Source organism: Paracoccaceae bacterium, assembly GCA_012103375.1.
Classification (GTDB): Bacteria; Pseudomonadota; Alphaproteobacteria; order Rhodobacterales; family Rhodobacteraceae; genus WLWX01.
In genome coordinates this window covers 2,161,930-2,274,991 of sequence record WLWX01000001.1, presented here as the reverse complement: position 1 = coordinate 2,274,991, position 113,062 = coordinate 2,161,930, and the positions used below count along the sequence as shown (strand labels likewise).

General features: G+C 61.1%; 110 protein-coding genes, 2 tRNA genes and 6 pseudogenes (2 of these 118 running past the window's edge). 59 read left to right on the top strand and 59 right to left on the bottom strand.

Annotated features, from left to right (window positions below):
* Positions 1-740 carry the 3' portion of a type I glyceraldehyde-3-phosphate dehydrogenase gene (gene gap, locus GKR99_11585; GenBank protein NKB28152.1) on the top strand. Its footprint begins 262 nt before the window's first position, so the window shows 740 of its 1,002 coding nt (coding positions 263-1,002); its start codon lies beyond the left edge, outside the window; its stop codon occupies positions 738-740.
* A 226-nt stretch (positions 741-966) separates the two neighbouring features.
* Here gap and rpiB read toward each other — a convergent pair whose 3' ends face one another.
* The 3 genes from rpiB to GKR99_11570 all read right to left on the bottom strand — a co-directional run bounded on the left by rpiB (position 967) and on the right by GKR99_11570 (position 2,405).
* The gene (gene rpiB / locus GKR99_11580) at positions 967-1,407 is read right to left on the bottom strand and encodes a ribose 5-phosphate isomerase B (protein NKB28151.1); all 441 of its coding nucleotides are present in this window, start codon (positions 1,405-1,407) and stop codon (positions 967-969) included.
* Positions 1,407-1,904: a pantetheine-phosphate adenylyltransferase gene (gene coaD, locus GKR99_11575; GenBank protein ID NKB28150.1), complete on the bottom strand. Its 498-nt coding sequence runs from the start codon at positions 1,902-1,904 to the stop codon at positions 1,407-1,409. The genes rpiB and coaD overlap by 1 nt, the downstream gene beginning before the upstream one ends.
* A gap of 66 nt (positions 1,905-1,970) precedes the next feature.
* Positions 1,971-2,405 (bottom strand): CBS domain-containing protein, encoded by a 435-nt coding sequence (locus GKR99_11570; protein NKB28149.1) that lies wholly within the window; start codon positions 2,403-2,405, stop codon positions 1,971-1,973.
* A gap of 246 nt (positions 2,406-2,651) precedes the next feature.
* On the opposite strand from GKR99_11570, the gene GKR99_11565 reads away from it, so the two are divergent.
* Positions 2,652-4,823, top strand: a complete 2,172-nt coding sequence (locus GKR99_11565) for a hypothetical protein (GenBank protein NKB28148.1) — start codon at positions 2,652-2,654, stop codon at positions 4,821-4,823.
* A 65-nt stretch (positions 4,824-4,888) separates the two neighbouring features.
* On the opposite strand, the gene GKR99_11560 is transcribed toward GKR99_11565, so the two are convergent.
* Positions 4,889-5,026, bottom strand: coding sequence for a hypothetical protein (locus GKR99_11560; GenBank protein ID NKB28147.1), 138 nt, complete (start codon positions 5,024-5,026; stop codon positions 4,889-4,891).
* A 275-nt stretch (positions 5,027-5,301) separates the two neighbouring features.
* Between GKR99_11560 and GKR99_11555 the strand changes: the two genes are divergently transcribed.
* From GKR99_11555 to GKR99_11545, 3 genes are all read left to right on the top strand, one after another.
* The gene (locus tag GKR99_11555) at positions 5,302-6,480 is read left to right on the top strand and encodes an aminotransferase (protein NKB28146.1); all 1,179 of its coding nucleotides are present in this window, start codon (positions 5,302-5,304) and stop codon (positions 6,478-6,480) included.
* Between the two features lie 88 nt (positions 6,481-6,568).
* On the top strand, positions 6,569-8,473 hold the full coding sequence (locus GKR99_11550) for a peptidylprolyl isomerase (protein ID NKB28145.1): 1,905 nt from the start codon (positions 6,569-6,571) through the stop codon (positions 8,471-8,473).
* 6 nt (positions 8,474-8,479) lie between these two features.
* A complete protein-coding gene (locus GKR99_11545) occupies positions 8,480-9,991 on the top strand; it encodes an anthranilate synthase component I (protein NKB28144.1) in 1,512 nt (503 codons plus the stop codon).
* 142 nt (positions 9,992-10,133) lie between these two features.
* Here the strand turns inward: GKR99_11545 and GKR99_11540 are convergent, their stop codons facing one another.
* A complete protein-coding gene (locus GKR99_11540; GenBank protein ID NKB28143.1) occupies positions 10,134-10,886 on the bottom strand; it encodes a cytochrome c biogenesis protein CcdA in 753 nt (250 codons plus the stop codon).
* Positions 10,887-11,044: 158 nt separating this feature from the next.
* Between GKR99_11540 and GKR99_11535 the strand changes: the two genes are divergently transcribed.
* Positions 11,045-11,275, top strand: a complete 231-nt coding sequence (locus GKR99_11535; protein ID NKB28142.1) for a preprotein translocase subunit TatB — start codon at positions 11,045-11,047, stop codon at positions 11,273-11,275.
* A 4-nt stretch (positions 11,276-11,279) separates the two neighbouring features.
* Here GKR99_11535 and GKR99_11530 read toward each other — a convergent pair whose 3' ends face one another.
* From GKR99_11530 to GKR99_11505, 6 genes are all read right to left on the bottom strand, one after another.
* A complete protein-coding gene (locus GKR99_11530; protein ID NKB28141.1) occupies positions 11,280-13,946 on the bottom strand; it encodes an Rne/Rng family ribonuclease in 2,667 nt (888 codons plus the stop codon).
* A gap of 469 nt (positions 13,947-14,415) precedes the next feature.
* Complete coding sequence (locus tag GKR99_11525; GenBank protein ID NKB28140.1) at positions 14,416-15,747, bottom strand: response regulator; 1,332 nt, start codon at positions 15,745-15,747, stop codon at positions 14,416-14,418.
* A 20-nt stretch (positions 15,748-15,767) separates the two neighbouring features.
* Positions 15,768-17,561 carry a sensor histidine kinase gene (locus GKR99_11520; protein ID NKB28139.1) on the bottom strand — a complete coding sequence of 598 codons (1,794 nt, stop codon included), beginning with the start codon at positions 17,559-17,561 and terminating at the stop codon, positions 15,768-15,770.
* 48 nt (positions 17,562-17,609) lie between these two features.
* Positions 17,610-18,278 (bottom strand): phosphoribosylformylglycinamidine synthase subunit PurQ, encoded by a 669-nt coding sequence (gene purQ / locus GKR99_11515; GenBank protein ID NKB28138.1) that lies wholly within the window; start codon positions 18,276-18,278, stop codon positions 17,610-17,612.
* Complete coding sequence (gene purS / locus GKR99_11510) at positions 18,275-18,517, bottom strand: phosphoribosylformylglycinamidine synthase subunit PurS (GenBank protein ID NKB28137.1); 243 nt, start codon at positions 18,515-18,517, stop codon at positions 18,275-18,277. Before purS ends, purQ begins: the two co-directional genes overlap by 4 nt.
* Positions 18,518-18,583: 66 nt before the next feature.
* Entirely contained in the window at positions 18,584-19,345 is a 762-nt protein-coding gene (locus GKR99_11505) for a phosphoribosylaminoimidazolesuccinocarboxamide synthase (protein ID NKB28136.1), read from the bottom strand.
* A 149-nt stretch (positions 19,346-19,494) separates the two neighbouring features.
* Between GKR99_11505 and GKR99_11500 the strand changes: the two genes are divergently transcribed.
* The 4 genes from GKR99_11500 to GKR99_11485 all read left to right on the top strand — a co-directional run bounded on the left by GKR99_11500 (position 19,495) and on the right by GKR99_11485 (position 23,320).
* Positions 19,495-19,809, top strand: coding sequence for a DUF1476 family protein (locus GKR99_11500; GenBank protein NKB28135.1), 315 nt, complete (start codon positions 19,495-19,497; stop codon positions 19,807-19,809).
* 268 nt (positions 19,810-20,077) lie between these two features.
* Positions 20,078-21,091 (top strand): C4-dicarboxylate ABC transporter substrate-binding protein, encoded by a 1,014-nt coding sequence (locus tag GKR99_11495; protein NKB28134.1) that lies wholly within the window; start codon positions 20,078-20,080, stop codon positions 21,089-21,091.
* Positions 21,092-21,154: 63 nt separating this feature from the next.
* A complete protein-coding gene (locus GKR99_11490) occupies positions 21,155-21,784 on the top strand; it encodes a TRAP transporter small permease subunit (GenBank protein NKB28133.1) in 630 nt (209 codons plus the stop codon).
* 153 nt (positions 21,785-21,937) lie between these two features.
* Entirely contained in the window at positions 21,938-23,320 is a 1,383-nt protein-coding gene (locus GKR99_11485; protein ID NKB28132.1) for a TRAP transporter large permease subunit, read from the top strand.
* A 54-nt stretch (positions 23,321-23,374) separates the two neighbouring features.
* Here the strand turns inward: GKR99_11485 and GKR99_11480 are convergent, their stop codons facing one another.
* Complete coding sequence (locus GKR99_11480) at positions 23,375-24,553, bottom strand: cytochrome P450 (protein ID NKB28131.1); 1,179 nt, start codon at positions 24,551-24,553, stop codon at positions 23,375-23,377.
* Between the two features lie 180 nt (positions 24,554-24,733).
* Between GKR99_11480 and GKR99_11475 the strand changes: the two genes are divergently transcribed.
* The 6 genes from GKR99_11475 (at position 24,734) to mmsB (ending at position 30,286) form a co-directional block, all read left to right on the top strand.
* The gene (locus GKR99_11475; GenBank protein ID NKB28130.1) at positions 24,734-25,750 is read left to right on the top strand and encodes a DctP family TRAP transporter solute-binding subunit; all 1,017 of its coding nucleotides are present in this window, start codon (positions 24,734-24,736) and stop codon (positions 25,748-25,750) included.
* A 76-nt stretch (positions 25,751-25,826) separates the two neighbouring features.
* Positions 25,827-26,501: a TRAP transporter small permease subunit gene (locus GKR99_11470; GenBank protein NKB28129.1), complete on the top strand. Its 675-nt coding sequence runs from the start codon at positions 25,827-25,829 to the stop codon at positions 26,499-26,501.
* 3 nt (positions 26,502-26,504) lie between these two features.
* On the top strand, positions 26,505-27,908 hold the full coding sequence (locus GKR99_11465) for a TRAP transporter large permease subunit (protein ID NKB28128.1): 1,404 nt from the start codon (positions 26,505-26,507) through the stop codon (positions 27,906-27,908).
* Between the two features lie 243 nt (positions 27,909-28,151).
* Positions 28,152-29,054 carry an enoyl-CoA hydratase/isomerase family protein gene (locus tag GKR99_11460; GenBank protein NKB28127.1) on the top strand — a complete coding sequence of 301 codons (903 nt, stop codon included), beginning with the start codon at positions 28,152-28,154 and terminating at the stop codon, positions 29,052-29,054.
* A 195-nt stretch (positions 29,055-29,249) separates the two neighbouring features.
* Positions 29,250-29,417 carry a hypothetical protein gene (locus tag GKR99_11455; protein NKB28126.1) on the top strand — a complete coding sequence of 56 codons (168 nt, stop codon included), beginning with the start codon at positions 29,250-29,252 and terminating at the stop codon, positions 29,415-29,417.
* Positions 29,414-30,286: a 3-hydroxyisobutyrate dehydrogenase gene (gene mmsB, locus GKR99_11450; protein ID NKB28125.1), complete on the top strand. Its 873-nt coding sequence runs from the start codon at positions 29,414-29,416 to the stop codon at positions 30,284-30,286. The genes GKR99_11455 and mmsB overlap by 4 nt, the downstream gene beginning before the upstream one ends.
* Positions 30,287-31,636: 1,350 nt before the next feature.
* Here the strand turns inward: mmsB and GKR99_11445 are convergent.
* A pseudogene (locus GKR99_11445) lies at positions 31,637-32,809 on the bottom strand (monooxygenase).
* A gap of 102 nt (positions 32,810-32,911) precedes the next feature.
* On the bottom strand, positions 32,912-33,334 hold the full coding sequence (dksA, locus tag GKR99_11440; protein NKB28124.1) for an RNA polymerase-binding protein DksA: 423 nt from the start codon (positions 33,332-33,334) through the stop codon (positions 32,912-32,914).
* Positions 33,335-33,529: 195 nt separating this feature from the next.
* Here dksA and GKR99_11435 point away from each other — a divergent pair, with 195 nt between their 5' ends.
* The 5 genes from GKR99_11435 (at position 33,530) to GKR99_11415 (ending at position 38,419) form a co-directional block, all read left to right on the top strand.
* Positions 33,530-34,369 carry an AAA family ATPase gene (locus GKR99_11435; GenBank protein ID NKB28123.1) on the top strand — a complete coding sequence of 280 codons (840 nt, stop codon included), beginning with the start codon at positions 33,530-33,532 and terminating at the stop codon, positions 34,367-34,369.
* 140 nt (positions 34,370-34,509) lie between these two features.
* Entirely contained in the window at positions 34,510-34,953 is a 444-nt protein-coding gene (locus GKR99_11430; protein NKB28122.1) for a GNAT family N-acetyltransferase, read from the top strand.
* Positions 34,950-36,329 carry a DUF2927 domain-containing protein gene (locus GKR99_11425; GenBank protein ID NKB28121.1) on the top strand — a complete coding sequence of 460 codons (1,380 nt, stop codon included), beginning with the start codon at positions 34,950-34,952 and terminating at the stop codon, positions 36,327-36,329. The genes GKR99_11430 and GKR99_11425 overlap by 4 nt, the downstream gene beginning before the upstream one ends.
* Before the next feature lie 176 nt (positions 36,330-36,505).
* The gene (locus tag GKR99_11420; GenBank protein NKB28120.1) at positions 36,506-37,690 is read left to right on the top strand and encodes a VWA domain-containing protein; all 1,185 of its coding nucleotides are present in this window, start codon (positions 36,506-36,508) and stop codon (positions 37,688-37,690) included.
* Positions 37,691-37,732: 42 nt separating this feature from the next.
* Complete coding sequence (locus GKR99_11415; GenBank protein NKB28119.1) at positions 37,733-38,419, top strand: M48 family metalloprotease; 687 nt, start codon at positions 37,733-37,735, stop codon at positions 38,417-38,419.
* Positions 38,420-38,552: 133 nt separating this feature from the next.
* On the opposite strand, the gene GKR99_11410 is transcribed toward GKR99_11415, so the two are convergent.
* On the bottom strand, positions 38,553-39,026 hold the full coding sequence (locus GKR99_11410) for an AsnC family transcriptional regulator (protein ID NKB28118.1): 474 nt from the start codon (positions 39,024-39,026) through the stop codon (positions 38,553-38,555).
* Between the two features lie 137 nt (positions 39,027-39,163).
* Between GKR99_11410 and cobA the strand changes: the two genes are divergently transcribed.
* The 7 genes from cobA (at position 39,164) to GKR99_11375 (ending at position 45,063) form a co-directional block, all read left to right on the top strand.
* Entirely contained in the window at positions 39,164-40,540 is a 1,377-nt protein-coding gene (gene cobA / locus GKR99_11405) for a uroporphyrinogen-III C-methyltransferase (protein ID NKB28117.1), read from the top strand.
* Positions 40,540-40,824 carry a DUF2849 domain-containing protein gene (locus tag GKR99_11400; protein ID NKB28116.1) on the top strand — a complete coding sequence of 95 codons (285 nt, stop codon included), beginning with the start codon at positions 40,540-40,542 and terminating at the stop codon, positions 40,822-40,824. The genes cobA and GKR99_11400 overlap by 1 nt, the downstream gene beginning before the upstream one ends.
* An 11-nt stretch (positions 40,825-40,835) precedes the next feature.
* Positions 40,836-42,500 (top strand): nitrite/sulfite reductase, encoded by a 1,665-nt coding sequence (locus tag GKR99_11395; protein NKB28115.1) that lies wholly within the window; start codon positions 40,836-40,838, stop codon positions 42,498-42,500.
* Positions 42,490-43,227: a phosphoadenylyl-sulfate reductase gene (locus GKR99_11390; protein NKB28114.1), complete on the top strand. Its 738-nt coding sequence runs from the start codon at positions 42,490-42,492 to the stop codon at positions 43,225-43,227. Before GKR99_11395 ends, GKR99_11390 begins: the two co-directional genes overlap by 11 nt.
* A gap of 20 nt (positions 43,228-43,247) precedes the next feature.
* Positions 43,248-43,685, top strand: a complete 438-nt coding sequence (locus tag GKR99_11385) for a DUF934 domain-containing protein (protein ID NKB28113.1) — start codon at positions 43,248-43,250, stop codon at positions 43,683-43,685.
* A gap of 29 nt (positions 43,686-43,714) precedes the next feature.
* On the top strand, positions 43,715-44,548 hold the full coding sequence (locus GKR99_11380; GenBank protein NKB28112.1) for a ferredoxin--NADP reductase: 834 nt from the start codon (positions 43,715-43,717) through the stop codon (positions 44,546-44,548).
* A gap of 429 nt (positions 44,549-44,977) precedes the next feature.
* A tRNA-Leu gene (locus GKR99_11375) sits at positions 44,978-45,063 on the top strand.
* A 298-nt stretch (positions 45,064-45,361) separates the two neighbouring features.
* Here the strand turns inward: GKR99_11375 and GKR99_11370 are convergent.
* From GKR99_11370 to GKR99_11345, 6 genes are all read right to left on the bottom strand, one after another.
* On the bottom strand, positions 45,362-46,045 hold the full coding sequence (locus tag GKR99_11370) for a DDE-type integrase/transposase/recombinase (GenBank protein ID NKB28111.1): 684 nt from the start codon (positions 46,043-46,045) through the stop codon (positions 45,362-45,364).
* Positions 46,042-46,416, bottom strand: coding sequence for a transposase (locus tag GKR99_11365; protein NKB28110.1), 375 nt, complete (start codon positions 46,414-46,416; stop codon positions 46,042-46,044). Before GKR99_11365 ends, GKR99_11370 begins: the two co-directional genes overlap by 4 nt.
* A gap of 78 nt (positions 46,417-46,494) precedes the next feature.
* Positions 46,495-46,815 carry a transposase gene (locus GKR99_11360; GenBank protein NKB28109.1) on the bottom strand — a complete coding sequence of 107 codons (321 nt, stop codon included), beginning with the start codon at positions 46,813-46,815 and terminating at the stop codon, positions 46,495-46,497.
* 42 nt (positions 46,816-46,857) lie between these two features.
* Positions 46,858-47,742: a dihydrodipicolinate synthase family protein gene (locus GKR99_11355; GenBank protein ID NKB28108.1), complete on the bottom strand. Its 885-nt coding sequence runs from the start codon at positions 47,740-47,742 to the stop codon at positions 46,858-46,860.
* Positions 47,743-47,758: 16 nt separating this feature from the next.
* Positions 47,759-48,673 (bottom strand): hypothetical protein, encoded by a 915-nt coding sequence (locus tag GKR99_11350; protein ID NKB28107.1) that lies wholly within the window; start codon positions 48,671-48,673, stop codon positions 47,759-47,761.
* 7 nt (positions 48,674-48,680) lie between these two features.
* Positions 48,681-49,649 carry a sugar kinase gene (locus GKR99_11345; protein NKB28106.1) on the bottom strand — a complete coding sequence of 323 codons (969 nt, stop codon included), beginning with the start codon at positions 49,647-49,649 and terminating at the stop codon, positions 48,681-48,683.
* A gap of 9 nt (positions 49,650-49,658) precedes the next feature.
* Here GKR99_11345 and GKR99_11340 point away from each other — a divergent pair, with 9 nt between their 5' ends.
* Positions 49,659-50,552, top strand: coding sequence for a dihydrodipicolinate synthase family protein (locus tag GKR99_11340; GenBank protein NKB28105.1), 894 nt, complete (start codon positions 49,659-49,661; stop codon positions 50,550-50,552).
* Positions 50,553-50,652: 100 nt separating this feature from the next.
* Here GKR99_11340 and GKR99_11335 read toward each other — a convergent pair whose 3' ends face one another.
* From GKR99_11335 to GKR99_11310, 6 genes are all read right to left on the bottom strand, one after another.
* A complete protein-coding gene (locus GKR99_11335) occupies positions 50,653-51,036 on the bottom strand; it encodes a DUF3291 domain-containing protein (GenBank protein ID NKB28104.1) in 384 nt (127 codons plus the stop codon).
* 180 nt (positions 51,037-51,216) lie between these two features.
* Positions 51,217-51,357: a hypothetical protein gene (locus GKR99_11330; GenBank protein NKB28103.1), complete on the bottom strand. Its 141-nt coding sequence runs from the start codon at positions 51,355-51,357 to the stop codon at positions 51,217-51,219.
* On the bottom strand, positions 51,358-51,765 hold the full coding sequence (locus GKR99_11325; GenBank protein NKB28102.1) for a hypothetical protein: 408 nt from the start codon (positions 51,763-51,765) through the stop codon (positions 51,358-51,360).
* Positions 51,766-51,994: 229 nt separating this feature from the next.
* Positions 51,995-52,453, bottom strand: coding sequence for a DUF3291 domain-containing protein (locus tag GKR99_11320; protein ID NKB28101.1), 459 nt, complete (start codon positions 52,451-52,453; stop codon positions 51,995-51,997).
* Positions 52,450-52,863, bottom strand: a complete 414-nt coding sequence (locus GKR99_11315; GenBank protein NKB28100.1) for a hypothetical protein — start codon at positions 52,861-52,863, stop codon at positions 52,450-52,452. Before GKR99_11315 ends, GKR99_11320 begins: the two co-directional genes overlap by 4 nt.
* Positions 52,863-53,102, bottom strand: coding sequence for a hypothetical protein (locus GKR99_11310; protein ID NKB28099.1), 240 nt, complete (start codon positions 53,100-53,102; stop codon positions 52,863-52,865). Before GKR99_11310 ends, GKR99_11315 begins: the two co-directional genes overlap by 1 nt.
* Positions 53,103-53,332: 230 nt before the next feature.
* Between GKR99_11310 and GKR99_11305 the strand changes: the two genes are divergently transcribed.
* Both GKR99_11305 and GKR99_11300 read left to right on the top strand, forming a co-directional pair.
* A complete protein-coding gene (locus tag GKR99_11305) occupies positions 53,333-53,509 on the top strand; it encodes a hypothetical protein (protein ID NKB28098.1) in 177 nt (58 codons plus the stop codon).
* Positions 53,510-53,554: 45 nt separating this feature from the next.
* Positions 53,555-54,247 (top strand): hypothetical protein, encoded by a 693-nt coding sequence (locus tag GKR99_11300; protein NKB28097.1) that lies wholly within the window; start codon positions 53,555-53,557, stop codon positions 54,245-54,247.
* Between the two features lie 47 nt (positions 54,248-54,294).
* On the opposite strand, the gene nuoF is transcribed toward GKR99_11300, so the two are convergent.
* The 10 genes and pseudogenes from nuoF to GKR99_11250 form a co-directional block, all read right to left on the bottom strand.
* A complete protein-coding gene (gene nuoF / locus GKR99_11295; protein ID NKB28096.1) occupies positions 54,295-55,590 on the bottom strand; it encodes an NADH-quinone oxidoreductase subunit NuoF in 1,296 nt (431 codons plus the stop codon).
* Between the two features lie 12 nt (positions 55,591-55,602).
* Complete coding sequence (locus GKR99_11290; GenBank protein NKB28095.1) at positions 55,603-55,824, bottom strand: hypothetical protein; 222 nt, start codon at positions 55,822-55,824, stop codon at positions 55,603-55,605.
* Positions 55,825-55,827: 3 nt separating this feature from the next.
* Complete coding sequence (locus GKR99_11285; protein NKB28094.1) at positions 55,828-56,388, bottom strand: NADH:ubiquinone oxidoreductase; 561 nt, start codon at positions 56,386-56,388, stop codon at positions 55,828-55,830.
* A gap of 114 nt (positions 56,389-56,502) precedes the next feature.
* Entirely contained in the window at positions 56,503-57,666 is a 1,164-nt protein-coding gene (locus GKR99_11280) for an NADH-quinone oxidoreductase subunit E (GenBank protein ID NKB28093.1), read from the bottom strand.
* A gap of 81 nt (positions 57,667-57,747) precedes the next feature.
* On the bottom strand, positions 57,748-58,101 hold the full coding sequence (locus tag GKR99_11275) for a hypothetical protein (protein ID NKB28092.1): 354 nt from the start codon (positions 58,099-58,101) through the stop codon (positions 57,748-57,750).
* Positions 58,102-58,263: 162 nt separating this feature from the next.
* Positions 58,264-58,719: a hypothetical protein gene (locus GKR99_11270; protein NKB28091.1), complete on the bottom strand. Its 456-nt coding sequence runs from the start codon at positions 58,717-58,719 to the stop codon at positions 58,264-58,266.
* Complete coding sequence (locus GKR99_11265; GenBank protein ID NKB28090.1) at positions 58,716-59,924, bottom strand: NADH-quinone oxidoreductase subunit D; 1,209 nt, start codon at positions 59,922-59,924, stop codon at positions 58,716-58,718. The genes GKR99_11270 and GKR99_11265 overlap by 4 nt, the downstream gene beginning before the upstream one ends.
* Positions 59,925-60,103: 179 nt before the next feature.
* A complete protein-coding gene (locus GKR99_11260; GenBank protein ID NKB28089.1) occupies positions 60,104-60,982 on the bottom strand; it encodes a peptidoglycan DD-metalloendopeptidase family protein in 879 nt (292 codons plus the stop codon).
* Positions 60,979-61,657 (bottom strand): annotated as a pseudogene (locus tag GKR99_11255) (D-lyxose/D-mannose family sugar isomerase). Before GKR99_11255 ends, GKR99_11260 begins: the two are co-directional and overlap by 4 nt.
* A gap of 246 nt (positions 61,658-61,903) precedes the next feature.
* On the bottom strand, positions 61,904-63,364 hold the full coding sequence (locus GKR99_11250) for an AMP-binding protein (protein NKB28088.1): 1,461 nt from the start codon (positions 63,362-63,364) through the stop codon (positions 61,904-61,906).
* Positions 63,365-63,540: 176 nt separating this feature from the next.
* Between GKR99_11250 and GKR99_11245 the strand changes: the two genes are divergently transcribed.
* Positions 63,541-63,614: transfer RNA gene (locus tag GKR99_11245), tRNA-Cys, on the top strand.
* 162 nt (positions 63,615-63,776) lie between these two features.
* Positions 63,777-65,045, top strand: coding sequence for a tyrosine-type recombinase/integrase (locus tag GKR99_11240; protein NKB28087.1), 1,269 nt, complete (start codon positions 63,777-63,779; stop codon positions 65,043-65,045).
* Positions 65,046-65,333: 288 nt separating this feature from the next.
* Here the strand turns inward: GKR99_11240 and GKR99_11235 are convergent, their stop codons facing one another.
* The 5 genes from GKR99_11235 to GKR99_11215 all read right to left on the bottom strand — a co-directional run bounded on the left by GKR99_11235 (position 65,334) and on the right by GKR99_11215 (position 71,955).
* The gene (locus GKR99_11235) at positions 65,334-66,704 is read right to left on the bottom strand and encodes a transposase (protein ID NKB28086.1); all 1,371 of its coding nucleotides are present in this window, start codon (positions 66,702-66,704) and stop codon (positions 65,334-65,336) included.
* 306 nt (positions 66,705-67,010) lie between these two features.
* On the bottom strand, positions 67,011-68,477 hold the full coding sequence (locus tag GKR99_11230) for an acyltransferase family protein (GenBank protein ID NKB28085.1): 1,467 nt from the start codon (positions 68,475-68,477) through the stop codon (positions 67,011-67,013).
* Positions 68,234-68,560: a hypothetical protein gene (locus GKR99_11225; GenBank protein ID NKB28084.1), complete on the bottom strand. Its 327-nt coding sequence runs from the start codon at positions 68,558-68,560 to the stop codon at positions 68,234-68,236. Before GKR99_11225 ends, GKR99_11230 begins: the two co-directional genes overlap by 244 nt.
* Before the next feature lie 92 nt (positions 68,561-68,652).
* Positions 68,653-71,409, bottom strand: a complete 2,757-nt coding sequence (gene glnE, locus GKR99_11220) for a bifunctional [glutamate--ammonia ligase]-adenylyl-L-tyrosine phosphorylase/[glutamate--ammonia-ligase] adenylyltransferase (GenBank protein NKB28083.1) — start codon at positions 71,407-71,409, stop codon at positions 68,653-68,655.
* Positions 71,410-71,766: 357 nt separating this feature from the next.
* Positions 71,767-71,955: a hypothetical protein gene (locus tag GKR99_11215; protein NKB28082.1), complete on the bottom strand. Its 189-nt coding sequence runs from the start codon at positions 71,953-71,955 to the stop codon at positions 71,767-71,769.
* A gap of 135 nt (positions 71,956-72,090) precedes the next feature.
* On the opposite strand from GKR99_11215, the gene GKR99_11210 reads away from it, so the two are divergent.
* The 4 genes from GKR99_11210 to GKR99_11195 are packed head-to-tail and all read left to right on the top strand — an operon-like array spanning position 72,091 to position 74,308.
* Positions 72,091-72,540 (top strand): DUF2852 domain-containing protein, encoded by a 450-nt coding sequence (locus GKR99_11210; protein NKB28081.1) that lies wholly within the window; start codon positions 72,091-72,093, stop codon positions 72,538-72,540.
* 59 nt (positions 72,541-72,599) lie between these two features.
* On the top strand, positions 72,600-73,040 hold the full coding sequence (locus tag GKR99_11205; GenBank protein NKB28080.1) for an RDD family protein: 441 nt from the start codon (positions 72,600-72,602) through the stop codon (positions 73,038-73,040).
* A 54-nt stretch (positions 73,041-73,094) separates the two neighbouring features.
* Positions 73,095-73,919 (top strand): arginyltransferase, encoded by an 825-nt coding sequence (locus tag GKR99_11200; GenBank protein NKB28079.1) that lies wholly within the window; start codon positions 73,095-73,097, stop codon positions 73,917-73,919.
* Positions 73,916-74,308 carry a VOC family protein gene (locus tag GKR99_11195; GenBank protein NKB28078.1) on the top strand — a complete coding sequence of 131 codons (393 nt, stop codon included), beginning with the start codon at positions 73,916-73,918 and terminating at the stop codon, positions 74,306-74,308. Before GKR99_11200 ends, GKR99_11195 begins: the two co-directional genes overlap by 4 nt.
* 7 nt (positions 74,309-74,315) lie before the next feature.
* Here GKR99_11195 and GKR99_11190 read toward each other — a convergent pair whose 3' ends face one another.
* The 11 genes from GKR99_11190 to GKR99_11140 form a co-directional block, all read right to left on the bottom strand.
* On the bottom strand, positions 74,316-75,182 hold the full coding sequence (locus GKR99_11190) for an NAD-binding protein (protein NKB28077.1): 867 nt from the start codon (positions 75,180-75,182) through the stop codon (positions 74,316-74,318).
* A gap of 4 nt (positions 75,183-75,186) precedes the next feature.
* Complete coding sequence (locus GKR99_11185; GenBank protein ID NKB28076.1) at positions 75,187-76,275, bottom strand: amidohydrolase family protein; 1,089 nt, start codon at positions 76,273-76,275, stop codon at positions 75,187-75,189.
* Positions 76,276-76,603: 328 nt separating this feature from the next.
* Positions 76,604-77,635: a hypothetical protein gene (locus GKR99_11180; GenBank protein ID NKB28075.1), complete on the bottom strand. Its 1,032-nt coding sequence runs from the start codon at positions 77,633-77,635 to the stop codon at positions 76,604-76,606.
* A 32-nt stretch (positions 77,636-77,667) separates the two neighbouring features.
* Complete coding sequence (locus tag GKR99_11175) at positions 77,668-78,522, bottom strand: ABC transporter permease subunit (GenBank protein ID NKB28074.1); 855 nt, start codon at positions 78,520-78,522, stop codon at positions 77,668-77,670.
* The gene (locus tag GKR99_11170) at positions 78,515-79,375 is read right to left on the bottom strand and encodes an ABC transporter permease subunit (protein NKB28073.1); all 861 of its coding nucleotides are present in this window, start codon (positions 79,373-79,375) and stop codon (positions 78,515-78,517) included. The genes GKR99_11175 and GKR99_11170 overlap by 8 nt, the downstream gene beginning before the upstream one ends.
* Entirely contained in the window at positions 79,375-80,160 is a 786-nt protein-coding gene (locus GKR99_11165; GenBank protein ID NKB28072.1) for an ATP-binding cassette domain-containing protein, read from the bottom strand. Before GKR99_11165 ends, GKR99_11170 begins: the two co-directional genes overlap by 1 nt.
* A 30-nt stretch (positions 80,161-80,190) precedes the next feature.
* Positions 80,191-80,415 carry an FCD domain-containing protein gene (locus GKR99_11160; GenBank protein ID NKB28071.1) on the bottom strand — a complete coding sequence of 75 codons (225 nt, stop codon included), beginning with the start codon at positions 80,413-80,415 and terminating at the stop codon, positions 80,191-80,193.
* A 105-nt stretch (positions 80,416-80,520) separates the two neighbouring features.
* Positions 80,521-81,891 (bottom strand): transposase, encoded by a 1,371-nt coding sequence (locus GKR99_11155; protein NKB28070.1) that lies wholly within the window; start codon positions 81,889-81,891, stop codon positions 80,521-80,523.
* A gap of 50 nt (positions 81,892-81,941) precedes the next feature.
* Positions 81,942-82,454 (bottom strand): GntR family transcriptional regulator, encoded by a 513-nt coding sequence (locus GKR99_11150; protein NKB28069.1) that lies wholly within the window; start codon positions 82,452-82,454, stop codon positions 81,942-81,944.
* Positions 82,455-82,637: 183 nt separating this feature from the next.
* Positions 82,638-83,099, bottom strand: coding sequence for a hypothetical protein (locus GKR99_11145; GenBank protein NKB28068.1), 462 nt, complete (start codon positions 83,097-83,099; stop codon positions 82,638-82,640).
* Positions 83,100-83,101: 2 nt separating this feature from the next.
* Positions 83,102-83,776 (bottom strand): MBL fold metallo-hydrolase, encoded by a 675-nt coding sequence (locus GKR99_11140; protein NKB28067.1) that lies wholly within the window; start codon positions 83,774-83,776, stop codon positions 83,102-83,104.
* Here GKR99_11140 and GKR99_11135 point away from each other — a divergent pair.
* From GKR99_11135 to GKR99_11125, 3 genes are all read left to right on the top strand, one after another.
* Entirely contained in the window at positions 83,754-84,680 is a 927-nt protein-coding gene (locus GKR99_11135; GenBank protein NKB28066.1) for a dihydrodipicolinate synthase family protein, read from the top strand. The two genes, GKR99_11140 and GKR99_11135, sit on opposite strands and share 23 nt — an antisense overlap.
* Before the next feature lie 120 nt (positions 84,681-84,800).
* Positions 84,801-85,169, top strand: a complete 369-nt coding sequence (locus tag GKR99_11130) for a hypothetical protein (GenBank protein NKB28065.1) — start codon at positions 84,801-84,803, stop codon at positions 85,167-85,169.
* Between the two features lie 47 nt (positions 85,170-85,216).
* Positions 85,217-86,191, top strand: coding sequence for a zinc-binding dehydrogenase (locus GKR99_11125; protein NKB28064.1), 975 nt, complete (start codon positions 85,217-85,219; stop codon positions 86,189-86,191).
* Between the two features lie 7 nt (positions 86,192-86,198).
* Here the strand turns inward: GKR99_11125 and GKR99_11120 are convergent, their stop codons facing one another.
* Both GKR99_11120 and GKR99_11115 read right to left on the bottom strand, forming a co-directional pair.
* A complete protein-coding gene (locus tag GKR99_11120; GenBank protein NKB28063.1) occupies positions 86,199-86,705 on the bottom strand; it encodes a TSUP family transporter in 507 nt (168 codons plus the stop codon).
* 196 nt (positions 86,706-86,901) lie between these two features.
* A pseudogene (locus tag GKR99_11115) lies at positions 86,902-87,699 on the bottom strand (phage portal protein).
* A 390-nt stretch (positions 87,700-88,089) separates the two neighbouring features.
* On the opposite strand from GKR99_11115, the pseudogene GKR99_11110 reads away from it, so the two are divergent.
* The 7 genes and pseudogenes from GKR99_11110 to acs all read left to right on the top strand — a co-directional run bounded on the left by GKR99_11110 (position 88,090) and on the right by acs (position 97,334).
* A pseudogene (locus GKR99_11110) lies at positions 88,090-89,048 on the top strand (IS630 family transposase).
* Between the two features lie 162 nt (positions 89,049-89,210).
* Positions 89,211-90,380: pseudogene (locus tag GKR99_11105) on the top strand (DUF4102 domain-containing protein).
* Between the two features lie 1,116 nt (positions 90,381-91,496).
* Positions 91,497-92,528, top strand: a complete 1,032-nt coding sequence (locus GKR99_11100; protein NKB28062.1) for a branched-chain amino acid ABC transporter permease — start codon at positions 91,497-91,499, stop codon at positions 92,526-92,528.
* A gap of 4 nt (positions 92,529-92,532) precedes the next feature.
* The gene (locus tag GKR99_11095; protein ID NKB28061.1) at positions 92,533-93,732 is read left to right on the top strand and encodes a branched-chain amino acid ABC transporter permease; all 1,200 of its coding nucleotides are present in this window, start codon (positions 92,533-92,535) and stop codon (positions 93,730-93,732) included.
* 11 nt (positions 93,733-93,743) lie between these two features.
* Positions 93,744-94,502 carry an ATP-binding cassette domain-containing protein gene (locus GKR99_11090; protein ID NKB28060.1) on the top strand — a complete coding sequence of 253 codons (759 nt, stop codon included), beginning with the start codon at positions 93,744-93,746 and terminating at the stop codon, positions 94,500-94,502.
* Positions 94,503-94,553: 51 nt separating this feature from the next.
* Positions 94,554-95,309 (top strand): ATP-binding cassette domain-containing protein, encoded by a 756-nt coding sequence (locus tag GKR99_11085; protein NKB28059.1) that lies wholly within the window; start codon positions 94,554-94,556, stop codon positions 95,307-95,309.
* Between the two features lie 75 nt (positions 95,310-95,384).
* Entirely contained in the window at positions 95,385-97,334 is a 1,950-nt protein-coding gene (gene acs / locus GKR99_11080) for an acetate--CoA ligase (protein ID NKB28058.1), read from the top strand.
* A gap of 340 nt (positions 97,335-97,674) precedes the next feature.
* Here the strand turns inward: acs and GKR99_11075 are convergent, their stop codons facing one another.
* Entirely contained in the window at positions 97,675-97,920 is a 246-nt protein-coding gene (locus tag GKR99_11075) for a hypothetical protein (protein ID NKB28057.1), read from the bottom strand.
* Between the two features lie 2 nt (positions 97,921-97,922).
* Between GKR99_11075 and GKR99_11070 the strand changes: the two genes are divergently transcribed.
* Entirely contained in the window at positions 97,923-99,299 is a 1,377-nt protein-coding gene (locus tag GKR99_11070; GenBank protein ID NKB28056.1) for a hypothetical protein, read from the top strand.
* 25 nt (positions 99,300-99,324) lie between these two features.
* Positions 99,325-100,283, top strand: a pseudogene (locus tag GKR99_11065) (IS630 family transposase).
* 39 nt (positions 100,284-100,322) lie between these two features.
* Here the strand turns inward: GKR99_11065 and miaB are convergent.
* Complete coding sequence (miaB, locus tag GKR99_11060) at positions 100,323-101,630, bottom strand: tRNA (N6-isopentenyl adenosine(37)-C2)-methylthiotransferase MiaB (GenBank protein NKB28055.1); 1,308 nt, start codon at positions 101,628-101,630, stop codon at positions 100,323-100,325.
* A 101-nt stretch (positions 101,631-101,731) separates the two neighbouring features.
* On the opposite strand from miaB, the gene GKR99_11055 reads away from it, so the two are divergent.
* Positions 101,732-102,598, top strand: coding sequence for a hypothetical protein (locus tag GKR99_11055; protein ID NKB28054.1), 867 nt, complete (start codon positions 101,732-101,734; stop codon positions 102,596-102,598).
* A gap of 254 nt (positions 102,599-102,852) precedes the next feature.
* On the opposite strand, the gene GKR99_11050 is transcribed toward GKR99_11055, so the two are convergent.
* Positions 102,853-103,811, bottom strand: a protein-coding gene (locus GKR99_11050; GenBank protein ID NKB28053.1) for an IS630 family transposase whose coding sequence is annotated in 2 segments (ribosomal slippage) — positions 102,853-103,467 and positions 103,470-103,811 — 957 coding nt in all. Because the reading frame shifts where the segments join, the coding sequence is not laid out codon by codon here.
* On the opposite strand from GKR99_11050, the gene GKR99_11045 reads away from it, so the two are divergent.
* A complete protein-coding gene (locus GKR99_11045; GenBank protein NKB28052.1) occupies positions 103,810-103,971 on the top strand; it encodes a hypothetical protein in 162 nt (53 codons plus the stop codon). The genes GKR99_11050 and GKR99_11045 overlap by 2 nt on opposite strands.
* Before the next feature lie 627 nt (positions 103,972-104,598).
* Here GKR99_11045 and GKR99_11040 read toward each other — a convergent pair.
* Positions 104,599-105,015 carry a transcriptional repressor gene (locus GKR99_11040; protein ID NKB28051.1) on the bottom strand — a complete coding sequence of 139 codons (417 nt, stop codon included), beginning with the start codon at positions 105,013-105,015 and terminating at the stop codon, positions 104,599-104,601.
* A 175-nt stretch (positions 105,016-105,190) separates the two neighbouring features.
* Here GKR99_11040 and fabA point away from each other — a divergent pair, with 175 nt between their 5' ends.
* The 8 genes from fabA to pcaD form a co-directional block, all read left to right on the top strand.
* Positions 105,191-105,706 (top strand): bifunctional 3-hydroxydecanoyl-ACP dehydratase/trans-2-decenoyl-ACP isomerase, encoded by a 516-nt coding sequence (gene fabA, locus GKR99_11035; protein ID NKB28050.1) that lies wholly within the window; start codon positions 105,191-105,193, stop codon positions 105,704-105,706.
* A gap of 12 nt (positions 105,707-105,718) precedes the next feature.
* Positions 105,719-106,939, top strand: coding sequence for a beta-ketoacyl-ACP synthase I (gene fabB, locus GKR99_11030; protein NKB28049.1), 1,221 nt, complete (start codon positions 105,719-105,721; stop codon positions 106,937-106,939).
* A gap of 4 nt (positions 106,940-106,943) precedes the next feature.
* The gene (locus GKR99_11025) at positions 106,944-107,732 is read left to right on the top strand and encodes an SDR family oxidoreductase (protein ID NKB28048.1); all 789 of its coding nucleotides are present in this window, start codon (positions 106,944-106,946) and stop codon (positions 107,730-107,732) included.
* A 100-nt stretch (positions 107,733-107,832) separates the two neighbouring features.
* Positions 107,833-109,494, top strand: coding sequence for a PAS domain-containing protein (locus GKR99_11020; protein ID NKB28047.1), 1,662 nt, complete (start codon positions 107,833-107,835; stop codon positions 109,492-109,494).
* Positions 109,495-109,718: 224 nt separating this feature from the next.
* Positions 109,719-110,540: an alpha/beta fold hydrolase gene (locus GKR99_11015; protein NKB28046.1), complete on the top strand. Its 822-nt coding sequence runs from the start codon at positions 109,719-109,721 to the stop codon at positions 110,538-110,540.
* 8 nt (positions 110,541-110,548) lie between these two features.
* On the top strand, positions 110,549-111,511 hold the full coding sequence (locus GKR99_11010; GenBank protein ID NKB28045.1) for a pyridoxal-phosphate dependent enzyme: 963 nt from the start codon (positions 110,549-110,551) through the stop codon (positions 111,509-111,511).
* 49 nt (positions 111,512-111,560) lie between these two features.
* The gene (gene pobA, locus GKR99_11005; GenBank protein ID NKB28044.1) at positions 111,561-112,727 is read left to right on the top strand and encodes a 4-hydroxybenzoate 3-monooxygenase; all 1,167 of its coding nucleotides are present in this window, start codon (positions 111,561-111,563) and stop codon (positions 112,725-112,727) included.
* A protein-coding gene (pcaD, locus tag GKR99_11000; protein ID NKB28043.1) for a 3-oxoadipate enol-lactonase crosses the window boundary here: on the top strand, positions 112,727-113,062 show its start. 453 nt of this gene lie beyond the right edge of the window; 336 of the gene's 789 nt are visible here — the first part of the coding sequence; the start codon lies at positions 112,727-112,729; its stop codon lies beyond the right edge, outside the window. The genes pobA and pcaD overlap by 1 nt, the downstream gene beginning before the upstream one ends.

The window sequence follows — 113,062 nt, the reverse complement described above, 5'->3', positions numbered from 1 at the left end:
GCCATGTCGATATCGTGCTGGAATGCACCGGCATTTTCACGGCGCGCGACAAGGCAGCGGTGCATCTGGAAAACGGCGCCAGCCGGGTGCTGATCTCGGCCCCCGGAGCGGGTGCGGACAAGACCATCGTATTCGGCGTCAATGACGACACGCTGACGGGTGACGATCTTGTCGTTTCGAACGGGTCCTGCACCACCAACTGTCTGGCCCCGGTTGCGCAGGTTCTGAACAACGAATTCGGGATCACCACCGGCTTCATGACCACGATCCACAGCTATACCGGCGATCAGCCAACGCTGGATACGATGCACAAGGACCTCTATCGCGCGCGCGCAGCGGCGGCGAACATGATCCCGACCTCGACCGGGGCGGCCCGTGCGCTGGGTCTGGTGCTGCCGGAACTTGACGGTATCCTTGATGGTGCCTCCGTGCGGGTGCCGACGCCAAATGTTTCCTGCGTCGATCTGAAGGTGGTGCTGAAGAAATCGGTCACCGTGGACGATGTGAACAACGCGATGAAAGAGGCGTCGGAGGGGCGTCTGAAGGGCGTTCTGGGGTATACCAATGAACCGCTGGTTTCCAGCGACTTCAACCACGATCCCGAAAGCTCGAACTTCGCGAGCGAACAAACCAAAGTGCTGCCGGGCAATTTCGTGCGTATTCTGACCTGGTATGACAATGAATGGGGCTTCTCGAACCGGATGTCCGATACGGCGGTTGCCATGGGCAAACTGATGTAACGGGCGGCGCAGGGTCATCCCCGAAGGGGCGTGATCAGGCGCGAATGATCCGATATTTGACGGCGTCCTGGAATCTTCAGGGCGCCGTTTTCACATCCTGGGGCGAGTGTCTTTTGGTGCGGGCACGGTGTGCGACGGGCCGGATCTTCACGGTAGTGGAGCCTTTGTCATCCCCAGATGCGGCTTTGCACGACCGACCGCGCGCGTCATGCAATCCGAATCGCGCTCAGCCTTCCAGCGCGGCGATCATGTCCACCCGGGTTGCGTGCCGTCCGCCTTCGAAATCGGCGCTCAGGAACGCCTCGACAATATCAAGCGCCAGTCCTTCGCCGATGACGCGCGCACCAAGCGCCAGCATGTTGGCGTCATTGTGCTGGCGGATCATCCGGGCCGAGAACGTGTCGGCGCAGACGCCGTAGCGGATGCCCCGGACCTTGTTCGCCGCCATCATGATCCCCTGCCCGGTGCCGCACAGGATGATGCCCAATTGGCAATCGCCCGAGGCGACACGCCGCGCGGCAGCTTCGCCATGGGCCGGGTAATGTGTGCTTTCGGCGGAGGTTGGGCCGATATCCGCAACCTGCCACCCCAGCGCGGTGCAGTGGGCGGCGATGGCTTGGCGCAGGTCAATTGCGGCGTGGTCGCTCGACAGGACGAGGCGGCGCATCAACCGCTGACCAATTTCGCATGCAGTGCGGCGCGCACGTCCGTTGTCACAAATTTGGACACATCGCCGCCCAGCCGCGCAATCTCTTTCACCAGTTTCGAGGCGATCGCCTGATATTCGGCGTCCGCCATCAGAAACACCGTCTCGATCCCGTCATCCAGCGCGCGGTTCATCCCGACCATCTGGTATTCGTATTCGAAGTCCGCCACAGCGCGCAGGCCGCGCACGATCATGCTGGCCCCGACATCGCGGGCGCAATCGATCAGCAGATTGTCGAACGGGTGTACCTGGCATTCCATCCCGGTCTGAGCGGTGATGCGTTTGCATTCCGCCTGCACCATGGCCACCCGTTCATCCAGGTTGAACAATGGTCCCTTGTCTTCGTTGATCGCCACCCCGATGACCAACCGGTCCACCAGTGTGGATGCGCGGTGAATGATATCGAGGTGCCCAAGCGTGATCGGGTCGAACGTGCCGGGGTATAGGCCGATGCGCATGGGCGTCCCTTTCGGCGCGTTTCAGGTGGGCGTGACGCAACCTGATCGCACCGCGATTTGCAAGCCCTAGTGGCCCATCACCATATCGGCCAGCGCATCGCGTTCCATGGAAAGCTCACTCAGGCGGGCCTTGACCACGTCCCCGATCGAAATAAGCCCGATCATCTTGCCATCTTCGATCACCGGCAGGTGGCGGAAACGCCCGTCTGTCATCTGGGCCAGAACCTCGTCAGCGGTCGAACTGCTGGTACAGCTTTGCAGGTTTCGGGTCATCAGATCGTCCACCGTGTCTGTCAGACAGCCGGTGCCGCGTTTGCCCAACTCGCGCACGATGTCGCGTTCAGACAGGATCCCCAGCGCTTGTTCCCCATCCGGAGAGATGATGACGGCACCGATCTTTTTCGATGACAGCAGGGCCACAGCATCGGGCACACTGGTGCCGGGCGGCAGGGTCAGGACGTTTCCTTCAGGCTTGGCATTCAGAATCTGGCGGACGAGCATGTGGCATTCCTTTCGCGCGGTTCTGCCACCAAGGTCGCCGCCATGCCCGTGTCCTGTCAAGTCACGCGCGATGTGTGGGGTCAGGGGCGGCCCCGACGCCGGCCATTCGGGCGCGATTCCCCGGGCTATCCGGGTCATTCCCGGACCACCCCCGGTCACCCAGGGGCGCAACCTTCTGAAAATTGAACGATTGTGGTATGGTTGCAGACATACAGGCAGCACCCAAAACAACGCGAGAGTATCGCCATGCCCCCACTCAGCCGCTTTCTGACCGCCCTAACGCTTGGGATTCTGCTGGTCCCGACCCTGGCAATCGCCGCCACCGAGCCCCGAAATTTCCAGCCGCCGACCGTGCGCGGTGTGACGCTGAACTGGTGCAAACATCAAAACGGCCCCTGCGGCCAGCCAGCCGCCGATCTATTTTGTACCCAGAACGGATTTGACCGGGCCCAGACATTCCAGCACGACCCCCGCGCCGGGGCGCGCGGCGTGCAATCGGTGATTTTCGGTGACGGGATGCTGTGCAACGGACCGCAGTGCCAAGCCTTCGGGTCGATCCTTTGCGTCAAGCGTGTCGCGGAACCCGCGCCGCAACCGGCCCCCGCCCCGCAACCGGCCCCCGCCCCGCAGCCACAACCGACGCCCAAACCCATTCCAAAGGTGCCTGCGCCGCAACAGGCCGAGACCCCCTCGCCGCAGGCCCCGAAGACCGCGCCCACGACCTCTCCGCGGCCCGCGCCGCGCCCGCTGGTCAGCGTGGTCAGTCCCGGCAGCAAGCCCGCGGACGAACCGTTTGTGCCGATCATTCCGCTGAAATTCTTCGCCAAAGGGGCGGAGCTGTTCTGGTGCCAGACCTCGGGCTGTGATGTCGCCACGGACGCGCCGATGAAGGTAACGCCCGGCAACGCCAAGTCCGAACAGTTTCTGTCCAATCTGACGGCCATTCCCTGGGCCAAGGCGGGCATGTGGCAGGTCAGCGACCGCCCCTTTCCGGCGTTTCAGGGCAACGCCAATGACGCAAAATTCACCGGATTGCTGGACTTTGGCCTGGTGTCCGGCGGTAAGCAGACTTTCCGCGTCGATCTGGACGCGGCGGTGGCAAACTCGCCCTTCGATTACCTGTCGAACGTCTATGTCCGGGTAATCCCGCTGCGCCAATTGATCGGCTCGGATTTCGGCGCGTTGCCCACCAATCCGATTCAGGTGCTGTACGGCGCAAACGAACCGGCCCCGCCTGACTTCACCTTCATCGAATTCGACACCAGCCCTCTGGACCTGTTCGAGGTCGAGATCACGGATTTCAAACTTCCCGATTTCTATGACGAAGGTCGCTGGGGCTGCGTCGTGGTCGCCGGGCACAAATTCGAAGGCGTCAGCCCGTTCATCAGCGACATTCACAAAGACCTGTACCCGATCGGGAAAGACCTGTACCCGATCGGGAAGGAGTTCTGCCCGGCACCATATCGCGGCGAGGGAACCCGCGTCGAAAGCCTGGAAGACTTCGCCAACTGGGCGCTGGACAGCTTTGACTGGCTGGGCGGGGCTTATGAATCGTTGCTGGAACTGGCCAGCGATATCATCATGGATTACACGCCCTTCGGGCTGCAATGCAAAGCGCTGGCCGAACTGGCCAATGAAAGCGATATCGAGGCGTTCTGCGAAGGCGTGGCCGACGTGGCCGTTGCCGCCGGAGCCTCGGCCCTAGGCCTGCCGCCAACGATCCCGAATTACAACGAGTTGATAGACAAGGGCGTCGACTATGCCGTTGAACTGGCGGTCGCGGAAATCGAATCTCGCACCGGCGTGCCCTGCATCGGTCCCTGCGAAGACGCCCTGCGCGCCGGGTTGTCGCATTTCGCTGACGAGTTGAAGCGCACCAGCGATATGCCCGGCTGCGTCGACGAGAAGGAGGCGCATCGCCACGGGTCTGAACCGTTGTGCCTGCCGCCCACGGTCATTGCGCGCCCGGCGCCGGGGGCAGAAACCACCTTGCCCTATGTGCAGGTCAAGGTGACCCGCACCAATGTCGCACCGCGCCCGGAACACCTTTATTGGGACGGGCAATGCGGGCTGAGTATCGCGAACTCTGTCAGCAAGTCATTTCCGGCCCAGCGTTGGTGGATCGGCACCCAGCCAGCGCGTTCGATTGATCTGCCAGCGCAGGATGTGATCGGATCGCTGTATAAGGGCGCGTCCTTCCCGCTGGACGTCGCGATGGCACCCGGCGAAAGCGTGACCATCGCAACGTCGCTGCAAGTGAACTGGTACGGGTTTCCCTGGATGATCAAGGAATGGAACAAGTATCAGACCGCCGGACCGCGTGTGGGCATCTACAAGGCCGACTGGATGGGGCTGTATTTTGGCGGCAAGATGCGGCTTTCGGCCGATTGTGTTGAAAAACTCCGTTTTAGGGCCTGAACGATGATTTTTCTTTCCATGCAGCCCGATCCTAAATTTTTGGCGCGGGGGTCGGCCCAAATCGCCTACATGCGCTCACGCGCAGCCATGCGCTGTCTCGTGGTCAAAGCTTTCCGACTATTTCGCTTCATAGGTTTTCGCAAGAAATCCGCGACGCTCTGATTTCGGAGTTTTTCAACACAATCAGCCAGGGTCAGCAGCATCGGCGGCCTGTCGTGCACCGCGCAGGAGGAGGGCGTTGTGCACAACATCACCCTTCCGACCGAATGGCCCTACTGATGCCTGCGCAATCCGGCGATGCGATGACTTTATGGGCTGCGAGGAACGTTAGATCGCGTGGCTTAACCGCCTGAATTGAAGCCAGTAAGGCGACCGGTTTGCGTTTGGATCACTTCAAATGCCCACCCCTGCCGCATGGAGAGTCAGACCGCGATATTCGCAATCGACACGCCTGCGAAAATAACTAATCTCGCGCAGCATGACACGCCCGCTTGCCCCCGCCCTTGCCGCCACTGACCCGCCCCCTGTGATGGAGGCGCGGCGCTGGCTGGACGGTGCAACTTTTCCGCCCGAACGCCCCCTGCTGAACGTCAGCCAGGCCGCCCCGGTTGACCCGCCGCCCGAACCGCTGCGCGCCGCAATGGCCGACGCGATCCTGACCGATGCGTCCGCGCACCTCTATGGGCCGGTTCTGGGCCTGCCCGATTTGCGCGCAGAGGTCGCCAGCCAATGGTCTGCGGCCTATGGCGGGGACCTGCATGCCGAGAACGTCGCCATAACCTCGGGCTGTAATCAGGCGTTCTGCGCAGCACTTGCGACACTGGCCGCCGCCGGGGACGAGGTGATCCTGCCAACCCCTTGGTATTTCAATCACAAAATGTGGTGCGACATGGCCGGGGTGCGCGCTGTGCCGCTGCCCTGCGGCGCGAATATGGTGCCGGATGCGACCTCTGCCGCCGCGCTGATCAGCGATCGCACCCGCGCGATCGTTCTGGTGACGCCGAACAACCCAACGGGTGCGGAATATCCAGCCGACACGCTGAACGCGTTTCGCGATCTGGCGCGTGCGCATGGTCTAGCGCTGATCGTCGATGAAACCTACCGCGATTTTGACAGCCGCAGCGGCGCGCCGCATGATCTGTTCCGCGATCCCGATTGGGATGACACGCTGATCCAGCTCTATTCCTTCTCCAAGGCGTACCGTCTGACGGGCCACCGGGTCGGGGCGATGGTCGCCTCTCGTGCGCGCTTGGGCGAGGTTGAAAAATTCCTCGACACTGTGGCGATCTGCCCGCCGCAACTGGGCCAGCGTGCAGCGCTTTGGGGGATGCGGAACCTGACGCAATGGCTGGCCGGGGAACGGGCGGAAATCCTGGACCGGCGCGCCGCGATCGCAGAAAATTTCCCACGCCTGTCGGGCTGGACGCTGAAGGGCTGCGGCGCCTATTTCGCCTATGCCGAACACCCGTTTGACGACCGATCCGACGCGCTTGCGAAACGGCTGGTCCGCGACGCGGGCATCTTGGCCCTGCCGGGAACCATGTTTCGCCCCGCCGATGACCCCGCAGGCGCGCGCGAAATGCGCATCGCGTTTGCCAACATCGACCGCGCCGGAATATCGACGCTGATGGACCGGCTTCAATCTGTGACCGGCTGAGGCCTGCGCGGCCTTGCCCCCCTGATCCTGCTGGCTTAGACAGCCCCGTCCCCGGACGACAAAACCACCGCAGAAGGCAGCGCACCGCATGGCAAAATCCGCAGGCAAAAAGGCGAGCAATATCGTCGTCTGGATCATCCTCATTCTGCTGATCGTCGGTCTGGCCGGTTTCAGCGTGACGAACTTTGGCGGCTCGAACCAGGCGGTTGGCAAAGTCGGTGAATCCGAGATCACCGTGAACGACTATGCCCGCGCCTTGCAAAGCGAATTGAACGTGCTGCAATCGCAGACCGGTCAGGTCTTTCCAATGGCTCAGGCACAGGCATTCGGCATCGACCGGCGGGTCTTACAGCGGCTGGTGGCCGACGCTGCCATCGACAACGAGGCCAGCGCCATCGGCCTGTCAGTTGGCGACACCGAAGTGGGTCGCCGGGTGCGCGAAATTCCGGGGTTTCAAGGTCTCGACGGGGCATTCGACCGCACAACCTATGAGGCGCGCCTGCGCCAGAACGGTTCCAGCGTAAGCGAGTTTGAAGACATCATCCGCGCCGAGGCGTCGCGCGCGATCCTACAAAGCGCCGTGCTGGGCGGAGCACAAACGCCCGCGACCTTTACCGACACGTTGTTTTCCTATGCGCGCGAGCGTCGCGATTTCACCTGGGCAAGGCTTGGCGCAGCTGATCTGACCGCCCCCGTTGCCGAACCCTCCGACGCGGATCTTCTGGCACATTACGAGGCGAACCCGGAAGACTATACCAACCCGGAAACCAAACAGCTGACCTATGTGTGGCTGTCGCCGGATATGCTGGTGGATACGATTGCAGCCGACGAAGACGCCCTGCGCGCCATGTATGATGATCGGATCGAAGAGTACGTCCGCCCGGAACGCCGGCTTGTCGAACGTCTGGTCTATCCCGATCAGGGCGCCGCAGACGCGGCTCGCGCCCGGCTGGACGCGGGCGAGGCGGAGTTTGAAGATCTTGTGGCCGAACGCGGCCTGGAACTGGATGACGTCGATTTCGGCGACCCCTCAGAAGACGAACTCGGCAACGCGGGCGCGGTTGTATTCGCACTCGACAATCCTGGTATTGCCGGGCCGGTCGACACCGATCTTGGCCCAGCCCTGTTCCGGGTGAACGCCATCCTGACCGCGCAGGAAACCACGTTCGAGGATGTGCGCCAGGACCTGCTGGACGAATATGCCATCGACACCGCCCGCCGCCAGATCGAGGATGAGGTTGACCCGATCGACGATCTGCTGGCCGGGGGCGCGACGCTGGAAGAACTGGCCGCCGAAGCGAAGATGGAGCTTGGCACACTCGACTGGACGCCCGCGTCCAGCGACGACATCGCCGCCTTTGCCGAATTCCGCGAAGCCGCGGCCGCCGTGCAGGAGGGCGACTTCCCCGAGGTGATCCAGGCCCCCGACGGCAGCCTGTTCGCCCTACGCCTGGACGCCCTGATCCCCCCCACCCTGCGCCCGCTGGATGAGGTGAAAGAACAGGTCATTCAGGATTGGGAAAACGCCGAAACCGAAAAACGCCTGGCAGAGCAGATTGCCAACCTGCCGGTTGCCCCCGCTGTTGATGATCTGCCTGCGATCAACCGGGTTGGCGGTGGCGGTTCTGAAGAATTGGGCGACGCCGGGCCGTTTGGTGCCTCTTCAACCCCCGAAACCGATCTTCTGCGCGATGGTTTCATCGAAGGCGGCAGCACCGCGCTGGTCGAAACCGTCTTTTCGATGGAGGTGCCGGGCGACGTGGTCAGCATCCCTTCGGGCGACGGCACCGTCATTGCGGTGCGTCTGGACGCGATCAAGGAACCCGACGACGCAGACGTCGAGGCGACTGCGCTGAAAGATGGCTTTGCCCGGCAGACGGCGGAATCAATGGCCATCGACATGCTGACGGCCTTCACCAATTCGGTGCAGAACCAGGCCGGCATCACGATCAACCAGCATGCCATCAGCGCTGTTCACGCTCAGTTTCCCTGACCGCCGATGGCCCTGACCCCCAGTTTCGAGGATTTTGAGGCCGCCTGGAAAACCGGCGCGAACCAGTTGGTCTGGACCCGGCTGGCGGCCGACCTCGACACGCCGGTATCGCTGATGCTGAAACTGGCCGAGGCGCGCGCGGACTCGTTCATCCTGGAAAGTGTCACCGGCGGCGAAGTGCGCGGGCGCTATTCGATCATCGGCATGAAACCCGATCTGGTCTGGGAATGTCGCGGCACCGAAAGCCGCATCAACCGGCAGGCCCGGTTCGAACGTGACCAGTGGCAGGATTGCGACGACGACCCCCTGACCGCCCTGCGCGCCCTGATCGCGGAAAGCCGGATCGACATTCCCGAAGGTCTGCCACCTGCCAGCGCGGGCCTGTTCGGATATCTTGGCTATGACATGATCCGGCTGGTTGAACATCTGCCTGATGTGAACCCTGATCCGCTGGGCCTGCCCGATGCGATCATGCTGCGCCCGTCGGTCATTGCGGTGCTGGACGGCGTAAAGGGCGAGGTTATCGTCGTCGCCCCGGCCTGGGCCTCGGGCGGGTTGTCGGCGCGTTCGGCTTATGCGCAGGCCGCGGAACGGGTGATGGACGCGGTGCGCGATCTGGAACGCGCCGCTTTCACCGAAACGCGGGATCTGGGTCAGGCCGCAGCCGAAGCCGCGCCGGTGTCAAATTTTGCCAAACCCGATTACCTGGCCGCTGTGGACAAGGCGCGGGACTATATCCGCGCCGGTGATATCTTTCAGGTGGTCCCGTCCCAACGCTGGGCGCAGGACTTCAGCCTGCCGCCGTTCACGCTCTATCGTTCGTTACGCCGCACGAACCCGTCACCTTTCATGTTCTACTTCAATTTCGGCGGCTTTCAGGTCATCGGGGCCAGCCCCGAGATTCTGGTGCGCACCATGGATGGCGAGGTGACGATCCGCCCCATCGCCGGCACCCGCAAGCGCGGCGCCACCCCGGAAGAAGACCGCGCCCTGGAAGCCGACCTGTTGTCGGATGAAAAAGAGCTGGCCGAACACCTGATGCTGCTGGATCTGGGGCGCAATGATGTGGGCCGGGTGGCAAAAATCGGCACTGTTCACCCGACCGAGGAATTTATCGTCGAACGATACTCTCATGTCATGCACATCGTCAGTAACGTCGTCGGAGAGCTTTCGGAAGACCACGACGCCCTGTCCGCCTTGCTTGCCGGTCTGCCTGCGGGCACCGTTTCGGGCGCACCCAAGGTCAGGGCGATGCAGATCATCGACGAACTGGAGCCCGAAAAGCGCGGCGTTTACGGCGGCGGCGTCGGCTATTTCAGCGCCGGTGGCGATATGGATATGTGTATCGCGCTGCGTACAGCAGTGGTGCAGGACGAGACATTGTACATCCAGGCCGGTGGCGGCGTGGTCTGGGACAGCGACCCCGAGGCGGAGTTTCAGGAAACCGTCAACAAAAGCCAGGCAATCCGCCGCGCCGCGGCCGAGGCCGGGCGCTTTGCCCAAGGGCGCAATCGCTGATCAGCAGTCCGGCGGGCGGGCGAGGCACCCCGTGTAAGTGTGCCATTTATCGGGGGGCGTTTGCCGTCAACTTGCGCAAATGCGCCCACCTCGCCCCCCCCCGCGCACTTCCGGTTCCATTTTGGATAGTCAGGATCGTGCGTTAGCCCAGATAACTCAGCGCCGGGAACACCTCCAACAGCCACCAGCTGAACCGGGTGAATGCCCCGGTCAGCAAAGCGATGCCGACAAGGATCAGCAATGCGCCCATGGCCTTTTCGATCGTTCCCATGTGGCGTTTCAGGCGGTTCATCACGCCCATGGCGCGCTGGATGAACATGGCTGCCAGCAGGAACGGGATGCCCAGGCCAAGCGCATAGACCGCCAATAGGGCAGTGCCGCGCGTGACGTTTTGCTCGCTCGCCGCAAGCGACAGGATCGCGCCCAGTTGCGGCCCGATGCAGGGCGTCCACCCGAAGGCGAAGGCCAGGCCCAGGACATAGGCCCCGAAAGACGATCCGCCCCGGTTGCCTGCATCCAGACGAGCCTCACGATCCAGAAAGCCGATCCGCCAGATCGACAGGAAATGCAGCCCGAAAATGATGATGACCACGCCCGAGGCGCGGGAAAACCAGACCTGATTCTGCAAAAAGAACGCCCCGAACGCCGACGCCGTAAAGCCCAGCAGTAAGAACACCGTCGACAGGCCAAGAACAAAGAACACGGCCGAGGTGATGGCCTTGCGTCGGCCCGACCCTTCGGCCTGCATCTCGTTCAGGCTGATCCCGCCCATATAGGCCAGATAGGGCGGCACGATGGGCAGCACGCATGGGCTGAGGAAACTCAGCAGCCCCGCCACAAGCGCCACCAGCATGGCGGGCAGAAGTGAGGCGTCGATGATTTCTATACCGAACATGATACGGTCCCCGGATTGGCCTGCCCGAGACATATGACAGGGTGGCCGCCGCGTCACTCAACGCATTGTCACGATGCGGTGGCGGTGTTGTAACATCACGACGCCGGGATGTGTTTGGGGGGGTATGGTTCGGCGGTGCCCTGCGATATGGGAATGCAATGGATTATGACGACACCTGCGATGCGATTGGCCTGCTGTGCCCCCTGCCCGTTCTGCGTGCACGCAAACGTCTTGGCGCAATGGCGCCGCGTTCGGTGCTGCGTCTGCAATCGGATGATCCGGCGGCGGTGATTGACGTGCCGCATTTCTGTGCCGAAGCCGGGCATGCCTTGATTGCGACCGTCCCCGAGGGGACGATCAACACCTTCTTCATACGGAAATCCGGCTGAGGGCTTAGCGCCCCAGCGACCACCAGCCCTTGCGCTTGGGTTTGGAGTCGTCGGCGGCAACCTTGGCCACCGGTGCTGCGGCGACTTCGGCGGCTTGTTCCGTGGCGGCCGCATCTGCCGCGTCTGCCGTAACTTCGGGCTCCGCTGCCTTCTTGGCACGGCTGCGGGTCTTGCGCTTGGGCTTCTCGGCCACGTCTGCTTCCGGCGCGGGGGCTTCCGCTTCAGGGGTTTCCGCTGCGGGGGCTTCGGATGGCGCGGCCACAGCGATGTCGCCATCACCCTGGGTTACATCAGCCGCCGCCGCTCCGTTGGCTTTTGGCTTTGCGGCGCGCGACCGGCTGCGTGTCGCCGTGCGCTTCTTGGGCGCTTCGTCAGCGGGCGCATCGCCGCCTTCTGCACCCTCCGCAGCTTCGGCGGGTTTGGCATCGCCGTCGGCTGACTGCGCCGCATCCCCGGCCTGTTGGCGGGCGTTGCTGTCACGGTTGTCATTGCCTGAAGCGTCACCATCCCGGTTCTCGCCCGAGTTGCCACGGCCGCGTCCCCGGCGCCGACGGCGGCGGCGTTTCTTGGGCTGGCCTTCTTCGGCTGACGGTTCATCGGGCGCACCAGGCGCTGCGGAGGCTTCGTCGGCGACCAGGTCGACCGCATCGTCGAAGTCATCCATCAGCGAGGCATCGACCGACACAACCGCCGCGCTGACCGCTTTGACATTGCGCGTTGCGGTCTTGAACTTCTCGACCGAGAAATCCGGGCTGACCAGCGCCGGGTCGCCTTCGATGCGAACGGCCATGCCATAACGGACTTCGATCTGGGCCACATGCTCGCGCTTCTGGTTCATCAGATAGTTGGCGAAGGCGACCGGTGCTTTGACCAGTACCTCGCGCGAACGACGGCGCACGCCTTCTTCTTCAAGCTGGCGCAGGATGGCCAGCGACAGGCTGTCGTCACTGCGCAGCAACCCGGTGCCGTGGCAATGCGAACAGGGCTGGGTTGTCGCCTCGATCATGCCGGGGCGCAGACGCTGGCGCGACATCTCAAGCAGGCCAAAGGCGCTGATCCGGCCCACCTGAATGCGGGCGCGGTCGGTCTTGAGCTTGTCCTTGAAACGCTTTTCGACGGCGGTGTTATTCTTACGCTCGTCCATGTCGATATAGTCGATGACGATCAGCCCGGCGAGGTCACGCAGGCGCAACTGGCGCGCCACTTCGTCCGAAGCTTCCAGGTTGGTCTTGAGCGCGGTCTGCTCAATCGACCCTTCCTTGGTCGCCCTGCCCGAGTTGACGTCAATCGCCACCAGCGCTTCGGTCACCCCAATCACAATATACCCGCCCGAGGGCAGCTGCACCGTCGGGTTGAACATCGCACCCAGGTAGGTTTCGACTTGATAGCGCGCAAACAGCGGCTGCGGATCGGCGTAGAGTTTCACGTTCTTGGCGTGGGACGGCATGATCATCTTCATGAAGTCCTTGGCCATCTTATAGCCTTCGGCCCCTTCGACCAGAACCTCGTCAATCTCACGATTATAGAGGTCGCGGATCGAGCGTTTGATCAGGTTGCCTTCTTCGTAAATCTGCGTCGGCGCCGTCGATTTCAGGGTCAGTTCGCGGATCTGCTCCCACAGGCGTTGCAGGTATTCATAATCGCGTTTGATCTCGGTCCGGGTGCGTTGCGACCCCGCCGTACGAATGATCAGCCCCGCGCCCTTGGGCACGTCAATTTCGCTGGCGATTTCTTTGAGTTTCTTGCGGTCGGGGGCGTTGGTGATCTTGCGGGAAATCCCGCCGCCGCGCGCGGTGTTGGGCATCAGCACGCAGTAGCGACCGGCAAGGCTGAGGTAGGTTGTCAGCGCCGCGCCCTTGTTGCCGCGTTCTTCCTTGACGACCTGAACCAGCAGGATCTGGCGGACCTTGATAACCTCTTGAATCTTGTATTTGCGGGCGCGCTGTCGGCGCGGGGCGCGGACCTCTTCGGTGACGTCATCACCGACGCTTTCGACATTCTCGTCACGGGCGGCGGCATTGACGGGTTCGTCTTCGTCAGGTGCTTCGGTGCCGTCATTTTCGGAGGCATCATCGGCGGTATCGTCTTCTGGTGCAGCCTCGCCTTCCAGATCGACGACGTCCATGCCAGGGATGTCGGCGATGACTTCGGCGGTTTGCGCCTTTGCCATCTCATCCGCTTCGGATTGGGCGTCTGTTGCGGGTGCGACGGCTTCGGCGACGTCATTGCCTTCGGCATTCGTGTCGTCGTTTGCGGGTTCCTCAACCTCGGCCGTGACAACGGCGTCATCGGTCTTGGCCGCAGCAGCCTTGCCGCGCCCCCTGCCCCGGCGCGAGCGCGTGGCCTTTTTGGGCTTTTCGTCTTCTTCCGCCTGCTCTTTGGCAAACTCCATTTCCTCGGCCAGCAGGGCCTCGCGATCCGCGACAGGGATCTGATAGTAATCCGGGTGGATTTCGCTGAACGCAAGGAAACCGTGGCGGTTGCCGCCATAGTCGACGAATGCCGCCTGAAGCGACGGTTCGACGCGCGTTACTTTTGCGAGGTAGATGTTGCCAGCAAGCTGGCGTTTGTTTTCCGATTCAAAGTCGAATTCTTCGACCTTGTTTCCGTCAACCACCACGACGCGGGTTTCCTCCGCATGGGTGGCGTCAATAAGCATCTTCTTTGCCATGATATTCCAATGCACCTTCGCCGCAATCCGGCCCCCGGGGGGCGCAGGAACGGGTAAGGTGTCTGTTTCGGGCAATGCGCTGGGTCGTCACGCGGGGCCCGGCGGCATCTGTGGCCACCCCCCTCTGTGTGATCGACGCGTCGCGTTTCATTGCGTTTCTTTCCCGACGCGAACCGGATTGGCACAGCGTCGATTTCCAATCCCACAGTGACAGTTGCCAGCCGCGGGCGTTCGTATTTGGCCTTGCGGCCGATCTTTCTGTTCTGAGCCAGTGGGGCGCTATGCCCGGCACATCCTCAAATACAGCGAAACCAAACTCAGGCCGAAACCTGATAGGCGGACCATAATGGGGGCTGACGTCAAATGACAATGGGGAAAGCGACGAAGACGGATGAAGTTACAGCCCAGACCGGGCGCTGGCGCGCGCCCGGCGCCCGGTTTAAGGGACTCCGGGCGACGCCTGTCGCGGCTATAGGTAGTCGCCGCGCATCAATCCGTATTTGGCCATCTTCTCGTTCAAGGTACGGCGCGGCAGGCATAATTCTTCCATCACGCCGACGATGGATCCCTTGTGGCGCCGCATCGTGTTGTCGATCAGCATCCGCTCGAACGCTTCGACGTATTCTTTCAGCGGTTTGCCCTCGGTCGTCATTGCCGGTTCAGAGTCGTCGCTTTCGGCCATCAGCAGGCTGGCGATTGTGCCGCTGCCACGCCGGTTTTGCAGCACAGCACGTTCGGCCACATTGACCAGCTGGCGGATATTGCCGGGCCACGGGGCCTGCAACAGCTGCGCCGCCTCCTGCGCCGAAACCTCGGGCGCATCACAGCCGTATTCTTCGCTGAACTGTTCGGAAAACCGGGTGAACAGCGTCAGCACGTCTTCCCCGCGCGAGCGTAGCGGCGGCAGCACGATCTTCATCGCGGCCAGGCGATAGTAGAGGTCCGGCCGCAGCACATCTTCGCTGCTTTTGCCCTGTTCCTGCAGGTTGCTGATGCCGACAATGCGGGTTTCGGCCGGGGTGCCCTGATCGTTGATCCAGGTCAGCAGCCGCGCCTGCAGCGCCTTGGGCAGCGCGTCAATGTCTTCCAGCACCAGCGTTCCGCCACGGGCTTCTTCCAGCAGCGGCTGCGCTTCGCCATTTTCCATCGGGCCGAACAGGCGGGCGGACAGATCAGCCTCGTCCATGGACGCGCAGGAGAATATCACGAACTTCTTACCGGACTTCGCCCCGACTGCATGCAGCGCATGGGCCACCAGGGTCTTGCCGGTGCCGGTCTCACCCTCGATCAGTACGTGGCCATCGGCCTGCCCCAGATCAAGAATGTCTTCGCGCAACCGCTCCATCACCGGCGACGAACCAACCAGCTTTTTCATCAGCCCGGTGCCATCGGACAGTTCGCGACGCAGCGCACGGTTATCCAGCGTCAAGCGGCGGTTCGACGTCGCCTTCTTGGCCAGTTCGGTCATCCGATCCGGGTTGAATGGCTTTTCGAGGAAATCATAGGCGCCGACGCGCATCGCCTCGACCGCCATGGGCACGTCGCCGTGGCCGGTGATCATGATGACGGGCAGCGCTGAATCAACACTCATCAGGCGTTTCAGGAAGGCCATGCCGTCCATGCCGGGCATGCGGATATCGCTGACCACGACACCGGGCCAATCCTGCCCGACGTTCTTCAACGCATCTTCGGCGCTGGCGTAGGTCACCGTGTCGAACCCGCTGAGGGCCAGCCACTGGCTGATCGACTGGCGCATATCCTGTTCGTCATCGACGATGGCGATTTTCATGGCTTGACCCATTGGTCCCTCCGTTAAGAATTCTACTCGGCCGCGACCTGAACACGATCCAGAAGCGGCAATCTGACCTCGAACACTGCCCCACCGTCCCGACCGTTTCTTGCTGTCAGCCTTCCACCCAAGTCGTTCACGATAGACGAGGAGATGGCAAGCCCCAGACCGACGCCGTCGCCGGGGGCCTTGGTAGTGTAAAATGGCTCGAACAGGGCTTCCAGATCCTCGATTCCGCCGCCGTTATCGCGCACTGTCAAAACCGCATCTTCCCCGGCATTCAAAAGCACATGAATTTCGGGCGTGTCTATGGATTTGGTGGCGTCCAGCGCATTGCGCAAGAGGTTGATGAGCACTTGTTCCAACCGGATACGATCCGCCATCACCATCACCGCTTCACGCGGCAAAGTGGTGGTGATCGCAATGTCGCGTTTCCTAAGCTGCGGTTCCATCAGCGAGACCGCCGTACTGACAGAAGCCCTTGCATCCAAAGGCTCGACCGCCTCTTCGCCCTTGCGCGCATAGCTCTTCAACTGCTTGGTGATTGCGCCCATGCGTTCAATCAGATCATCGACCCGGTTGAAGGATGACATCGCCTCTTCCGGGCGCTTGCGGTTCAACAACAGCTTGGCGCCGGCGATATAGGTCTTCATCGCCGCCAGTGGCTGGTTCAACTCGTGACTGACAGCCGCCGACATCTCGCCCAAAGCGGCGAGTTTTGAGGTTTGCGCCACCGTCTGTTCGGCCACTTCCAGGTGCTTTTCCGCCCGCTGCCGCTCGGCAACTTCCCGCTGTAGGGCCTGGTTCAACTGGCGAAGCTCTGCCGACTCGCGCTGGAAAAACCGCGATCGCAGCACCGCTTTGCGGGTCGTCAGGTACAGCGCCAGTGCCAGCAGGATGGCAAATCCCATAATCTCTAGCGCGATGACACCGTTCACGCGTTCGCGCACGCCCGCATAGGTGGTGAAGCTGGCCATCCGCCAGCCCTGGAACGGAATGCGCGCTTCCTGGCGCATCACCGAATCACCCTGAAGATAGGCCCCGATGGGCAAGGCCGCCCATTCGGCGGTAGCCTGGATCGCGCGCTGAATGGCCGATGGGGCCGAGCGCACGGCCAGCGCGTCCTCCTCGGTCAGGCCGCGCCAGCGGCTTTCAGTGGCCAGAATGATCTCGCCTTCACTATCGGTCACCAGAACCGCGTCCGAGAACCCGGCCCAGGACGATTCAAACTTGGCCAGATCCACCCCGACGACGATGACACCTGCGGTTTCCCCGCCCGCTTCGATCTTGCGGGTATAGCTGAACACGCGTGCGCCGCTGTCCTGTTTGAAAGTCGTGAAAACTGTGCCCGAGGCGCGCAAAGCCTCAATAAAGTAGGGCGCGCTGCGGTGGAGGGATCCTAGCAACGTGCGGTCCGTCGCCGCCACGACCCGGCCAGACGCATCCAGAAGCATCAGCGATGCGGCCTCAATCTCCTCTCGGTACGAAATCAGGCGCTGGGTCGATTGCGAATAATCTGCCGAGTTCAGCGCCCCGATCAGCGACGGATCGCGCGACAGCAGCAGTGGTACGATCGAGGCGCGCTGAAGCTCACTCAGCATGTTGCCGGAATAGAGCGCCAGCCGGACGTGCGCGCGTGACCGCGTGTTTTCGGTAAAGCGTTCGGTCAGCAGTGAATTTGTGAACCAGACCACCGCGATCGCCATGACCACAACAATCAGGAAAGCCGCCCGCGCACGCCAGCTGAGCCCCTTGCGGAGCGATTTGCGGCGGGCCGCGCGCTTGGGCGCAGCCTCTGACCGGGCGGGGGCGCTGGTTTCAGCCATGTCGGTGCAAGATAGGGCCTGCGCCCGGATCACTCAAGCGGCGCGCGTTCAGACCAGTGCCAGCGCACCCGTCAGGCTGGTGAACATCGCCGCGCCATCGGTGTTGCCCTGCACGGCCTCGATCGCACGTTCCGGATGCGGCATCAGCCCCAGAACCCGGCGATTTTCGCTGAGGACACCGGCGATATCCTCGACCGAGCCGTTCACCTGTTCGGTGTAGCGCAAGGCGACACGCGCCTCGGCGTTGAGCCGGGTCAGGGTCTCGTCGTCAGCGACATAATTGCCATCGTGATGCGCCACCGGCAGGCGGATTTGCGCGCCCTTGCCGTAGGTTTCCGTAAACGCGCTTTCGGACGTTTCGACCCGTAACCCGACAGTGCGACAGACGAATTTCAGTGCGCCGTTGCGCATCAGGGCGCCTGGCAGCAGGCCGGTTTCGGTCAGCACCTGAAACCCGTTGCAGATGCCCAAAACATAGCCGCCGCGCCCGGCATGGGCGACCAGCGCCCTGGTGATCGGCGACTGCGCCGCAATCGCGCCGCAGCGCAGGTAATCCCCGAACGAAAAACCGCCCGGCACCCCGACGATATCCACCCCCTCGGGCAGCGAGGTATCCTTGTGCCAGACCATCGACACCTCGGCCCCGATGCTGCGAAACCCTTCGGCCAGGTCGCGGTCGCAGTTGGACCCCGGAAAGACCAGAACCGCCGCCTTCATGTCAGGATTTCCACGTCGTAGCGTTCGATGACCGTATTGGCGAGCAGCTTTTGACACATCGCGTCGACCTGCGCCTCGGCACCCGCTTTGTCTGGGGCATCCAAGTCCAGCTCGATCACCTTGCCCTGCCGGACCCCGTTGACGCCCTCAAACCCCAGCGTGCTCAGCGCATGGCGCACCGCTTCACCCTGCGGGTCGAGCACGCCATCCTTCAGCATCACATGCACCCGTGCCTTCATGTGCGACCCCTCACCGTCTTCTTTTCCCAAATACTCAATTCCGACCCTTGCCCCCGCAATCCGCCGCTAGTTGATCAGCGTCGGTTTCACCGCGTGTGTCACGTTTGACGGCAGCACGCCCAATCGTTTGGCGACTTCACGATAGGCATCGGCCAGATCGCCCAAATCGCGGCGGAAAACGTCCTTATCCAGCTTGTCGCCGGTTTCCATGTCCCACAGGCGGCACGAATCCGGGCTGATCTCATCAGCCAGAATCAGGCGCTGAAAATCGCCGTCCCAGACGCGGCCAATCTCGATCTTGAAATCGATCAGTTTGATCCCGATCCCCAGCATCAGACCGGACATGAAATCGTTGACGCGTAGCGCCATCGAGACCATGTCATCCAGATCCTGCTGGCTGGCCCAGCCGAAGGCGCTGATGTGTTCCTCCGTCACCAGCGGGTCGCCCAGCTTGTCATCTTTCAGGCAGAATTCGACAATCGGACGGGGCAGCGGCGTCCCCTCCTCTATGGCGAGCCGTTCGGACAATGTTCCGGCTGCGAAATTGCGAACGATGACCTCCAGCGGAATGATCTCGACCTGGCGGATCAGCTGTTCGCGCATATTCAGGCGGCGGATGAAATGGGTCGGAATGCCGATCTGGCCAAGACCGGTCATGAAATATTCGCTGAGGCGGTTGTTCAGCACGCCCTTGCCGTCGATCACCGCCTTTTTCTGGGCGTTGAACGCAGTGGCGTCATCCTTGAAATATTGCACCAATGTGCCGGGCTCAGGACCTTCATAGAGGATCTTTGCCTTGCCCTCGTACACCTTCTTGCGTCGCGCCATGCCGTCCCGCCCCCCCGTTTTGGCAGAGTTCCCGCCACTTTGGCCTTCCCCATAGGGCAAAGGCGCTGGGGCGGCAAGAACACCCTCTTGGCAATTGGCCGCGGCGTGGGCATATGAAAGGGAACCGAGATCAATCAGAGGCGACCCCCATGTCCACATTCGACGACCGCGAAACCGCATTCGAAGCCAAATTTGCCCATGACGCGGATATGCAGTTCAAGGCCGAAGCGCGCAGGAACAAGCTGCTGGGTCTATGGGCAGCCGGATTGCTGGGAAAAACCGGCGACGCCGCCGCGGCCTATGCGTCCGAGGTGGTCAAGGCGGATTTTGAAGAGGCTGGCGACGAAGACGTCTATCGCAAGCTGTCCGGCGATCTTGGGGACAAAGCCTCGGAAGCCGATATCCGCGCGCAGATGGTCGCCATGATGGCCGAAGCCAAGGCGATGCTGATCGACGAAGCCTGATCCGGTCCGTTCCATTGGGAGGGGCCGCACGATATGAAATCGTGCGGTACGTGGCTGCGAGCGATGGCTGGAGGGGCCAGCCCCTCCAGACCTCCCCGGAGTATTTTCGGCGAAAAGACAATCGGTAAATCCGAAGGGTGTTTGCCTGAAAGCCTGCCCCGGCGCTGGTCGTGGTGTTCGGGTCGATTTGGTGTTGGCGCTCCCAACTCGTGCCGTTACGATGCACGGTGTCAGCGGGACTGAAACCCGTAACGTCTGGGAGGACATCATGAACACAACACTTTCACGCCTGGCACTGGCCGGGATCGTCGCCGCGTTTGCAGGCGAAGCCGTCGCTGTCGAATGGAATGTCAGCGTCTGGGGCAAGCGGCGCGCCTTTACCGAGCATATCGAAAAGATGGCTGAACTGGTCAGCGAGAAGACCGGCGGCGATTTCACCATGAACGTCAGCTATGGCGGGCTGTCCATGAACCGCGAGAATCTGGACGGGATCTCGATCGGGGCTTTCGAGATGGCGCAGTTCTGTGCCGGCTATCACCGCGACAAGAACCGCGCGATCACCGTGCTGGAACTGCCGTTCCTGGGCGTAGCGAACCTGGACGAGGAGGTCGCCGTTTCAGCCGCAGTTTACGCGCACCCCGCCGTGCAGGAAGAAATGGCGCAGTGGAACGCGAAACTGCTGATGACCAGCCCGATGCCGCAGTACAATCTGGTTGGCACCGGCGATCCGCGTGATGAGCTGTCGGAATTCGATGGCATGCGCGTGCGCGCCACCGGTGGCCTGGGTCAGGCGTTTGAATCCGTGGGCGGGGTGCCGACCTCGGTCACCGCGACCGAAGCCTATAACGCCATGGAAAGCGGCGTAGTGGATACGGTGGCCTTTGCGCAGCACGCCCACCTGTCGTTCCGCACTATCGACATTGCTGATTGGTGGACCGAAAACCTGAACCCCGGCACGGTGAACTGCCCGGTGGTTGTGAACACCGACGCCTATGAGGCGCTGAGTGATGAGCATCGCGCCGCATTGGATGCGGCTGTCGGCGAAAGCATCGACCATTATCTGACCAACTATGGCGAACTTCTTCAGAAGTGGGAGAGCATTCTGGCCGAGAAGAACGTCACCAAGGTCACCGTGGACGAGGCCGAGATTGCCAAGTTCCGCGAGGCCAGCCTGCCGATCCACCAGCAGTGGATCGACGACATGACCGCACAGGGCCTGCCGGGTCAGGAGTTGTATGACCTTGTGATCTCGACCCTGGAAAAAACCCGGATGGCGAACTGAGCCAAACGGTTGATGATTGTGGCCCCGGTGCATTCCGGGGCCTCGATCTGACCTGACCCCTGTATGAGCACCTCTTCCGTTCAAAGCGATGATACTATCCTGTCACGGGCGGATCGTGGCTGGTTGAAGCTGGAAAGCGGATTGAATCTGCTGTCCGGCGTGGTGATCTTCATGCTGGTGCTATTGGCGATCACCAATGTTCTGGGGCGCAAATTTCTGAACATTCCTGTGCCCGGCTACGTCGACTGGACCGAGCAATTCATGGCCGCTTTCGCCTTCCTTGGGCTGGCGTTCTGCCAGCGGGAAGGTGGTCATATCCGCATGGATATCGTCGTCGGCCGGTTGCGCCGCCGACCGCTGTGGCTGGCCGAGTGGTTGTCGATTCTGTTCATACTGCTGCTGACCACGGCGTTGATCTATGGCACGTTCTTCCATTTCCTGCGCTCGTTCGACTGGGGCGCGCCAAACTGGTCCACCGACAGTTCGATCGACATCGCCCTGCCGCTCTGGCCCGCCAAGCTGATCGTGCCGTTTTCGATGGCGGTGCTGTGGGTGCGGCTTGCGCTACAACTCTGGGGGTTTGGGCGGGCGCTGCGCGACGATGCCGATGTGCCCGTGGCGGTGCCGCTGATCGAGGATCCGGCGACGCAGGCCAATAAGGAAGCGGAGTCTGTAGTTGGTGCCGATGGATAACGCGGCATTTTCCATGGACGCACCGAAGGCTGGATTTGTCGGTTGCTCGACGGTCGCCCCGACGGATTGGCGAGTGCACGGCTTGCGCTGCCGTATTTCGGAAGGCTTCGCGTGATGGATAACCTTGTCGACATGAAGGTGCTGCTGGCGGGGATGGATATCTTTACCGTCTCGCTCTGGCTGACGGGGGCGATGCTGGTTCTTGTCATCATCGGGGTGCGGGTGGCCTTTGCGACGGCGTTCATCGGCTTTCTGGGTCTTTGTCTGTTTTTCATGCAGAAACAGGGGTTTGACAAAGGCCTGATCACGGCGATGAAGCTTGCCGGGCAAGTGCCGCATTCGAAATCGACGACCTATGCGCTTAGCCTGATTCCGACATTCATTCTGATCGGTTACCTTGCCTATTACGCCGGGCTGACCGGGTATCTGTTTGAGGCCGCAAAACGCTGGGTCGGATGGCTGCCGGGCGGGCTTGGCGTTGCCACGGTCTTTGCCACCGCCGGGTTTGCCGCTGTGTCTGGCGCATCCGTCGCAACCTCGGCCGTATTCGCGCGCATCGCCATCCCTGAGATGCTGAAAGTCGGCTATGACAAACGCTTCGCTGCCGGGGTTGTCGCCGCCGGTGGGACGCTTGCCTCGCTGATCCCGCCCTCGGCGATCCTGGTGATCTATGCCATTATCGTTGAGGAAAGCGTCGGCAAGCTGTTGCTGGCGGGCTTCATTCCGGGCGTCGTCTCGGCGTTGATCTATGCCGGGCTGATCACCGGCATGGCGCGGTTTCGCCCCAGCCTTGGCCCGCCCGTCGGGGGGTTCACCTGGAAACAGCGGTTCACCGCCCTGCCCGGCGCGATGCCGATCCTGCTGGTCGTCTTCATCATCGTCTATTCGATCTATTTCGGCTGGGCGACCCCGACCGAGGCTGGGGCCCTGGGCGCAGGCGTCGTGCTGGCAATGGCGTTGTGGCAGGGCATGCGCTGGGGTCAGTTGAAAGGCGCGCTGATGGAAGCCGCCAAGCTGACCGTGATGATCTTCACGATGATCTGGGGGGTGCTGATCTATGTGCGTTTTCTGGGCTTCGCCAAGCTGCCAAACGCCTTCGCCGACTGGATCGCGGGGCTGGAGCAACCGGCGCTGGTGACCCTGCTGTTGATCCTTGGGGCCTATGTCATCCTGGGGATGTTCATGGACGCCATCGGCATGCTGATCCTGACGCTGCCGATTACTTTTCCGGCGGTCATCGCGCTGAACGGGGGCGCAGACGTGCTGCGGGCCGACTCGGCGCTTGGCATAACGGCCGAGGAATGCGCGATCTGGTTCGGGATCATCGTGGTGAAAATGGCCGAGCTCTGTCTGATTACGCCACCCATCGGCCTGAACTGTTTCGTGGTGGCGGGCGTGTCGCAGGACGCGAAGATGGATATATCGGTGCAGGACGTGTTCCGCGGTGCCTCACCCTTCTTCATTGCCGACGTGGTGACGGTCGGCGTGCTGATCGCCTTCCCGGCGATTGTGCTGTGGCTGCCGGGGCTGTTGTAGCGCGCGCCGGGCGGAGGCCATTCCAACAGCATTTCTGATGGTCCGCATGGCGCTTCAGCGCGTCACCATCAGCCGTTTCAGCCCGTGAAAATGATAGGTGTCCGCGTATTCGGGCGCCCCGGCCAGTTTCAGGTTCGGGCAGCGGGTGAACAGGGCCGGCAGGGCAATCTGCATTTCCAACCTTGCCAGCGCCGCACCAAGGCAAAAGTGGATGCCAGCACCGAAACTGGCGTTTTTGGTGACTTTGCGCGTGGGGTCAAACAGGCGCGCACCGGGCCAGACTGTGGGATCCCGGTTGGCGGCTGCCAGCAAACAACCAACCTCGGAACCTGCCTTCAGTTCAACGCCCGAAACCGTGGTGGCTTCGTAGACATATCTGGTGAACTTGTGCAGCGGCGGATCGAAACGCAAAATCTCCTCAACCGTGCCTTCAATGGATGTCGGTTCCAGCGCGGCCACCGGGGTTTTGCGCTCTAGCAGCGTCTTCACGCCGTTGGCGATGGTGTGCACGGTCGCCTCGTGCCCCGCGTTCAGCAAAAGCACACAGGTCGAGATCATTTCGCCGTCGCTGAGGCTGTCATCCTTTTCGCGCACCCGGATCAGATCGCTGATCAGGTCTTCGCCCAGGTCCGAGCGTTTGGCGGCAATGGCGTGGCGCAGGTAATCCTCAAACGCTGCGGCCGCGGCCGAGGCGGCGTCTTCAACAGCGCGGTCGCGCCGCGCCTGATACATCGCCACCATGGCGTTCGACCAAGCCTGCAACTGGGGCGCATCTTCGTCGGGCAACCCCATCAGACGCGTGATAACCAATACCGGCAGAGGCCCCGCAAAGCAGTCGATCAGGTCAAAATCCTCGGCCCACGGCAACCTGTCGATCATGGTGTAGGTCAGAACCGAGATATCGAGCGACATCGCCGCGATCCGCCGGGTCGAAAACGCATGTTGGACCATGCGGCGCAACCGGGTGTGGTCGGGCGGCTCCAACTCCAGCAGGGAATAGGCCTCGACCCGGTCGAAGTCGGCCAGATGGGCCTGCGCGGGCGGGCGCTTGGGCGGTTCGCGCCCCATTGTTCGGGCTTTGAAAATCGCGTTGACGGCCCCAAGACCAAGGGCGACGGGCATGTCGTAGTCGTCCCAGAACACAACATCGCCCAGGCTGCGGGCGCGTTCATAGAACGGATAAGGATCCTGCACGAATGCCGGATCGGTCGGATCTTGCTGAATGTGTTTCATCCCGGCGCCAAAGTGACCTGCTTGTGTTAACTAATGCAAGGGCTCGGAACGCAAAGCACACGCATTTCATGTGCCCGGGCAATCGCCCGCAAGATTTCCATATCAATACCCGCGCCTGTCAGATAAAAAAACGCATCACCCCGGCCAAACGGGGACGACCAACCATGGGAGAATACCGACATGAAACACATCATTCACACAGTTGCTGCCGCAGCACTGGCTGCCAGTGCCGGTGCCGCGCATGCTGCCAGCCATGCGGGCGGATGCGACGACGGTGAAATTGTCATCAAATTCAGCCACGTCACCAACACCGACAAGCATCCAAAGGGCATCGCCGCGACCCTTCTGATGGAACGTGTGAACACCGAAATGGACGGCACCGCCTGTATGGAGGTGTTCCCGAACTCGACCCTCTACAACGACGACAAAGTGCTTGAGGCGATGCTTCAGGGCGACGTTCAGCTGGCCGCACCCAGCTTGTCGAAGTTCGAGAAGTTCACCAAGCAATTCCGCCTGTTCGACCTGCCGTTCATGTTCAAGGACATCGAAGCGGTCGACGGATTTCAGGCCTCGGATGCCGGTCAGGCGATGAAGGACAGCATGCAGCGCCGTGGCCTGCAGGGCATGGCGTTCTGGCACAACGGTATGAAGCAAATGTCGGCCAATGTGCCGCTGGTTCTGCCCACCGACGCCAACGGCCTGAAGTTCCGCGTGCAATCCTCGGACGTGCTGGTCGCGCAGATGGAAGCCATTGGCGGGTCGCCGCAGAAAATGGCGTTCTCGGAAGTTTACGGCGCGTTGCAGCAGGGCGTTGTGGACGGGCAGGAAAACACCTGGTCGAACATCTTCGGACGCAAGTTCTTCGAAGTTCAGGACGGCGTGACCGAAACCAACCACGGCATCATCGACTATCTGGTGGTAGCCAGCGTTGACTGGCTGGACAGTCTTGATCCGGCGGTGCGTGACCAGTTCACCACCATCCTTAACGAAGTGACCGAGCTTCGCAACGGAGAGGCTTTCGCCGTGAACGAGGCCGCCAAACAGTCGATCCTGGACGCCGGTGGCGTCATTCGCCAGCTGGACGACGCACAGCGCGCGGCCTGGGTCGAAGCGATGAAGCCGGTTTGGGACAAGTTCGCCGGTGACGTTGGTCAGGACATGATCGACGCGGCCCAAAGCTTCAACGCCGGAAGCTGAACCAAAACAGCGGGCCTGCCGGTCATTTGGCAGGCCCGCATCAAAAATAACGACAGGGGCAATCGGGGGGGACGGCATGCAGACGCATGAAAGCTCCGGCTTTGTGGACCAGCTGGAGGAAACGCTGATCGTCGGCATCCTGGGGCTGATGGTGGCCATCACATTCGCCAATGTCTTGGCGCGGTATTTCTTTAACTCCAATATCCTCTGGGCGCTGGAAACCACTGTGTTCCTGTTCGGCTGGCTGGTACTTCTGGGCGCACCCTATGCGGTCAAGAAGGGCGCGCATCTGGGCGTGGATGCGATCGTCAACCTGTTGCCGCCAGCGGCGCGTCGTGCATTGGGCCTGATCTCGGTCGTGGCCTGCATGATCTTCTCGGTATTGCTGCTGAAAGGGGCCTATGACTATTGGTCGGTCTTTGCCGATCTGCCCCCGACCAGCGGGCGCTGGTTCCCCACCGGCTTTGAAGACAAGTTCCGCAGCCAGAGTTTTTACGAAGTAGACGACATACCAATGATCGGCATTTTCGGCTTCCTGGAAGGCGCGATCAACTATGGCGAAGCATATGAAAAGCTGCCAAAGGTCGTGCCCTATTTCATCCTGCCGCTGTCCGCCGCGCTGCTGATGCTGCGTTTCTTCCAGGCAGCCATCGCGATCTGGCGCGGAGATATCGACCGGATCGTCGCCAGCCACGAAGTTGAAGACGACGATATCGAAGCGGCGCAGCGCGCCGCAACAAAGGACGTCTGAGCGATGGAGGTCGTATTTCTGTTCGCACTGGTCATCGGCCTGCTGATGATCGGTGTGCCCATCGCGGTCAGCCTGGGGCTAAGCTCGACTCTGTTCCTGCTGATGTTCTCGGACACGTCGCTGGCCTCGATCGCGCAGACGCTGTTCGAAGCGTTCGAGGGGCACTTCACCCTTCTGGCCATTCCGTTCTTCATCCTGGCGTCGTCCTTCATGACGACCGGCGGCGTCGCGCAGCGGATCATCCGGTTTTCCATTGCCTGTGTCGGGCATCTGCCCGGTGGGCTGGCCATTGCCGGGGTGTTTGCCTGCATGCTGTTTGCAGCATTGTCCGGGTCGTCGCCCGCAACCGTTGTGGCCATCGGTTCGATCGTGATCGCGGGCATGCGACAGGTCGGGTATTCCAAGGAATTCGCGGCCGGGGTGATCTGCAACGCGGGTACGCTGGGCATCCTGATCCCGCCGTCCATCGTCATGGTGGTTTATGCGGCAGCGGTCGAGGTCTCGGTCGGTCGGATGTTCCTGGCCGGGGTGTTGTCGGGGCTGCTGGCGGGGCTGATGCTGATGGTGACGATCTATGCCATCGCCAAGATCAGGAACCTGCCCAAGGGCGAATGGCGCGGCTGGACCGAGATTGCCGCATCCGGGGCCAGCGCCTTCTTTGGCCTGTTCCTGATCGTGATCATTCTGGGCGGCATCTATGGCGGCATTTTCACCCCGACCGAGGCTGCCGCCGTCGCCAGCGTCTATGCCTTCTTCGTGGCGACCTTCGTCTATCGCGACATGGGGCCGCTGACGGATCGGCCTGTTCCCGGCTCTCCGGGGGCAGCGGTTGCTATGCTGCCGCGGATGGCGCTGGATGCGGTGATCTATCTGGTGCCGTCGTTTTTTCACCGCGACACCAGGCGGGCGTTGTTCGACGCCGGACGCCTGACCGTCACGCTGCTTTTCGTGATTGCCAATGCGTTGATCCTGAAACACGTTCTGACGGACGAGCAGATCCCCCAGCACATTGCGCAGGCCATGCTGTCGGCCGGGTTTGGTCCGGTGATGTTCCTGATCATGGTCAATGTGATCCTGCTGATCGGCGGGCAATTCATGGAACCATCAGGCCTGTTGGTGATCGTCGCTCCGCTGGTGTTTCCGATTGCCATCGAACTGGGCATCGATCCGATCCACCTGGGCATCATCATGGTGGTGAACATGGAGATTGGTATGATCACGCCGCCGGTTGGGCTGAACCTGTTTGTCACCTCTGGCGTTGCGGGCATGTCGATGATGGCCGTCGTGCGCGCCGCCCTGCCGTTCCTGGCGGTGCTGTTCGTCTTCCTGATCCTGGTGACCTATGTGCCCATCATCTCGACCTTCCTGCCGACGTATTTCATGGGGCCCGAGCTGATAACAAACTGACGGTACTGCGGATGCTCCCATGCCATCGAACCCGGCGCAGGGTGGTGATGTTTCCGCCCCGAACCGGGTTTCGGTGCCTCGCGCCCTACCCTCTTGCATCCGCATGCGGCGCAGTGACAATGCGGCCATGGACCTCGCCAGTTTTGGCATCGAATAGATCGTCCGCGACCTCAAGGTGGATAAGAACGTGAAAACCACGAACGAAATCATGTGCCTGATCGTGGCGCGGGGGATGGTAGAACGATGAGTGACATTCACATCCGCCGCGACGGTGCGCTTGGCCGCATCACGCTGAACCGCCCTGATGCGCTGAATGCGCTGACCCATCAGATGTGTCTGGACATCGACGCCGCGCTTGTCGGCTGGGCCGACGATCCAAACATCAGGATGCTGCTGATCGAGGGCGAAGGCCGCAGCTTCTGTGCGGGCGGCGACATCACCGAGATGTATCGCGCCGGGTTGGCGAGCGATTTCACCTATGGCCAGCGGTTCTGGCGCGATGAATACCGGATGAACGCGCGGCTGTTCGAGTTTCCGAAGCCCGTCGCCAGCTTCTTGCAAGGCTTCACCATGGGCGGCGGCGTTGGGGTCGGGTGCCATGCCTCACACCGGATCGTCGCCGAAACCTCGAAGATCGCGATACCAGAGGTTGGCATCGGGCTTGTGCCGGACGTCGGCGGCTCCCTCCTGCTGGCGCAGGCACCCGGGCGCTGCGGCGAGTATCTGGGGCTGACGGCAGACCGGATGGGGCCAGCGGATGCGGTGCACGCCGGGTTCGCGGATTATGTCGTGCCCCAGGACCGCTGGGACGCGTTGAAGGCCGCGCTTGTCGACACCGGCGACTGGACAGCGGTGGACGCGGTGGCGACGGACCCCGGCGCGTCGAACCTGGCCGCCATGCAGCCCGCCATCGACACCCATTTCGGCGGAGAGACCTTTGGCGACATCATGCGCTCGCTTGAAACAGACGACGGCGATTTCAGCCGCCAAACGCGCGGAAAACTGGCACGGATCGCACCGCTGTCGCTGTTCTGCGCAACGCAGTTGATCCACCGCGTGCGCGTACGGCCCCAGATCCGCTATGCGCTGATTGTGTTGAAAAACTCCGAAATCAGAGCGTCGCGGATTTCTTGCGAAAACCTATGAAGCGAAATAGTCGGAAAGCTTTGACCACGAGACAGCGCATGGCTGCGCGTGAGCGCATGTAGGCGATTTGGGCCGACCCCCGCGCCAAAAATTTAGGATCGGGCTGCATGGAAAGAAAAATCATCGTTCAGGCCCTAAAACGGAGTTTTTCAACACAATCCGCTGGAACAGGAATTTCGCATCACGGCGCGATCCATGGAACATGGCGACTTCATCGAAGGCATCCGCGCCAAGATCATCGACCGGGACGACACGCCGATGTGGCGGCATGCCTCCTGGCGGGACGTGAAAATGGCCGAGGTCGCGGCCATGATGCAGCCGCTGCGCGATACCGGGCTGACATTCGAAGGGGGTCAGACATGAAGATCGGCTTTATCGGGCTTGGTAACATGGGCGCACCGATGGCGGCCAACCTTGCGGCGGCCGGGCATCAGGTCAGCGGGTTCGACACCGCCGCCCCCTGCCCAGCGGGCGTGTCGCCTGCTGAGAGCGCCGCGAATGCAGCCAGGGATGCCGAGGTGGTCATAACCATGCTGCCGAACGGCGCGATCCTGCGCACCGTGGCCGACGAAATATTACCGTCGATGGCGCGGGGGGCGGTGCATCTGGATTGCTCGACCGTTGATGTGACAAGCGCGCGCGACGTCGCGGCGCAGGCGGCGGATTTTGGCGTCGATGCCTTGGATGCGCCCGTGTCCGGGGGCACCGGCGGGGCCTCGGCTGGGACGCTGACTTTCATGGTGGGCGGGTCTGATGCGGCATTCGCAACCGTCCGTCCGCTGTTCGATGTGATGGGTCAGAGGGCGGTACATTGCGGCCCGGCGGGCAACGGACAGGCCGCAAAGATCTGCAACAACATGATCCTGGGTGTGACGATGATCGCAACGTGCGAGGCATTCGCGCTCGCCGACAAGTTGGGCCTTGACAATCAGGCGATGTTCGACGTGGTTTCAACCTCTTCCGGGCAAAGCTGGTCGATGAATACCTACTGCCCGGCCCCCGGCGTCGGCCCAACCTCGCCCGCCGACAACGGGTATCAACCCGGCTTTGCTGCCGATCTGATGCTGAAGGATCTGCGCCTGTCGCAGGAGGCTGCCGAAGGGGTCGACGCCGACACCCCCCTTGGGGCCGCCGCGCGTGACCTATATGCGCAATTCGTCGAGGCCGAGGGCGGCGCCGGGCGCGATTTCTCGGCAATGCTGCCAAGGTTTGCGGGACGCGAGCGCAGCTAGTGCGCCATCAATTTGATCGGCGAAAATGTTCGAGGACAATCGCCCGATCTTAGCAGGGCGCGCGCCGGACCGGCGGGCTGGCGCAGCGACGGTTGACGGGCATGATTTATGGGGAGGTGTTAGCCGTCAACTATCCCGGATGTGACCACCTCGAACCGGCGCCAGACCGGTGGGGCCGGTCCGGCGTGCGCGCCTCGCGCCTTTGGCGCGCACAGGGCGCAGGGAATTCCTGAAGAGATTCAGGTTTTCAGGATTGTGCAGCTAAGCGGGCTTGTCGTCCGGCTTTGGCGTTTTCTTTTTCGCGACCTTCTTGCCAGGTTTGTTTGCAGCATCGGCTGCATTTCCGGTTGCCTTTGCGGCAGGCTTTTTCGCGGGCGACTTCTTCGCCGGCTTTGCCTTCGTCGTCTTTGCCGTCGTTTTCTTCGCTGGGGATTTCTTCGCAGCCGCCTTATTTTCCGCTGGCTTCTTCGCTGCCGGTTTTTTGACCGCGGGTTTCTTCGCCTGAGCGGTCTTTGTCGCCGGTTCCGCGGATGGCGCCGTCTTTGCATCCGCAATCCCAGCAGCGGGCGCTTTCGCGGCGCGAGGTTTCCCGGCCGGTTCTGCTTTGGCAACAGGCGGGGCTTTTCCGGCTGCAGGTTTCACGCGCGCAGTGGTCGCCGCTGTCGGCCTGGCGGCAGGTCTCGCCGCATCCGCCACATCGGCCCGTTTCGGCGCGGTGCTGCCAGCAGCCCTACGCGGAGACGCCGCCGTATCATCGCCATAGGGCCGCATGCGCGGTGGCGGCGCTTTGGGCGCGGGTGCGGCCTTGGCCGGGGGTGGTGAATTTGGCGGTACCTGAGCTTTCGGCATCGCCGGACCACTCCCCGCCGTGGCTGAACCTGCGGGTTGCCCGGATTTGTCGGGGTCGTCTGTCGGATGCCTTGCCGGGGGCGCTGTCACTGGCTTGACCGAGTGGGCCGGGCCGGATTCCCGCGCAATCGGCGCGCCGATGATCCCATCTGGCCGGGGTGCCGCGGATTTCGGGGCTTTGGGAAATGCGGGCTTTTCGGCTTCGGGCGCAGGCCGCGCTGCCAACGGCGGCACGGGCGTGGTTAATGTCAGGGGCCGTTGCGGCTCTGGCCTAGGCGGTGCAGGCTCGGGCGGTGCAGGCTTTGCGGCCTCGGCTCCCTGCGCGGCCCCTTCCGCGCCCGCCGTCCGCCCGAACGTGATCCGAGAGGTCTTGAGCCGCGACCCGACCGCAGGCTTGGCGCGCGGGATCACCGGTTTGGGTGTGCGTTTGGGTTCTTCCGGCGCCCCCGCGACAGCCAGCGGCGGCACCTCGGGGACCGAGACATGTTGCGGCTTGTCCGCTGCCGCCGCGGTCACATCGTGGCGGTACAGCCAGTCAAACCGGCCCAGTGCCGCGCGGGGGCTGAACAGGCTGCCCAGCCGCAGCCCATTGTGGGCCGCGAACCGCAGAAGCGGATTGCGCAGATGATAATTGCGCGCATTTGCATTGGCGGCACGGATCGCGCGTTTGACGCGTTCGACCCTGCGTTCCTGAAACGTGGTCAGGGCCGCCGAAACGCCCGGCGCGTCGGCCAGCGTGTCGGCCAGAACCCAGGCATCTTCCAGCGCCAGATTTGCCCCCTGCGCCAGAAACGGAAGCGTCGGATGTGCCGCGTCGCCGACCAGAACCAGCGATCCGCCATGCCAGCGCGCCGGAACCTCGTGCCGGAACAACCCCCACAAATGGGCCTTGTCGACCTTGGCAAGCCAACCCGGCACCGGCCCGCCGAAGTGATTGAACGCCCGGCGCATCTGGTCGGGGTCGCCGCTGGCGGTCCAGCTTTCCTCGGCCCAGTCTTCACGCTCATCAACCGCGACGATGTTGCGCCGCCCGCCGGGCAAGGGATAACTGACCAGATGCCGCCCCGGGGCCATGAAAACCTGCGCGACGGCGGGCGCGTCACCGTCATCCCTGATCAACGCGCGCCAGGCGACCTGGCCGGTGAAAAACGGCGTCGCCGCGCCGCCCAGCGTCTGCCGCCCGAGCGAGTGCAACCCGTCCGCCGCTATCACGATTGCCGCTTCAATCGTGCGCCCGTCCGCTGTGTTGAGGATGGTTTTCTGGGGCCGGGTTTCGATACGGACAACGCGCGCACCAGTGCGCACTTCGGCCCCGACCCGTTCGACACCTTCGCGCATGATGCGGATCAGATCGGTGCGCGGGATCGCCAGCCAATTGCCCGCAGACGGGTTTTTACTCAGCCCCAGTCGCAGCACCGACGCGCCCTTGCGGTGGTCGTGCAGGCTGACATCGTCCAGCGGCAAACCCGCATCGCGTGCGCGTGTGCCCAGGCCAAGCGCATCCAGAACCGCCATGCCGTTGGGGGTGATCTGCAACCCGGCCCCGATTTCGATAAGGTCGGGTGCCTGTTCCACAACGATCGGGCGCGCCCCAAGCAGGGCAAGCGCCCGCGCCGTCGCCAATCCGGCAACACCCGCGCCCAAAACGGCAATCTTGCGATTATTCAACTTCATGTCATCTGGTCATACCGCCGCGCCCGGCCCATGCAAAGCCTGCAAAAACGAAAGGCACCCGCGCGTTGCACCGATGCCCTGACCTATCGCATGACGCTGGGATCAGTCGTCGCGGTGGACTTTTTCGCGCCGCTCATGACGTTCCTGCGCCTCTAGCGACAGCGTCGCGATGGGACGCGCATCCAGCCGCTTGAGCGAAATCGGCTCTCCGGTATCTTCGCAATAGCCGTATTCGCCCTGATCAATCCGTCGCAGCGCGCTGTCGATTTTCGACACCAGCTTGCGCTGACGATCACGGGTCCGCAGCTCGAGCGAGCGATCCGTCTCTTCGCTGGCACGGTCGGCAACGTCGGCGATATTTCGCGTGGTATCCTGCAACCCTTCCAGCGTGTTGCGGCTGTCATCCAGAAGCTCTTCTTTCCAGGCCATCAGTTTGCGGCGGAAATATTCAGTCTGGCGGTCGTTCATGAAGGGCTCATCCTCGGCAGGACGATAATCTTCCGGTAAAAAAACCTCGGCCTTCATGGCTTCCCCTTACTTTAATTGGCAGGCGGTCCCGAGGGCCAACGGCGGCCCGGCAGATCGCTGCGGCAGTCGCTTTGGGCGGGGCATACCGGATGGCGCGCGGCTTGTCACGCCCCCTTTGGGGGTGGTTGCCGCTTCGTGATTGCCGCGATAGGAATGGCGCCGGAAAATGGCGTGAAACCACGGAAAACCCATATGAAATTCACTGGCACCGATGCTTATGTCGCGACCGATGACCTGACTGTCGTGGTGAATGCGGCCGTTACGCTGGAACGCCCGCTGCTGGTCAAGGGCGAACCGGGCACCGGCAAAACCGAGCTTGCGCGCCAGGTGGCGGGTGCCCTGGGGATGGAGCTGATCGAGTGGCACGTCAAATCCACCACACGCGCGCAGCAAGGCCTTTATGAATACGATGCTGTCAGCCGGTTGCGCGACAGCCAGTTGGGCGAAGACCGCGTGCATGATGTCGCCAACTACATCAAACGCGGCAAGCTGTGGCAGGCCTTCGCCGCAGACAATCGCGTTGTGCTGCTGATTGACGAGATCGACAAGGCCGATATCGAGTTTCCGAATGACCTGCTGCAAGAACTCGACCGGATGGAATTCCACGTCTACGAAACCGGCGAAACCGTTACCGCGCGCCAGCGCCCGGTGGTCATCATCACTTCGAACAACGAAAAGGAACTGCCTGACGCGTTCCTGCGCCGCTGCTTCTTCCATTACATCCGCTTTCCGGAAATGGAGACGATGAAACGCATTGTCGAGGTACATTTTCCGGGCCTGAAAGACCGCCTGCTGACCGCCGCGCTGACGCAATTTTATGAGGTGCGCGAGACGCCGGGGCTGAAAAAGAAACCCTCAACCTCTGAGGTGTTGGACTGGCTGAAACTGCTGCTGGCCGAGGATCTGGCCCCCGAAGACCTGCGCGGGGATGCCAGGGACGCCCTGCCCCGCCTGCATGGCGCGCTGCTGAAGAACGAACAGGACGTGGCACTGTTTGAACGTCTGGCCTTCATGGCTCGATCGGGGCGTTAGGTCGCGCAGGCCCCTCAATTTTACCGCACGGTTTTCGACGTAAGTGAAATGCGGCAGGCAAAACCCGATTGAATGGCCATCCGCGCGCGATTGCGATAGTCAAAGCGAACCAATCCTCTTGCAGCCAAGACGAAACCCCGATGATCCATATTCGCCCCCTGACCGCTGCCGACGAAGCCGATTGGCGCCGCCTCTGGACCGGATACCTGGAATACTACGAATCATCGGTGACTGAGGAGGTGTATCAGACCACTTTCGCGCACCTTCTGGGCGACGACCCGCAGGATTTCCACGGATTGATTGCTGAGGTTGACGGGGTGCCTGTCGGGCTTACCCACTACCTGTTTCACCGCCACGCCTGGAAAGTGGAAAATGTGTGTTATCTGCAAGATCTCTATACCGATCCGTCAGTGCGCGGAACCGGCGCGGGCCGCGCACTGATCGAAGCCGTCTATGCTGCTGCGGATGCTGCCGGATGCCCGTCGGTTTACTGGCTGACGCAGGACTTTAATGCCACAGCACGCAGACTTTATGACCGCGTCGGCTGTCTTACGCCATTTATCCGCTATAACCGCCCGGCATGACACGGATTTTCGCCCTTTTCGCCCTGGTGGCCATGACCGCCTGCGCAGATGTGACCCTGCCGCTGAGTGATTTTGCGGGGCGGCGCGATACCTCCCCCTCGACCCTTCCGGCGATGAAAACATTCGCAACGGCCCGCCCGGCGCGACCCGCGCGTTCAAATACAGCGCTGGCCAAAGACTTCCTGGATCTTGCGTTCATGTTGGAAAGTGGTCGTACCCTGCCGGTGCTGACCCGGTTCGAAGGGCCGGTTACGATCCGCGTCACGGGGCGCCCGCCTGCCGGATTGAACCGCGATCTGGGCAAACTGCTGGCGCGGCTGCGCAGCGAGGCGGGGATCGACATCACTCAGGTCAGCCCCGGCACCGCTGCAAACATCACGGTCGAGGTTGTGCCCCGTGGCAAGCTGCAACGCGCAGTCCCGCAAGCCGCCTGTTTCGTCGTGCCGCGTATCAGCAGCTGGGACGAATTCCGCCGCAACCGGCGCGGCGCGCTGACCGATTGGACCACCCTGCAAGTGCGCGAACGGATGGCGATATTCATCCCCGGCGACGTCGCCCCGCAAGAGGTCCGCGATTGCCTGCATGAAGAGGTTGCACAGTCACTCGGGCCCCTCAACGACCTCTATCGCCTCAGCGACAGCGTCTTCAATGGCGACAATTTCCACACCGTTCTGACCGGTTTTGACATGCTGATCCTGCGCGCATTCTATGCGCCCGAGTTGCGGTCAGGCATGACGCGCGCCGAAGTTGCCGCCAAGCTGCCCGCCGTGCTTGCGCGGATCAATCCCGCTGGCCAGAACAAGCGCCGCGCCGTGCGCGCCGATACCAATCGCGATTGGATTGATGCCATCGAAAGCGCTTTGGGGCCCAGCATTTCAAGCAGTGGGCGGCGCGCGGCGGCCAAACGCGCGGTCGCAATTGCCAAACGCGAGGGCTGGAACGACAACCGTCTGGCCTTCAGCCTGTTCGCGCTTGGCCGGCTGACGCTGTCGTCGGATCCCGATCTGGCGCTCGCCTCCTTCCTGCATTCCGGCTCGATCTATGCCGCGCGCAGCGAAACCCATCTGCATGCGGCCCATGTATCCATGCAACTGGCGGCCTTTGCCCTGTCTGCGGGAGACGCAGAAGCGGCGATCAGCATCGTTGATGCCAACGCCCCTGTTGTTGAGCGGTCCGAGAATGCGGCCCTTCTGGCAACGCTGCTGATGGTCAAGGCCGAGGCGCTGGACCTGACCGAACGTGCTGCCGAAGCCCGCGTCGTGCGGACCGAGGCATTGGGCTGGGCGCGATATGGCTTTGGAGCCGACCGCGTCGTCCGCGCGCGCGTATCCGAAATCGCGGCCCTGTCGCCACGCCGTGGCCGGGTGCCGTTATGATTATCATCGCCGGCCTGATCATCGGCGCTGTCTTTGGCGCAACGCAGGCGCGACGCGCCAAGGGCAATCGCAAGGATATGGCGCAATACGCCGCCGCCTATGGCATCGCCTTCGGGATCGTCGCGCTGTTCCTTACGCTGTTCATCGACCGCCTGCTATAGCCGGGTGGCCTGACGATGTTCGGCCATTTCTTCGACACGCTGCGCCGCACCGGCGTTCCGGTCACACCGCGCGAATACCTGGTCTTTCTGGAAGCCATGGACGCCGGGCTGGCGACCTATGACGTTGACGCGTTCTATTACCTTGCCCGTGCCACGCTGGTGAAAGACGAAACCAAGATCGACCGCTTTGACCGCGCCTTTTCGGATGCGTTCAAGGGGCTGGCGGACATCACGCCCGAGGCGGTGATCGACGCATTGGATCTGCCCACCGACTGGTTGGAAAAACTCGCCGAGAAGCACCTGACGGCCGAAGAACGGGCGGAGGTTGAGGCGCTCGGCGGTTTCGATAAGCTGATGGAAACGTTGAAGAAACGGCTGGAGGAACAGAAGGGCCGGCATCAGGGCGGCTCCAAATGGGTGGGGACCGCCGGGACATCGCCGTTCGGGGCCTATGGCTACAACCCCGAAGGCGTGCGGATCGGACAGGACGAAAGCCGCCATCAGCGCGCCGTCAAAGTCTGGGACCGGCGAGAGTTTGCAAATCTGGACGACACCCGTGAACTTGGCACGCGGACCATGAAAATCGCCCTGAAGCGCCTGCGCCGCTGGGCGCGTGAGGGCGCGCATCAGGAACTGGACCTGGACCGCACCATCCGCGCCACCGCGCGCGAGGGGTTTCTGGACGTCAAAACCCGCATTGAACGACGCAACGCGGTGCGCGTCCTGCTGTTTCTGGACGTCGGTGGGTCAATGGATCCGCATGTCCGGATGGTCGAAGACCTGTTCAGCGCAGCACGCAGCGAATTCAAACATCTTGAGGCGTTCTATTTCCACAACTGCCTTTATGAGGGCGTGTGGCGCGACAACCACCGCCGCTGGAACGCCCAGACTCCGACCACGGACCTGCTGCACAAATACGGATCCGACTGGACCGCGATTTTCGTCGGCGATGCCTCGATGAGCCCTTATGAAATTGCCGTGAAAGGCGGCGCAAACGAACATTGGAACGCCGAAGCGGGCAGCACCTGGCTGACCCGTGCAGCGGAACACTGGCCCCGCCACCTGTGGATCAATCCGGTGGCCGAGGATCACTGGCGCTATACCCAAAGCATCGCCATGGTGCAGGAACTGTGGGGCGCGGACCGCATGGTGCCGCTGACTCTGGACGGGTTGGCGCGCGGGATGAAAAAGCTATCCTAAAGCAGACGTGACAAACGCCACCCCCGCCCCCATATAGCAGATATGCTCAAGTTTACCCCAATCCTGCTGGCAATCCTTTATGCCGTTGTGATGTATCGCTTTTCCGCCTGGCGGATGGGCAAGCAACTGGATGAACAGTCGACCGAACTGGCCGATCCGATGCTGAAAGTGCTGACGGATCGGATGGCCGAAGCCCTGGATCTGAAACGCATCCGGGTTCACATTTACGAGATTGAGCCGGTGAACGGCCTGGCCGCACCTGATGGGCGGATCTTCATCACGCGGGGGTTCTTCAACAAATACCGCAACGGTGATGTGACCGCCGATGAAATGGCGAGTGTGATTGCCCATGAACTCGGTCACGTCGCGCTGGGGCATTCACGCCGCCGGATGATCGATTTTTCGGGACAAAACGCCCTCAGAACCGCGCTGGCGATGGTGCTGGGCCGGTTCATTCCGGGCTTTGGGGTGATGATTGCCAATTTCCTTGGCACGCTTCTGGCGGCACGTCTGTCACGCGGTGATGAGTATGAGGCGGACGCCTATGCCAGTGCGCTGCTGGTCAAGGCGGGTATCGGAACCGGGCCGCAGAAATCACTGTTTCAGAAGCTGGAAAAACTGACCGGCGCACGCGGTGCCGCGACCCCGGCGTGGTTGCTGAGCCATCCAAAAACGGCCGAACGTATCGCCGCCATCGAAAAACTGGAATCGGGCTGGGCGATCAAGTGACCGGCGCAACGGCCCGTCTTGCGGAGGTGGGCTGAAACGCGCGCAGTGCAACCGCCACGAAGTCCGACCAACTGCGCGCAAAACGCCAATATTTTCACACCACAGGGATCAACGGGTCAGCCGCCCCTGGCCCCTACCCCTTTTCCACAATCGGTAGGGCGGTGGTGAATTTCAACTCCTCCATGCTCAGCAGTGCAGTGACGTTGAATATCCGCACTTCGGCGATCAGCGCCTGATAGAATTCGTCATAGGCGCGCGCGTTCGCCACCCGGACCTTCAGGATATAGTCGATATCGCCCGCCAGCCGGTGCGCTTCCATCACCTCGGGTCGGTCCCGCAGCGCCTTGAGGAATTTGGCCTGCCAGTCAGCCTCATGCTCGCTGGTGCGGACAAGCACGAAGAAACACGCATCAAACCCCAACGCCTCGGCATCCAGCAGAACGGTTGTGGCGCCGACAACCCCGCCTTCGCGCAGCTTGCGAATCCGGTTCCACACCGGCGTCTTTGATGACCCGACTTTTCTAGCAATCTCGTCCAGGGACTGCCCGGCATCCCGCTGCAGCTCGGACAGGATTTTCCTGTCCGTCTCATCAATCCGAACAGCCATTCTGCCAAACCCTCTTTTCCGGTGAAAACAGTTCTTCTGACCGCATTTATAGAACAATTGTTCTTATTCGCAAGCGCTACTAGCGTAAAAACGGAACAATATCCTAGATTGGAGGGAAGAAATCGAAAGGCCGCGCCATGAAGCATTTTCCGATCTTCCTGAACGTCGCGGGCCAGCGCATCGTGCTGGCCGGCGGTTCCGAGGCCGCGCTGGCCAAGCTGCGCCTGCTGCTGAAAACCGAAGCGCAGATCGAGGTTTTCGCCAAATCACCCGACCCGCAGATCACGCAGTGGGCCGCCGAAGGGCGTCTGGTGCTGACCAGGCGCGCACTGGTCGCTGGCGACGTCATCGGAGCCGCGCTGTTCTATGCCGCCAGTGAGGATGATGGCGAAGATGCCCGCACTGCCGCGATTGCCCGGGCCGAAGGCGCGCTGGTCAACATGGTGGACAACCTGGCGGACAGTCAGTTCATCACCCCCGCAATCGTGGATCGTGACCCGGTGACCGTCGCCATCGGGACCGAAGGTGCGGCCCCGGTTCTGGCCCGGGCGATCAAGGCCGATCTGGAAGAACGCCTGCCGCCCTCACTGGGCCGTCTGACGCAGATCGGGCAGGCGTTCCGCCAGGCCGCGATGGCGCTTCCGTTTGGTCGGGCGCGCCGCGATTTCTGGGCAGACTATTTTTTCCGCACCGGGCCAAGGGCGCTGGAACAGGGTGAGGTCGCCGCCGCGGACGCGCTGCCGGAGTTGTTGAACGCGCATCTGAACACCGAAGCCCGCGACGGCCACGTGATCTTTGTCGGCGCAGGCCCCGGTGACCCCGAACTGCTGACGCTGAAGGCCCGCACAGCGCTGGACCGCGCCGATGTGGTGATCCACGACGGGCTTGTCGCGCCCGAAATACTGGAGCTTGCCCGGCGTGAGGCGACCCTGATCGCCGTCGGCAAGACCGGATTTGGCAAATCCACCCCGCAGGGCGACATCAACGCCGCGATGGTGGAAAACGCCGCGAAAGGCTTGGAGGTCGTGCGCCTGAAGTCCGGTGACCCCGCCGTTTTCGGACGTCTGGATGAAGAAATCGAAGCGCTGACCGCCGCAGGCATCGCCTTCTCGATCATTTCCGGCCTTACCGCCGCCTCGGCCGCTGCCGCGACCATGGGTCAAAGCCTGACGCAACGGGGGCGTAACTCTGCCGCCCGACTGATCACCGCGCATGACACCAAGGGCTACGCCGAACAGGACTGGCGCGCGCTGGCCCGCCCCGGTGAGGTTGCCGCGATCTATATGGGCAAGCGCGCCGCACGGTTTGTGCAGGGGCGTTTGCTGATGCACGGCGCGGACCCGGCAACGCCCGTGGGGATTGTGGAAAACGCCTCTCGTCCCGACGAACGGGTCATCTCGACCACATTGGCCGCCCTGCCCGGCACCCTGAACGCCGCCAATCTGACCGGCCCCGCCGTCATCATGCTGGGCCTTGCCCGGCGCTTGGAAACCGCAAATCAGAGGACCGCCTGATGCCACGCCCCTACACCGCGAAAGTCATCACCGCCAATGCCCTGATCGAGGGCGACCCGATCTGGCTGACCGAGGATGACCGCTGGACCCGCGACATTGCCGAGGCCGAGTTGATCGAGGACGAAGCCCATGGTCAACTGCGCCTGCTGTTCGCCGAAAGTCAGCCTGACGCCATCGTCGGCGCCTATCTGGCCGACGCAGAACCCACCCCCACCGGACCCGCCGCAAGCCACATCCGTGAACGCATCCGCGCCACGGGTCCGACCGTGCCCTACGGCGTCTGAGGAGGAAACTCATGTATCATTACAACGACTTCGACAAAACCGCCGTCGCCGACCGGGTCCAGACATTCCGCACCCAGGTCGCGCGCCGACTGGATGGTTCGATCACCGAGGATGAGTTCAAGCCGTTCCGCCTGATGAACGGTCTTTACTTGCAACTGCACGCCTACATGCTGCGGGTGGCGATCCCTTATGGCACGCTGAACAGCACCCAGATGCGCGCGCTAGCGACGATCTCGGAAAAATGGGATCGCGGCTATGGCCATTTCACCACCCGCCAGAACATTCAGTTCAACTGGCCCAAGCTGGCTGATGTGCCGGACATGCTGCAAGCCCTGGCAGACGTCGAAATGCACGCGATCCAGACCAGCGGCAACACCGTCAGGAACGTCACTGCGGATCATTTCGCCGGGGCCGCAGCAGATGAAATCGCCGACCCGCGCCCCTATGCCGAGTTGTTGCGCCAGTGGTCCACAGACCATCCGGAATTCCAGTTCCTGCCGCGCAAGTTCAAGATCGCCGTGACCGGGTCGCCCAACGACCGCGCCGTCACCCGCGCCCATGACATCGGCCTCAGGATGGTCGAGCAGGATGGCGAGTCTGGCTTCGAGGTTATCGTCGGCGGCGGCCTTGGCCGCACGCCGGTCATCGGCACGGTCATCAAACCCTTCCTGCCCGAAGCCGAATTGCTGCCCTATGTCGAGGCGATCCTGTCCGTCTACAACCAGCACGGACGGCGCGACAATAAATACAAGGCCCGCATCAAGATCCTGCTGCGCGAGACGGGGGCCGATGCCCTGACCGCCCAGATCGAGGCACGTTTTGCCCAGTTGCGCGCCGAATGGCAGGGCGCAGATCGGGCGATCCTAGCCCAGATCAAACGCCACTTCGCCGCGCCCGATTACAAATCCGCCCCGACGGATGGTTTTGCTGCCTTCTATGCCTCGGACCCGGTGTTCCGGTCGTGGTGCGACACCAACCTGACCGACCACAAACAGGCCGATCATATGATCGCCACCGTCAGTCTGAAACCCCACGGCGGCGTTCCCGGCGATGCCACTGCCGCGCAGATGCGTGCGCTGGCAGATGCGGCTGAAGCCTATTCTTTCGGTGAATTACGGATCAGCCACGAACAAAACGTCATCCTGCCCCATGTTCACAGAAACGACCTGCCCGCGCTCCATGCTGCCCTCGCGCTGGCCGGGCTGGCGACGGCGAACATCGGGTTGGCCAGCGACATCATCGCCTGCCCCGGCATGGATTACTGCGCGCTGGCCACCGCGCGCTCGATCCCTGTCGCACAGGAAATTGCCGAGCGGATCGAGGTGCTGAAGATCGAGCACGAGGTTGGCCCGCTGAAGATCAAGATCTCTGGCTGCATCAACGCCTGCGGGCATCATCATGTCGGGCATATCGGCATTCTGGGGTTGGATCGTGCGGGCGTCGAGAACTACCAGATCACGCTGGGCGGCGATCACACCGAAACCGCCGCGATTGGCACCCGATCTGGCCCCGGCTTTCCCGGCGACCAGATCGTGCCAGCCATCGAACGCCTGATCTTCGCCTACCTCGACCTGCGCGCCAGCGACGATGAAACCTTCCTGCAAGTGTTGACCCGTCTTGGCCACGCGCCCTTCAAAGCCGCGCTTTATCCAGAGGAGAAAGCCAATGCCGCTTGAATACACGCCGCTTCCGATCAGGGAACGCGCCGCCGATCTGACCGCCCGCTGGGGCGCGGATACGGCGGAAGACGTGCTGGCCTATGCGCTCGATTCAGCCGAGATCGGTACCACCGCGCTGGTCAGCTCATTCGGGGCCGAATCCATCGTCCTGCTGCATATGGTGGCACGGATCGACCGCACCACGCCGGTGATCTTCCTCAACACCGGGTTCCTGTTCCGCGAAACCCGCGACTATCAGCGCAGCGTCGCCGCAAAGCTGCGCCTGACTGATTTGCGCGTGATCGAACCGGATCGGGAAGAGCTGTTTTTGAACGACCCGGACGCACAGCTTCATCGCAATAATCCTGATGCCTGCTGCGACCTGCGCAAAACCCGCCCGCTGGCCCGTGCGCTGGAACCGTTCGAAGCCTGGATCACCGGACGCAAACGTATCCACGGCGGCAGGCGCGTCGATCTGCCGGTTTACGAAGCTGACGGCAACCGCCTGAAGATCAACCCGCTAACGGCGTGGAGCCCTGCCGAAATCACCACCTACATGCGCCGCAACGGGCTGCCGAAACATCCGCTGGTCGACAAGGGTTTCAAATCCATCGGCTGCGACCCCTGCACCACGCGGGTGCGCGACCATGAAGACGCGCGCGCAGGCCGTTGGCGCGGCAAGGCGAAAACCGAATGCGGCATACATTTTGACGCTGACGGGGCGATCCGTCCCGGCGCGGCCTGAGTAACTCCGGAGCTGATACCATGACACACCCTGCCACCATCGTTCGTGACGATGGCTTCCACGTGGATGATTTCCACGGTCCTGTTGTCCCGCTGGACGAAGCGCATCCAGCCTCGATCGCGCTGGACGTCCCGGGCGACAGTGACGCTGCGGCGTTGAAGGACAATATGGATGCAAGGTTCATCCGCATCTGGTTTTCCGGTTTTGCGGACGGGCGCGGCTTTACGCTGGCGCGGCAATTGCGCCGCCTTGGTTTTCAAGTGCGCCTGCGCGCCGCCGGGCCGCTGATCGCCGATCAATACCCCCTGGCCCGCAAGTCTGGATTTGATGAAGTCGAACCGACGCCACAGATCCTGTCCCGCCAGCCTGAAGCCCAGTGGATCGCCCGCGCGCCCGCACCCGCAGGACCCGCCCGCGATTATCAATCACGCCTTGCTGCCCTTTCGGTCAGCGCCTGACTGCCCTAGAACCCGGAAAGACCTGAACAATGACGGACCAGACGCCCGTGAATGATTCCGCTGCCCAGCCTGTGGCCGCCCCCGTATTGCCCGACGCCCAGACCGTGACGCAGGTGCGTCACTGGACGGACCGGCTGTTCTCGTTCCGGGTGACGCGCCCGCAATCCTTGCGCTTCCGCTCGGGTGAGTTCGTGATGATCGGCCTTATGGGCGATAACGGCCGGCCGCTGCTCAGGGCCTATTCCATCGCCTCGCCCAGTTGGGATGATGAGTTGGAGTTCTACTCGATCAAGGTGCCCGATGGACCGCTGACCAGCCGGTTGCAGCATATCGAGGTGGGCGATCAAATTATCCTGCGCCCCAAGCCCGTCGGTACGCTGGTGCACGATGCCTTGCTGCCGGGCAAGACGCTGTGGTTCTTCGCCACCGGCACCGGAATCGCACCCTTCGCCAGCCTGGTGCGCGAACCCGAGACCTATGAGAATTATGAGCGCGTCATCCTGTGCCACACTTGCCGCGAGGTGGCCGAGCTGGAATACGGCAAGCAACTGGTCGAGGGTCTGGCCGATGACCCGCTGATCGGCGAATTTGTCGGTGACAAGCTGACGTATTATCCGACAACCACCCGCGAACAAAGCCCGGTCATGGGCCGCGTCACCGACAGGCTCCGCTCTGGCGAAATCTTCGCCGATCTGGGCCTGCCGCAAATCAGCCGCGAAACCGACCGCGCCATGGTATGCGGATCAATGGCGCTGAACACCGAGCTGAAAGAGATCCTAGAAGGGTTCGGCCTGCGCGAAGGCGCCAACAGCGACCCGGCGGAATACGTGGTCGAAAAGGCGTTTGTCGGCGAAGGCACCTGATCGAACGGCAAGGGCTTCGGCCTGCAGCGAAAACCGACCCTGCGCACCCTCAGCAGCCGTGCGCCCGCCGAACTGAAAGGGGGGGCCGCAGCTTCGGCCTTCTTGTGCACGCAAGAATGCGCGCTGCCAACGTCTGCATCGGGCCGATTGTGTTGAAAAACTCCGAAATCAGAGCGTCGCGGATTTCTTGCGAAAACCTATGAAGCGAAATAGTCGGAAAGCTTTGACCACGAGACAGCGCATGGCTGCGCGTGAGCGCATGTAGGCGATTTGGGCCGACCCCCGCGCCAAAAATTTAGGATCGGGCTGCATGGAAAGAAAAATCATCGTTCAGGCCCTAAAACGGAGTTTTTCAACACAATCGGCCAAATCCGCACCTCTGTGGTTTCCCATCCGAACATCTTGCACTAATCATGCATCTGCCGCCGTGCGGGCGTGATGGAATGGTAGACATATCAGACTTAAAATCTGAAGGGGGTAACCCCGTGTGGGTTCGAGTCCCACCGCCCGCACCAAACCAGACTCGTTGGTCTGGAAACCCTTCTAACAGTTTGAACGGTAACGCTATTTCCGGGGTTCTAGCACCCTTATTTCGGCAGTAGTGAATACGCCCCGGAAAGGTCAGTTTCAGGACCAGTCTACGCAGGTTAGTTTGCCCTGTTTCCCAGAGTTTCCAGGGGTTTGCGAGGAATGCGAGCACGGGTTCTAGTTTTTCCTCGAAGCTGCCGCCGGGTTCGCCTTGTTGGTCGAGCATATCGCCAAGGCGTGCCTTTTCCTTTTCGAGGTCGCCGATCTTTTTCTCATAGGTTCCGATCACGGTGGCATTGGTGGCCCCGAGAACCCGCTCCAGCACGCCCTCGATCTGCTTGTCGAGCGTGCCGAGCTTGGCTTGTGCACGACCGTAGCGTTGTCGCAGCCTGAGGCTTCCAACGCCAGCTCCAGCGTGTCGGTGACATCCTGGGCCTTCATCGTCGTGCAGAGCTTCCAGGCGATGATGTACCGGCTGTAATCGTCAAGGATGGTGCTGAGATAGAACCAGCCCCAGCCGATGACCTTGAGATAGGTGAAGTCGGTTTGCCACAGTTCGTTCGGTCGGACTGTCTTGTCCCTGAACTCATCCGCGGCCCGGATTACCACATGGGCTGGTGCCGTGATCAGATCCTCCGCGCTGAGGATGCGATAGACAGACGACTCAGACACAAAGTAGCGCTTCTCATCGGTGTATTTGACCGCCAACTCGCGCGGTGTCAGGTCTTCGTGCTCCAGGGCAAAGTCGACGACATCGTCGCGAACCGTGTCCGGGATGCGGTTCCAGACCGACGCAGGTTTGGGAGAACGATCGGCTAGGCCATCGAGGCCGCCATCGCTCCAACGCGCGTACCAGTCGTAATAGGTGCTGCTGGGAATGCCGAGCATCTTCAGGGTTTGACGCGTAGGCAGATGGGATGCCTCCACCGTGCGGATGATTTCAAACTTCTCGGATGCGGGATACCTCATGCGTCGGCCTCCCCATCCCCGAGCATGCTTTTTTTGAGCAGGCGGTTCTCCAGCGTCAGTTCGGCGACTACCTCCTTCAGGGCGGCAGATTCCGACCGTAGCTCTTTGACTTCGGGAGACGTCGCTTGGAGTGCCGTGTCGCCCGCCAAGCGGTTCTTTCCCGCTTCCAGGAACTCCTTCGACCACGAATAGTATAGGCTCTCAGCGATGCCCTCGCGGCGGCACAATGCGGCAATGCTCTCCTCGCCGCGCAGGCCGGCCAGCACGACCCTGATCTTCTCTTCTGCTGAATAGTGTTTGCGGGTCTTCCGCTTGATACCCCTGACCAACTTGTCAGCGGCGTCTTTCGATGTTCCGGATTTCTGTTTCATCTTCGCTCCATAATGGCTTCGATGAACCAGAAATCCTCCGTTGATCAAACACCTAAATCTGTCCGGTAGGCGCTGACGTCAGACAAGAGTTTCTGGCATTGGAGGTCGGATGTTGAGCGCTTGGTGAGGGCGCGTGTGATTGTACTGCCTGAGCCAGTGATTGATGACGATCTGGGCCTGCTTCGTTGTAGTGAACCACTCCGCACTGAGAACCTCCCGGCGCAGGGTTCCATTGAACCTCTCGTTGTATCCGTTTTCCCATGACGATCGCGGGTAAATACCGATCGGCTTGATGCCGACCCTTCTCAACCAGTCTTGCATCGCTTCGGCAATGAACTCGGGGCCATTGTTGTCGAATTCTGCCCCAGTTCGGGGTCCGATCCGGTTCCATGCGGCCACCGCATGGCCACAGGCCCGGAACGCAGGCCCGGCTTGCGCAGGTCAGGTCCGGCGCAGCAGGTCCAGCGCCAATCCAAGGGCATGGCGCCCCTCGACCTCCTGAACCGCATCAAACCGGGCATCCTTTGACCGGCAGACGTCGTGTTCAAACAGACCTTCAGCCTTACGCAGCTGTTTGAAGAACCGGATCGAAGTGCCGATATGCTGGTTCGAGAAGTTGAGGATCGGCAAGACACGCTCGAACAATTGGCGCGCCGCTTCGGGGTCTCCGCTGTGGTAGCGGTCGAAAATCTCGACATAGATGCTTTCCAACCCGGTCGGGATGAAGGCATGCACGCCCCGGGCCATTGCATCCATCAATTGGGTCACCGCCCAGCCGCCACAGACGTTCAGCGCCCCGCCCGTCGCCTTCAGCACGGCCGAGTATTTGGCACCGGCCTGCGCCGTTTCAATCTTCAGCCAGGAAAACTGCGCGACGTTTTCGAACAGAAAGACGATGTCTTCCACCGACAGACCGCCCCCCACCCAGTCCAGATCCTGCACCATAAGGGTGTCCGGCCCGTGAGGGGCCAGTTCGCGCAGGAAGCCCAGCATCCCGGCGCGGTCAAGCCCGTCGGGCATCTGAACGCAGATCCCATCGGCGCCAGCGGTGCGGGCTGCCTGCGACAACGCGATGCTGTCCGCCATATCCGGCGCTGTCACACTGACGATGAAGGCGATGCGCTGCGCATTGGCGTCGCTTACAGCGTCGATGATCTGCAACTTCTCATCCATGGACAGGGTCGCATGCTCGCCCGCGACCGCAAGACCCAGCATGCCGCCACAGCCTGCCGCAACCGTGTGATGGACCAATCGGCGCATTGAGGTCAGATCGACGCTGCCATCACCCAGGAACGCGGTGTTTAGGCTGGGGACAATGCCCCTCATCACTGCATTCGCCACCTCAGCGCGCCGTGCTGGCTTCGCTCAGCGGCAATGATGCTGACAGGCACCCATATCCCAGACCGCCATGCGCTGAGGGATCCGGCCCCGCAAATCGTTCGTCCATTGGCGCGTCTGCGGGTTGGAAGCGGGTATCGCAGGACAACCGGATCCGGTTATTTGCTGAGTTGTTGTCAAAGGAACCGTGCACGGTGAACATGCCAAAGATCAGGCAATCGCCTTGCGCGAATTCGGTGGTCAGAAACCGGCTGCGCCGGGCTGAGGTCAGGGCGATCGCATCGCCCTCAATATGGCCGGGGCGGGATGGGTCGCGATCCACATCGTGGCCTTCAAATTGCTGGCGGATGTCTGCCCAGTTGTGCGACCCCTCAAGAACATACAGCGGACCGTCCTTCGGGGTGATCGGTGTCAACGGCGTCCAGCAAGTGACCAGACGGACGGTGCCCCGGTTCATATAGGGGTGATCCACATGCAACGGGCTGGCCCGCCCGGCGGTCATGGCGCGCAGCCAGGCAAAATCGAATGGTTTGGAGGGGGTTGCGAACAGCCTGTCCATCAGCCCCGTGATGCGCGGCCCGTTTATGACCCGGCGCAGTGCGTCACCTTCGCTGACAGATCGCCAGAACGCGCCCAGTTCCTGTGTCGTCGGATACTGCGCGCGGCGCGTGGAAACGCCCGACGCGATACCCTGCTCCACGGGCGCGGCCACTTCGCCAACCTCGTCCAGCCGGTGCAGCACTTCCTGGCGTGCGGCCTCAACCTCGACCGGGTCATGGGCACCCCGCAAAAGCAGGTAGCTGTCAGTGGTAAGTTGCTGATCCAGATCGCCACCCGGATCTGCATCACGCAACGCCCCCACCTGTTGGGTCGGAACGGGCGCGCCTTTCAGCGTCAACACCTGCGCGGGCGTTTGCATTGTGGGATCATCCTTCAATCAGGGCCGCAACTTCCGCTGCGCCGGGCCAAGTCTCATCATCAACCGGACGCCGCACTTTCAACGATGCGGCGGCATTTGCAAAGCGCACCGCGTCAGGTTCTGGCATCTGACGTGCCAGCGCCAGGGCGAATGCGCCGTGCCAGACATCACCGGCCCCAAGCGTATTCAGCGCAACCGCCGGGAACACCGGATGCTGGCTCAAGCGCTGCCCGTCATGGCTCAGGACCGGCGCGCCACCACGGGTGACGGCGCACCAACCCGACAGTTGGGTCGTCGCGCGCGCCAGGGCCGCGCCGTCGCAGGCCCCAGCAAAATCCGCCAACCCCTGCTCAGAGAAGACGACATGGCTCGCACCCTCTAACGCTGTGCGGGCAAGGGCCACCGGTGCCTCGGCGTCCACAACGGCAGGCTTACCCGCCTTGCGCGCCGCAGCGACAACATGCGCGGCCCCTTCCGCCCAGCGGGTGTCGACCAATGCGGCATCGAACGGGAAATTCGCTGGCAGATCCGCAAGATCTGGCGTCAGACTGCCATCACGATGATTGATGATGGTCCGATCCTCATCGGGCGAGATCAGATTGGCCGAACACGACGTGCCCGCCCCGGTCACGGTGGTCAGATACCGGTCGTCAATCCCGCGATCATGGATCGCCCGGCGCAGGAAGTCCCCGAACATATCGTCGCCGACCACCCCGGCCAGACTGGCCACCCCTCCAAGTGCTGCAATTGCCGAGGCTGCATTCAGCGCCCCGCCACCGGTGATCAACCGCGCCCCACCCGCGCGGTGTTTCGACCCTTTCACAGGGAACGCATCCACATCAAACACAAGGTCAGCGGCAATCAATCCGGCGCAAATGACCCTTTGCATAATGGTGATCCCCGCATGAGGCCGCGCATGGGCGCAGCATTCCATGCCAATATGATACGTTGACCTCGCGCCCGCAGCCAATAGCATGACGCGCAGATTTCACTTATCCTTCAATATGATCGAACGGGGACCAACATCGCACATTTCGGACTCTCAGCCGCGCTTCTGACCCCGTTTCATGCAGATTTCAGCCTGAATCTGCCCCTGTTTTGCAGCCACGCGAAGACGATGCTGGAAAGCGGAGCCAATGGAGTGACGCTGTTCGGAACCACAGGCGAAGGCGCATCCATCGGATTTGACGAACGCGCCCGGACGATTGCAGCCATGATCGACAGCGGCGTGTCGCCCGATGTGATGACCATCGGCCTGTGTGCATCCGCTGTGGCCGACACACTCGCGCAGGTGCAGCAGGCGGTCAGCTTTGGGATCACGGATTTCCTGCTTCTGCCGCCGTTCTATTTCAAGGATCCGGGCGATGCGGCGCTGTTTGACTGGCACAAATCGGTGTTTGACGCAGCCCCACCGCAGGCCCGGTTCATCCTGTACCACATCCCCCAGGTCACGCAGGTGCCACTGTCGCCCAAGCTGGTCGCACGCCTGTTCGAGGCATTCCCCGACCGGATCATCGCCCTGAAAGACAGCGCCGGTCAGTGGGATTTCACGCGCACCCTGCTGGAAAGCCGCACGATCCCGGTTCTGGTCGGGGATGAGCGGTTGTTGCACAAAGCCGCCGCACTTGGCGGTGCCGGGTCAATCTGTGGCATGGCGAATATCTACCCCCGGCGGATGCAAACGCTGTTTGAAACGCAGGCTGAGGATGCGGCGCTCAGCGCCGACGTCGACTTCATCGTCGCCCACCCGGTCATCCCGGCGCTGAAAACGGCCCTGATGGCACAAAGCGGCGATCCCGGTTGGACAACCATGCGCCCGCCGCTGCGTGCGCTGAGCGGCGCGGATCGCGAAGCGTTTCAGGCGCGGTTTGGGACGTAGGGCGCGTTCAGGCGGCACCATTCCAGTGACAGAAAGCCGCCAGGCAGGCCCCTGCCCGGCTTCGGTCACGTAAATCCGGTTCTCGATGCCCAGCAGAAACCTAACCCAGCAACACGTCGGCACGCTCAACCCATTCAAAATCAAACGCGCGCGCGGTTGAGCCGTTCTTTGCCAGATCCTCTAGCCGCGCCTTGCCCTCGGCCAGCATCGGGCGACGCCCAGCCGCTACCGGCCACAGCGCGTAGGCCGGCCCGTTTGACGCCACAAACCACTCTGCACGGCGCTTTGTGAATGTGCCATGCACGGTATCCTCGACAAAACGCCGCAAGTCCGCAGCCGTTTTCCAGACTGACAGGGTCACAGCCAAACATGGGTCCACCCCAAACACCTGATCGGGATCATTGTCAGGGCGGGCCGATTGACCGACCTCAAGCTGCCACACGAACCCCGGCGAGCGATGCGCCACCCGGCTGACCCGGTTCAGCGGATTGTGTTGAAAAACTCCGAAATCAGAGCGTCGCGGATTTCTTGCGAAAACCTATGAAGCGAAATAGTCGGAAAGCTTTGACCACGAGACAGCGCATGGCTGCGCGTGAGCGCATGTAGGCGATTTGGGCCGACCCCCGCGCCAAAAATTTAGGATCGGGCTGCATGGAAAGAAAAATCATCGTTCAGGCCCTAAAACGGAGTTTTTCAACACAATCAGCGCATTGGTAAACCCCGAAACCCGCGCGTCGCCCCAGGGGTGCAGCAACCGGGCGACGTTGATCTGCGCGATCTCGGTCGTTTTGTCCGGCGCGTCCACTCAGCCACCTTTCAGCAGCCTGCCAACAGTGCTTTTTGCCGAGATTTCAGAGCGTCCGACCGCGCAATAACTCGCCGGATCGTCCGCCACCAACCCCTTGGAGCCAAGATACCCAAGCGCGATCTTCTTCAGGCGCGCCTTCTGGTCTTCATCTTCAACGTGATGCTCGATCTCTTTCTTCGAATACCCGAGCGCGCGCGCCCGCCGTTCGATCCCCTTGATATACAAAACTGCCTTGATCTTGCGGGCATCAATCGCCTCGCAATTCTTGCGGATCAGATCGGCCGTCATCACGATCAGCAGCGAGTTATCAATCTCCGCCTCGAATTCCAGGCCCGGACGGTCCTGTGCCGACAAAGGCAAGGCAATACAGGCGGCAAGACAGGTCGACAGGATAAAGGGACGCATGGGGTCACTCCGAACAAATAATACTGGCACATCAACAACGTGCCCAATCTATCGAATGGCGAAACCGAAGGGCAATGACAATTTCGTTCATGGGCGCGCGATTGCTTAAGGCCAGGGCCCGGCGCACTTGCGCGCCTGAGCGATCCGTCTCCGGATGGCTGTGACCCTCGGCACTGTGATCGGGCAGGTTCGTTTCAGGCCCAAGCGTATTGACCGCTTACCACACCGCCTAATCAGCACCCCAATCCCAGCCAAAGGCGTGATCGCTGTCGCCATGTTCCGCCCGATGCGCCAGCCGCGCGCGGGCTTCGTCCAGCGTCGGGCGATGGCCTTCCGGCACCCACCACATGACGAAATGCATCCCATCCGACGGTTCAAACCACGCCTTTCGGCGCTCAAAGAACTTGAAGTGGAGCGTGTTGAAAACGAAGGTTTCCAGCGCTGCGAGCGACTCCCACACCGTCAGATTGGCCACGAACTGCGGATCGCCATCCAGCCCCGTCTCGGTGTTGCCGGTCCCGGGCTCGCCCGAGCCCTCCATGATCCAGACAAACCCCGGCATCCGCTTGCCCAAGCCGTTGATCCGATCGAGGTTCGCCATGAATTCGGCAACACGCGGATCGTTTGTCGGCGCAACCAGACGCCCGACGTTCAGCTGCGCCAGATGATGTCCAGCAGGCTGTTTCATTCGCCCTCGGCCAAGAATGTGCCGACCACGGAACTGGCGGCCATTTCTGCACGGGCCTCGGCGCAAAAGGCCGCACCCGGATCATCCGCGTCTTCGTTCCGCGCCAGCATGTCGCGGATGACAGCGTCGGTTTCCTCGGCTGGTGGCAAAAGCATGTGCTCGTGCGGCGCATCCGATGGCACGCCGATCTCTGCCAGCCGCTCCAACACGACGGCATAGGCCGCGCCGAACGCCTCTGCGTTCACGCGCAAGTCCGGGCAATGCCAGACATACTGCTCGGCCAGCGACACACCGATCACCGTTTCAAGATAATACTCCGGGGCCTCCGGCAGATGGCTGTCAACCTGCACCTGACCGGCCAGTATGGGCGCCACCAGCGCGGCCCCCGCAAGAATTTTCGATTTCATCATTACCTTCGCTTTCTGTCGCGCAACGGCGACACCCCGTCGCGCGCCTTCCTCAGGAACGCCGCGATCATCACCAGACCAACCAGACCCAGCGCAATGATCGCCCCCCAAACCCAGATTGGCACCAACCCGTCGTCAATCGCCCGGTAAGACGCCCAGACCGGCACGAAACAGATCACCCCCGTCAGGATCGCGGCAATGAACGACAGGATGGAATCCCAAAGGTTGCGGAGTTTTTTCATGACTGTTCGCGTTCTGTGTCGTCCGATTGGTGTGGTTAAACCACAATGTCACCTGACGACAATGCGAAGACCAGCGGTTTCGCACCCCGGTATTTCGTACGCGCGGCCTTCTGCGCAAAATCTTTCACGCCAATCCGCCACAAATGCACCGAAACCGCAGACCTGGGCGCAGCAGAATGCCCTTGCACTTCGGCCCGACGCTTGTTGTTAGTCGGTCGCGTCAGTTTTGTTTGAGAGATTTATGCCCGCCGATATCAATATGTTCTGGCACGGGTCTGTTTTGGGCCGATTGTGTTGAAAAACTCCGAAATCAGAGCGTCGCGGATTTCTTGCGAAAACCTATGAAGCGAAATAGTCGGAAAGCTTTGACCACGAGACAGCGCATGGCTGCGCGTGAGCGCATGTAGGCGATTTGGGCCGACCCCCGCGCCAAAAATTTAGGATCGGGCTGCATGGAAAGAAAAATCATCGTTCAGGCCCTAAAACGGAGTTTTTCAACACAATCGGCCCCATCCACGCAGCCTGCGTGCGATCCTTCCTGCGCCACGGGCACGCCGTTACGATGCATTGCTACGAACGCCCCGCCGACCTGCCGGACGGGGTGGCTGGGATCAGACCGTTACCGGTATCGGCTTATCGCGGAAGGATTTGGCACCTATGCGGACTGTGACATATTTTGCCTGCGTCCGATCACGGAAACGCCCTATATCATGGGGGCCGAGCGAGAGAATTTTGTCAACGGAGCCATTCTGAACTACCCACCAAACAGCCCGTTTTCCGAACTCCTGCGTGAGGCGACCCAAAATTATCACTTCATCCCGCCCTGGTTTCGTGAATCAAGGCAGCGAAGGATGAAACGCGCTCGCATCTTCGGCAAAAAGGTCAGCGTCGAGGCGCTTGGCTGGGGTATCTGGGGGCCGCATTTGATTACGCATCTGGTCAAACGTCTGGATCTGTGGACGGAAGTGTCCAAGATCGATCGCTTCTATCCACTCTACTGTCAGCATGCTGTCCAGCTGAGCGATCCCGAGCTTTGTATCGCGGATCTGACAACACCACGCACAGACGCACTTCACCTGTGGCACAAAATCTCAGGCTCGACTGCGCCGCCGGGAAGCCCGCTGGACGAGATTATCAACTGCTGATGCACCCCGTGGTCAGCCGGGATCAAACCGGTCGGCGACCCGGTTTCCTATTCCGCCGCAATCGCACTCATCCGTCCGGTGCGCTTGTGCTTGATGCGATCTTCGATTTCATCGCGGAAGTTGCGGATCAGGCCCTGGATCGGCCAGGCCGCTGCGTCACCTAGCGCGCAGATCGTGTGGCCTTCGACCTGTTTGGTCACGTCCAGCAGCATGTCGATTTCCTCGACCTCGGCCTCTCCGGTGACCAGCCGGTCCATGACCCGCATCATCCAGCCGGTGCCTTCACGGCACGGCGTGCACTGGCCGCATGACTCGTGCTTGTAGAACTTCGCCAACCGCCAGATCGCCTTGATGATGTCGGTGTCGTTGTCCATCACGATCACCGCAGCCGTCCCAAGGCCGCTGCGCTGTTCACGCAGGTAATCGAAATCCATGATCGCCTCGCGCATATGCTCACCGCGAATACAGGGGACCGATGATCCGCCGGGGATCACCGCTTTCAGGTTGTCCCAGCCACCGCGAATGCCGCCGCAATGCTTTTCGATCAATTCCTCGAAACTGATACTCATCGCCTCTTCAACGACGCAGGGGTTGTTCACGTGACCGCTGATCGCGAACAGCTTGGTGCCGGCGTTGTTGGGGCGGCCAAAGCCTGCGAACCATTCCGGTCCGCGCCGCAGGATCGTCGGCACCACGGCAATCGATTCCACATTATTCACAGTCGTCGGGCACCCATAAAGCCCGGCCCCGGCTGGGAACGGAGGCTTCATCCGCGGCATGCCTTTCTTGCCTTCAAGACTTTCCAGAAGCGCGGTTTCCTCACCACAGATATAGGCGCCCGCGCCGTGGGTCAGATAGATGTCGAAATCCCATCCGCTGCCACAGGCGTTCTTGCCAACCAGCCCTGCGTCATACGCCTCGTCAATTGCTGTCTGAAGCGCTTCCTTCTCGCGGATGTATTCTCCGCGAATGTAGATATAGCAGGCGTGCGCATTCATCGCGAAACTGGCGATCAGGCAGCCTTCGACCAGCGTGTGCGGATCGTGGCGCATGATTTCGCGGTCTTTGCAGGTGCCGGGTTCGGATTCGTCGGCATTGACCACCAGATACGCCGGGCGGCCGTCACTTTCCTTGGGCATGAAGCTCCACTTCAGGCCGGTTGGAAACCCTGCCCCGCCACGACCACGCAAGCCCGAGGCCTTCATCTGTTCCACGATCCAGTCGCGACCCTTCTGGATCAGACCCGCAGTGCCGTCCCAATGCCCGCGCGCCTTCGCGCCCGCCAGGGTCCGGTCGTGCATCCCGTAGATGTTTGTAAAGATGCGGTCTTTATCGTCGAGCATTGCCGTTAACTTTCAGCTGTCCTTCTGACGTTCCCGCCAGATCCAATAGATGTTCACTATCGCCCAGCTAAACGCGGCCAGCGCCGCCAGGTCGATCAGAAATGCGAACCGCCCCGGCATCCCTGCCGCCGGGCCGATCCACTGTGCTGCAAGCCATAGCAGCATCGTGCCGGCAATCACCAGACTTACCGTGCGCGCCCGCCGGGCAGTCGCAAGCTGGCGATCATCGGCCAAGACTTACTTGGCCAGTTCGCGGGCCTGTTCGACCCATTTGTCACGGGAGACGCGGCCTTTGAACCCTGCCAGGTTATCATCCACCCAGGCGACTTCCTTTTCGGTCCAGGCGGCGATCTGGTCGAAGTGATAGAACCCCATGCCGTTCAGCATCGCGTTCATCTTCGGACCGACACCCTTGATCTTGGTCAGATCGTCGGCACCGCCAGCGCGGGCCTCGCTCAGCGCCGCAGGGCGATCCGCCTCACCAGACGACGGGGCGGCGGGCGCGGGATCGGGTTCTGGCATTGGCTTGGGCTCGGGCGCAGGGGCCTCGGGTTTGGGCGGCGGTGCGGGGGCCGGGTTCGGCTCGGTCGGTTCGGATGGCTTGGGTGCGGCGCTTGTGGGCGGGGCTTCGGACTGCGGCGTCATCGCGCCACCGGAACTTGCGCCCATTCCGCCAGCGTCATCGGCCGCGCTGAAGCGCTGATAGGCCAGGATCAGCAATGCGACCAGCGCACCGATCGCCAGCGATCCCCAGAACCCAAATATTCCAAGCAGCCAAAGCAGCAGAAACACCACGATGCCTACACCAACCGGGATTACCAATCTGCGGGTATTCTCATCTTCCATGTTGAACTCCGTCCTCTCCCTGTCAGGTATCCGAAATTCAGACGCCCGGGTGATACCTTAGCACCCTTACTTAGCGCGTGCGGAGAATTCTGTCTCGCCTCCATCGGCAAGGATTTTCGCCTGTGAGACCCAATTGTCGCGTTCAACCCGGCCCTTGAACCCTTCCAGGTTGTCATCCACCCAGGCGACTTCGTCTGCCGACCAACCGGCGATCTGGTCGAAATGGAACACGCCGAGGCGATGAAGCAACGCTTCAAGTTTCGGTCCGACCCCTTTGATATGTTTGAGGTTATCGGCGTCTCCACCGCGCGATTCGCTGAGCATCTCAGGCTTTGTCCCGGGTGAGGACGCGCTTGCCTGCGGCGCGCTGGCCGGTGTCGGTTTCGGGCGCGCGGCACTGGTCTTGGGTGCTGGTGCGACGTTGCCTTCGGTTGGCCTTGCGGTTTCCAGGGTATCCGCTTCGGCCCGGGTCACGCCCTCGCCACGTTCACGCGCGGCGTGTTTTGGCGTTTTCTGTTCTGCCCCACCCTGCCAGGGCGCGCGGAACGGTTCTTCGGTTCCGTCAATGCGCTTGACCGTTTCGCCCAGATCCACCGCCCGCTGGACCGAGGCGTTATATTGCGCCCGACCTGCCGCGTGATCCTTCAGGCTGGTCAGCCCCGACAGGGGTTCCGCCGCATAGCGCCCGTTTTGCGGTCCCGGAACGGGAACCTTCCCGGCGCCGAGTTCGTCAATGATCTCTCCCAACCGGGCGGCGGTCAGGTCTTCGTAATAATCCTTGCCGATCTGCGCCATCGGCGCATTTGCGCAGGCGCCCAGACACTCAACCTCTTCCCAGGAAAACTTGCCATCCGCCGACAATGTATGCGGCTTGGCGGCAATCTTGTCCTGACAGACGGCGACCAGATCCTCGGCCCCGCAGATCATGCACGAGGTTGTGCCGCAAATCTGGATATTTGCCACAGAACCAACCAGATGCAGCTGGAACATGAAGTAAAAGGTTGCAACCTCCAGCCCCCGGATATGGGCCAACCCCAGCATGTCCGAGATATGCTCGATCGCCGGACGGGACAGCCAGCCCTCCTGCTCCTGCGCGCGCCAGAAAAGCGGGATGATCGCGCTGGCCTGGCGGCCTTCGGGAAACTTGGTGATCTGCGCTTCGGCCCATTTCTGGTTCGCAGGCGTGAAGGCAAAGGCAGCAGGTTGTTCAGCAGCAAGGCGGCGCAGCATGGGCGGGCTCCGGAAAGCGTGTCTTTCTTGTTGATAATCCGTGTCGCCCCTAGCGGCGGCGGTGTCAACATCTGCGGCGCCTCAACCCAGCGCAATCGCGATCAATGTGACCCCCAAAGCCCCCGCCGACAAGATGCCCGAGGCGGTGTGCTTCATATGCGCCACCCCGGCCCGCTTGTAGATCAGACCATCCGCAAATCCCATGAAGGCGCAAACACCAAACAGCGCCGCCATAAGCCAGAGGTTGCCGTAAAGCGTCAGAACCACCGCGAGGATCGCGAAGGCCGTGTATCGGTCGGCCATCACGCGGGGCAGCAATTCAACCCGATGAGTGGTCTGCGCCAACCCGTCCTCTGGGTCGCGCCAGAACAAGAAAGCCATGTAGCCGAGGATCAGGATCGTGACGATCCCGCAGAGGGTGACGAGGAGGGTCATGCCGTCAATACAGCAATCGAAACGGTGCTCGGTGGAAGATACCCGAGGTCCCTAGGATTGTGTTGGCCCGACAGGCTGTTAGCAACAAAGTTACCCGCGTCTCGACGAAGTACCAATTGGGAGCGAACGAATATTAAGTCATCAAGCTGATCTGAGACATGGCTACGTGGCACCTTTGGACTCCTCGGATGGGCACGTCAATGAAGCCGCACCACGCGGGTCCAATCTTGCAATATTAACAAGTTCAGCGGATTGATTTGCCAAAGCAGACTGAATCATCTCACTGCAAAAACGCGCATAACCAGGACTCAGGCGTGTTTGGCTATTTGCGATGGCCACGAACAGATCGTCCGGCCGAAATGAATCCGAGATAACGGTTGTGCCGCTGAACCAGCCGTATTCACCAATAATGTAGCGCCATTCATCCGCCAACTCTTTCGTGAAACATACAGAATTTTCGTGGGTAAGTGCAGCACTAGGTTGGTCAAGCGCTTCCATGGAGATGTTACAGGTGACTGAAACCTCATAGAGCGTGGTTGTCCCGCGCATAAATGGGGTCGCGATCAAAGCGCCTACGGCGAGGATGAGAAACAGTAGGCCAATCCGCAGCCTGCTCACCGATCCACTTCTCCGAACACGATATCCATCGTCCCGATAATCGCGCTCACATCCGCCAGCTGATGCCCGGTCGCGACGTGATCCATCGCCTGCAGGTGCAGGAACCCCGGCGCGCGGAGTTTGGCGCGGTAGGGTTTGTTGGTGCCGTCGGCGACCAGATAGACGCCGAATTCGCCCTTCGGGGCTTCGACGGCGGCATACACCTCGCCGGCCGGGACGTGGAAGCCTTCGGTGTAAAGCTTGAAGTGATGGATCAGCGCCTCCATCGAGGTTTTCATTTCGCCCCGATCAGGCGGGGAAATCTTGCCACGGGTCATCACCGGCCCCGGACAATCGCGCAGTTTATCAATGGTCTGCTGGATGATCTTCAGGCTTTCCCGCATCTCGGCCATGCGGCACAGATAGCGATCATAACAATCGCCGTTCTTGCCCACCGGGATCTGAAATTCGAATTCGTCATAAAGCTCATACGGCTGGCTGCGCCGCAGATCCCAGGCCAGGCCCGATCCGCGCACCATCACGCCTGAGAAGCCCCAGTCGAGGATCTCCTGCTCGCTCACCACGCCGATGTCGCAGTTGCGCTGTTTGAATATCCGGTTTTCGGTCAGCAGCCCGTCGATGTCATTCAGCGCCTTAGGGAACTCTTTGCCCCAAGCCTCGATATCGTCGATCAGCTCGGGCGGCAGGTCCTGATGCACGCCGCCGGGGCGGAAATAGGCGGCGTGAAGCCGCGCCCCGCAGGCACGTTCATAGAACACCATCAGTTTTTCGCGCTCCTCGAACCCCCACAGCGGCGGTGTCAACGCGCCGACGTCCATCGCCTGGGTCGTCACGTTCAGCAAGTGATTGAGAATACGGCCAATTTCGGAATAAAGCACCCGGATCAAGCTGGCCCGGCGCGGCACCGGCGTTCCGGTCAGTTTTTCGATGGCCAGACACCAGGCATGTTCCTGATTCATCGGCGCGACGTAATCCAACCGGTCGAAATACGGCAGGTTCTGCAAATAGGTCCGCGATTCCATCAGCTTTTCGGTGCCACGGTGCAGCAGGCCGATGTGGGGGTCGCAGCGTTCGACAATCTCTCCGTCCAGCTCCAGCACCAGACGCAAAACCCCATGCGCCGCAGGGTGTTGCGGGCCGAAGTTGATGTTGAAGTTGCGGATTTTCTGTTCGCCGGTCAGCGCGTCATCGAAATTGCCGTCCATCATGCCTGCAACCTTCTTTCCGTCTCGCAGCCGCCTTGGGCGTCGCGCCATCAGCGTCGTTAGCCCCGTGTATCAGAATCCGGGCGTCCATTGCCAGAGGGTCAGGCCCGGTAACGAAATTTTCTGTTGGCACCACGGGCAACCCCGGCGACGGCGCGCGCCGAATTGTCCCGACCGCGCTATTTCGCGCCCAGGCTCGACCCGGTCTTGGGGCAGGAAACCTCCCCTCCCCAATGGCGGAACCGGGTGGGTAGCGACAGGATGAAACCGTCTTCGCCCGCGATATAGCGTTCGAAATGCAGATGCGGACCGGTCGAGAATCCGGTGTTTCCGGCAAGCCCGATCACATCGCCAGCGATCACGTGGTCACCTTCATCCACCAGCGCACCGTCTTTTTGCAAATGCGCATACATACTGATTGAGCCGTCTTCGTGCAGGATCTGAACCACATTTGCCGCGTCCACCAGCGCCTCATCCTCGCCGCCCTTGTCGAAATGCTCCTCTACCTCTAACACCACGCCACCACGTGCGGCGGCGATACGCGCGCCTTCGGGCATCGAAAAATCAGTGGCGTTGGCGCGGTTGCCGTTATGGCTGAACGCCTCATCACAGCCTTGCGAAACGAAATAGCGCAGCTTGCCAAAGAGCACGTTCTGGGGCCATGGCAGCAGGTGCGGCTTGTCCGGGTCGGGCGTGGCGCGATAGTCGCCGAAGGTCCAGTCGACCTGCGGCAGATCTTCGACCACACCGTCGGCATCACGCCTGAGCGGCATCAGCACTTTGCGCGTTCCGGCATCAATCACCACGGTCGGCAAGGCGTGGTCGCGGCGGTCTTTGCGCAGGTCATCCCCCTGCGCCTGGGGCCAAAGCTTGACGGTCACCGGCGCAACCGGGTTCAAATTCTCGCCCACCAGACGCGCTCCGCTGGCGTCATCCTCGACCACGGTACAGAAATGGCGATTGTCGCACGGCCCTTCGGACGCATGCAGCGGCGGCGCACAGACCAGCGGCGCACAGACCAGCGCCACACCGATCAGCTGAACAGTTGCCCGGATCACAGCCAGCGGTCGTAATCGCTGACCAGCAGATGCGTCGGGGCCACGTCTTCGTCGATTTGTGAAAAGCGGCCGATGGGTTCGCGGAAGAGGTTGTCGGTGACGTCGTCGTTGACGGTGGAAACCTCTCCGATCAACACATCGCCACCCTCACCCCAGAAAGCGTGCCAGTCGCCGGGCATCAGGGTGACACTTTCGCCGGGGGCGAATTTCAGCACTTCTCCGGGACCGTAATCGCGCGGGATGCCGTCGCAGATCACCCGCCCGCCGCGGTCGTCGGAACAGCTGCCATCGTCGTTGGACCCGAACAACTGGATCGCCAGCGTCGCCCCGCCCCGGTTGATGATGTCTTCGGCCTTGATCACATGGGTGTGCATCGGGCTCAGCTGATCCTGGCGGCTGATCAGCAGCTTTTCGGCGTAACACATGCCGCCGCCGCGCTGCAGGTCGGCCAGATCACCGTTTCTGAGCGTGAACAGGAACAGCCCCAGCTGGTCAAAGCGCCCCTCACCATAGTCGGTGATGTCCCAGCCCATGCGGGACGCGAAGATCCGGTCCTTATCGGCGCGCGCGGAACTCATCCGGGGACCAATAGGCGAAGGGCGGAAGGACAAAGCCGTAGTGGCGGATCATCTCGTCCGCGGCGGCCATGATGTCGTTGATCCGGGTTCGTTTCATACTCGGGGTCCTTTGATGGTGTCGCGCGGATGCTAACCGATGGTGTGACCGCGTCCAGAGGTGGATGGGAAAACTCTGACGTTTCCGGCGCGGGATACGCGGCGCGAACGTGCGCCCTTGGCCAAGCGTAGGACATATCGAAAGCGAGTCCGGTGTTCTGGCTGACGCTATAGTGGGGTGCGCCCTCTGCGACTAACCTTGCCCGACACAAAATCTGTCGAAATCGGGATACCGGACCAATGAGGCCTAACCCGAACCAAAGATCGCCGCGTCAATATTGCGCCGCAGCAACTTGCCATTGGCGCTGTAAGGCAGGCTGTCGACCAGCGCAAAGCGGCGTGGCCGCTTGTCAGGCGAAATCTGCTCAACGCAATGCCGCCTCAGCGCCTGAAATTCCAGCCCTGGTGCCACCACGACCGCGCCAACCTCTTGCCCAAGGTCGGGGTCATCCACACCGATCACCGCAACCTCTCGCACACCATCAAGGGCGGCGATAACCGCTTCCAGTTCGGTCGCCGAGATGCTGACACCGCCGCGCAGGATCATATCGGATGAACGCCCCAGGATGGTCAGAAAACCGTCGCCGTCGACCATCGCAACGTCGCCCGTCATGCACCAGCCATCGCCCAAAAGCTCACTGGTCGACTGGTCGGACGCCACGATCCGGCTGAGCGTTCGGGTATGGATGCGCAGCGCGCCGGACTCTCCTGCAGGCACCGCATGCCCGTCGGGGCCAATGATCTCGACAGGTGTTGCGGCATGGATGCGCCCCGAGGTTTCGGGCCGCTCCAGCACATCCTGCCCCGCCAGCAGGGAAACAAAGCCGGACAGGCCCGACCCGAAGGACATGTTGTATCCATTCGACAGGTTGTGAAAGGCCGCGATCTTGTCATCGGGCAAGGCAGGCCCGCCCGACGAACGAAGCGACTGGACGTGATTTAGCAACGGAACATCGCGCGGCCCGACCTCTGCGGCCATGCGCCGGATCACGCTGGGCGGCAGCGCGGTATGCACCACCGGGTGCTGCAGCAGCGCCTCGGTAATCTCGGAATGGCCCGACAGAACGGGGTGAAAGCGGACCGGCAACCCCTCAAGAAGGTTGCGCAAAACCAGCATCAGCGACGCCACATATTGAAGCGGAAGCGCGCATAGCGCCAGCCCCTGTGGCAATGGCAAGTCAACCTCCCGCGCCGCCCCCCAGGCCTTCATCACGTGAAAATCCACAGCATAGATTTTCGGCGATCCGGTCGTCCCGGACGAGGCGAGCATCATCGCCGGCGCCGCCGCCGCAACCCGCGACATCGTCGGCCCGTCACGCGGCGCAGGACCATGGAGCATATCGGGTGAAAACGCGAGCGTGGACATCAGATCGCGGCCCGGCGCGCGCGGATCAACCAGCGCAATCCGTGCACCCGAGGCACGGAACTGGCGCAGGCGAAAATCCAGCACCAGCGGGCTGGCCCCAAGATACCAATGCGCAAGGAACGCCAGAATCGTGTCGATGGGATCGCGCAGGCAGATCAGCCCGACATCGCCTTCTTGAACACCCGCATCACGCAGATACTGCGCGATGGATGCCGCTTGCCGGGCGATCTGCTGGGCGGAAAGCGCGCGCGGGCCATTGGCCAGCAAGGGCCGATCCTGCCAACCATCCAGCCGCGCGAAACACGCAACACCGTACGGCACAATGCCGTCCCCGGATGCCAATACCCCGCCTCCCCCGCAATCATTCCCCGACCCGCAGCAGACAGTGCCGCACAGGGCATGTCAATTCCGCATCAATCGCCGCTTCACCGGCCCAACCCGTCGCCCTTCACCACGGCCACCGTCACGGTCTTGCAGCAACCACAAAACGCCCGTAGAAGGCCCCCACCACAACCCGAGGCGAGTTGGCGGAGTGGTTACGCAGCGGATTGCAAATCCGTGTACATGAGTTCGATTCTCATACTCGCCTCCACTATCTTGTGTATTTTCCACATAATTTAACAAGAAAACACAAGATATAGTTTCTGCATTTTTGTACACAATTCGTACACAGTCCGCGTGCAGTTTTGTGTCGATGTTTTCGCAATTTTGAAGTAATGTCTGTTGCAACAGACACTTATGGATTTTGCTCAAGATGAGCTACGACGTCAAAACAATAACTGTGCACAAAAAACTGAAGCTCGATAAACGAAAAAACAGTTCAAATTGGTATGCACGTCTGACACTCGACAACGGCAAGCGCATTGTACGCAGCGCTAAAACCGAAGACTTTGAGCAAGCCAAGGAACGCGCGCTCAAACTCTATTATGAGACTCAGGCCCGCATAGACAACAAACTCCCGGCTCAAACTCGCAAATTCAAACATGTCGCTGAACATGCAATCAAACGCATGCAGGCCCAACTAGATGATGGCCACGGCAAGCAGGCGTTCAAAGATTACATCTCTGCGCTACAGCGATGGCTGATCCCATATTTTGGCAACACGGATATCGACAAGATCGACCTGCGCGCACTGGTAGAATTTGACGGATGGCGCACACAGACGCATCGAAAAGCCTTCACACAAAGCGGTATTAACAACCACAACGCTGCACTCAACAGGGTGTTGGACGAAGCCGAGCTGAATGGTTGGATTGTAAAATCTATGCGCCCTACTCTCTTGAACAAAGGGGTGAAAAGCGAAAGTCGAGGCAGTTTCACAGAAGCGGAATATAGGAAGATCTACACTGCGCTGCGCAAGTGGCACGAAAAAACAGACAACAAGAAAGCGGCAGCGACGCGCGAAACCTTGCGGAACTATGTTTTGTTCCTTGCAAACACGGGCGTACGTCACGGAACGGAAGCTCTAAGGCTGCGCTGGAACAACATTGAATGGAACGAAAAGGATGGCGAGCGTTACTTAGTCGTGAATGTTGACGGGAAAACGGGTTATCGCACCTCAGTCGCCCGAGACACTGTTGCCGAGTATTTGGATAGGCAAAGCAAGCTGAACCCGTCTATCAGCTACGACAGCTTCGACGAGCTCGTCTCAGCGGGCAACGACGAGTATGTGTTCACGACGCGCCTTGGCGAAGTTGCCAATATCGCCAGTTTGAACCGGGCCTTCAACGCGCTTTTGGGCAATCTGAAACTGAAAACGGGTGCGGACGGAAAAACCCGAACGCTCTACAGCTTAAGACATTACTATGTGACACGAGATTTGGGGCGCGGAGTAAGCTCGCACTTAATTGCCAAGCAGGTTGGCAACAGCACTGCAATGATTGACAAACACTACAGCAAAATCAGCCCGACGATGAACGCGGACCTTCATAGCGGCCGCAACATGAAGAAGCCTACTGAAGTGCCAAAAGCTGGTACGGGCGACGTGGTGGGATTGGCTTTTGAAATGCTTGCAAACGAATAGCTGGACGAAGTGGGATTGCTAGCAGCTATGGGCGTTGAACAACCAAACTACGTAGTCTCGGAAGAAATCAGGATGATGGCTTTGCAGGCAAAGAATGGCGAGCTGATTGGTGGCGATACGCTATTGCGCATATTGAACGGGTAGCTGCGCTGGGTTGGCGTGTTGCCGCCGGATTGCAGACATTCGCGAATTTGGATGCAGAGGCCAGCTAAGCGGAGATACTGTTGAAGAAGTCGATGTTTTGGTCGGCGCGTTGTTGAGCGAGAGGCGGCCGCGCGCCGTTTTCTTTCACGTTGGCACTGTTGCTGGCACCAACTTCGCCAGTTTCCGGAGGTTTTGAGCTGTTGCTGCGAGTTGGAACTGTTCGGTTGCGCCTTTGGGTCCTCGAAGCCGCATCATCTGCACGCCGATGTATCGTTTCAGGTGGGCAAAGAGCATTTCAACCTTCCGCCTTTGGATGAACGACGTCATGTAGGCATCTGTTTTTCGGATATCGCGAGCGACGTCTCGGGCGGCTTCGTGAACGGACCGCATAAGGCGTCTGCCGTCGTCCTTCGGACAGCATTGCGACTTCAGAGGGCATGCGTCGCAATCGTGCTTTGAGGCTCGGTATCTGATGAACCCGTCTTTGCTGCCATTGGGCTTTCGCGGTTTTGAGAAGTTCCGCCGATATGTTTGCAAGGCTTTGCCGGTCGGGCAAGTATAGCTGTCGGTCGCCGGGTCGTAGACAAAGTCTTCGCGTGAGAATGTGCCGTCAGTTCGTTTTGACTTATCCCAGACCGGAATGTGGGGTTCGATTTGACGTTCGTCCACAAGCCAGCCCAACATCTCGGCTGATCCGTAACCCGTATCACCCACAAGCTTGTCAGGTTTGATGCCAAACCGCTCATGTACACGATCGATCATCTCCCTTGCTGCCCGCGCCTCTGCAGGCCGGATCGGAGCCGTCGGCTCGACGTCCACGATGACTGCATTATCCAAATCGACCATATAGTTAGTGGAATAGGCAAAGTAGGCGGCTCCCCCGTCAGCCCCAGTCCAACGCGCTGCTGGATCAGCCGGTGAGATGTATTTGGGGACGACCTTGGTCGCAGCACCGAAGGCCACATCATCCAGCGTCTCGAGATATTCGTCGACGGCACGGGACGTCAGATCTGCTGGCAGTCCGTCTTTGCTTTCAACGCCGCGCGTCTGGTTTGCATTCGCGGGGATCAGACTGGCATCAACACCAAAGCTGTGGCCGCCAACCAGCCCCTCATCCATGCAGCGCTGCAAAACGACCTCGAACAAATGTCGGAACAAACCGCTCTCGCGGAAACGGCCATGCCGGTTCTTAGAGAATGTCGAATGGTCGGGCACTGGATCAGCCAAATCAAGCTTACAAAACCAACGATACGCCAGATTGACATGAACCTCTTCGCAAAGCCGTCGCTCGGAACGGATGCCCTGACAATAGCCCAACAACAGCATGCGGATCATCAGTTCAGGATCAATCGAAGGGCGGCCATTGGCACTGTAGTATGAAGCGAGCAAGGGGCGCACACCTGTCAGATCAAGGAAGCGATCAATTCCCCGGACGGGATGATCCTTCGGCACAAAACTCTCGATCGAGAACTCATAGAACAGCGCGCCTTGCGCAACTTGCCTTGGACCCATCATCGCCGAACCCTCCACCCTCAAAACAAGTGAATCAGAGCGTGCGCGGCCAATCAACGGACTTTTTCAACAGTATCCGGACAGAACCGTCATTGGATTTTCCAACTTCGCTGACGCAGCATTACCTTGCGCATGCGGTAGGAACTTCGCGGCAACGCAGCTACCCTGCGGAATTTAGGGAACAGTTCACAGCTGATGTTTCCATAGTGCCCGGCCACTGCACAATCCGATCCTCATGCTCAGATAGCGCGCCAATTCCCCCGCACCAGAAACCGGCGGCATCTGGCGGATCAGCTTGGGGCGTGTGCGTCACAAGAAGCGTCGGCGCAGCCAGTTTTGGGGGGCGATTTCCAGATAACGCGTGATTGGTCGGGCGATCAGGGCTGAGATGATCAGTGCAAGCGCAGAGATTGCTGCGATCCTGAAAACTCCGGCGTCTCCGAAGGCGATTTCCAACGCGGTACGATCGGTCGTGGCAAAAACCAGGATTGCGGCGATCAGGATGCAGGGGAAATGGAACAGATAGATCGCGAATATATTGCGCGACAGGATGGTGAAGACACACAGCTGGCCCAGACCTCGGCGTGTCGAGGGCGACGCAATCAGGCCTGCCAGAACCATCGCCACGGCCATGGATGCCAAGGCATAGCCTCCGCCCAGGTAGAATTCTGCGAATCCGGTAAATCGGGTCTGGTTCCAATCGCTTTCGGGCCGCTGGGTCGGCAGCCAGTTCAGGGCGAAGAACAGCGCCAGCCCGCCGCCAACCAGCGCCAGCCGCAGCGCCTGGTTCCGGCGCAGAACGGTCAGCCACGGGCGTTGCGGGGCAAGGACAAACGCCAGCGCAATGCCGATCACAAACGGGGTCAGGCGAAACCATGGGCGGTAGTAAAGCTCGAACGCGATCGGCGGCACGTCTCCGGTTGCGACGATCCGGGCGAAGAACAGGGTCAGATCGCTGTCGTCCATTGCAATGGCGACAAAGCGTACAGCGACGGTCAGGATCAACACGCCGGTCAACCAGACAAGGGGTCTGCGCACCCCCGTCAGCCAGCGCATCAGGAAATGCAGGGCCAGATAGACCAGCACCATGACCTCCATCGACCATCCGACGGGAATGACGTTGGAATCCGCAACCGTGTACCCCAGAAACACGGCCGACAGCAGGATCGTCTGCCAGCTGTACCCTTCCAGCAGACCGTAGAATGCGATTGCAACGTAGTAGAGCGGCAAGATGCGGCTGAGGCGTTTGATCGCAAAGCTGCGCAGGCTGGTGTCGGTGTCTGACAGCAGGCCATAGGACAGCAGAAAGGCCGAGACGACGAAGATCACGTCAACCCCGGCGGGTTCCCAGAACAGGTTCATCACCCATGGCAGCCGGTCGACAAAGCCCGGCAAAGTCGCCTCCGGGGCAAACCGCGCGACGGCAAACAGAACGTGAAACACGACGACCTGCGCGATCGCGAGGGCGCGAAACACGTCGATCCAGTCGCGCGCGCGGTCCGATGCCAGCAGGTCGAACCGTGCGGGGCCTGTCACGGGTCTGTCCCGGATGGCACCCCCTGCGCCGCAGCCTCGGCCTGCGGAGTGCCGCTGCGCGCCGCCCGTCCGCCCCGGCGGCGGGGTGTGGCGGCGGGTTGCAGTGCCTCGCGCAGCACCTTGGTCATCGGGTGATCGCCGTGATTTGGCGCATGGCGATCCAGCAGGGCACGCAGCAGGGCCGGCTGATCGGCATCCAAAGCCAGCCCCAGCGCCCAGTCGAGGAAGATCGAGCGGCACTCAGCTTCGCTGATCCCCTCGATCACATAGCTTTCGTGGATCAGGCCGCGCGGGTCCAGCGGGTCTTTGGGTTTGGTCGGCATGGGCGGCTCGCCTTCATATTGCGGGTCGAACGGGCGCAGCTTTGCGCCATTCTGCGCGGCACGCCAAGAAAAAAGTGCCGGTGGCTGCGCGGTCACGCCAGAAAGCGGGCGATGGCATCGGCGGCCTTGTCGGCGCGGGCGTCCAGCGCGACCGAAAGGGCTGCGAAATCCTGCGCGCCGGTTCCGGTCAGCAGCAGGCGGTCGCCGCGCCCGGGTTCAATCGCGCCCGCTCCATAGATCAGCTGCGCGGCAAGGCGGACCTGCTGAAACAGCGCATGGGTATCGCCCAGCACCTTGGCATCCTGCGCGGCAATCAACCCCGCCGCGGCCGCCCCGGCAAGCTGCGCGCCCGGTGCCTGCGCGTCCGTATTGGTCAGCAAGGCGGCGGCGGCAGCGACAAGTTCAATATCTTGCATCCGCCCGGCCCCGTCTTTCAGTGCAAGCCCGCCGGGGCTGGTGCGCGCCGCGTCGATGCGCCGCCGCATCTCGGCCAGGTCCGCCTTTACCTGCGCAGCATCATGCGCCTTGGTCAGAACTTCGTGGCGCACCCCGGCCACCGCCTGGCAGGTGGCGTCATCCCCGGCGATGGGTCGCGCACGCATCAGCGCGATGTGTTCCCAGGTCCAGGCCTCTTGCCGTTGATATTCGGCAAAGGCCGGCAGGGCGGTCGCCACCGGCCCCTGTTTCCCCGAGGGGCGCAGACGCATGTCGACCTCATAAAGCCGCCCTTCTGCCGTTGGTGCCGACAGCGCCGTGACCATCGCCTGGGTGGCGCGCGCGAAATAGGTCCGGGCCGGAAGACAGCGCTTGCCGTCGGATTCCGCACCATCGGGCGCGTCGTAGATCACGATCATGTCGAGGTCCGACCCCGCGTGCAGCGCCCCGGCCCCGAGTGAGCCCATGGCGAGGATACAGCTTCCCGCGCCTTCGATCCGTCCGTGTCGTCGGGCAAACTCCTCCAGGACCACTGGCCAAAGCGCTGCGACGATGGCCTGCGCCAGATCGGCGTATTGTGTTGCGGCGTCGCCGGGTTCGATCAGCCCGCGCAGATGGTGCACGCCGATGCGAAAGTGCCATTCCTTGAACCAGCGGCGGGTGGCATCCAGACACAGCTCATAATCATTCAGCCTGGCCAGCGCGGTGGTCAGATCATCCTGCAACGCTGCGCGCCCCGGCCAGGGCGCAAAGAAATCCCCGCCGATCACCGCGTCCAGAACGCCCGCATTCTGGGACAGATAAAGGGCAAGATCCGGGGCCGTGTCGGCAATGTCGATAATCAGGTCCAGTAGCTGTGGGTTCGCCTCGAACAGCGAGAACAGCTGCACACCTGCCGGTAACCGGGCGAGGAATCCATCCAGATGCAGCACGGCCTGCGCCGGGTCTGCCGCCTGGGCCAGCCGTTCCTGAAGCGCCGGGCGGATGCGGTCGAAGATATCCGCCGCCCGGGCGGAGCGCAGCGCCGGATAGGTCGACCAGCGTGCCATGACGTCCTGCGCCTGTTCGTCCAACACCACCGCGCCCGTGTCATCAGGTTTGCTGGGCGCAAAGAACCCCTCGGTCGTTGTGGCGACGCGCGCCACGCGTTCGGCGATGTCAGATTTCAGGTTCTGCGGATCACACCCCGACAAGGCGGCCACACGGGCCCAGGCCTCATCCGAGTTCGGCAGAATATGGGTCTGGGCGTCCGCAATCATTTGCAGGCGATGCTCAACCTCGCGGTGGGCACGATAATCCTGCGTCAACTGATCCGCCGTGGTCCGATCGATCCAACCGGCCCCGGCCAGCCGGTCCAGCCCGTCGACTGTGCCACGCACCCGCAGGGTTTCGTCGCGCCCCCCGGCGATCAACTGCTGGGTCTGGGTGAAGAACTCAATCTCGCGAATGCCGCCCGGGTCCAGCTTGATATTGCGCCCGTTCAGCCCCGCCGAAACCGGCTTGCGCGCGCTGCGCATCCGCTGGCGGATGTCGTGGGCGTCGTCAATGGTGGCATAGTCCAGATGCCGCCGCCAGACGAAGGGCGACAACCGGTCGAGGAACCCCTGCCCCGCCGCCTGATCCCCCGCCATGACGCGGGCCTTGATGAAGGCGGCACGCTCCCAGGGGCGGCCAAGGCTTTCGTAATAGCGTTCGGCGGCGTCCATCGACAGGCAGACCGGCGTGACCGAAGGATCGGGACGCAGGCGCAGATCGGTGCGAAAGACATATCCGTCGCCGGTCGGCTCACTCAGCAGGGCGGCCATGCGGCGGGTGACGCGGATAAAGGCGGCGCGGGCCTCGGCATAGTCGTCGGCGTAGCGGTCGTCATCGAACAGGCAGATCAGGTCAATGTCGGAGGAATAGTTGAGTTCCCCCGCCCCGGTTTTGCCCATCGCCAGCACCACCATCCCGGCGGCGTCCGCAATGTCGTCTTCGCCCTGCCCCGGCAACTTGCCACGCCGGATCTCGGCACCGACCAGTGATTGCAGCGCCCGGTCAACGGCGGCATCCGCAAATTCGGTCAGCGCCCCGGTCACCTGTTCCAGCGTCCAGACCCCGCCCAGATCCGCCAACGCGGTCCAAAGGGCCACCTTGCCCTTGGCGTGGCGCAGACCGGGGCCAAGATCGGCCACGGGGATGTCGGCGACGCCTTGCAGAAGTGCACGCATGACCGCGTCCGGCGATTGGGCCAGCGCATCGCTCAGCCAGTCGGACCAGCGGTGGATCAGCGTCTTGAGGTAGGGGCTGGAACCTGCCGTGCCATGGATCAGGTCACGTGCGGCGGCGGCAACAGCGACCGCCGCCAGCGCTTCGTCGCCAGAGGCGGTGTCGAAAGCGTGCGGTGCACGGGTGATTTCATCGGCAAAGATCATGCGGGCAGCTTTGGGGGCGGTTGGGGAAAGCGTCAAGCGGGCGTTGGAGCTTAAGTGGAAGCGGTCAGCAACATGCGGGGTGATTGCCAGCGCTATGAAGCAGCCGTCTTCAGCGCGCGCCGTGCACGGAATCAAGGCGCAGCCGCCGTGCGCTCGCCAGCCCGTCCGGGCGGGTTGGCGACTTTGTCAGGTTGGCACACCCTTCAGATTTGACGGGAATCCTGGACCATCCAATTGCCCCAAACTACCGTTGCATCGCCACCCCACGGGCTGGCGAGCGCACGGCTATCGTTGCGAGTAAACGACGGTCACATTGGGCTGGCATCTGCGAACCGGCACGTTTTGTCCGCGCCTTTTTCAGCCACACTGCTCCGCAAAACCAACTTTACCATTTGTGGCGTTGCTCCCCTTGGGCACCTGTCCCAAGCGGGTGTCATTTTCGATCCGCGACTCGCTGATTTTGCAGAAATCTGGGCCGTCGGCGGTACGACCCGGCATGTTCTTGGCGTTTTTCCTGCGAAATTTGCGCGCCAGATAGGCAAGCAATATATTGATTTTATTTCATAAACACAGTTTATGTAAAAAACATTCACATTATCTCTTGACCCGACCGCCGCGACACCCAATCTAGGGGATGTGAAACGGATTTACATCGCAACCAACTCAACAGGAGATACATAGATGTCCAACGTCGCAACATGGCCCGCCTCTGCTGAAACCTGGCTGGATGAACGTGGCAAGTTTGCCTGGATCGGCGCAACGGTCCTTGGCTTTGTCGTGTTCTGGCCGGTCGGCCTGGCGCTGCTTGCCTATCTGGTGTTCTTCAAGAAGAAGAACGACATGGGCTGTTCACATCGGCGCATGCACTCGGCCCGCGCCGCGTTCAAGTCCTCGGGCAACCAGGCTTTTGACAGCTACAAGGGCGAAACCCTGCGTCGGCTGGAAGAGGAACAGAAAGCCTTCGAGGAATTCCTGCAACGCCTGCGCGAAGCCAAGGACAAGTCGGAATTCGACGAGTTCATGAATGAGCGTGCCGCCCGCGCCCGTGAGGCGACCGCCTCGGACGAGCGCAACGAAGACCGGCGTGACAACCGTGATGACGATCGTGGCGAAGGCCCGATCACCATCTGACCCAACCCCTCCCTGGCCGGCCCGATGACTTCGGGCCGGCCGAAATATCGGATAGACGGATGTATATGACCCAGACCACCCCCCTGCCCGACCCGGTCGACCAGCCGGAGTTCTATCAGAGCATTCCCACCAAACGCCTGCTGGCCTGGGTGGTGGATGTTGTGCTGATCGGCATTCTGACGGCCATCGTTTTGCCCTTCACGCTGTTCCTGGGGCTGCTGTTCCTGCCGTTCCTTTATGCAACGCTCAGCTTCCTTTACCGCTGGATCAGCCTGGCGCGCAGCTCGGCCACGCCCGGAATGCGGCTGATGGCGATCCATTTTCGCGACGGGCGAGGGCAAGCGTTGGATGGCGGTACGGCGCTGTTCCACACCATTGGCTATTTCGTCTCGATCGCTGTGTTTCCGCTGCAGCTGATCTCGATCGTTATGATCCTGATGACGGAACGGCATCAAAGCCTGACCGACATGGTTCTCGGCACGTCCGCGCTGAACCGTTAACGACGATTAAACAAGGCCTTGGCGGATGCCCAAGGCCTTGTTAACGTCCAAACCGTGCGACACACGTTACCCATTGCGCCCCAGTTCTATGTGACGGCCCCGCAGCCCTGCCCCTATCTTGAGGGCCGGATGGAGCGGAAACTGTTCACCGCGCTGCAGGGCGACACCGCCGAAACGCTGAACGATGCGCTGTCAAAACAAGGGTTCCGCCGGTCGCAGAACGTCCTTTACCGCCCGTCCTGCGCCGAATGTACCGCCTGCATGTCCGCCCGTATCCGCGTGGCTGATTTCACCTTTTCCAGATCGCAGCGTCGTATCCTGCGCCGCACCGCCGATCTGCGCCGCGAAGCCACCTCTCCCTGGGCGACCGAGGCGCAGTATGCGCTGTTTCGCGCCTACCTCGACAGTCGCCACGCCGCCGGTGGCATGGCTGATATGGATATCTTCGAATTCGCCGCAATGATCGAGGAAACCCCGATCCGCAGCCGGGTCGTGGAATATTCCGGTTCCAAGGATGGCACGCGGACGTTGACGGCTGTCTGCCTGACCGATGTCCTCGATGACGGGTTGTCGATGGTCTATTCCTTCTTTGATCCCGACCGCGCTGCCGACAGCCTTGGCACGGCGATCATCCTGGATCATATCACCATCGCGCGTGAGGCGGGGCTGCCTTACGTCTACCTCGGCTATTGGGTGCCAGGATCGCCCAAGATGGATTACAAGGCCCGCTTCAGCGCGCTTGAAGTCTATAAGGGCGGCTGCTGGCAGAGCATTGGTGATCCCGGCGATCACACTGCGCAGACCCATCCGCTGAGCACCGATCCGATTGCCGAACAGGTGGCGCGCATCAACCTGCCCGACACGTTGCCAACCCGCTGATGATGCATATCGCGGCGGTCGCGCTTCTGGTGCCGGATTATGAGGCCGGGCTGGCGTATTATGCGCGCGGTCTGGGGTTCGAGGTGACGGCAGACCAGGATCAGGGCAATGGCAAACGCTGGATCACGCTGCGACCGCCCGGCGGGCAAACCGAAATCCTTCTGGCCCGCGCCGTCACAGACCAGCAGCGCGCCGCCATCGGCAACCAGACCGGCGGGCGCGTCGGCTTCTTTCTGAGGACCGAGGATTTTGCCGCGACGCTGGCCGCTCTAACATCTGCCGGGGCCCGTCTGCACGAAGACCCGCGTGATGAGCCCTATGGCCAGGTTGTTGTCTGGTCGGATCCATTTGGCAACAAATGGGATCTTCTGGGGCCGCCGCTGGCGTGATCCTGGATTATCTGGCCTTGCCACTGCGGTAGACTTCGAAAATCGCCGCCGCGTCGTATGTTTCCGGCAGATCCGCGCGCGCGGTCTCATAAAGGCGATTCACGATATCCAGCAAGGGCGCCTGAACGCCCAGCCGCCTGATATCCGCTGAAATCACGCCCAGATCTTTTTCGAACATCTTCAGGCTGGCCGTTGGCGGGTCATAGTCCCCCGACATCATCAGCGGCATCCGCAGGTCGAGCATTTTCGACTGCCCGGCACCGCTGCTGAGCAATTGGTAAACGGTGTCGCGGTTCAGCCCCAATGCGTCGGCATAGTTCAGAACCTCGCCCGCGACCGCATTGTGCAGGGCAACCGCATGGTTGGCGACGAATTTCAGCTGGATGCCCGCACCGAAATCCCCGGCCTCGATCACCGACTTCGTAAAATGCGCCATGAAGGGCTTCGCCTTGGCAACCGCCTCGGCTGGTCCCGATGCCATCATCACCAGATCACCCACTGCCGCCTGCGCGCCGGTGCCGCTGACCGGGCAATCCAGCAGGATCACCCCCGCGTCCGCCAGCCGTTTTTGGACTGCTTGTTTGTCGGCCAGCGCGAATGTCCCCGTTTCCAGCACGATCTGGTCCGGGTTTAGCAATCCCGAGATCTCATCCACCACCCCGGCCAACACCTGGGGCGAGGCCAGCGACAGGATCACCAGATCACAATCGCGCAGCCAGCCGCCGGGTGTTTCTTCGGCGCGCCCTCCGGCGGCGATCAGCTGGTCACGACCCGCCGCAACCGGATCAACACCGATCACATCCACCCCCGCCTTCAACAGGTTGGCCCCATAGGCGCTGCCCATGATACCAAGGCCGATGATTGCGACAGTCATTGCGTCAGAGGCCCAGCAATGCGGCCGCACTCAGCCCCGCAACCTTGGCCTTGTCGCCATCCGACAGATTCGCGCTGACTACATGTTCGACCGGATCATAATCAGCCATGTCATAGGGGTAATCGCTGCCCATAACGATCTTGTCGGCCCCATAGGTGCTGACCAGATACTCCAGCTGGTGATCCGAAAAGACGACCGAGTCGAACCACATCTTGCGCAGGTAATGCGTCGGCGGATGCGGCAGGTTGGCGTTGCTGTCCTTCCGGGCGCCCCAGGCGTGGTCAATGCGCGCGGAATAGGCCGGCAGGAAGCCACCGCCATGCACCGCAAGCACCTTCAGATCCGGGCAACGCTCCATCGTGCCCGAATAAATCAGATGCGCCACGGCGAGAGAGGTTTCCAGTGGGTTCCCCATGACATTGGCGAAGTAATAGTCGTGGAAGCGATCCCCCTGCGTGAACCCGTTCGGATGAATCATCACCAGCGCGCCAAGCTCCTCGGCCTTTTTCCACACCGGCTCAAACCGGGGCGAGGCGAGTTCTTCGCCGTCTATATTCGTCAGAATCTCGACACCCTTCATGCCCAGTTCGCCCATGCAGCGTTCCAGTTCGGCCACGGCGGCGGCGGGATCGGTCATCGGCAGCGTTCCAAGGGCCGCAAACCGGTCGGGGCGCTGGCCCGCCCATTCGGCAAGGCCGTCATTCACAATCTCACTGCCTTTGACGCAATGTTCGACCGGCGACTGATACCAGCATTGGAACGGTGGCGGGGCCACGACCTGCATGTCGATGCCCTGCGCGTCCAGCACCCGCATCCGATCCTCAAGATCGGTCATCGCGACGGTGCGGTCCTTGTCCTGCTGCATGTTGATGTCGCGGGTTTCCTGGTTGGAGTGCTTGACCATCGCGATCCTGGTCACATCCATATGCGGACCCATATAGTCGAACCCCGCAGGGATCATCACATGGGCGTGGATATCGACAGTCTTGCTGTCCAGCCGGTTGGTCCCTGTCGGCGCTGCCCTGCCCGAAGACGGTCCATATCGGTTAATCGCATCGCCCAGAGTGGCCGTGTCGATGGTTGCATGTGTCATGGGCTGATTGTGTTGAAAAACTCCGTTTTAGGGCCTGAACGATGATTTTTCTTTCCATGCAGCCCGATCCTAAATTTTTGGCGCGGGGGTCGGCCCAAATCGCCTACATGCGCTCACGCGCAGCCATGCGCTGTCTCGTGGTCAAAGCTTTCCGACTATTTCGCTTCATAGGTTTTCGCAAGAAATCCGCGACGCTCTGATTTCGGAGTTTTTCAACACAATCGGCTGAAACCTGTTGTTCGTGAAAATTTTGGTGGTGCGCCGCCGGGCAGATGCGCTGCCCGGCGGCTGTTTGAACGGGTCAGGCCCGCCATTTGCATTGTGTCGTTTACATGTTCTGGTCGTGCCAGGCTTTGGCTTCGGCTTCGACTTCATCCCGGTCAAAGTCATTGGCCGCATCAATGTAGGTGTCGTTGAGGAAGGTCGACACGTCGACCTCATTCTCAATCGCACCGGAGGAGACCATGCGCGGCTGAACGCTGGTCCAAACGTCCGCCTGCAGATCGCCCAGACGCTCGGTCGTCGAGATGTTCATCGGCAGGACGCCTTCGAACAGGCCTTTGCCTGCGGCCTCAACCTCCCATTCTTCGGGGACAGCCTGGCGCAGCATCAGTTCGACCGCGTCAGGGTTCACCTTGCCGACATACATGCCCTTGGACCAGGCGCGGAAGAACCCTTCCATCGCGTCGCGGCGTTCTTCGATCTTGTCGGCGTTGATCGCCAAAGTGTTGGCCGGGCTGGCCAGCAACTCGTCGGGTGTGACGGTATCAATCTCGATCCCGTTGGCGACCAGTGCCGCCCAATCGAAAACCGACCCGGAAATGGCCGAAACCTGCCCGTCACGGATCGCAGCCGCCAGCGTCGGGCCGCTTTCGCCCAGCACGACAGTATCCACATCGTCGATGGAATGCCCGGCGACATCCATCGCGGCCTGCAAGAAGGCGCGGTCACGGTCTGACACCAGGCCAACCGTGGTGCCGACCAGATCGCTCATCGAGCCATAGTCGCCGCCTTTCAGCACTGCGATGCCTTCGGGTGCATTCTGCATCACCTCGTACACCGTGTTAATGTTCGCCCCGGCGATCACGGCGTAAATCGTCTCGTTCGGATCCAGCATCGACAGATCCGCTTGCCCGTTCTGAACAAACGCGACATAGGGGATCGAGGTGTCCGAGGGCAGCAGATTGACGGTCACGCCCTCCTCCTCGAAATACCCAAGCGCCTCCCCCACAACCAGCGGGAAGAACACCGCCGAACGTGGTGTCGGTTTGATAACGGTGATCGTTTCCTGCGCAAAGCTAACGCCGGGAACCGCTACGGCCAGCGCCGTCGACAGCATCATTGCCTTAAACATTTTCATTTCACTTTCCTCCCAAGGAAGTTGTCCATCCGCTATTCACCCATTCGCGCCTTCCAGCGCCGGGCCTTCGCGCGGGACATCGACGCCCTGCGCGTTTCACGCCGCCAGAACACGATCCGGTCGTCGAGAAATTCCATCGAGTAAAACAGTATCAAGCCGATCAGCGTCATGCTGAGCAGCGTGGCTAGGCTCGCCGCCATGTTCAGCTGAAAGGAAAACCGGCTCATCAGCACGCCGACGCCATCGGTGGCCTGTGCAAACTCGGCCACAACCGCGCCGATCAGCGCCGTGGTGAGGCCGATCTTCAGGCCCGCAAACAGCAGCGGCAATGCCGCAGGCATGCGCAGTTTGGCGAAGATCTGGCGCTCCGACGCGCCGAGCGAGCGGAACAGTTCTTCGCGGTCCAGATCACGCTGGATCAGCCCGGTCAGTGTGTTCACGAAGATCGGAAAGAACGAGATCACAGCCGCCAGCGCGATCTTTGACCCCATCCCAAAGCCGAACCAGGCGATGATGATTGGGGTCAGCGCGATGCCGGGGGTTACGTTCAGAACGATGGCATAGGGTGCGACATAGCGTTTGAACGTCTCGGACAGGGCCGAGCAGACCGCCAGCGTCACGGCAACCGCCGCACCGATGGCAAAGCCCACGACAGCCTCGGTCAGGGTGATGAAGAAGTGCTTATAGATCGTGCGTTCAGCGACATAGAGGTCCCAGATCGCCCCGCCGATCTTGCTGGGCATCGGGATGATGATCGAGGTTATGAACCCCGTGCGCACCGCAACCTCCCAAAGGATCAGGATCGCTGCGAACAGCGCCAGATGCGGGATCAGTCGCGTGGCGCGGAAGGATTTGCCGTTGCCGGGGGCGTCAGGGATATCAGCCATTTGCCCCCCCGAATGCCCTTGCCCGCTTCGCCCCGACGCGGGACATGCCAGCCTCGGAATTCCAGAAGGCGATGCGGTTATCGACCCATTCCATACCCCGGAAAATCAGGAATCCGATGATCGTCAGCGTGAAGATACAGGCGAAGGCCGACGCCATGTTGAGGTTGCGCGTGTAGATCAGGATCAGCGATCCGATGCCCTGATCGCGCTGGATGAATTCGGCCACCAGCGCGCCCGACAGGGCGGCGGTCAGGGCCAGACGCTCACCTGCCATGATCACCGGCAACGCCTCGGGCAGGACCAGTTTCTTCAGGATCTGCATCTTGCTGGCGCCGAGGGATCGGAACAGCTCCAACCGGTCTTCTGAAACATTCACAACGCCCGACAGCGTGTTGATAAACGGCGCGAAAAAGCAGACCAGCATGATGATGGCGATTTTTGAAGGCGCGCCAAAGCCGAGTGCGGCGATCAGCAAAGGCGCGACGGCGATACGCGGCGTCGCCTCCAGCACAATCACATAGGGTTTGATGAAGCGGCGTACCAGCGGTTGGAACCCGACCAGCGCGCCAAGCCCGACGCCCAGGATCGACCCGGCCACGAACCCCGCAAACACCAGCCCCAGCGTGGCATATAGGTGGAACCAGACGTTGCCGTTGGCAAAATAGATCAGCCAGAACGACCGCAGGATGTTAGACGGGCGCGGATAGAACAGCGGGTCGAGCCACCCTGCCCGGCTGCCAATCTCCCACAGGGCGATCAGCGTCAGAAAGATCGCCGCATGGGTCAGCAGCCGGCGGCGCGGCATGGTCAGGCCGATCCGGCGCGGTGGGGATATGCCGTCGCTGACCGCCATCAGTGATCTTCACCCAGCACATCGCGCACTTCGGCCACCAGGGTGTTGAACTCGGGCGAGGTTTGTAAGCTCAGCGGGCGCGGACGCTCGAATGGCACGTCGATGGTGGCCGCAATCCGGCCCGGACGTGGGGTCATGACAAAGACCTGATCGGCAAGGAAAATCGCCTCGGTAATGTTGTGGGTTACGAAAAGCGTCGTCGCCTTCACTTCGGCCACGATGCGCATCAGTTCGACGTTCAACCGTTCACGCGTGAATTCATCCAGCGCTCCGAAGGGTTCGTCCAACAGCAACACATCCGCCCCGGTCTGAAGCAGCCGCGCCAGTGCAACCCGTTGCTGCATCCCGCCGGACAATTGCGAAGGGAAAGCGAACAGAAATTCGTCTAGCCCGACCAGTTTCAGCAATTCGGCGGCGTGTTTCTGGTCGTCCTTGGTGACGGTGCGCGCCATCTCGGTCGGCAACAAAACATTCTCAATCGCTGTCCGCCAATCCAGCAGCGTCGCCTTCTGAAACATCATCGCCACATCGGTGCGCGGCCCCGACACTTCGGTGCCATGAACGGTGACCTGTCCGGATGACCGCTCAATCAGACCGGCAATCAGGCGCAGCAAGGTTGACTTGCCACATCCCGACGGCCCGACCAGCGAGACGAAAGAACCGGGGCGAATATCAAACGACGCCTCTTCCAGGGCCACGACCGAGCCGTTGGCGAAGGTCTTGCCCAGACTGCGGGCGCCAAGAACGCTGTCACTCATCTGCCTGGCTGTCCCTGATCCATCCATGATGCCCCATGCGCTTTTTAAACCGAACCGTCAGTCTACGATTGGCCGGTTTTCCAGCCCTTTCATGATGTGGCCGCGCGAATGGCGCACGTGCCGCCTGACGATCTTTGCCACAGCCCGCGCATCGCGCGCCTGCATAGACGAGATGATCGCCCGGTGATCTTCCAGCGCCGTGCTCATGTCGCCCTTATCGGCGCTGAGCCGTTCCAGCGAGACGATGCACAACCGCTCATACGCATCCAGCAGGCGCCGCATTTCCGAAGCCAGCCGCCGATTCCCGCTGAGCTTGGATACTGTTGAAGAAGTCGATGTTTTGGTCGGCGCGTTGTTGAGCGAGAGGCGGCCGCGCGCCGTTTTCTTTCACGTTGGCACTGTTGCTGGCACCAACTTCGCCAGTTTCCGGAGGTTTTGAGCTGTTGCTGCGAGTTGGAACTGTTCGGTTGCGCCTTTGGGTCCTCGAAGCCGCATCATCTGCACGCCGATGTATCGTTTCAGGTGGGCAAAGAGCATTTCAACCTTCCGCCTTTGGATGAACGACGTCATGTAGGCATCTGTTTTTCGGATATCGCGAGCGACGTCTCGGGCGGCTTCGTGAACGGACCGCATAAGGCGTCTGCCGTCGTCCTTCGGACAGCATTGCGACTTCAGAGGGCATGCGTCGCAATCGTGCTTTGAGGCTCGGTATCTGATGAACCCGTCTTTGCTGCCATTGGGCTTTCGCGGTTTTGAGAAGTTCCGCCGATATGTTTGCAAGGCTTTGCCGGTCGGGCAAGTATAGCTGTCGGTCGCCGGGTCGTAGACAAAGTCTTCGCGTGAGAATGTGCCGTCAGTTCGTTTTGACTTATCCCAGACCGGAATGTGGGGTTCGATTTGACGTTCGTCCACAAGCCAGCCCAACATCTCGGCTGATCCGTAACCCGTATCACCCACAAGCTTGTCAGGTTTGATGCCAAACCGCTCATGTACACGATCGATCATCTCCCTTGCTGCCCGCGCCTCTGCAGGCCGGATCGGAGCCGTCGGCTCGACGTCCACGATGACTGCATTATCCAAATCGACCATATAGTTAGTGGAATAGGCAAAGTAGGCGGCTCCCCCGTCAGCCCCAGTCCAACGCGCTGCTGGATCAGCCGGTGAGATGTATTTGGGGACGACCTTGGTCGCAGCACCGAAGGCCACATCATCCAGCGTCTCGAGATATTCGTCGACGGCACGGGACGTCAGATCTGCTGGCAGTCCGTCTTTGCTTTCAACGCCGCGCGTCTGGTTTGCATTCGCGGGGATCAGACTGGCATCAACACCAAAGCTGTGGCCGCCAACCAGCCCCTCATCCATGCAGCGCTGCAAAACGACCTCGAACAAATGTCGGAACAAACCGCTCTCGCGGAAACGGCCATGCCGGTTCTTAGAGAATGTCGAATGGTCGGGCACTGGATCAGCCAAATCAAGCTTACAAAACCAACGATACGCCAGATTGACATGAACCTCTTCGCAAAGCCGTCGCTCGGAACGGATGCCCTGACAATAGCCCAACAACAGCATGCGGATCATCAGTTCAGGATCAATCGAAGGGCGGCCATTGGCACTGTAGTATGAAGCGAGCAAGGGGCGCACACCTGTCAGATCAAGGAAGCGATCAATTCCCCGGACGGGATGATCCTTCGGCACAAAACTCTCGATCGAGAACTCATAGAACAGCGCGCCTTGCGCAACTTGCCTTGGACCCATCATCGCCGAACCCTCCACCCTCAAAACAAGTGAATCAGAGCGTGCGCGGCCAATCAACGGACTTTTTCAACAGTATCCTTGGCCAGCATGATGTGGAAATCCCGGTTGTAGGTCGCAAAGGCGCGGATGTTGGATACATCGGCCTGACGCCATTGATCCAGATCCGCCAGCGTCGTGTCATCAGCCTCGCGCACGATGCGTTGCACGGCCGCGACTTCCAGCGCCTCGCGCATGTCCAGAATATCGCTGGCATCCGAGACCGAGATCGGCGTGACCCGGTGACCGCGGCGCGGCGCGGTCTGAACCAGCCCCTCAAACTGTAACCGCTGCAGCGCATCGCGGATTGGCGATTTGGAGACATCGTATTGATCGGCCAGGTCCGCCTCGCGCAGTTCCGCCCCCGGCGGCAGACCGCAGGACAGGATGTCCTGACGGATCTGATCCAGCACTTTGTGGCGTATCAAATTCACGATTTTCGCCCCCCGGTGAAATATCACCAAAGCCTGATTGGACGAAGTGAATGCGTCAATGGGCTTTGTCCTGCTGGCATTCTGTGCCGCGCGCATGCGCTGAGAACATGTGAATGACCGCAAAAAATTGAACTGTATGCCCGAAGTGTTCCTTTAAATGCTGTGATTTCAGATCCTTCGCCACGCGGCGGACAGACCGTCGTGCCGGGGCCGATTGCGCGGCACCGGCGAAATTCGGAATCCCTGATACTGAGTATCAGAAAATATCACGCGGCGATTTCAAGACCAAAGCTGATAGGTCGCAGGCATCCAGGCGAAACTGTCGCCATCCCGGCGGACATAGCCGACGCTGGGAAAGGGCATGTGGTGCCCGACCACCAGCGTTCCCGCATCCGCAACCTGGGCCAAAACCCGGTTACGGGTTTCGATCGCCCGCAGCTTGTCATCGTCAAAGCCGACCGGGCTGTCGGGATGGGGCAGCGAAAACGCATAGTGGTTCGTCAGATCGCCCCAGATCAGCGCCTGCGACCCACCGCTGGTCACGCGGTACATCATATGGCCCGGAGAATGACCGAATGCAGCCTCGGCCACGATGCCCGGGGCAACCTCGTCCCCGTCCTCGATCAGGGTCAACTGATCCGTCAGCGGGCCGAAGATCTTCAGAAACTTCTCACGATTTCCGGCGCGGTTGTCTGGCACGCCCTCACCGCTGGTCCAGGCATGGTGTTCTGCGCGCCCCATGATCAGCCTAGCATTGGGAGCCCCATGATCAGCCTAGCATTGGGATAGGCCAGCGCATCGCCTTCCATCACGCCGCCGATGTGATCGGGGTGGCAATGGGTAAAGGCAACGACCGAGATATCTTCGGGCTGGTACCCCACACTGGCCAGTCGGGCGCGCAGCATCCCGGCCCCGGCGCCGCGGCCACCTGCGCCAAACCCGGTGTCAAACAGGACGAGGGCGCCGCCAACCTCGACCACTGTGGGGGTGTAGCTGTTTTCGAACCGGTCCCAGGGCAACCGGTGCTGCGCCGCGATTTCCTGAAGTGCTGCGTCGTCCTTGTCCATCATGAATGGCGGACGCAATGGTTCGCGCATTTGTGCCCCGTCAAGGATCGTCGTCACCCAGGCATCGCCCAGGGCAAACCAGTGCGTCACCGGACGAATGCTGGTTCGTGGCTGGCTCATGTAGTCCCCCGATGGGTTGTTTGGCTGATTGTCAGATCCCATCCTGCCAATCGTCGCGATAATTGGCAAAGGCCGAATTGCTTTTGTTCCACTGGTCCATCCACTTGCGAGCGCCGACGTCCGGCGAACGTCTGGCCCAGAAGGCCTCGCCCGTGCTAGGCAGCGGCACGCGGATACCGCCGCGACCAAGGCACACAAGGAATGAACGATGACCAAGGCCCGACGCGGCATCTATGCCGCAGCAGTTTCCCCCTTTACCCAATCCGGTACGCTGGATGCGGCGAAACTGATTACCTATTGTCGGCATCTGCTGTCGCCAGAAGGGGGGTGTGACGGGGTCGCGCCGACCGGAACCACCGGCGAAGGCACCTCCATCGCCATGACAGACCGGCTGGCCCTGCCCGGCCATTTTGCCGCGGCCGGGATTGCCCCGGATCAGGTCATTTTCGGCACCGGCGCGCCTGCCACGGGCGATTGCGTCGCGCTGACGCGGGCGGCTGTGGATGCGGGATACACGAATGTTCTGGTCCTGCCGCCCTATTACTACAAGGCCCCCTCGGACGAGGGGTTGTTTCGCCATTACGCCAATCTGGTGGAGAGCATTGGCCGCGATGATCTGCGCATCTACCTCTACCATTTTCCGCAAATGTCGGCTGTGCCGCTGTCGCCTGCGCTGGTGCTGCGCCTGCGCGCGGCTTTTGGCCCTGTGATTGCAGGGTTGAAGGATTCCAGCGGTGATTTCGAACAATCCCGCGCGATCATCGAAGCAAGCGGCGGTGTGGCGCAGGATTTCGACGTCTACCCATCGTCCGAGGCGATGCTGTGGGACGGCAAGGATATTGGAGCGGCGGGGGTCATCTCAGGCTCGACCAATGTGTTCGGGGCCAAAGCGCAGGCGGCGCTGCAAGCACCAGCTGGGGCAGCGCGGGATAGCGCGATGATGGCGGTGAAAGCGGCGCGGACCATGGCCGCGAAATACCCGCTGATGCCCGCGATGAAGCAGATCGAGGCCTGGCGCAGCGGTGACGATAGCTGGACCCGAATGGCCCCGCCGCTGGTCGAACTCAGCGCGGCGCAGCAGGCCGACCTGCGGGCTGATCTGGATGCGCTAGGCGCGCAGAGTTCCGCAGAATAGACAACGACCGACGGAGGAGCGACCATGAGAGACGACGCACAGGACCACGGCCCCGATCACATCGAAACCAACCCGGATCCGGCGGCATTCGCCCATTGGCCCGAAGGGCTTTACGAAGAAATGCGCGCCGCCCATGACAATGGCTGCGTCGGGTCGGTCCTGGTGTCAGAGACCGAGCGTGTACGGGTCTGGCACCTGCATATCCCCGCTGGTGCACGCTGCGGGTTTCATCGACATGTGAACCCCTATTTCTGGTCCGCGCTAACGTCAGGAAAGGCGCGCGGATACTTCTCATCCGGCGAGGTCCGCGACAGCGAACACTACGTGGGCGAAACCCGGCATTTCCACTATGGCCCGGGTGACTACATGATGCACTCGGTCGAGAATATCGGGGATACGGATCTGTCCTTCGCCATGGTCGAATTTCTGGACGGAACCAACGCGCCATTGACGATACCGGACCACATGCGACTTGAACCGCAAGGCTAGGTCACGCGGGAACGGCGGAATATGGAAACTGATTTGGGGGCAGGCACATGAAGGCGACACAGGTTATTATCACCGGAACCGGCGGCCCTGAGGTCATGCAACTGAAGACCATCGAGTTGCCGCCGCCCGGACCGGGCCAAGTTCAGCTTGAACAAACGGCAATCGGCCTCAACTACATGGATGTTTATCATCGCTCGGGATTTTATCCACTGCCGCTGCCAAGCCCGCTTGGGCTTGAAGCAGCCGGGCGTATCATCGCAACCGGCGACGGCGTCGATGACCTGAAAGTTGGCGACCGCGTCGCCTATGCCGGTGTTCTGGGGGCCTATGCCAGCCACCGGAATGCGCCCGCCGCGCGCATGGTGAAACTGCCGGACAGTGTTTCCGACCAGGTGGCCGCCGCTGCGATGCTGAAAGGGATGACCGTCGAATACCTGCTTGAACGCACGTACCCGGTGCAACCCGGCGACGATGTGCTGTTCTGGGCCGCCTCGGGCGGTGTCGGGCAGATGGCCGGACAATGGGGTGCTGATCTGGGCGCGCATATGATCGGCGTCACCTCGGGCGCGCAGAACTGTGCTGATGCGCTGAAACTGGGTTACGCCGACGCAATCGACCGAACGTCCGACGATGTGGCCGAACGGGTGCGCGCCTTGACCGATGGTCGCGGTGTCCAGGTCGCCTATGACAGCGTCGGGGCGGCCAGCTTTGAAGCCTCGCTCAACAGCCTTGCGACGCGCGGGGTGTTCGTTTCCTTTGGGGCGACGACAGGCCCAACGCCTGAGGTTAATCCCCAGGATCTGCAGCTCAAAGGTTCACTGTTTTTCACGCGCCCGACACTGGCGCATTATATCGTGGCGCGTGACCAGCTTAACGCCTCGGCCGCGGCGGTGTTTGCGCGGCTCGGGTCCGGCGTGATGACGGCCAACATCAATCGCCGCATGGCATTGGCGGACATCGTCGCCGCGCATCAGGCCCTGGAAGCGGGAAACACCACAGGATCGACGATCCTGGAACCGTAGAATGCCGTCAGGCCATCCCCGCCAATCCAGCGCGGATCAGGCTGATCGAGATCACGAGCAACGCAACCTCGATAACACCAAAGAAGATGCGTTCCGGAATGATGCGCGTCAGGCGGTATCCGGACCAGGTTCCGAATAACGCGACCGGTGCCAACGCGGCAACGACCCGCAGATCGCCCCAATGGAGCAGATCCAGCGCCAGATAAGGCGGCACTTTCATCAGGTTGATGGCCGCGAATGTAATCGTGGTGGTGCCTGCGAACACCATCTTGGGCAGACGCTGGGGCAGGACGTACACCTGATATGCCGGCCCGCCCGCATGCGACACGAAGCTGGTAAAGCCTGACAGGCTGCCCCAGATGATGCCGCGCGGCACGTCCGCCGCGCGCGCATCCGTGATGCCAAACAGCCGGGAACGCCAACGCAAGACAAGAAAACCCAAGCCCACAAAGCCGATGATCAGGCGGACCACATGCTCGTTCGTGGAACCCGCCAGCAGCCAGCCGATCAGCACCCCGAATTACCGGCCAAAGACCTGCGCGGCTTGACTCGCTACGTTGCGTAAACGAGAACATTGTATTAACAAAGGTTAACGCGCGCGCCCGCCGACCAAACCACCTCGACGGTGCGGGCGTCAGTATCGGCTGAGTTCGGCGCAAGCTCCGCCGACCGACGCAGAGCCGTTAGTTCGATCATCGTGTCCATGCTGGTCAGTCCTTTTGGTCGAGGTCGGGCTGCGCCGGGTCCGTATCGGAGTCATCGGCGGGATCGTTCGCCGGGTCGCTTGTTTGGGCGCTGCCGGTCTTGGTGACGCGTCGCGGGTCGCTGTCCAGGACAAGCCCGAGGGTATCGAGCTTGGCATTGGTCGCCGCGATTTCAGCCAGCACGGCGTCGGGATTGCGGCCCTGCCGCGCGATCACCTCTGCCAGCGTCATGGTGCCGGAGCGGATCGACAGCAGGTTGGCCATCGCGTCCTTTTGAGGATCGACAGCCTCGAACTTCGGCGGCGACCATTCGACCGGCACGTCCGGCGTCGGGATCTGCCCCGCCGCCCACGCGGCCTCGGTGAACCAGCGCCAGACTGGGGCGCAGAACATCGGGATGAACAGCCGCCACTGCACGGCATCGATCTGGCGGCGAAACTCCACCAGCCCCGCCCGGATCGAGGAATAGTTGACCTGGCTGAGATCGCCGGTCAGCAGTTCATAGGGCACCCGGAACCCGGCCGAGATCGTGTGCAGGCTGGCCCGCTTGTATTCGCCGTAGCCGCCGGTGGCCGAGGGCTGGTTGAAGCGGATGTCCTTTCCGCCGCGGGCATAGGCGATAAGCCCCGGTTCGAACTGCTCGACCCGGTTGCCATCCGCGTCGACGACGGAGGGTGCGATGCCCTGCTGCGCCTCGTCGTCCCCGAAGACGATGGCGGTCACGCAGGCCTCGGTCTTCTTGCGGACCAGTTCGGCGACCTCGTAATCGTCGAGGTCGCGCAAACTTCGGATCACCGGCGCGCCCCTGGTGACTGAAGCCGAGCGAATTGGAACCCGGTCGCATTTTAAGATGTCCGCTCTGCAAAACGAGAAATCGACCGACTAGTTTTTTGGACATACTTTCAAGGTGTTGGAAGAAATTCACCAAATCGGCAAAGTCATGAGGTCTGGAGAATACTGGCCCCGAGAGAACGCTTCCGGCCTTCATAGCACATAGGCCGGTGCTCAGCCCCTCCCGCATAACCCTCGAAAACAACGAGAAAATCCGGCCGCAGCCGGATCGGGAGAACGCTTTCGCGAGGGCAAGTGGCGGAGAGACAGTCCGTCGAACTAAAGCGTTTCGGCTTGAACCTGAATCGCGAGGGATTCCCTTGAGACCTGATCTGTGATTCATCCTGTTTGGGAGGATGGATCATGTCAGCACCTTTGCCATCTGCGCTTCGGATACGGTTTCAGAGATACATTGAAGAAGGGTTGAGCGGGCGCGCGGCGGCGTTGCGGTTGAAGCTGTCGCCTGCCACAGGCGCGCGGTGGGCGCGTCAGGTGAGGATGAAGGGTCATGCGGAACCTGCCCGGCAGGGACCGCCGCGCGGCAAGGGAAAGCTGGCTCCGCATCGGGAATTCTTTGAGGAGTTGATCGCACAAGACCCTGACATCACGCTCTTTGAGTTGCGTAATGCGCTGGCCGATGCAGAGGGTGTGCGGGTGCATCACTCCTCCATCGCCAACCTTCTGTCCCGGCTCGGCTTCACGTACAAAAAAAGTCGCTGGTCGCAACCGAGCGCCGCCGCGCCAAGGTAAGGCAGCAACGGGCCGACTGGTTCAGATACCGCTCGCCAGCCATTGCGACCTTTCCTGAGCGCGTTGTCTTTATTGACGAAACCGCAGTGAAGACAAACCTCACGCGCCTACGCGGCAGAGCCAAGCGCGGTAAGCGCCTGACGATGGATGCGCCCTTCGGAAGCTGGGGAACCCAAACCTTGATCGCGGGCCTGACCCAAGGCGCGCTGATCGCACCTTGGGTCATCAAGGGAGCGATAGATGGCCCCGCCTTCGCGGCCTACATCCGCGAAGTGCTGGTCCCCGAGATCAACCCCGGCACTGTCGTCATTCTCGACAACCTGGCAACCCACCGGAATAAGGAGGCGACGCAGGCTTTACGCAATCACGGCTGCTGGTTCCTTTACCTGCCACCGTACTCGCCCGACCTGAATCCCATCGAGCAGGCCTTCTCTAAACTGAAAGCCCATTTGCGACGGATCGGGGCCAGGTCCTTTACCCAGGTCTTCGAAGCAATCGGAGCAATCTGCGATCTCTACGACCCAGTAGAATGCTGGAACTACTTTAAGGCCGCCGGATATGTCTCAGGTTAATGTCGAAACGCTTTAGTATGCGGATGCATCCAGGATCGTTCAGATTGCTCATTATAATATGGCGAAAACCCTCATACCCGTCCTTGACTGTCCCTATGAATCCTTCAATATCCCTAACACAGGTTAGGGAATTGGTTAGGGTTCGATCAGGTGGCGAGGGCGATACACAGACTGACGGATCGCGGCTGCAAGTCTGCGAAGGGCCCGAAGCTCTTCAGTGATGGTGGTGGCCTTTATCTGAATGTGGGGAAGTCGAACGCGCGTTCCTGGAGCTACATCTGGCGTAAGGGTGATAAACGCAACGAGATGGGCCTGGGCGGGTACCCCGACGTGTCTCTTGCACGTGCACGGGCGCTGGCTGCCGAATGCCGCGAGTGTGTTGCGGCAGGCGGTAACCCCCTTACGGAACGTCGTCGTACCGAGGTGCCCAGTTTTGGCGAATGCGCCGATCAGTTCATCGCATCAATGGAAGGCCAGTGGAAGAACGACAAGCATCGCGCGCAGTGGCGGATGACACTCGAGACCTACGCAGGCCCAATCCGGCAGAAGAGCGTTGCCGACATTGATACCAATGACGTCTTGATGGTCCTCAACGCCATTTGGGAAACACGGCCCGAGACTGCCTCACGTCTGCGCGGGCGCATCGAGCGCGTTCTTGACTATGCCAAGGCGCACGGCTGGCGAAGCGGCGAGAATCCAGCATTGTGGCGCGGTCATCTCCGGCATGTCCTTCCGGCCCGCTCCAAGCTCACCCGTGGTCATCATGCTGCGATGCCCTATCAAGATGTCCCTGCCTTTATAGAAAAGCTGCGCGCTCACGAAGCCGTCGCGGCCCGCGCGCTCGAATTCCTGATCCTCACATCGGCAAGGTCTGGCGAAGTGCGGGAGGCCAAGTGGGATGAGCTCAACCTCGAGACGAACGTTTGGACCGTCCCAGGTTTTAGGATGAAGTCGGGTATTGCGCATCGCGTGCCCCTGTCAAAACCAGCGCTGGCCATCCTCAACGACCTTAGTGCACAGCGGATATCCGACTACGTGTTTCCTGGCCAAGTTGAGGGGAAAGCCATGTCTAACATGGCCTACGCCATGTTGATGCGGCGGATGAAACTCGGCGAATACACCGTTCATGGTTTTCGGTCGTCTTTTCGTGACTGGGCTGGAGATGACACATCTTATCCACGTGAACTGGCAGAACACGCTCAGGCCCATCAGGTTGGTGGCGAAGGGTACAGGCGCGTCATGGGCGCGAACCTGAAAGCAAGGATCCAAGGGAGGAACCACATGTCCAACTCGAATTTCACGCGGCGTGGTCTGCTTAAAGCAGGCGCGGGCGCAGGGGCCGCACTGGCCACACCGACGCTGTTTACCGGCGCCGTCTGGGCGGCAAGCCATGCAGGCTACACCAACGCGCCGACCGGTTCGACGGTCACGTTCGGATTTAACGTACCGCAGACCAAAGCATATGCCGACGAAGGCGCCGACGAATTGCGCGCACAGGAACTTGCAGTTGAGCACATCAACGGCGGCGGCGACGGCGGTATGCTGAACACCTTCTCGTCAAAAGCGCTCGACGGAACCGGGGTGCTTGGCAAGAAGGTCGAGTATGTCACGGGCGATACCGCAACGTCGTCGGATGTTGCACGGGCATCAGCCAAGTCGATGATCGAAAAAGACGGCGCAGTGATGATCAACGGTGGCTCGTCCTCCGGTGTGGCCGCGACATGGTGAACTCGCTTACCGCTGCCGTGCAATTCGGCTTGCGCGATGCACAGGCCAACAACAAGGACTTCACGATCGTTGTGCCGCTCTACTCGCGTCTTATGGCGCAGGGTGCAGGCCGTGAAAACGTCAAGGGCATCTTCGGTTCGACAAACTGGCACTGGTCGTTGGCCCAGGGCTTCACGACGCAGGCCGGACAGGTTGTTGCGCCCGACCCGGCATCGGCAGCATTCGTGCAGTCGTTTGGCGAAAAATACGGTCAGCCGCCAAGCCAGGCAGCGCACACCTGCTATGTGCAGACGCTGCTCTATGCGGATGCGGCCCAGCGCGCCGGGTCGTTCAACCCCTGCGCGGTCGTCGAAGCGCTGGAAGGCTTCGAGTTCGATGGCATGGGCAATGGCCCGACACTGTATCGCGCCGAAGATCACCAGTGCTTCAAAGACGTGCTGGTCGTGAAAGGGAAAGAGAACCCGGACAGCGACTTCGACCTTCTGGAAGTTGTCGAAGTTACGCCGCGTGCGCAGGTCGAATACGCCGCTGATCACCCCGATTGCGCTGGTGGTGATCTGGGTTCCTGCAACCCCGGCGCCTAAAACCTTTCAACATCCGGGCGGCATGCGCCGCCCGGACCTTCTTGCGATTTGGGCGTGTCGCGCCCAGTATCGTGTCAATGTCAAAGGTCTGCTTTTCAAGTAGATCACGACGACCTTCACCAGAGTCGGTAGGACCATGCAAGAAATCCTTACCCAAGTCATAAACGGCCTCGACAAGGGATCAGCCTATGCGCTCATCGCACTTGGGCTGACGTTGATCTTCGGAACATTGGGCGTCGTCAATTTTGCGCACGGGGCCTTGTACATGCTTGGGGCCTTCGTTGCGGTCACAATGCAACGCCTGCTGAATGTCGGTATCACCGTCGAAGACCCGGTACGCAAAGATTTCCTGGGAAAACCGTTGAAAGTCGATACGCCTTATGTCGAGCTGTGGTTTGGGGAAAGCATCGGAAGCACCCTGATAAACTGGTCGGTGCCGCTGGCGATCATCCTGGCGATTCCGTTCATGATCCTGGTCGGCGTCGTGATTGAGCGTGGCCTTATCAAGCACTTTTACAAACGCCCGCACGCAGATCAGATTCTGGTTACATTCGGCCTTGCAATCGTTTTGCAGGAAGTCGTCAAAGCCTTCTATGGCGCAAATGCCATTCCCGTCTCGGCACCGGATTCGCTGAAGGGATCCTTTGATTTCGGATTGCTGATCGGGTTTGAGGCCAACCAGATTCTATACCCCATCTGGCGTCTGACCTATTTTATGTTCGCGATGATCATCATTGCGCTGGTGTTTGCCTTCCTGCAATTCACCACCTTCGGCATGGTTGTGCGCGCGGGCATGGCCGACCGAGAGACCGTGGGACTTCTGGGCATCAATATCGACAAGCGTTTCACGATAACATTTGGCATCGCCGCGGCCGTCGCGGGTCTGGCGGGATTGATGTATGTGCCGATTTCCCCGCCAAACTATGACGTCGGCATGAACTTCCTGGTGCTGAGCTTTGTCGTGGTCGTGGTCGGCGGCATGGGCAGCCTTCCCGGGGCGGTGCTGGCGGGTTTCCTGCTGGGCATCCTAGAAAGCTTTGCCTCGATGCCGCAGGCACAGGCGATTATTCCCGGCATCAATCAGGTCATCGTCTATGTGGTTGCTGTCATCGTACTACTTGTCCGGCCGCGCGGCCTGCTTGGCCGCGCCGGCGTGATGGAGGATTGATCCCGTGTTTGGTCTAGAGAAAAAAGACACCAAGCTGCTTTGGGTCGTGGCGGTTCTGACTTTGGCTGCTCCGTTCATTCTGAACCCCTTCCCCGAGGCGTCGGCGCTGGCGCAATTCAACGCTGGCTATCCTGACCTGATGCAGCGGTTCATCATTTTCGGGATATTCGCCATCGGCTTCAACATTCTGTTCGGGTTGACCGGATATCTGAGCTTCGGTCACGCGGCGTTTCTTGGTGTCGGCAGCTATTCTGCCGTCTGGATGTTCAAACTGCTCAGCATGAATGTCGTCCCGGCAATAATTGCCGCGGTGATTATTGCCGGCATATTCTCGCTGGCGGTTGGCTATGTCTCACTGCGCCGCACAGGGATCTATTTTTCCATTCTGACGCTGGCATTTGCGCAGATGGCCTATTCGCTGGCATTCTCGGTCCTTTCGCCGATCACAAATGGCGAAACCGGTTTGCAGATCACACTGCGTGATCCGCGCATCCTGGGTGTCTCGGCCACCGAGGATGGGTCGATCCCGGTTGCCAATCTGTTCGGGCTGAACATGCGCTCCAACTATGAACTGGAATTGGGCGCCTGGGTGTTCAACTTCGGTGTTGGATACTATTTCTGTGCGGTCATCCTGCTGGCGTCGTTTTACCTGGCGATCCGGATTTTCAGGTCGCCGTTCGGCATCATGCTTCGGGCGATCAAGTCAAATCAGCAACGTGTCCACTACACCGGCTTGAATGCGCGACCATACGCGCTGACGGCATTCGTAATCTCGGGGATGTATGCCGGTCTTGCGGGTGGTCTGATGGCGGCGATGGATCCTTTAGCCGGGGCCGAGCGGATGCAATGGACCGCGTCCGGAGAGGTCGTGTTGATGACAATCCTGGGCGGAACCGGCACGCTTCTGGGACCAATTCTGGGCGCTGGTCTTATCAAATATCTTGAGAACATCTTCTCTAAGATCAATGACAACGTCCTGCATTCCTGGTTCGCAATTTTCCCGGACGGTATGGAAAACTTCATGGTGACAATCGTCCATCCGTTCGTCGGAAAGGGCTGGCACCTGACCCTGGGCTTGATCTTCATGGGCGTCATCATCTTCCTGCCGGGGGGCCTCGTCGAATTGGGCCAGCGGATCAACCGCCTGTTTCGCCGCAACAAACCCAAAACAGATGCCAAACCAGCCGTTGAGCCGGCGGAGTAAGGAACGTCATCATGGCAATTCTTGAAGTCAAAGGCGTCAACAAACGCTTCGGCGGGCTGCAGGCCCTGGGGGACGTAAACCTGGACGTGGTCGAGAACACAGTTCACGCGATCATCGGGCCGAATGGCGCGGGCAAGTCGACATTGCTCAACTGTCTGGTTGGCAAACTTATTCCGGACACCGGCAGTGTCATGTTCGACGGACAGTCAGTTTTGGGTCGCAAGCCCCATGAAATCAACCAGATGGGGATCAGCCGCGTTTTTCAGACACCTGAAATCTTTGGCGATCTGACCGTGTTGGAAAACGTCATGATCCCTTGTTTTGCCAAACGCGACGGGGCGTTTCGCATGCATGCCTTTGAATCAGTCAGCGCCGAAAAAGACCTGGCCGAAAAGGCGCGCCTTGCCCTGGAAGACGTCAATATGGGCGACAAGTTGGACATGCACGCTGCCAGCCTGTCACGTGGTGACAAGCGACGGTTGGAAATGGCAATGTGCCTGGTTCAAAACCCACGCCTTTTGCTGCTGGATGAACCGACTGCTGGCATGGCGCGGGCGGACACCAACAACACGATCGACCTTCTGAAAAAAATTCGCGACAAGCGCGATATCACAATGGCGATCATCGAACACGATATGCATGTGGTGTTTTCCCTGGCGGAGCGGATCACGGTGCTGGCACAGGGCACTCCGCTGGTTGAGGACACGCCAGAGAATATCAAGGGCCACCCGAAAGTCCGCGAAGCCTATCTGGGCGAAGTGCAGGTCTGAGGGATTGCGCGAATTGCCACCCGCAACGAGCGCCGAATATGAGGGACGAAAATGAACGCCAATCCTGCCTTTGACAAAAATGCAAATAATGCAGCGACCGCGCCAGCCTATCTGAGTATCTGGAATCTTGAGGCGTTTTACGGCGAAAGTTATATCGTTCAGGATGTAAGCTTTAACATCCACGAAGGGGAAATCCTTGCGCTTCTGGGGCGCAACGGGGCAGGCAAAACATCGACTCTGCGTGCAATCGCCAGAATGGACAATCCGGAACTGAAACGGGGCGAGATTTGGCTGGATCACAAGCCACTGCACAAAATGCAAAGCTATGAGGCTTCGCAAGCGGGCATCGGGCTGGTCCCGGAAGACCGCCGCATTATCGCCGGGCTGACAGTTGAAGAGAACCTCAAACTGGCACAGATCGCCCCGCCCATCGGTTGGTCCCTGGACCGCCTGTATGATCTGTTCCCGCGTTTGGGAGAGCGGCGCAAACAGGAAGGCGTAACCCTGTCGGGTGGCGAACAGCAGATGCTTGCCATCGCCCGCGCCTTGGCACGCGACATCAAGGTGCTGCTGCTGGACGAACCCTATGAGGGCCTCGCCCCGGTTATTGTTCAGGAAATCGCCAAGACTCTGAACATCATTCGCGATCAGGGCATCACCACAGTCATCGTCGAACAGAACGCCGTCACAGCCCTGAAACTGGCCGACCGCGCCGTGATCCTTGACACAGGAACGGTCGTTTACGACGGCTCGGCCAGGGATGTGCTGGAAGACGAGAAACTGCGCGCCGAATACCTGGCGATCTGATCGCCAGCGGCCAACCAAGCGAAGCGGCAACCAGCGCGAGGTAGGCGCGATGCCGTGAACAATGAGGGACCAGACATGACCGATCCGATCTATCCGCCCAGTGACGCTCTGGCCGGGTCCGCCCATATCGACTCCGCCAAATACGATGAGATGTACGCGCAGTCTGTTGCTGATCCGGCGGCGTTTTGGGGGGAGCATGGCAAGCGGGTTGACTGGATGCGGCCTTACACCTCGGTCAAGGACACCAGTTTCGAACACGGCAAGGTCGCGATCAGCTGGTACGGTGACGGCACGCTGAACGTCGCTGCCAACTGTATCGACCGGCATCTGGAAACCCGCGGCGATCAGACCGCGATTATCTGGGAACCCGATGACCCGGATGCGGCGTCAAAACACATCACCTATCGCGAGTTGCACGCCGAGGTTTGCAAATTCGCCAATGTCCTCAAGGCGATGGGCGTGGGCAAGGGGGATCGGGTGATCCTCTATATGCCGATGATCCCTGAAGCGGCTTATGCGATGCTGGCGAGCGCGCGGATTGGCGCGGTGCATTCGGTCGTCTTCGGCGGGTTCTCAGCCGATGCGCTGGCCGCGCGGGTCAACGGCTGCGACGCCGCCGTGGTGATCACCGCCGACGAGGCTCCGCGCGGCGGGCGCAACACGCCGCTGAAGGCCAACGCGGATGAAGCGTTCAGGAAGGTCACCGGCGACGCCAAGATGCTGGTCGTCCGGCGCACAGGCGGCGATGTCGCCTGGAAGGCGGGGCGCGACCACTGGCTGCACGAGATGGCCGCCGAGGTTCCCGCCGATTGCCCGCCCGAGGAGATGGGCGCGGAAGATCCGCTGTTCATCCTCTATACCTCAGGTTCGACGGGGCAGCCCAAGGGCGTGGTGCATACCTCGGGCGGCTACCTCGTCTATGCGGCGATGACCCATGAATACACCTTCGATTACCACGACGGCGATGTCTATTGGTGCACCGCGGATGTGGGCTGGGTGACCGGGCACAGCTATATCGTCTATGGGCCGCTGGCCAATGGCGCGACCACGCTGATGTTCGAAGGGGTGCCGACCTATCCTGATGCCTCCCGCTTCTGGCAGGTGTGCGAGGAACACAAGGTCAATCAGTTCTACACCGCCCCCACCGCAATCCGCGCCCTGATGGGCAAGGGGGATGAGTGGGTGAAGAAGGCCGACCTGTCGTCGCTGCGGCTGCTGGGCACCGTCGGAGAGCCGATCAACCCCGAGGCCTGGAACTGGTATCATGAGGTTGTGGGCGGCGGGCGCTGCCCGATCGTCGACACCTGGTGGCAGACCGAGACCGGCGGCCACCTGATCACCCCCCTGCCCGGCGCCACGGCGACGAAACCGGGCTCGGCCACGAAACCGTTCTTCGGCATCCGCCCGGTGATCCTGGAACCGACCACGGGGCAAGAGATTACCACGACCGAAGCCGAAGGCGTGCTGTGCATTGCCGACAGCTGGCCGGGGCAGATGCGCACGGTCTACGGCGATCATGAGCGCTTCATGAAGACCTATTTCGACGACTATAAGGGCTATTACTTCACCGGCGACGGCTGTCGGCGGGACGCTGATGGTTACTACTGGATCACCGGCCGGGTGGACGATGTCATCAACGTCTCGGGCCACCGGATGGGCACGGCCGAGGTGGAATCCTCGCTTGTCGCCCATGACAAGGTGGCCGAGGCGGCGGTCGTCGGGTACCCGCATGACATCAAGGGTCAGGGCATCTATGCCTATGTCACCCTGATGGGGGGTGAGGAGGCCAGTGAGGCGCTGCGAAAAGAGCTGTCCGACTGGGTCCGCAAAGACATCGGCCCGATCGCCAAACCCGACCTGATCCAGTTCGCCCCCGGCCTGCCGAAGACACGGTCCGGCAAGATCATGCGGCGGATTCTGCGAAAAGTGGCCGAGAATGATTTCGGCTCACTCGGGGATACCAGCACCCTGGCCGAGCCCGAAGTGGTGAATGATCTGATCGCGAACCGGATGAACCGGGGGTAGCGGGCTTTTGGGCCGCGGTCGCTGAGGCGCGAAAGGTCTGGCGCGGACATTGCTCTAAACGAAGTGCAAGCCGGGCGGGTGCCGGACCGGTGGGCAGGCGTCGATACGGGTGCGTTGGGCAATTTATGGTTCAGCGTTGGCCTGTCGTTCTGCGCATTGCGCGACATCTCGAAAGCGCCTGCCCGCCGGGCAGACAGGCGCTCGCCCGGCGCCCTTGCGGGCTTGTTCCGGGCGAAGGGATGCGCGGTGCCAATATCCAATCTGCCAATATCGAAATACGATATTCTTCCCGCTCAGTAATCCGACGCGTAACCAGTTCTGCGGATAGTCGCCACCGCGCCTATGACGCGCGCATTTGCGCAACATCGTCAAGCCAGCAGGACACCAATGACAGTTCGTCCTTCGGGAATATGCCCATGCGGACCATTTCTTCATAACACAGCATCAAATTCACGCCCATTGAAGCGAACCCCGGCTTCAGGTGCAGATCCTCTAGGTTTTTTGTAACTGTCGCGGTCATGCTATAAAGGCGCTTTTCTTCTTCGAAGTCCTGTCTGATGTCATGAGCATTTCTGACCTGCAGCATTGTTGCTGGGTGCGAGTGAGTATTCCCCGGCTACGGGCAGCAATGCTGCCGAGATTACCGACCTGCAGGACCAGGTGCGCGACCTGCGCCCGCAATTGGGGCGCGCGCAGTCGGACATTGATGCCGCGCGGGGTGACCTAGCCGCCGCCGGGGCGCAACTGCCACAGGCGCGCAGGGCCGCGTTGGAGGGGTTGCCCGGCGGCGTCCATGCGCGTGCTTTTGATCGGGTCGCTGAGCGGAATGCGGAACTTGCGCCCTGGGTGGACCGCAACGGCGATCTGAAGCGGGAGGTGGTGCGCGAAGAAGCCGGGCGCATGCTGCGGGCCTACCAGCGCTATGCAAATCATGATCGTCGCGCCAAGGCCCTGGCGCTTTTAGGCGACAAGAACGATCCGCAGGCCCGGGCGGCCTTCGACACGGCAGAACGGGAAAGGGCCAAGGCCCGGGGCGAATTGGAAGCTGGCGGCTGGAATTTCGGCGACGATGCCAAGATCAACCTGCCGGACAGCCCGGTTGGCAAGGGGTTTGCCCATGCCTTCTCGTCCAATTCTGTTTCGCGGCGCGAACGCAAGGCCAAAGCGGATTGGGACACGGCCTATGAAAGCCCCGATTCCACCGTCGCCCGACTTTCAGAGGCCGCGAAAGGTCAGGAAGCGATCGCCACAGTTATGCAGGCGTTGGGATTTTTTTCGCCGAGCGTCTTCATAGGGCCGGGCCGGCCATCAACGCAGGTCGCCGAAGAAAAATCTGACGAGGCCAAGGAGGCCGACAAACGTGCGGCCGCGGTTGTCCGGGCAATCGACGAATTTGTTGCCAAACACAGTGTTCCGGGGCGCCGCGCGGCATTGAAACGCGCGCTTTTGGAAGGGTTGGTCGGCCTTTCCGAAGCGACGATCAGGAAGTTGCTGCAAGATGCTGCCTCGACCTTTGGTCCCTATGACCTCGACCCGGAAAAGATTATCGGCAGGGTCATGGATCTGTTCCAGGAAGGTGCGCGCCAGATTAACGCCGTGGACGGTGCGGCGCGGGCTGCGCTGGCCAGGGTGGAGGCGATGCGCGGGCTTGCCGAAGGTCTGCTGGCCGCAGGCGGTTCGGTGACCGAGGAGGTGATCAAGAACGCCTCAGCAGGGTATGAAGATGCCCTGGCCAAAGCCGCCGCCGCGCTTGACGCGCAACAGGCCGCAGCAATGGCGCGCGGTCACACGTGCGAAAACAACAAACCGTGGGATGTTTCCATCCCACGGTCCGGCCCCCACCCAGGAGGCGACTGCAATCATCTGTCATCTTTGACAGCCTGCGCATTTCAAGCCCAGAATCACGCTAAAGCGTTTCGGCTTGAACCTGAATCGCGAGGGATTCCCTTGAGACCTGATCTGTGATTCATCCTGTTTGGGAGGATGGATCATGTCAGCACCTTTGCCATCTGCGCTTCGGATACGGTTTCAGAGATACATTGAAGAAGGGTTGAGCGGGCGCGCGGCGGCGTTGCGGTTGAAGCTGTCGCCTGCCACAGGCGCGCGGTGGGCGCGTCAGGTGAGGATGAAGGGTCATGCGGAACCTGCCCGGCAGGGACCGCCGCGCGGCAAGGGAAAGCTGGCTCCGCATCGGGAATTCTTTGAGGAGTTGATCGCACAAGACCCTGACATCACGCTCTTTGAGTTGCGTAATGCGCTGGCCGATGCAGAGGGTGTGCGGGTGCATCACTCCTCCATCGCCAACCTTCTGTCCCGGCTCGGCTTCACGTACAAAAAAAGTCGCTGGTCGCAACCGAGCGCCGCCGCGCCAAGGTAAGGCAGCAACGGGCCGACTGGTTCAGATACCGCTCGCCAGCCATTGCGACCTTTCCTGAGCGCGTTGTCTTTATTGACGAAACCGCAGTGAAGACAAACCTCACGCGCCTACGCGGCAGAGCCAAGCGCGGTAAGCGCCTGACGATGGATGCGCCCTTCGGAAGCTGGGGAACCCAAACCTTGATCGCGGGCCTGACCCAAGGCGCGCTGATCGCACCTTGGGTCATCAAGGGAGCGATAGATGGCCCCGCCTTCGCGGCCTACATCCGCGAAGTGCTGGTCCCCGAGATCAACCCCGGCACTGTCGTCATTCTCGACAACCTGGCAACCCACCGGAATAAGGAGGCGACGCAGGCTTTACGCAATCACGGCTGCTGGTTCCTTTACCTGCCACCGTACTCGCCCGACCTGAATCCCATCGAGCAGGCCTTCTCTAAACTGAAAGCCCATTTGCGACGGATCGGGGTCAGGTCCTTTACCCAGGTCTTCGAAGCAATCGGAGCAATCTGCGATCTCTACGACCCAGTAGAATGCTGGAACTACTTTAAGGCCGCCGGATATGTCTCAGGTTAATGTCGAAACGCTTTAGCACATTTTTGACGCAATACAACCCTAGGTTGCAACTTCTCCGCCAAGCGAATTCGCAGAGCTTTGCGTTATGCGCAATTTGCGGATGTCACCCACCTTTGCCGTTGTGTCCGCAAAGACCGCGTGAAGATACTCGGACTTGCCGACCATCTGTCCGGCCAGCCGCCCCGGTTTTTCGAATAGAACCGACACGTCGCGCCCGACCATCGCATCCTGCGCCTCTTTTTTCTGGCGCCCCAACAGCGCTTGCAGGCGTGCCAGGCGGTCAGCCTTCTCGGCCGCGGGCACCTCAGTGCGATCAGCGGCGGGGGTGCCGGGGCGGGCGGAGTATTTGAATGAATAGGCTTGCCCATAGCCGACCGTTTCAACCAGCGCCAAGGTGTCGGCGAAATCCGCCTCACTCTCTCCTGGGAAGCCGGTGATGAAATCACCGCTCAGCAACAGATCAGGGCGGGCGGCGCGGATGCGTTCGATCAGGCGGATATAATGCTCGGCGGTGTGGCGTCGGTTCATCGCTTTCAGGATCTTGTCGCTGCCTGACTGAACCGGCAAATGCAGATAGGGCATCAGCTTCTCAACCTCGCCATGGGCGGCGATCAGATCATCGGACATATCGTTGGGGTGGCTGGTGGTGAAGCGAATACGCTCCAACCCGTCAACCTTCGCCAGACGCCGGATCAGCGTTGCCAGCTTCACCCCGTCCGCATCGACATAGGCGTTCACGTTCTGACCCAGCAGGGTGATTTCACGCACGCCGCGTGTGACCAGATCACGAGCCTCGGCCATCACCTTGTCGGCGGGGCGGGAGGCTTCGGCCCCGCGCGTGTATGGGACCACGCAAAAGGCACAGAACTTGTCGCAACCTTCCTGCACGGTCAGGAAGGCGGTCGGGCCACGGGCGGCGCGCGGGCCACGCATGTGATCGAACTTGTCTTCCTCGGGGAAGTCTGTGTCGAGCGCCGGCGCACCGCTGCGCGCCTTGGCCTCCAATTCCGGCAGGCGGTGATAGCTTTGCGGCCCGACGACCAGATCAACCAGCGGCTGGCGGGCCATGATCTCGGCCCCCTCAGCCTGCGCCACACAGCCCGCCACACCGATTGTCAGATCCGGCTTGGCGTCTTTCAACGGGCGCAGGCGGCCCAGTTCGGAATACACCTTCTCAGCCGCTTTTTCGCGGATGTGGCATGTGTTGAGCAGGATCATATCCGCCTCGGCCGCCTGATCCGTCGCCTCATACCCCTGCCCGGCCAGCGTTTCCGCCATCCGTTCACTGTCGTAGACGTTCATCTGGCAACCGTAGGTCTTGATGAACAATTTCTTCTGCGTGGTCATGTCAGACATCCTGATCGGGCCGTCGCGTCCTACACGCCTGCGCGCCGCGCCGCAACGGGCGTGGCTTGCATTGCCGGACCAGCGCGTTAGACGTTTTGGTCATGCGCCACGATGATATTCCGGCATTCCTCGGCTCGCACGCCTCGGCCCTGCAAAAAGGGCCGGTCGCGGTAATCCTGGTCGAGGATCCGGTCGAGGTTGACAGCACCATCCGCCACCATCTGGCCTGTGGGTTTGCCAGCGTCCTGGTTCTGGCCCCGCCAACGCTGGAACTTGCCGATGACCTGGACGACATCGTCCATGTGATCGGCCACAACACCGCCGCGGCGGACGCTGCACCGGCAGGCGTGAACCCGTTGATTTCACGGGCCAAACCGGGAACGTGGTTCTATTACGGCTACAACGCCGAATATCTGTTCTATCCATTCCGCGAAAGCCGCACAGTGGCTGAGATGCTGGCGTTTCATGTTGAGGAGCGCCGCGACGCGATGCTGACCTATGTGGTTGATCTATACGCCGCCGATCTGGGGGCCGCGCCCAATGCGGTCTCGCTGGAGGATGCGCATCTGGACAGCGCCGGATATTACGCTTTGGCCCGCCATGACGCGGCAGGGGCCATTCAGGAACGCCAGCTGGATTTTTTTGGCGGTCTGAAATGGCGGTTTGAGGAACACACCCACCCCAAGCGCCGCCGGATCGACCGCATCGGCCTGTTTCGCGCCGGACCCGGCGTGCGCCTGCTGTCCGATCATCGGATGAGCGTGGCCGAGATGAACACCTTCGCCTGCCCCTGGCACAACAACATGACGGCGGCGGTGGCGTCCTTCCGCACCGCCAAAGCGCTGAAGGCGAACGCCGGAAGTACGTTCGAGATTGAGGGGTTTCACTGGGCGAAATCGGTGCGGTTCGACTGGACCAGCCAGCAGCTGATGGACCTGGGACTGATGGAGCCAGGGAAGTGGTTTTGAAGATGCGCAACCGGCTCGTTTAGCGTTTCAAACGCAACGATAGCCGTGCACTTGACAGCCCGGGGGTTGGCGATTCGACAGAAGTTCGGGGCACTTGGATGGTTGCGTGTTCCCGTCAACTCGGAAGGAAGCGCGAACCTCACCATTCGCCAACCCGCCCGGACGGGCTGGCGAGTGCACGGCGGCTTCGCCTTGATTCCGTGCACGAAAAAAAATTTGGTAACTACGAAGAGAGTAACTAAAGCGTTTCGACATTAACCTGAGACATATCCGGCGGCCTTAAAGTAGTTCCAGCATTCTACTGGGTCGTAGAGATCGCAGATTGCTCCGATTGCTTCGAAGACCTGGGTAAAGGACCTGGCCCCGATCCGTCGCAAATGGGCTTTCAGTTTAGAGAAGGCCTGCTCGATGGGATTCAGGTCGGGCGAGTACGGTGGCAGGTAAAGGAACCAGCAGCCGTGATTGCGTAAAGCCTGCGTCGCCTCCTTATTCCGGTGGGTTGCCAGGTTGTCGAGAATGACGACAGTGCCGGGGTTGATCTCGGGGACCAGCACTTCGCGGATGTAGGCCGCGAAGGCGGGGCCATCTATCGCTCCCTTGATGACCCAAGGTGCGATCAGCGCGCCTTGGGTCAGGCCCGCGATCAAGGTTTGGGTTCCCCAGCTTCCGAAGAGCGCATCCATCGTCAGGCGCTTACCGCGCTTGGCTCTGCCGCGTAGGCGCGTGAGGTTTGTCTTCACTGCGGTTTCGTCAATAAAGACAACGCGCTCAGGAAAGGTCGCAATGGCTGGCGAGCGGTATCTGAACCAGTCGGCCCGTTGCTGCCTTACCTTGGCGCGGCGGCGCTCGGTTGCGACCAGCGACTTTTTTTGTACGTGAAGCCGAGCCGGGACAGAAGGTTGGCGATGGAGGAGTGATGCACCCGCACACCCTCTGCATCGGCCAGCGCATTACGCAACTCAAAGAGCGTGATGTCAGGGTCTTGTGCGATCAACTCCTCAAAGAATTCCCGATGCGGAGCCAGCTTTCCCTTGCCGCGCGGCGGTCCCTGCCGGGCAGGTTCCGCATGACCCTTCATCCTCACCTGACGCGCCCACCGCGCGCCTGTGGCAGGCGACAGCTTCAACCGCAACGCCGCCGCGCGCCCGCTCAACCCTTCTTCAATGTATCTCTGAAACCGTATCCGAAGCGCAGATGGCAAAGGTGCTGACATGATCCATCCTCCCAAACAGGATGAATCACAGATCAGGTCTGATTGTGTTGAAAAACTCCGAAATCAGAGCGTCGCGGATTTCTTGCGAAAACCTATGAAGCGAAATAGTCGGAAAGCTTTGACCACGAGACAGCGCATGGCTGCGCGTGAGCGCATGTAGGCGATTTGGGCCGACCCCCGCGCCAAAAATTTAGGATCGGGCTGCATGGAAAGAAAAATCATCGTTCAGGCCCTAAAACGGAGTTTTTCAACACAATCGTCTCAAGGGAATCCCTCGCGATTCAGGTTCAAGCCGAAACGCTTTAGAGCTGCAAACGCGCGCTCATCAGACGCAGACAGTCAATTAAAAGAAACACACCGACCGAGAGTAGTGGATTTCTTCAACCTTTTCCTGCGCGTTCAAACGCCATGTCACAAATCTAAGCGTATACCAACAAAAACGGCTCTTGCGTAGCGACGTCGCTCTTTTTGTGAACAGAGTTCCATTGGAGTCTCTGTTCGCAAACTCGTTTAGATATTTCGGCTCGCGAAGTTGTTCCGATTTCGCGGCGTTGTAACTTGTCGCGGCCGAGTGCACGGGAATTATCGTATACTCGCGAGCAACCAACCACTCAATCAATTCACTTTCTTCGGCGCCTTTTTCCGGCATCCCAAAAGGCTCACGGTCCAGAAATGCGGCGAACAGTCCGACGAATAACAATAGGGCAGATACGAGCAGCCAATGACGGCGCAAGCTTTTTTGCAGAGCAAATAGTTCTATTCGATTGGACAAAGCTGCCGCTGCTTCTCAAACCTTCCGCAACCGAATAACCACATCCACCTTCGCGATCTCGGCCCCCTCGGGCGCGTCTGGCAGGGCAGTGATCTTCAACTCCTCCGCAGGGGCATCGGTCAGCCGTGCCTCATCCTCCCAGAAGAAATGCGGGTGGTCGTCGGTGCGGGTGTCGAAATAGCTTTTCGCCCCGTCGACCATCACCTCTTGCATCAGCCCGGCGTCGCAGAAGGCACGCAGGGTGTTATAGACAGTGGCGAGGGACACGGCCTCCCCCTCGTCCCGAACCGAACCATAGAGGCTTTCTGCCGTCACATGCCGGTCGTTGCCGTCACCGATCAGCAGCGCGGCGAGTGAGACACGCTGACGCGTTGGGCGCAGGCCGGCACCGGCCAGCCAGGCCTCTCCGCGTTCTTGCCAAATGTCATCCATCACGCTTCATCCCGCTGTTCGCAGGCAATATAGCGGCCCCGCCCCCTTGGATTCAATGGATTTTCGCCAGATCGCCCCAAAACCCGGCCCTTGCGGCACGCTTGCCAGTCGGCGGACCGCTCTGCTAGACGCGGGTTTGACACGCCCCGCAATAAAAGAAAGGCGGACCCGAGGGATGGCAGATTTTCCGACCAGTTTTGACAAGGACGCGCTGTTGAAGTGCGCGCGCGGAGAGTTATTTGGCAAAGGCAACGCGCAATTGCCCGAACCGCCGATGCTGATGATGGACCGGATTACGGACGTCAGTGCCGACGGCGGCGAACACGGCAAGGGCCATATCGTGGCCGAGTTGGATCTGTTCCCCGAAATCTGGTTTTTCCCCTGCCATTTTCCCGGCAACAACGTCATGCCGGGCTGCTTGCAGCTGGATGGCTTGTGGCAATTGACCGGGTTCAACCTGGGCTGGCGGGGCTGGCAGGGTCAGGGGTTTGCGCTTGGCGCGGGCGAGGTCAAGCTGTCCGGTATGATCCGCCCCGAGAACAAAGTGGTGAAATACACAGTCGATTTCACCCGCGTCATCGACCGCCGCCTGAAGATGGGCGTGGCGGACGGCAAAGTGGAATGTGACGGCGAATTGGTGTGCGCCGTCAAAGACATGCGGGTCGGTCTTGCCGCCCCGACAGAAGCCTGAGGGGGAACGCAAATGCGTCGGGTTGTTGTAACAGGAATTGGGATCATTTCGGCCATCGGCAACGATGTTGCCACGGTTGATACGGCACTGCGGGTCGGCAAATCCGGCATCACCGCCGCGCCGGACTATGCCGAGCACGGCTTTCGCAGCCAGATCCACGGTAAGCCCGATATCGTGCTGGAAGATCACATCGACAAGCGCGTCATTCGCTTCATGGGCCCTACGGCGGCCTATGCCTATCTGTCGATGGAACAGGCGATTGCGGATTCCGGCCTGACCGAGGCCGAGGTCAGCAACGAACGCACCGGTCTGGTTGCGGGGTCGGGCGGTCCCAGCACCTCGAACCTGTTTATCGCGCATAACATCGTCACCGAAAAAGGCGCGCCCAAGCGGATGGGGCCATTCATGGTCACACGCGGGATGAGCTCGACCGTAAGCGCCTGTCTGGCGACACCGTTCAAGATAAAGGGCATCAACTATTCGATTACCTCAGCCTGTTCCACGTCGCTGCATTGCATCGGCAACGGGGTCGAGCAGATCCAGATGGGCAAGCAGGATGTCGTCTTTGCGGGCGGCGGGGAAGAAGTTGACTGGACGCTTTCCTGCCTGTTCGACGCGATGGGCGCGATGTCATCGAAGTATAACGACACGCCGGAACTGGCCTCCCGCGCGTTCGACGCCACCCGCGACGGGTTCGTCATCGCAGGCGGCGGCGGCATGGTGGTGCTGGAAGAACTGGAACACGCCAAGGCGCGCGGCGCGAAGATCTATGGTGAGGTGACGGGCTATGGCGCGACCTCGGACGGGCACGACATGGTCGCGCCTTCGGGTGAAGGTGGTGAACGCTCGATGAAGCTGGCGATCAGCACGCTTGGCGACCGCAAGGTGGATTATATCAACGCGCACGGCACCTCGACCCCGGCGGGCGACGTGACCGAGGTTCAGGCCGTGCGGCGCGTGTTTGGCGAGGATCACCCGCCAATCAGTTCGACCAAATCCATGACCGGCCACAGCCTGGGCGCAACCGGCGTGCAAGAGGCGATTTATTCCATGCTGATGATGCAGGGCAGTTATATCACGCCCTCGATCAACGTGACGGAACTGGACCCCGCGCTGAGGCCGGAAGAGATCGTGACCGAGCCGCGTTCGGCTGAATTGGAGACGGTTTTGTCCAACAGCTTCGGGTTTGGCGGCACCAACGCCACGCTCTGTGTCAGCAAGTATCACGGGTGATCCCATGGCAAATTTGATGGACGGAAAGCGCGGCCTGGTGATGGGTGTGGCCAACAACCACTCGATCGCCTGGGGCATCGCGCAATCTTTGGCCGCTGAAGGGGCCGAGCTGGCGTTTTCCTATCAGGGAGAGGCATTCGGCAAGCGTGTCGCACCGCTGGCCGAAAGCCTGGGGTCGGATTTTCTGGTCGATGTGGATGTGACCGACGATGCCTCGATGGATGCGGCCTTCGGGCAGATTTCCGAACGATGGGGCAAGCTCGATTTCCTGATCCATGCCATCGCATTTTCGGACAAGGCCGAATTGACCGGGCGTTTCATCAACACCAGCCGCGACAATTTCCGCAATTCGCTGACGATCAGCTGTTATTCCCTGATCGATGTGGCGCGTCGAGCACAACCGTTGATGACCGATGGCGGGTCGATCATCACGCTGACCTATCTCGGCTCCAACCGCGTGACGCCGTTTTATAACGTCATGGGGGTCGCCAAGGCGGCGCTGGAAAGCTCGGTCCGGTATCTGGCAAATGACCTTGGCCCCGAAGGGATCAGGGTCAACGCAATCTCTCCGGGGCCGATGCGGACGCTGGCGGGGGCGGCCATCGGTGGCGCGCACAAGACCTATAAGACAACCGAATTGAACGCGCCCCTGCGCGCCAATGCAACGTTGGAGGCAATCGGCGGCACGGCAGTCTACCTGAGCAGCGATCAGGGGGCTTGCACCACGGGCGAGGTTATTAACGTTGACGGCGGCTTCCACGTGCTGGGCATGGCGCAACCCGAGAACCTGTAAGGGGCTGATTTTCCTGCAAGACTGCAGTTAACGGAACCTTCAGATTAATCAGCCCAATCTGCACCCACGTTATTTCAGACGCGGGGACGGTTGAGACGCCATGAATTACTTGCAGAAAGAACTATACGACCTGGTGCAGTCGGATTCCTCGGTGTTCGAATTTTTGCAGGCCGGATCACTGGACGGCATTTGGTATTGGGATCTTGAGAAGCAGGAAAACGAATGGATCAGTGACCGGTTCTGGGAATTGCTGGGCTATGACCCGGACGAAATGCCCCACCGCGCAGACGCCTGGCAAGAAATCATATTCCCGGAAGACCTCGACACGGCGATTGCAAATTTCACCGCCCATTGTGCCGACCCCGATCACCCTTATGACCAGATGGTGCGATATCGCCACAAGCAGGGGCACACGGTTACGGTGCGCTGTCGCGGGATCGCCATTCGCGACGCCGACGGCACCCCCAAGCGGCTGTTGGGGGCGCATACCGATCTGACGGACCTCAAGCGGACGGAATCGATGCTGCGCGACGTCAACGCCCAGTTGCAGCAAGCGCGCGATTCTGCGCAATCCGCCTCGGACGCGAAGACGACGTTTCTGGCCACGATCAGCCATGAGGTGCGCAATCCGCTGAATGGCATCCTTGGGATGGCGGACGTTCTGGCGCGTACCCAGATGACGGCCGACCAACTGCGCATGGTCGAAGTGATCCAGAAATCTGGCGAGCATCTGCTTTCGCTGACCAATGACATGCTGGATCTATCGCGGGTCGAAGCGGGCGCAATGCGGTTGGAGATGGACCAGTTCGACGTTGTCGCCGAACTGGACGCAGTTGTTCGCCTGCACAGGCTTCGGGCCACGCAGCGTGGCATCGACCTGTCCCTGAGTGTGAAACACGATCTGCCTCAGGTGCGCGGATCGGCCAAGGCGCTGCGCCAGATCGTGACAAACCTGATCACGAACGCACTGAAGTTCACCGAACGGGGAAGTGTCGCGGTCACGGTCGAGCTTGCCAAAAGCGACGAACCCATCGGCACGGACACCCCGGAAGAAGAAGAACGCCAGGCCCTTATCATCCGTGTAATCGACAATGGTTGCGGTGTTCCCGATGATCGCAAGCAAACCATCTTTGAGCGATATGAAACCCTGAACAGCCCGGAAGAATTCGCGACCGGCATCGGGCTGGGCCTGCCCATTGCCCGGCGCCTGGCCAAACTGCACGGCGGAACGCTGACCGTTGCGGATAGCGAAGGTGGCGGATCGATCTTCGAGGCTCGGCTGCTTGTCCACACATTGGACACCGGCGCAACAAAGACGGATCAGGCCAGCCCCGCGATTGAATTTGGAGAGGTGACGCATCCGCTGCGCCTGCTGGTTGCAGAAGACAACACAATGAACCGCTTCGTACTCAGCGCGATGCTGGAAGGCGCCATGGTGGACCTGACCTTCGTCGAAAACGGGGCCGCGGCGTTAGAGGCCGCGCTGACGGACGAATTTGACGGCGGGCTGTTCGACATCAAGATGCCGATCAAGAACGGTGATGAGGCATTGCGAGAACTGCGCGCGGAAGAGGCGCGATGCGGCAAGCCCCCGCTCTATGTTGTCGCGCTCAGCGCGAACACGATGCCCGATCAGGAGGCCGGATATGAAGCGGACGGGTTCAACGACCACCTTGCCAAACCGCTGAGCCTTGCGTCGCTGGCGGATTGCCTGCGCAAACTGGCCTCCCAGGCGTCGGTAAAGGCACTGAAAAGCGCCTGACCTGCTGAGCGCACTGGCGGCTGTCGGGCGGGCAGCGTCATTGCCCCTTTCCCGCATCCTGCGCCTGTGCGACCGTCACGATGAATCCCGTGTCGGAGCGTCGCTTTGCCCATCGCCCTTGCGATCCTGTACAATTGCCCGAATGCCCTACCCGACATGCGGTTGCAGATCGGCGGACTTCTTAATCCGGGTATCCGTGTCAGTGAACCCGAGGCGGCGTTCTGATGCCAGATTTTACCGCAGCGGACGGCACGCGCCTGCACTTCACCGACCAGGGCGAAGGCCCGCCCATTCTGTGCCTGGCCGGGCTGACCCGGAACGGGCGCGATTTCGGCTATGTCGCCCCGCATCTTACCGGCAACAGATTGATAACGATGGATTATCGCGGGCGCGGGCGCTCGGGTTGGGCGGACTACAGGACCTATACGATCCCGACCGAGGCTGCTGACGCACTGGCGTTGCTGGATCATTTGGGGATTGAACGCACCGCGATCCTGGGAACCTCGCGCGGTGGGTTGATCGCGATGGGTCTGGCGGCAATGGCGAAGACCCGGCTGACCGGCGTTGCGTTGAACGACATCGGGCCAGAGCTGATGGCCGAAGGGCTGGCCGATATCGGCGACTACCTTGGCCGCCGCCCCGCCGCAAAGACGTTTGAACAAGCCGCAGCAATGCGCGCGAACCTGATGCCGGGGTTCAACAGGGTTCTGGACAGCCGCTGGGCCGACGAAGTCCGCATTCACTATGTCGAGGCTGCCGACGGGTTGGATATCACCTATGATCCCAGACTGCGCGACGCCGTCGAAGCGGGGCGCGACCAACCGATGTCCGACCTTTGGCCGATGTTTGATGCGCTGAGCGGGTTGCCACTGGCGCTGATCCGGGGCGCAAACTCAAACCTGCTCAGCGCGGCGACTGCTGACAAAATGCGCGCCCGCCGCCCTGACCTGATTTTCGCCGAGGTTCCCGATCGCGGCCATGTGCCGTTTCTGGATGAACCCGAAGCGCTGGCCGCGTTGCACGACTGGAGGGCCAAACTGCCGTGAATATCGAGATGATCCATGCCGCCGCCGCCCGCGCCCAAGGACACGTTCGCCGAACGCCGTTGCTGAACTCAGCCTTCCTGGACGAGGTCGCCGGGCGCCGGGTTTTCGTGAAACCCGAATGCCTGCAACACACCGGAAGCTTCAAGTATCGCGGGGCGTGGTCGGCGCTGTCCGCATTGGATGCCGATCAGCGCGCCATGGGTGTCATCGCATTTTCATCGGGCAATCACGCGCAGGGCGTGGCGCTGGCGGCAAAGCAACATGACGCTCCCGCGGTCATCATAATGCCCGAGGATGCACCTGCCCTGAAGATTGCCAATACCCGCGCTTACGGGGCTGAGGTTATCCTCTATGATCGCGAAACCGGTGATCGTGACGCAATCGGAGCGGAACTGGCCGCCCAGCGTGGCCTGACGCTGATCAAACCGTTCGACGAACCGCAGGTGATCGCCGGGCAAGGCACCACGGGGTTGGAGATTGCCGAACAGGCGGCCGAGGCCGGGGTTGCGGACGCCGACGTTCTGGTTTGTTGCGGCGGTGGCGGGCTGACCTCGGGCATTGCGCTGGCGCTTGAGGAACACGCGCCTAACCTGCGGACCCGCCCGGTTGAACCTGATGGGTTCGACGACGTGAAACGCTCGCTGATCTCTGGCAGGATCGAGCGGAATACGATGCAGGCAGGCTCGATCTGTGATTCCATCGTCACACCCTCGCCGGGGCAGATCACGTTCCCGATCATGAATCGTCTGTGCGGGCCGGGCATCGCCGTGCCCGACAAAGACTGCCTGCGCGCCATGGCTGATGCCTTCCTGCGCCTGAAAATCGTGCTGGAACCCGGCGGCGCCGTGGCACTGGCGGCGGCGCTGTATCATCCCAATACGGTCGAGGGCGACGCGGTGATCGTCGTGGCCAGCGGCGGCAACGTCGATCCGGGCCTGTTTGGCGATGCGCTGAGCCGTCTGGGCGTTTGACAGCCCCCCCGCGGGCGCGCAATTCTGCGCAAAAAGGAAGGGGCATCCATTGCGCACGCAGGTCTGCTTTATCGGCGGCGGTCCATCCGGGCTGCTGCTTAGCCAGATGTTGCATCGCTCGGGCATTGACACTGTCGTGCTGGAGGCGCGATCCCGCGCCTATGTCATGGGCCGCATCCGGGCCGGATTGCTGGAATGGGGCAGCGTCGAGGTGCTGCGGGCCGCTGGCGTGGGTGCGCGGATGGACCGGGACGGCATCGCCGATGACGGGGTGAACCTGGCCTCTCAACACGGGGATTTTCGAATTGATCTCAACGCGCTGACCGGAAAGCGCATGATGATCTATGGCCAGACCGAGATCACAGCCGACTTATACGCCGCGCGCGATGCCATGGCAGGCGTCGTGATCGACGAAGCAGCAGGCGTTCAGCCCCACGATCTGGATACGGGCGCGCCTTATGTGACCTATTCCAAAGACGGCAGCACTTGCCGGATTGATTGCGACTGGGTGATCGGTTGCGATGGCTTCCACGGCGTCAGCCGAAGCTGCATCCCCGCCGACACCCTGAAAACGTTCGAGCGTGTCTATCCGTTCGGCTGGCTGGGCGTGCTGTCCGAAACTCCACCCGTCAGCCGAGAGATCGTCTATGCAAACCACCCCCGAGGCTTTGCGCTGTGCTCACTCAGGAACGCAAACCTCAGCCGCTATTACGTGCAGGTTCCAGCAGACGATGCGGCGGAAAACTGGACTGACGATGCCTTCTGGGACGAGCTTCGTCGCCGTTTGCCCGACAAGGTGTCGGACGCGATTGTCACGGGTGCATCCGTTGAAAAATCCTTCGCTCCGCTGCGCAGTTTCGTGGCCGAGCCGATGCGCTGGGGTCGATTGTGCCTGGCCGGGGACGCGGCGCATATCGTGCCGCCGACCGGGGCGAAGGGGCTCAACCTGGCGGTCAGCGATGTGGTCTATCTGCATGACGCGCTTGTGGCACATTTCGACGGCGACGATGCCGGGATCGACGGATATTCGGCCCGCGCGCTGGACCGTGTGTGGAAGGCGATCCGCTTTAGCTGGTGGATAACCTCGACATTGCACCGCTTCCCGGACCAGAATGACTTTGACCAACGCATTCAGGACAGTGAGCTGGCGTATCTGGAAACCTCGGCCGCAGCACAAACCGTTCTGGCCGAACAATACGTGGGATTGCCCTTCTGATGCAGATGATCCGGCTGGACGACCTTAACGTACACTATCGCGAGGATGGCGACCCGGATGGGCGGGCGGTGATGTTCTCCAACTCTCTGGGGACGGACCTCAGGCTGTGGGACAAAATCGTGCCGATGCTTCCCGACGGCTTGCGCCTGATCCGCTATGACAAACGCGGCCACGGGCTGAGTGATGCGCCCGCCGCCCCCTATCACATGGGGCAACTGGTCAGCGATGCGGAACGCCTGGCGGATCATCTGGGCGTGCGCGATTGCGTGTTTGTCGGGCTGAGTGTCGGCGGGCTGATCGCGCAGGGTCTGGCGGTGAAACGGCCCGATATTGTC

What these genes read in the sequence shown, in the direction of transcription:
- rpiB (NKB28151.1), bottom strand. Translation starts at nt 1,407, where the DNA reads ATGCGCCGCCTCGTCCTGTCGAGCGACCACGCCGCAATTGACCTGCGC.
- coaD (NKB28150.1), bottom strand. Translation starts at nt 1,904, where the DNA reads ATGCGCATCGGCCTATACCCCGGCACGTTCGACCCGATCACGCTTGGG.
- GKR99_11570 (NKB28149.1), bottom strand. Translation starts at nt 2,405, where the DNA reads ATGCTCGTCCGCCAGATTCTGAATGCCAAGCCTGAAGGAAACGTCCTG.
- GKR99_11565 (NKB28148.1), top strand. Translation starts at nt 2,652, where the DNA reads ATGCCCCCACTCAGCCGCTTTCTGACCGCCCTAACGCTTGGGATTCTG.
- GKR99_11560 (NKB28147.1), bottom strand. Translation starts at nt 5,026, where the DNA reads ATGCTGCTGACCCTGGCTGATTGTGTTGAAAAACTCCGAAATCAGAGC.
- GKR99_11555 (NKB28146.1), top strand. Translation starts at nt 5,302, where the DNA reads ATGACACGCCCGCTTGCCCCCGCCCTTGCCGCCACTGACCCGCCCCCT.
- GKR99_11550 (NKB28145.1), top strand. Translation starts at nt 6,569, where the DNA reads ATGGCAAAATCCGCAGGCAAAAAGGCGAGCAATATCGTCGTCTGGATC.
- GKR99_11545 (NKB28144.1), top strand. Translation starts at nt 8,480, where the DNA reads ATGGCCCTGACCCCCAGTTTCGAGGATTTTGAGGCCGCCTGGAAAACC.
- GKR99_11540 (NKB28143.1), bottom strand. Translation starts at nt 10,886, where the DNA reads ATGTTCGGTATAGAAATCATCGACGCCTCACTTCTGCCCGCCATGCTG.
- GKR99_11535 (NKB28142.1), top strand. Translation starts at nt 11,045, where the DNA reads ATGGATTATGACGACACCTGCGATGCGATTGGCCTGCTGTGCCCCCTG.
- GKR99_11530 (NKB28141.1), bottom strand. Translation starts at nt 13,946, where the DNA reads ATGGCAAAGAAGATGCTTATTGACGCCACCCATGCGGAGGAAACCCGC.
- GKR99_11525 (NKB28140.1), bottom strand. Translation starts at nt 15,747, where the DNA reads ATGGGTCAAGCCATGAAAATCGCCATCGTCGATGACGAACAGGATATG.
- GKR99_11520 (NKB28139.1), bottom strand. Translation starts at nt 17,561, where the DNA reads ATGGCTGAAACCAGCGCCCCCGCCCGGTCAGAGGCTGCGCCCAAGCGC.
- purQ (NKB28138.1), bottom strand. Translation starts at nt 18,278, where the DNA reads ATGAAGGCGGCGGTTCTGGTCTTTCCGGGGTCCAACTGCGACCGCGAC.
- purS (NKB28137.1), bottom strand. Translation starts at nt 18,517, where the DNA reads ATGAAGGCACGGGTGCATGTGATGCTGAAGGATGGCGTGCTCGACCCG.
- GKR99_11505 (NKB28136.1), bottom strand. Translation starts at nt 19,345, where the DNA reads ATGGCGCGACGCAAGAAGGTGTACGAGGGCAAGGCAAAGATCCTCTAT.
- GKR99_11500 (NKB28135.1), top strand. Translation starts at nt 19,495, where the DNA reads ATGTCCACATTCGACGACCGCGAAACCGCATTCGAAGCCAAATTTGCC.
- GKR99_11495 (NKB28134.1), top strand. Translation starts at nt 20,078, where the DNA reads ATGAACACAACACTTTCACGCCTGGCACTGGCCGGGATCGTCGCCGCG.
- GKR99_11490 (NKB28133.1), top strand. Translation starts at nt 21,155, where the DNA reads ATGAGCACCTCTTCCGTTCAAAGCGATGATACTATCCTGTCACGGGCG.
- GKR99_11485 (NKB28132.1), top strand. Translation starts at nt 21,938, where the DNA reads ATGGATATCTTTACCGTCTCGCTCTGGCTGACGGGGGCGATGCTGGTT.
- GKR99_11480 (NKB28131.1), bottom strand. Translation starts at nt 24,553, where the DNA reads ATGAAACACATTCAGCAAGATCCGACCGATCCGGCATTCGTGCAGGAT.
- GKR99_11475 (NKB28130.1), top strand. Translation starts at nt 24,734, where the DNA reads ATGAAACACATCATTCACACAGTTGCTGCCGCAGCACTGGCTGCCAGT.
- GKR99_11470 (NKB28129.1), top strand. Translation starts at nt 25,827, where the DNA reads ATGCAGACGCATGAAAGCTCCGGCTTTGTGGACCAGCTGGAGGAAACG.
- GKR99_11465 (NKB28128.1), top strand. Translation starts at nt 26,505, where the DNA reads ATGGAGGTCGTATTTCTGTTCGCACTGGTCATCGGCCTGCTGATGATC.
- GKR99_11460 (NKB28127.1), top strand. Translation starts at nt 28,152, where the DNA reads ATGAGTGACATTCACATCCGCCGCGACGGTGCGCTTGGCCGCATCACG.
- GKR99_11455 (NKB28126.1), top strand. Translation starts at nt 29,250, where the DNA reads ATGGAACATGGCGACTTCATCGAAGGCATCCGCGCCAAGATCATCGAC.
- mmsB (NKB28125.1), top strand. Translation starts at nt 29,414, where the DNA reads ATGAAGATCGGCTTTATCGGGCTTGGTAACATGGGCGCACCGATGGCG.
- dksA (NKB28124.1), bottom strand. Translation starts at nt 33,334, where the DNA reads ATGAAGGCCGAGGTTTTTTTACCGGAAGATTATCGTCCTGCCGAGGAT.
- GKR99_11435 (NKB28123.1), top strand. Translation starts at nt 33,530, where the DNA reads ATGAAATTCACTGGCACCGATGCTTATGTCGCGACCGATGACCTGACT.
- GKR99_11430 (NKB28122.1), top strand. Translation starts at nt 34,510, where the DNA reads ATGATCCATATTCGCCCCCTGACCGCTGCCGACGAAGCCGATTGGCGC.
- GKR99_11425 (NKB28121.1), top strand. Translation starts at nt 34,950, where the DNA reads ATGACACGGATTTTCGCCCTTTTCGCCCTGGTGGCCATGACCGCCTGC.
- GKR99_11420 (NKB28120.1), top strand. Translation starts at nt 36,506, where the DNA reads ATGTTCGGCCATTTCTTCGACACGCTGCGCCGCACCGGCGTTCCGGTC.
- GKR99_11415 (NKB28119.1), top strand. Translation starts at nt 37,733, where the DNA reads ATGCTCAAGTTTACCCCAATCCTGCTGGCAATCCTTTATGCCGTTGTG.
- GKR99_11410 (NKB28118.1), bottom strand. Translation starts at nt 39,026, where the DNA reads ATGGCTGTTCGGATTGATGAGACGGACAGGAAAATCCTGTCCGAGCTG.
- cobA (NKB28117.1), top strand. Translation starts at nt 39,164, where the DNA reads ATGAAGCATTTTCCGATCTTCCTGAACGTCGCGGGCCAGCGCATCGTG.
- GKR99_11400 (NKB28116.1), top strand. Translation starts at nt 40,540, where the DNA reads ATGCCACGCCCCTACACCGCGAAAGTCATCACCGCCAATGCCCTGATC.
- GKR99_11395 (NKB28115.1), top strand. Translation starts at nt 40,836, where the DNA reads ATGTATCATTACAACGACTTCGACAAAACCGCCGTCGCCGACCGGGTC.
- GKR99_11390 (NKB28114.1), top strand. Translation starts at nt 42,490, where the DNA reads ATGCCGCTTGAATACACGCCGCTTCCGATCAGGGAACGCGCCGCCGAT.
- GKR99_11385 (NKB28113.1), top strand. Translation starts at nt 43,248, where the DNA reads ATGACACACCCTGCCACCATCGTTCGTGACGATGGCTTCCACGTGGAT.
- GKR99_11380 (NKB28112.1), top strand. Translation starts at nt 43,715, where the DNA reads ATGACGGACCAGACGCCCGTGAATGATTCCGCTGCCCAGCCTGTGGCC.
- GKR99_11370 (NKB28111.1), bottom strand. Translation starts at nt 46,045, where the DNA reads ATGAGGTATCCCGCATCCGAGAAGTTTGAAATCATCCGCACGGTGGAG.
- GKR99_11365 (NKB28110.1), bottom strand. Translation starts at nt 46,416, where the DNA reads ATGAAACAGAAATCCGGAACATCGAAAGACGCCGCTGACAAGTTGGTC.
- GKR99_11355 (NKB28108.1), bottom strand. Translation starts at nt 47,742, where the DNA reads ATGAGGGGCATTGTCCCCAGCCTAAACACCGCGTTCCTGGGTGATGGC.
- GKR99_11350 (NKB28107.1), bottom strand. Translation starts at nt 48,673, where the DNA reads ATGCAAACGCCCGCGCAGGTGTTGACGCTGAAAGGCGCGCCCGTTCCG.
- GKR99_11345 (NKB28106.1), bottom strand. Translation starts at nt 49,649, where the DNA reads ATGCTATTGGCTGCGGGCGCGAGGTCAACGTATCATATTGGCATGGAA.
- GKR99_11325 (NKB28102.1), bottom strand. Translation starts at nt 51,765, where the DNA reads ATGCGTCCCTTTATCCTGTCGACCTGTCTTGCCGCCTGTATTGCCTTG.
- GKR99_11320 (NKB28101.1), bottom strand. Translation starts at nt 52,453, where the DNA reads ATGAAACAGCCTGCTGGACATCATCTGGCGCAGCTGAACGTCGGGCGT.
- GKR99_11315 (NKB28100.1), bottom strand. Translation starts at nt 52,863, where the DNA reads ATGATGAAATCGAAAATTCTTGCGGGGGCCGCGCTGGTGGCGCCCATA.
- GKR99_11310 (NKB28099.1), bottom strand. Translation starts at nt 53,102, where the DNA reads ATGAAAAAACTCCGCAACCTTTGGGATTCCATCCTGTCGTTCATTGCC.
- GKR99_11300 (NKB28097.1), top strand. Translation starts at nt 53,555, where the DNA reads ATGGAAAGAAAAATCATCGTTCAGGCCCTAAAACGGAGTTTTTCAACA.
- nuoF (NKB28096.1), bottom strand. Translation starts at nt 55,590, where the DNA reads ATGCTCGACGATAAAGACCGCATCTTTACAAACATCTACGGGATGCAC.
- GKR99_11280 (NKB28093.1), bottom strand. Translation starts at nt 57,666, where the DNA reads ATGCTGCGCCGCCTTGCTGCTGAACAACCTGCTGCCTTTGCCTTCACG.
- GKR99_11275 (NKB28092.1), bottom strand. Translation starts at nt 58,101, where the DNA reads ATGACCCTCCTCGTCACCCTCTGCGGGATCGTCACGATCCTGATCCTC.
- GKR99_11265 (NKB28090.1), bottom strand. Translation starts at nt 59,924, where the DNA reads ATGGACGGCAATTTCGATGACGCGCTGACCGGCGAACAGAAAATCCGC.
- GKR99_11240 (NKB28087.1), top strand. Translation starts at nt 63,777, where the DNA reads ATGAGCTACGACGTCAAAACAATAACTGTGCACAAAAAACTGAAGCTC.
- GKR99_11235 (NKB28086.1), bottom strand. Translation starts at nt 66,704, where the DNA reads ATGATGGGTCCAAGGCAAGTTGCGCAAGGCGCGCTGTTCTATGAGTTC.
- GKR99_11225 (NKB28084.1), bottom strand. Translation starts at nt 68,560, where the DNA reads ATGCCGACCAAACCCAAAGACCCGCTGGACCCGCGCGGCCTGATCCAC.
- glnE (NKB28083.1), bottom strand. Translation starts at nt 71,409, where the DNA reads ATGATCTTTGCCGATGAAATCACCCGTGCACCGCACGCTTTCGACACC.
- GKR99_11210 (NKB28081.1), top strand. Translation starts at nt 72,091, where the DNA reads ATGTCCAACGTCGCAACATGGCCCGCCTCTGCTGAAACCTGGCTGGAT.
- GKR99_11205 (NKB28080.1), top strand. Translation starts at nt 72,600, where the DNA reads ATGTATATGACCCAGACCACCCCCCTGCCCGACCCGGTCGACCAGCCG.
- GKR99_11190 (NKB28077.1), bottom strand. Translation starts at nt 75,182, where the DNA reads ATGACTGTCGCAATCATCGGCCTTGGTATCATGGGCAGCGCCTATGGG.
- GKR99_11185 (NKB28076.1), bottom strand. Translation starts at nt 76,275, where the DNA reads ATGACACATGCAACCATCGACACGGCCACTCTGGGCGATGCGATTAAC.
- GKR99_11180 (NKB28075.1), bottom strand. Translation starts at nt 77,635, where the DNA reads ATGAAAATGTTTAAGGCAATGATGCTGTCGACGGCGCTGGCCGTAGCG.
- GKR99_11175 (NKB28074.1), bottom strand. Translation starts at nt 78,522, where the DNA reads ATGGCTGATATCCCTGACGCCCCCGGCAACGGCAAATCCTTCCGCGCC.
- GKR99_11170 (NKB28073.1), bottom strand. Translation starts at nt 79,375, where the DNA reads ATGGCGGTCAGCGACGGCATATCCCCACCGCGCCGGATCGGCCTGACC.
- GKR99_11165 (NKB28072.1), bottom strand. Translation starts at nt 80,160, where the DNA reads ATGGATGGATCAGGGACAGCCAGGCAGATGAGTGACAGCGTTCTTGGC.
- GKR99_11160 (NKB28071.1), bottom strand. Translation starts at nt 80,415, where the DNA reads ATGCGGCGCCTGCTGGATGCGTATGAGCGGTTGTGCATCGTCTCGCTG.
- GKR99_11155 (NKB28070.1), bottom strand. Translation starts at nt 81,891, where the DNA reads ATGATGGGTCCAAGGCAAGTTGCGCAAGGCGCGCTGTTCTATGAGTTC.
- GKR99_11150 (NKB28069.1), bottom strand. Translation starts at nt 82,454, where the DNA reads ATGCGCGCGGCACAGAATGCCAGCAGGACAAAGCCCATTGACGCATTC.
- GKR99_11145 (NKB28068.1), bottom strand. Translation starts at nt 83,099, where the DNA reads ATGGGGCGCGCAGAACACCATGCCTGGACCAGCGGTGAGGGCGTGCCA.
- GKR99_11135 (NKB28066.1), top strand. Translation starts at nt 83,754, where the DNA reads ATGACCAAGGCCCGACGCGGCATCTATGCCGCAGCAGTTTCCCCCTTT.
- GKR99_11140 (NKB28067.1), bottom strand. Translation starts at nt 83,776, where the DNA reads ATGCCGCGTCGGGCCTTGGTCATCGTTCATTCCTTGTGTGCCTTGGTC.
- GKR99_11130 (NKB28065.1), top strand. Translation starts at nt 84,801, where the DNA reads ATGCGCGCCGCCCATGACAATGGCTGCGTCGGGTCGGTCCTGGTGTCA.
- GKR99_11125 (NKB28064.1), top strand. Translation starts at nt 85,217, where the DNA reads ATGAAGGCGACACAGGTTATTATCACCGGAACCGGCGGCCCTGAGGTC.
- GKR99_11100 (NKB28062.1), top strand. Translation starts at nt 91,497, where the DNA reads ATGCAAGAAATCCTTACCCAAGTCATAAACGGCCTCGACAAGGGATCA.
- GKR99_11090 (NKB28060.1), top strand. Translation starts at nt 93,744, where the DNA reads ATGGCAATTCTTGAAGTCAAAGGCGTCAACAAACGCTTCGGCGGGCTG.
- GKR99_11085 (NKB28059.1), top strand. Translation starts at nt 94,554, where the DNA reads ATGAACGCCAATCCTGCCTTTGACAAAAATGCAAATAATGCAGCGACC.
- acs (NKB28058.1), top strand. Translation starts at nt 95,385, where the DNA reads ATGACCGATCCGATCTATCCGCCCAGTGACGCTCTGGCCGGGTCCGCC.
- GKR99_11075 (NKB28057.1), bottom strand. Translation starts at nt 97,920, where the DNA reads ATGCTGCAGGTCAGAAATGCTCATGACATCAGACAGGACTTCGAAGAA.
- miaB (NKB28055.1), bottom strand. Translation starts at nt 101,630, where the DNA reads ATGACCACGCAGAAGAAATTGTTCATCAAGACCTACGGTTGCCAGATG.
- GKR99_11055 (NKB28054.1), top strand. Translation starts at nt 101,732, where the DNA reads ATGCGCCACGATGATATTCCGGCATTCCTCGGCTCGCACGCCTCGGCC.
- GKR99_11045 (NKB28052.1), top strand. Translation starts at nt 103,810, where the DNA reads ATGATCCATCCTCCCAAACAGGATGAATCACAGATCAGGTCTGATTGT.
- GKR99_11040 (NKB28051.1), bottom strand. Translation starts at nt 105,015, where the DNA reads ATGGATGACATTTGGCAAGAACGCGGAGAGGCCTGGCTGGCCGGTGCC.
- fabA (NKB28050.1), top strand. Translation starts at nt 105,191, where the DNA reads ATGGCAGATTTTCCGACCAGTTTTGACAAGGACGCGCTGTTGAAGTGC.
- fabB (NKB28049.1), top strand. Translation starts at nt 105,719, where the DNA reads ATGCGTCGGGTTGTTGTAACAGGAATTGGGATCATTTCGGCCATCGGC.
- GKR99_11025 (NKB28048.1), top strand. Translation starts at nt 106,944, where the DNA reads ATGGCAAATTTGATGGACGGAAAGCGCGGCCTGGTGATGGGTGTGGCC.
- GKR99_11020 (NKB28047.1), top strand. Translation starts at nt 107,833, where the DNA reads ATGAATTACTTGCAGAAAGAACTATACGACCTGGTGCAGTCGGATTCC.
- GKR99_11015 (NKB28046.1), top strand. Translation starts at nt 109,719, where the DNA reads ATGCCAGATTTTACCGCAGCGGACGGCACGCGCCTGCACTTCACCGAC.
- GKR99_11010 (NKB28045.1), top strand. Translation starts at nt 110,549, where the DNA reads ATGATCCATGCCGCCGCCGCCCGCGCCCAAGGACACGTTCGCCGAACG.